Annotated in this window: 102 protein-coding genes and 6 pseudogenes (1 of these 108 cut by a window edge); 53 read left to right on the top strand and 55 right to left on the bottom strand. The window is 58.1% G+C overall.

Annotated features, from left to right (window positions below; all coding sequences use genetic code 11):
- The 6 genes from I9H09_RS05150 to I9H09_RS05175 form a co-directional block, all read left to right on the top strand.
- Positions 1-462 carry the 3' end of an amino acid ABC transporter permease gene (locus tag I9H09_RS05150; RefSeq protein WP_005891360.1) on the top strand. The gene continues 636 nt to the left of window position 1, outside the view, so 462 of the gene's 1,098 nt are visible here — the last part of the coding sequence; its start codon lies off the left edge, out of view; the stop codon is at positions 460-462.
- A gap of 10 nt (positions 463-472) precedes the next feature.
- On the top strand, positions 473-1,237 hold the full coding sequence (locus I9H09_RS05155) for an amino acid ABC transporter ATP-binding protein (protein WP_005891362.1): 765 nt from the start codon (positions 473-475) through the stop codon (positions 1,235-1,237).
- Between the two features lie 166 nt (positions 1,238-1,403).
- A complete protein-coding gene (locus I9H09_RS05160) occupies positions 1,404-2,633 on the top strand; it encodes a CynX/NimT family MFS transporter (RefSeq protein ID WP_236502211.1) in 1,230 nt (409 codons plus the stop codon).
- A gap of 73 nt (positions 2,634-2,706) precedes the next feature.
- A complete protein-coding gene (locus tag I9H09_RS05165) occupies positions 2,707-3,198 on the top strand; it encodes a nuclear transport factor 2 family protein (RefSeq protein WP_005891366.1) in 492 nt (163 codons plus the stop codon).
- The gene (locus I9H09_RS05170; RefSeq protein ID WP_024691778.1) at positions 3,191-3,532 is read left to right on the top strand and encodes a GIY-YIG nuclease family protein; all 342 of its coding nucleotides are present in this window, start codon (positions 3,191-3,193) and stop codon (positions 3,530-3,532) included. Before I9H09_RS05165 ends, I9H09_RS05170 begins: the two co-directional genes overlap by 8 nt.
- 63 nt (positions 3,533-3,595) lie before the next feature.
- A complete protein-coding gene (locus I9H09_RS05175; protein ID WP_122347562.1) occupies positions 3,596-4,528 on the top strand; it encodes a glutathione S-transferase family protein in 933 nt (310 codons plus the stop codon).
- Positions 4,529-4,585: 57 nt separating this feature from the next.
- Here I9H09_RS05175 and I9H09_RS05180 read toward each other — a convergent pair whose 3' ends face one another.
- Both I9H09_RS05180 and yejK read right to left on the bottom strand, forming a co-directional pair.
- Positions 4,586-4,936, bottom strand: coding sequence for a glutaredoxin family protein (locus I9H09_RS05180; protein WP_005891375.1), 351 nt, complete (start codon positions 4,934-4,936; stop codon positions 4,586-4,588).
- A 5-nt stretch (positions 4,937-4,941) separates the two neighbouring features.
- On the bottom strand, positions 4,942-5,943 hold the full coding sequence (yejK, locus tag I9H09_RS05185) for a nucleoid-associated protein YejK (protein ID WP_005891376.1): 1,002 nt from the start codon (positions 5,941-5,943) through the stop codon (positions 4,942-4,944).
- A gap of 392 nt (positions 5,944-6,335) precedes the next feature.
- On the opposite strand from yejK, the gene I9H09_RS05190 reads away from it, so the two are divergent.
- A complete protein-coding gene (locus I9H09_RS05190) occupies positions 6,336-6,617 on the top strand; it encodes an HU family DNA-binding protein (RefSeq protein ID WP_002552279.1) in 282 nt (93 codons plus the stop codon).
- A gap of 135 nt (positions 6,618-6,752) precedes the next feature.
- On the opposite strand, the gene rlmF is transcribed toward I9H09_RS05190, so the two are convergent.
- On the bottom strand, positions 6,753-7,739 hold the full coding sequence (gene rlmF, locus I9H09_RS05195) for a 23S rRNA (adenine(1618)-N(6))-methyltransferase RlmF (RefSeq protein WP_122311897.1): 987 nt from the start codon (positions 7,737-7,739) through the stop codon (positions 6,753-6,755).
- A 145-nt stretch (positions 7,740-7,884) separates the two neighbouring features.
- Positions 7,885-10,731, bottom strand: a complete 2,847-nt coding sequence (locus I9H09_RS05200; RefSeq protein ID WP_122347558.1) for a valine--tRNA ligase — start codon at positions 10,729-10,731, stop codon at positions 7,885-7,887.
- 169 nt (positions 10,732-10,900) lie between these two features.
- On the opposite strand from I9H09_RS05200, the gene I9H09_RS05205 reads away from it, so the two are divergent.
- Positions 10,901-11,968 carry an RHS repeat-associated core domain-containing protein gene (locus tag I9H09_RS05205; RefSeq protein WP_122324589.1) on the top strand — a complete coding sequence of 356 codons (1,068 nt, stop codon included), beginning with the start codon at positions 10,901-10,903 and terminating at the stop codon, positions 11,966-11,968.
- Between the two features lie 43 nt (positions 11,969-12,011).
- On the opposite strand, the gene I9H09_RS05210 is transcribed toward I9H09_RS05205, so the two are convergent.
- From I9H09_RS05210 to I9H09_RS05220, 3 genes are read right to left on the bottom strand one after another with little or no spacing between them, the layout of a single operon-like run.
- Complete coding sequence (locus tag I9H09_RS05210) at positions 12,012-12,464, bottom strand: hypothetical protein (protein ID WP_005891380.1); 453 nt, start codon at positions 12,462-12,464, stop codon at positions 12,012-12,014.
- A gap of 7 nt (positions 12,465-12,471) precedes the next feature.
- Positions 12,472-12,900, bottom strand: a complete 429-nt coding sequence (locus tag I9H09_RS05215; RefSeq protein WP_005891381.1) for a DNA polymerase III subunit chi — start codon at positions 12,898-12,900, stop codon at positions 12,472-12,474.
- A gap of 59 nt (positions 12,901-12,959) precedes the next feature.
- Entirely contained in the window at positions 12,960-14,450 is a 1,491-nt protein-coding gene (locus I9H09_RS05220; RefSeq protein ID WP_005891382.1) for a leucyl aminopeptidase, read from the bottom strand.
- Positions 14,451-14,767: 317 nt separating this feature from the next.
- On the opposite strand from I9H09_RS05220, the gene lptF reads away from it, so the two are divergent.
- Both lptF and lptG read left to right on the top strand, forming a co-directional pair.
- Positions 14,768-15,895 (top strand): LPS export ABC transporter permease LptF, encoded by a 1,128-nt coding sequence (gene lptF / locus I9H09_RS05225; protein WP_005891384.1) that lies wholly within the window; start codon positions 14,768-14,770, stop codon positions 15,893-15,895.
- Positions 15,882-16,943, top strand: a complete 1,062-nt coding sequence (gene lptG / locus I9H09_RS05230; protein WP_024671328.1) for an LPS export ABC transporter permease LptG — start codon at positions 15,882-15,884, stop codon at positions 16,941-16,943. The genes lptF and lptG overlap by 14 nt, the downstream gene beginning before the upstream one ends.
- A gap of 143 nt (positions 16,944-17,086) precedes the next feature.
- On the opposite strand, the gene I9H09_RS05235 is transcribed toward lptG, so the two are convergent.
- The 11 genes from I9H09_RS05235 to gap form a co-directional block, all read right to left on the bottom strand.
- Positions 17,087-17,299, bottom strand: a complete 213-nt coding sequence (locus I9H09_RS05235; protein ID WP_005891387.1) for a cold-shock protein — start codon at positions 17,297-17,299, stop codon at positions 17,087-17,089.
- A 401-nt stretch (positions 17,300-17,700) separates the two neighbouring features.
- Positions 17,701-18,825: a glycine cleavage system aminomethyltransferase GcvT gene (gcvT, locus tag I9H09_RS05240; protein WP_122347557.1), complete on the bottom strand. Its 1,125-nt coding sequence runs from the start codon at positions 18,823-18,825 to the stop codon at positions 17,701-17,703.
- A gap of 97 nt (positions 18,826-18,922) precedes the next feature.
- Complete coding sequence (gene gcvP, locus I9H09_RS05245) at positions 18,923-21,787, bottom strand: aminomethyl-transferring glycine dehydrogenase (protein WP_236502210.1); 2,865 nt, start codon at positions 21,785-21,787, stop codon at positions 18,923-18,925.
- Positions 21,788-21,797: 10 nt separating this feature from the next.
- Positions 21,798-22,181 (bottom strand): glycine cleavage system protein GcvH, encoded by a 384-nt coding sequence (gcvH, locus tag I9H09_RS05250; RefSeq protein ID WP_024671326.1) that lies wholly within the window; start codon positions 22,179-22,181, stop codon positions 21,798-21,800.
- Between the two features lie 308 nt (positions 22,182-22,489).
- Positions 22,490-24,607, bottom strand: coding sequence for a putative bifunctional diguanylate cyclase/phosphodiesterase (locus tag I9H09_RS05255; protein ID WP_024691771.1), 2,118 nt, complete (start codon positions 24,605-24,607; stop codon positions 22,490-22,492).
- Positions 24,608-24,616: 9 nt separating this feature from the next.
- A complete protein-coding gene (locus I9H09_RS05260) occupies positions 24,617-25,003 on the bottom strand; it encodes a response regulator (protein ID WP_005891398.1) in 387 nt (128 codons plus the stop codon).
- Entirely contained in the window at positions 24,988-26,718 is a 1,731-nt protein-coding gene (locus tag I9H09_RS05265) for a PAS domain-containing sensor histidine kinase (protein ID WP_005891401.1), read from the bottom strand. Before I9H09_RS05265 ends, I9H09_RS05260 begins: the two co-directional genes overlap by 16 nt.
- Before the next feature lie 174 nt (positions 26,719-26,892).
- Positions 26,893-28,401: a sigma-54-dependent transcriptional regulator gene (locus I9H09_RS05270; RefSeq protein WP_024671323.1), complete on the bottom strand. Its 1,509-nt coding sequence runs from the start codon at positions 28,399-28,401 to the stop codon at positions 26,893-26,895.
- Positions 28,402-28,655: 254 nt separating this feature from the next.
- Positions 28,656-29,012 carry a DUF5064 family protein gene (locus I9H09_RS05275; protein WP_005891403.1) on the bottom strand — a complete coding sequence of 119 codons (357 nt, stop codon included), beginning with the start codon at positions 29,010-29,012 and terminating at the stop codon, positions 28,656-28,658.
- 104 nt (positions 29,013-29,116) lie between these two features.
- On the bottom strand, positions 29,117-29,575 hold the full coding sequence (locus I9H09_RS05280; RefSeq protein ID WP_024691770.1) for a YbaN family protein: 459 nt from the start codon (positions 29,573-29,575) through the stop codon (positions 29,117-29,119).
- A 233-nt stretch (positions 29,576-29,808) separates the two neighbouring features.
- Positions 29,809-30,810 (bottom strand): type I glyceraldehyde-3-phosphate dehydrogenase, encoded by a 1,002-nt coding sequence (gene gap, locus I9H09_RS05285; RefSeq protein WP_005891405.1) that lies wholly within the window; start codon positions 30,808-30,810, stop codon positions 29,809-29,811.
- 219 nt (positions 30,811-31,029) lie between these two features.
- Between gap and edd the strand changes: the two genes are divergently transcribed.
- The 10 genes from edd to I9H09_RS05335 all read left to right on the top strand — a co-directional run bounded on the left by edd (position 31,030) and on the right by I9H09_RS05335 (position 43,019).
- Positions 31,030-32,856 (top strand): phosphogluconate dehydratase, encoded by a 1,827-nt coding sequence (edd, locus tag I9H09_RS05290; protein ID WP_122325237.1) that lies wholly within the window; start codon positions 31,030-31,032, stop codon positions 32,854-32,856.
- Entirely contained in the window at positions 32,853-33,818 is a 966-nt protein-coding gene (locus tag I9H09_RS05295; RefSeq protein WP_236502209.1) for a glucokinase, read from the top strand. The genes edd and I9H09_RS05295 overlap by 4 nt, the downstream gene beginning before the upstream one ends.
- Before the next feature lie 50 nt (positions 33,819-33,868).
- Complete coding sequence (locus I9H09_RS05300) at positions 33,869-34,606, top strand: response regulator (RefSeq protein WP_005891408.1); 738 nt, start codon at positions 33,869-33,871, stop codon at positions 34,604-34,606.
- Positions 34,607-34,667: 61 nt separating this feature from the next.
- Positions 34,668-36,074: an ATP-binding protein gene (locus I9H09_RS05305; RefSeq protein ID WP_024671321.1), complete on the top strand. Its 1,407-nt coding sequence runs from the start codon at positions 34,668-34,670 to the stop codon at positions 36,072-36,074.
- 170 nt (positions 36,075-36,244) lie between these two features.
- Positions 36,245-37,531, top strand: a complete 1,287-nt coding sequence (locus tag I9H09_RS05310; protein WP_024691769.1) for an ABC transporter substrate-binding protein — start codon at positions 36,245-36,247, stop codon at positions 37,529-37,531.
- Between the two features lie 99 nt (positions 37,532-37,630).
- Positions 37,631-38,539 (top strand): carbohydrate ABC transporter permease, encoded by a 909-nt coding sequence (locus I9H09_RS05315; protein ID WP_005891414.1) that lies wholly within the window; start codon positions 37,631-37,633, stop codon positions 38,537-38,539.
- Positions 38,532-39,377, top strand: a complete 846-nt coding sequence (locus I9H09_RS05320) for a carbohydrate ABC transporter permease (protein WP_005891416.1) — start codon at positions 38,532-38,534, stop codon at positions 39,375-39,377. Before I9H09_RS05315 ends, I9H09_RS05320 begins: the two co-directional genes overlap by 8 nt.
- Before the next feature lie 2 nt (positions 39,378-39,379).
- The gene (locus I9H09_RS05325) at positions 39,380-40,540 is read left to right on the top strand and encodes an ABC transporter ATP-binding protein (RefSeq protein WP_005891418.1); all 1,161 of its coding nucleotides are present in this window, start codon (positions 39,380-39,382) and stop codon (positions 40,538-40,540) included.
- A 132-nt stretch (positions 40,541-40,672) separates the two neighbouring features.
- A complete protein-coding gene (locus tag I9H09_RS05330) occupies positions 40,673-42,034 on the top strand; it encodes a carbohydrate porin (RefSeq protein WP_005891420.1) in 1,362 nt (453 codons plus the stop codon).
- A 109-nt stretch (positions 42,035-42,143) separates the two neighbouring features.
- Positions 42,144-43,019, top strand: a complete 876-nt coding sequence (locus I9H09_RS05335) for a D-hexose-6-phosphate mutarotase (RefSeq protein WP_053931920.1) — start codon at positions 42,144-42,146, stop codon at positions 43,017-43,019.
- Between the two features lie 157 nt (positions 43,020-43,176).
- On the opposite strand, the gene I9H09_RS05340 is transcribed toward I9H09_RS05335, so the two are convergent.
- A complete protein-coding gene (locus I9H09_RS05340) occupies positions 43,177-44,034 on the bottom strand; it encodes a MurR/RpiR family transcriptional regulator (RefSeq protein ID WP_174518517.1) in 858 nt (285 codons plus the stop codon).
- 227 nt (positions 44,035-44,261) lie between these two features.
- On the opposite strand from I9H09_RS05340, the gene zwf reads away from it, so the two are divergent.
- From zwf to I9H09_RS05355, 3 genes are read left to right on the top strand one after another with little or no spacing between them, the layout of a single operon-like run.
- The gene (gene zwf, locus I9H09_RS05345) at positions 44,262-45,731 is read left to right on the top strand and encodes a glucose-6-phosphate dehydrogenase (protein WP_053480708.1); all 1,470 of its coding nucleotides are present in this window, start codon (positions 44,262-44,264) and stop codon (positions 45,729-45,731) included.
- Positions 45,718-46,431 carry a 6-phosphogluconolactonase gene (gene pgl, locus I9H09_RS05350; protein ID WP_122324694.1) on the top strand — a complete coding sequence of 238 codons (714 nt, stop codon included), beginning with the start codon at positions 45,718-45,720 and terminating at the stop codon, positions 46,429-46,431. Before zwf ends, pgl begins: the two co-directional genes overlap by 14 nt.
- Before the next feature lie 17 nt (positions 46,432-46,448).
- Entirely contained in the window at positions 46,449-47,123 is a 675-nt protein-coding gene (locus tag I9H09_RS05355; protein WP_005891428.1) for a bifunctional 4-hydroxy-2-oxoglutarate aldolase/2-dehydro-3-deoxy-phosphogluconate aldolase, read from the top strand.
- Positions 47,124-47,256: 133 nt separating this feature from the next.
- Here I9H09_RS05355 and I9H09_RS05360 read toward each other — a convergent pair whose 3' ends face one another.
- Complete coding sequence (locus tag I9H09_RS05360) at positions 47,257-47,496, bottom strand: DUF3820 family protein (protein ID WP_122324696.1); 240 nt, start codon at positions 47,494-47,496, stop codon at positions 47,257-47,259.
- Between the two features lie 219 nt (positions 47,497-47,715).
- On the opposite strand from I9H09_RS05360, the gene I9H09_RS05365 reads away from it, so the two are divergent.
- Entirely contained in the window at positions 47,716-48,186 is a 471-nt protein-coding gene (locus I9H09_RS05365; RefSeq protein WP_122324695.1) for a PA2169 family four-helix-bundle protein, read from the top strand.
- A 68-nt stretch (positions 48,187-48,254) separates the two neighbouring features.
- Here I9H09_RS05365 and I9H09_RS05370 read toward each other — a convergent pair.
- From I9H09_RS05370 to I9H09_RS05390, 5 genes and pseudogenes are all read right to left on the bottom strand, one after another.
- Positions 48,255-49,787 (bottom strand): annotated as a pseudogene (locus tag I9H09_RS05370) (sensor domain-containing diguanylate cyclase).
- A gap of 149 nt (positions 49,788-49,936) precedes the next feature.
- Positions 49,937-51,301, bottom strand: a complete 1,365-nt coding sequence (locus I9H09_RS05375; RefSeq protein WP_122347554.1) for a heavy metal sensor histidine kinase — start codon at positions 51,299-51,301, stop codon at positions 49,937-49,939.
- Positions 51,291-51,955, bottom strand: a pseudogene (locus tag I9H09_RS05380) (heavy metal response regulator transcription factor). The gene I9H09_RS05375 and the pseudogene I9H09_RS05380 overlap by 11 nt, the downstream one beginning before the upstream one ends.
- A gap of 10 nt (positions 51,956-51,965) precedes the next feature.
- Entirely contained in the window at positions 51,966-55,073 is a 3,108-nt protein-coding gene (locus I9H09_RS05385) for a multidrug efflux RND transporter permease subunit (RefSeq protein ID WP_122324453.1), read from the bottom strand.
- Positions 55,070-56,236 (bottom strand): efflux RND transporter periplasmic adaptor subunit, encoded by a 1,167-nt coding sequence (locus I9H09_RS05390; protein ID WP_055004063.1) that lies wholly within the window; start codon positions 56,234-56,236, stop codon positions 55,070-55,072. Before I9H09_RS05390 ends, I9H09_RS05385 begins: the two co-directional genes overlap by 4 nt.
- A 329-nt stretch (positions 56,237-56,565) precedes the next feature.
- On the opposite strand from I9H09_RS05390, the gene I9H09_RS05395 reads away from it, so the two are divergent.
- From I9H09_RS05395 to I9H09_RS05425, 7 genes are all read left to right on the top strand, one after another.
- The gene (locus I9H09_RS05395) at positions 56,566-56,907 is read left to right on the top strand and encodes a hypothetical protein (RefSeq protein ID WP_413038425.1); all 342 of its coding nucleotides are present in this window, start codon (positions 56,566-56,568) and stop codon (positions 56,905-56,907) included.
- Between the two features lie 361 nt (positions 56,908-57,268).
- Positions 57,269-57,853: a fimbrial protein gene (locus I9H09_RS05400; protein ID WP_024671310.1), complete on the top strand. Its 585-nt coding sequence runs from the start codon at positions 57,269-57,271 to the stop codon at positions 57,851-57,853.
- 62 nt (positions 57,854-57,915) lie between these two features.
- Positions 57,916-58,668: a fimbrial biogenesis chaperone gene (locus tag I9H09_RS05405; RefSeq protein ID WP_122324456.1), complete on the top strand. Its 753-nt coding sequence runs from the start codon at positions 57,916-57,918 to the stop codon at positions 58,666-58,668.
- Positions 58,669-58,798: 130 nt separating this feature from the next.
- Complete coding sequence (locus I9H09_RS05410; protein ID WP_461492140.1) at positions 58,799-61,342, top strand: fimbria/pilus outer membrane usher protein; 2,544 nt, start codon at positions 58,799-58,801, stop codon at positions 61,340-61,342.
- The gene (locus I9H09_RS05415) at positions 61,339-62,121 is read left to right on the top strand and encodes a fimbrial biogenesis chaperone (RefSeq protein WP_122311914.1); all 783 of its coding nucleotides are present in this window, start codon (positions 61,339-61,341) and stop codon (positions 62,119-62,121) included. Before I9H09_RS05410 ends, I9H09_RS05415 begins: the two co-directional genes overlap by 4 nt.
- Position 62,122: 1 nt before the next feature.
- The gene (locus I9H09_RS05420; RefSeq protein WP_053931927.1) at positions 62,123-63,115 is read left to right on the top strand and encodes a fimbrial protein; all 993 of its coding nucleotides are present in this window, start codon (positions 62,123-62,125) and stop codon (positions 63,113-63,115) included.
- Positions 63,116-63,219: 104 nt separating this feature from the next.
- The gene (locus I9H09_RS05425; protein WP_005891455.1) at positions 63,220-63,444 is read left to right on the top strand and encodes a hypothetical protein; all 225 of its coding nucleotides are present in this window, start codon (positions 63,220-63,222) and stop codon (positions 63,442-63,444) included.
- A 17-nt stretch (positions 63,445-63,461) separates the two neighbouring features.
- Here I9H09_RS05425 and I9H09_RS05430 read toward each other — a convergent pair whose 3' ends face one another.
- From I9H09_RS05430 to I9H09_RS05440, 3 genes are all read right to left on the bottom strand, one after another.
- Positions 63,462-64,214: a YkgJ family cysteine cluster protein gene (locus tag I9H09_RS05430; RefSeq protein WP_122324481.1), complete on the bottom strand. Its 753-nt coding sequence runs from the start codon at positions 64,212-64,214 to the stop codon at positions 63,462-63,464.
- Between the two features lie 115 nt (positions 64,215-64,329).
- The gene (locus I9H09_RS05435) at positions 64,330-64,803 is read right to left on the bottom strand and encodes a GNAT family N-acetyltransferase (RefSeq protein WP_122347561.1); all 474 of its coding nucleotides are present in this window, start codon (positions 64,801-64,803) and stop codon (positions 64,330-64,332) included.
- 65 nt (positions 64,804-64,868) lie between these two features.
- Positions 64,869-65,765, bottom strand: coding sequence for a chemotaxis protein (locus tag I9H09_RS05440; RefSeq protein ID WP_024671304.1), 897 nt, complete (start codon positions 65,763-65,765; stop codon positions 64,869-64,871).
- 566 nt (positions 65,766-66,331) lie between these two features.
- Between I9H09_RS05440 and I9H09_RS05445 the strand changes: the two genes are divergently transcribed.
- From I9H09_RS05445 to I9H09_RS05485, 9 genes are all read left to right on the top strand, one after another.
- Complete coding sequence (locus I9H09_RS05445; protein ID WP_055002250.1) at positions 66,332-66,841, top strand: disulfide bond formation protein B; 510 nt, start codon at positions 66,332-66,334, stop codon at positions 66,839-66,841.
- A 462-nt stretch (positions 66,842-67,303) separates the two neighbouring features.
- On the top strand, positions 67,304-68,245 hold the full coding sequence (gene cyoA, locus I9H09_RS05450; RefSeq protein ID WP_122324459.1) for a ubiquinol oxidase subunit II: 942 nt from the start codon (positions 67,304-67,306) through the stop codon (positions 68,243-68,245).
- Positions 68,246-68,248: 3 nt separating this feature from the next.
- Complete coding sequence (gene cyoB / locus I9H09_RS05455; protein ID WP_122324460.1) at positions 68,249-70,261, top strand: cytochrome o ubiquinol oxidase subunit I; 2,013 nt, start codon at positions 68,249-68,251, stop codon at positions 70,259-70,261.
- A gap of 2 nt (positions 70,262-70,263) precedes the next feature.
- The gene (locus tag I9H09_RS05460) at positions 70,264-70,896 is read left to right on the top strand and encodes a cytochrome o ubiquinol oxidase subunit III (RefSeq protein ID WP_122347552.1); all 633 of its coding nucleotides are present in this window, start codon (positions 70,264-70,266) and stop codon (positions 70,894-70,896) included.
- Positions 70,896-71,228, top strand: coding sequence for a cytochrome o ubiquinol oxidase subunit IV (gene cyoD / locus I9H09_RS05465; protein WP_236502207.1), 333 nt, complete (start codon positions 70,896-70,898; stop codon positions 71,226-71,228). The genes I9H09_RS05460 and cyoD overlap by 1 nt, the downstream gene beginning before the upstream one ends.
- A gap of 10 nt (positions 71,229-71,238) precedes the next feature.
- Complete coding sequence (gene cyoE / locus I9H09_RS05470) at positions 71,239-72,126, top strand: heme o synthase (RefSeq protein WP_005891467.1); 888 nt, start codon at positions 71,239-71,241, stop codon at positions 72,124-72,126.
- A 148-nt stretch (positions 72,127-72,274) separates the two neighbouring features.
- The gene (locus tag I9H09_RS05475) at positions 72,275-73,264 is read left to right on the top strand and encodes a glycosyltransferase family 2 protein (RefSeq protein ID WP_487250744.1); all 990 of its coding nucleotides are present in this window, start codon (positions 72,275-72,277) and stop codon (positions 73,262-73,264) included.
- Between the two features lie 41 nt (positions 73,265-73,305).
- Complete coding sequence (locus tag I9H09_RS05480; protein WP_024671299.1) at positions 73,306-73,947, top strand: CatB-related O-acetyltransferase; 642 nt, start codon at positions 73,306-73,308, stop codon at positions 73,945-73,947.
- A gap of 151 nt (positions 73,948-74,098) precedes the next feature.
- Positions 74,099-75,118, top strand: a complete 1,020-nt coding sequence (locus I9H09_RS05485) for a branched-chain amino acid aminotransferase (protein ID WP_024691752.1) — start codon at positions 74,099-74,101, stop codon at positions 75,116-75,118.
- 88 nt (positions 75,119-75,206) lie between these two features.
- On the opposite strand, the gene I9H09_RS05490 is transcribed toward I9H09_RS05485, so the two are convergent.
- Together I9H09_RS05490 and I9H09_RS05495 are read right to left on the bottom strand one after the other, a co-directional pair.
- A complete protein-coding gene (locus I9H09_RS05490; RefSeq protein ID WP_053931928.1) occupies positions 75,207-76,196 on the bottom strand; it encodes a hypothetical protein in 990 nt (329 codons plus the stop codon).
- 116 nt (positions 76,197-76,312) lie between these two features.
- Complete coding sequence (locus tag I9H09_RS05495; protein ID WP_122347551.1) at positions 76,313-77,101, bottom strand: transporter substrate-binding domain-containing protein; 789 nt, start codon at positions 77,099-77,101, stop codon at positions 76,313-76,315.
- A 144-nt stretch (positions 77,102-77,245) separates the two neighbouring features.
- Here I9H09_RS05495 and I9H09_RS05500 point away from each other — a divergent pair, with 144 nt between their 5' ends.
- The 3 genes from I9H09_RS05500 (at position 77,246) to sodC (ending at position 79,395) form a co-directional block, all read left to right on the top strand.
- A complete protein-coding gene (locus I9H09_RS05500) occupies positions 77,246-77,554 on the top strand; it encodes an ArsR/SmtB family transcription factor (RefSeq protein ID WP_080268074.1) in 309 nt (102 codons plus the stop codon).
- 56 nt (positions 77,555-77,610) lie between these two features.
- A complete protein-coding gene (locus tag I9H09_RS05505; RefSeq protein ID WP_054990373.1) occupies positions 77,611-78,621 on the top strand; it encodes a zinc-dependent alcohol dehydrogenase family protein in 1,011 nt (336 codons plus the stop codon).
- Positions 78,622-78,876: 255 nt separating this feature from the next.
- The gene (gene sodC / locus I9H09_RS05510; protein ID WP_122347550.1) at positions 78,877-79,395 is read left to right on the top strand and encodes a superoxide dismutase family protein; all 519 of its coding nucleotides are present in this window, start codon (positions 78,877-78,879) and stop codon (positions 79,393-79,395) included.
- A gap of 122 nt (positions 79,396-79,517) precedes the next feature.
- On the opposite strand, the gene I9H09_RS05515 is transcribed toward sodC, so the two are convergent.
- Positions 79,518-79,727, bottom strand: a complete 210-nt coding sequence (locus tag I9H09_RS05515; protein ID WP_122347549.1) for a hypervirulence associated TUDOR domain-containing protein — start codon at positions 79,725-79,727, stop codon at positions 79,518-79,520.
- A gap of 153 nt (positions 79,728-79,880) precedes the next feature.
- On the opposite strand from I9H09_RS05515, the pseudogene I9H09_RS26945 reads away from it, so the two are divergent.
- Positions 79,881-80,306 (top strand): annotated as a pseudogene (locus tag I9H09_RS26945) (GNAT family N-acetyltransferase).
- 117 nt (positions 80,307-80,423) lie between these two features.
- Here the strand turns inward: I9H09_RS26945 and I9H09_RS05525 are convergent.
- Positions 80,424-81,092, bottom strand: a pseudogene (locus I9H09_RS05525) (DUF6508 domain-containing protein); the annotation flags it as partial.
- Between the two features lie 60 nt (positions 81,093-81,152).
- The gene (locus I9H09_RS05530; protein ID WP_183142488.1) at positions 81,153-82,133 is read right to left on the bottom strand and encodes a YiiG family protein; all 981 of its coding nucleotides are present in this window, start codon (positions 82,131-82,133) and stop codon (positions 81,153-81,155) included.
- Positions 82,134-82,418: 285 nt separating this feature from the next.
- Between I9H09_RS05530 and I9H09_RS05535 the strand changes: the two genes are divergently transcribed.
- Both I9H09_RS05535 and I9H09_RS05540 read left to right on the top strand, forming a co-directional pair.
- Complete coding sequence (locus I9H09_RS05535; protein ID WP_122311921.1) at positions 82,419-84,158, top strand: dipeptidase; 1,740 nt, start codon at positions 82,419-82,421, stop codon at positions 84,156-84,158.
- 153 nt (positions 84,159-84,311) lie between these two features.
- Positions 84,312-85,331 carry an SMP-30/gluconolactonase/LRE family protein gene (locus I9H09_RS05540; protein ID WP_122347548.1) on the top strand — a complete coding sequence of 340 codons (1,020 nt, stop codon included), beginning with the start codon at positions 84,312-84,314 and terminating at the stop codon, positions 85,329-85,331.
- A 33-nt stretch (positions 85,332-85,364) separates the two neighbouring features.
- Here I9H09_RS05540 and I9H09_RS05545 read toward each other — a convergent pair whose 3' ends face one another.
- Entirely contained in the window at positions 85,365-86,642 is a 1,278-nt protein-coding gene (locus I9H09_RS05545; protein WP_122347547.1) for a sensor domain-containing diguanylate cyclase, read from the bottom strand.
- 364 nt (positions 86,643-87,006) lie between these two features.
- Here I9H09_RS05545 and I9H09_RS05550 point away from each other — a divergent pair, with 364 nt between their 5' ends.
- Positions 87,007-88,377, top strand: a complete 1,371-nt coding sequence (locus I9H09_RS05550) for a GntT/GntP/DsdX family permease (RefSeq protein WP_005891494.1) — start codon at positions 87,007-87,009, stop codon at positions 88,375-88,377.
- Between the two features lie 106 nt (positions 88,378-88,483).
- On the opposite strand, the gene I9H09_RS05555 is transcribed toward I9H09_RS05550, so the two are convergent.
- The 13 genes from I9H09_RS05555 to I9H09_RS05615 form a co-directional block, all read right to left on the bottom strand.
- Positions 88,484-90,727: a putative bifunctional diguanylate cyclase/phosphodiesterase gene (locus tag I9H09_RS05555; RefSeq protein ID WP_122347546.1), complete on the bottom strand. Its 2,244-nt coding sequence runs from the start codon at positions 90,725-90,727 to the stop codon at positions 88,484-88,486.
- Positions 90,728-91,091: 364 nt separating this feature from the next.
- Positions 91,092-91,778: a GntR family transcriptional regulator gene (locus tag I9H09_RS05560; protein WP_024671288.1), complete on the bottom strand. Its 687-nt coding sequence runs from the start codon at positions 91,776-91,778 to the stop codon at positions 91,092-91,094.
- The gene (gene hpxZ, locus I9H09_RS05565; protein ID WP_054990365.1) at positions 91,775-92,170 is read right to left on the bottom strand and encodes an oxalurate catabolism protein HpxZ; all 396 of its coding nucleotides are present in this window, start codon (positions 92,168-92,170) and stop codon (positions 91,775-91,777) included. Before hpxZ ends, I9H09_RS05560 begins: the two co-directional genes overlap by 4 nt.
- Positions 92,170-92,847 carry a cysteine hydrolase family protein gene (locus I9H09_RS05570; RefSeq protein WP_122347545.1) on the bottom strand — a complete coding sequence of 226 codons (678 nt, stop codon included), beginning with the start codon at positions 92,845-92,847 and terminating at the stop codon, positions 92,170-92,172. The genes hpxZ and I9H09_RS05570 overlap by 1 nt, the downstream gene beginning before the upstream one ends.
- A complete protein-coding gene (locus I9H09_RS05575; protein ID WP_183142487.1) occupies positions 92,844-94,382 on the bottom strand; it encodes an ABC transporter ATP-binding protein in 1,539 nt (512 codons plus the stop codon). The genes I9H09_RS05570 and I9H09_RS05575 overlap by 4 nt, the downstream gene beginning before the upstream one ends.
- Positions 94,379-95,065: a biuret amidohydrolase gene (biuH, locus tag I9H09_RS05580; protein WP_054990362.1), complete on the bottom strand. Its 687-nt coding sequence runs from the start codon at positions 95,063-95,065 to the stop codon at positions 94,379-94,381. Before biuH ends, I9H09_RS05575 begins: the two co-directional genes overlap by 4 nt.
- A gap of 5 nt (positions 95,066-95,070) precedes the next feature.
- The gene (locus I9H09_RS05585) at positions 95,071-96,087 is read right to left on the bottom strand and encodes a formamidase (RefSeq protein WP_122347543.1); all 1,017 of its coding nucleotides are present in this window, start codon (positions 96,085-96,087) and stop codon (positions 95,071-95,073) included.
- Between the two features lie 25 nt (positions 96,088-96,112).
- On the bottom strand, positions 96,113-97,033 hold the full coding sequence (locus I9H09_RS05590; RefSeq protein ID WP_122311927.1) for an ABC transporter permease: 921 nt from the start codon (positions 97,031-97,033) through the stop codon (positions 96,113-96,115).
- Positions 97,026-98,138 (bottom strand): ABC transporter permease, encoded by a 1,113-nt coding sequence (locus I9H09_RS05595; protein ID WP_005891510.1) that lies wholly within the window; start codon positions 98,136-98,138, stop codon positions 97,026-97,028. The genes I9H09_RS05590 and I9H09_RS05595 overlap by 8 nt, the downstream gene beginning before the upstream one ends.
- Positions 98,139-98,147: 9 nt before the next feature.
- On the bottom strand, positions 98,148-99,257 hold the full coding sequence (locus tag I9H09_RS05600; RefSeq protein WP_122347542.1) for a BMP family ABC transporter substrate-binding protein: 1,110 nt from the start codon (positions 99,255-99,257) through the stop codon (positions 98,148-98,150).
- 15 nt (positions 99,258-99,272) lie between these two features.
- Positions 99,273-101,078, bottom strand: a complete 1,806-nt coding sequence (gene atzF / locus I9H09_RS05605) for an allophanate hydrolase (protein ID WP_122347541.1) — start codon at positions 101,076-101,078, stop codon at positions 99,273-99,275.
- 228 nt (positions 101,079-101,306) lie between these two features.
- Entirely contained in the window at positions 101,307-101,687 is a 381-nt protein-coding gene (locus tag I9H09_RS05610; RefSeq protein ID WP_122311930.1) for a glyoxalase superfamily protein, read from the bottom strand.
- Positions 101,688-101,724: 37 nt separating this feature from the next.
- Positions 101,725-103,149, bottom strand: a complete 1,425-nt coding sequence (locus I9H09_RS05615; RefSeq protein ID WP_005891516.1) for a sugar porter family MFS transporter — start codon at positions 103,147-103,149, stop codon at positions 101,725-101,727.
- Between the two features lie 139 nt (positions 103,150-103,288).
- Between I9H09_RS05615 and I9H09_RS05620 the strand changes: the two are divergent.
- The 3 genes and pseudogenes from I9H09_RS05620 to I9H09_RS05630 form a co-directional block, all read left to right on the top strand.
- Positions 103,289-103,492 (top strand): annotated as a pseudogene (locus tag I9H09_RS05620) (ester cyclase); the annotation flags it as partial.
- A 106-nt stretch (positions 103,493-103,598) separates the two neighbouring features.
- Positions 103,599-104,225 carry a glutathione S-transferase family protein gene (locus tag I9H09_RS05625; protein WP_024691735.1) on the top strand — a complete coding sequence of 209 codons (627 nt, stop codon included), beginning with the start codon at positions 103,599-103,601 and terminating at the stop codon, positions 104,223-104,225.
- 146 nt (positions 104,226-104,371) lie between these two features.
- Positions 104,372-104,818: a GNAT family N-acetyltransferase gene (locus I9H09_RS05630; protein WP_122311932.1), complete on the top strand. Its 447-nt coding sequence runs from the start codon at positions 104,372-104,374 to the stop codon at positions 104,816-104,818.
- A 66-nt stretch (positions 104,819-104,884) separates the two neighbouring features.
- Here the strand turns inward: I9H09_RS05630 and I9H09_RS05635 are convergent, their stop codons facing one another.
- Together I9H09_RS05635 and I9H09_RS05640 are read right to left on the bottom strand one after the other, a co-directional pair.
- On the bottom strand, positions 104,885-105,046 hold the full coding sequence (locus I9H09_RS05635; RefSeq protein ID WP_005891522.1) for a DUF2986 domain-containing protein: 162 nt from the start codon (positions 105,044-105,046) through the stop codon (positions 104,885-104,887).
- Positions 105,047-105,152: 106 nt separating this feature from the next.
- Positions 105,153-105,680 carry a P-loop nucleotide/nucleoside kinase family protein gene (locus I9H09_RS05640; protein ID WP_122311933.1) on the bottom strand — a complete coding sequence of 176 codons (528 nt, stop codon included), beginning with the start codon at positions 105,678-105,680 and terminating at the stop codon, positions 105,153-105,155.
- A gap of 168 nt (positions 105,681-105,848) precedes the next feature.
- On the opposite strand from I9H09_RS05640, the gene I9H09_RS05645 reads away from it, so the two are divergent.
- Positions 105,849-106,328, top strand: a complete 480-nt coding sequence (locus tag I9H09_RS05645) for a CesT family type III secretion system chaperone (protein WP_122311945.1) — start codon at positions 105,849-105,851, stop codon at positions 106,326-106,328.
- A gap of 10 nt (positions 106,329-106,338) precedes the next feature.
- A complete protein-coding gene (locus I9H09_RS05650; RefSeq protein ID WP_122347540.1) occupies positions 106,339-107,391 on the top strand; it encodes a YopT-type cysteine protease domain-containing protein in 1,053 nt (350 codons plus the stop codon).
- Between the two features lie 79 nt (positions 107,392-107,470).
- Here I9H09_RS05650 and I9H09_RS05655 read toward each other — a convergent pair whose 3' ends face one another.
- The 5 genes from I9H09_RS05655 to I9H09_RS05675 form a co-directional block, all read right to left on the bottom strand.
- Positions 107,471-108,430 (bottom strand): alpha/beta hydrolase, encoded by a 960-nt coding sequence (locus tag I9H09_RS05655; RefSeq protein ID WP_122311934.1) that lies wholly within the window; start codon positions 108,428-108,430, stop codon positions 107,471-107,473.
- A gap of 47 nt (positions 108,431-108,477) precedes the next feature.
- Positions 108,478-109,497, bottom strand: coding sequence for a transketolase family protein (locus I9H09_RS05660; RefSeq protein WP_005891529.1), 1,020 nt, complete (start codon positions 109,495-109,497; stop codon positions 108,478-108,480).
- On the bottom strand, positions 109,494-110,342 hold the full coding sequence (locus I9H09_RS05665) for a transketolase (RefSeq protein WP_055002260.1): 849 nt from the start codon (positions 110,340-110,342) through the stop codon (positions 109,494-109,496). The genes I9H09_RS05660 and I9H09_RS05665 overlap by 4 nt, the downstream gene beginning before the upstream one ends.
- An 18-nt stretch (positions 110,343-110,360) precedes the next feature.
- The gene (locus tag I9H09_RS05670; RefSeq protein ID WP_054990354.1) at positions 110,361-111,662 is read right to left on the bottom strand and encodes an MFS transporter; all 1,302 of its coding nucleotides are present in this window, start codon (positions 111,660-111,662) and stop codon (positions 110,361-110,363) included.
- A 100-nt stretch (positions 111,663-111,762) separates the two neighbouring features.
- Positions 111,763-112,512: an SDR family NAD(P)-dependent oxidoreductase gene (locus tag I9H09_RS05675; RefSeq protein ID WP_122347027.1), complete on the bottom strand. Its 750-nt coding sequence runs from the start codon at positions 112,510-112,512 to the stop codon at positions 111,763-111,765.
- Between the two features lie 186 nt (positions 112,513-112,698).
- On the opposite strand from I9H09_RS05675, the gene I9H09_RS05680 reads away from it, so the two are divergent.
- Positions 112,699-113,616, top strand: coding sequence for a LysR substrate-binding domain-containing protein (locus I9H09_RS05680; protein WP_024671272.1), 918 nt, complete (start codon positions 112,699-112,701; stop codon positions 113,614-113,616).
- Between the two features lie 122 nt (positions 113,617-113,738).
- Here the strand turns inward: I9H09_RS05680 and I9H09_RS05685 are convergent.
- Positions 113,739-114,694 (bottom strand): annotated as a pseudogene (locus tag I9H09_RS05685) (bestrophin family protein).
- Between the last annotated feature and the right edge of the window lie 394 nt (positions 114,695-115,088).

The following is a 115,088-nucleotide window of genomic DNA, read 5'->3' on the forward strand; positions in this document are numbered from 1 at the left end:
TCTTCGGTCATGCTGCCGCTGTTCATGCCTGAGGGGATGAACTTCGACAAACTGCTGCGGGCGCTGATCGGCGTCATCCTGTTCCAGTCGGCGTACATCGCCGAAGTGGTGCGCGGTGGCATGCAGGCCATCCCTAAAGGTCAGTACGAAGCCGCTTCTGCGATGGGCCTCGGTTACTGGCGCAGCATGGGCCTGGTGATTCTGCCGCAGGCGTTGAAGATGGTCATCCCCGGTATCGTCAACACCTTCATTGCCCTGTTCAAAGACACCAGTCTGGTGATCATTATCGGCCTGTTCGACCTGCTCAACAGCGTCAAGCAAGCCACCGCCGACCCCGCCTGGCTGGGTATGGCCACCGAAGGCTACGTCTTCGCGGCCCTGGTGTTCTGGATCTTCTGTTTCGGTATGTCCCGCTATTCCATGCATTTGGAACGTAAGCTGGACACAGGCCACAAGCGTTAGGAGTTTTGTGATGAGTGAAGCTATCAATAAGCCTCTGGGCGCTGAAGGCATGATCCGCATGGAGGGCGTCCATAAGTGGTACGGCCAGTTCCACGTGCTCAAGGACATCAACCTGAACGTCCGCCAGGGTGAGCGTATCGTGCTGTGCGGCCCGTCGGGCTCGGGCAAATCCACTACCATTCGCTGCCTCAACCGTCTGGAAGAGCACCAGCAGGGTCGTATCATCGTTGATGGTACCGAGCTGACTTCCGATCTGAAGCAGATCGAAACCATCCGCCGTGAAGTCGGCATGGTGTTTCAGCATTTCAACCTGTTCCCGCACCTGACCATCCTGCAGAACTGCACGCTGGCACCGATGTGGGTACGCAAGATGCCGAAGAAGAAAGCCGAAGAAATCGCCATGCACTATCTGGAGCGTGTGCGTATTCCGGAGCAGGCCCACAAGTTTCCGGGTCAGCTTTCCGGCGGTCAGCAGCAGCGTGTGGCGATTGCCCGTGCCTTGTGCATGAAGCCGAAAATCATGCTGTTCGACGAACCGACCTCGGCGCTGGACCCGGAAATGGTCAAGGAAGTACTCGACACCATGGTCGGCCTGGCGGAAGAAGGCATGACCATGCTCTGCGTGACTCACGAGATGGGCTTTGCCCGCACCGTGGCGAACCGGGTGATCTTTATGGACAAGGGCGAAATCGTCGAGCAGGCCGCGCCAAACGACTTCTTCGACAACCCGCAAAGCGACCGTACCAAGCTGTTCCTCAGTCAGATCATTCACTGAGTCGCAGAGGCTGCACAGCAAACCGGGCCAGGCGCCCGGTTTTTTTGGGCCGTCTTTTGCTGTCGGCCTTGTGTGCAATTTCAGCTGAACCTTGTATTCAAGACGATTCTCCAACAGGATACCGCCCCCCTGAAACGGGTCGACATACCTGATTACCGAGAAACCGATGACTGCCAAGGCTCAATCCAGCCCTCAACCGAATCCTGCTCAACCCCATCCTGTCCTGAAGCGTCCCTGGCTTTTGCTGCTGGGCCTGGTGCTGGTAGCGCTCAACCTGCGCCCAGCGTTGTCCAGTATTGCGCCTCTGCTCAATAACGTGTCCGAAAGCCTCGGCATGTCGGCAGCCGAAGCTGGCCTGCTGACCACATTGCCAGTGCTGTGTCTGGGTCTGTTTGCGCCACTGGCACCGATTCTGGCCCGTCGTTTCGGCAGCGAGCGTGTGGTGTTGATGGTGCTTTTGACGCTGGCAGGCGGCTTGGCGCTGCGTAGCCTGGCTGGCGAAGTCGGGCTGTTTGGTGGCAGCCTGCTGGCAGGCGCGAGCATTGGGGTGATCGGTGTGTTGCTGCCCGGTATCGTCAAGCGCGATTTCCCGCACAAGGCCGGTGCAATGACCGGGGTCTACACCATGGCGCTGTGCCTGGGCGCTGCGATTGCCGCAGGTTCGACCGTACCGTTAAGCCAGTACTTCGATGGAAGCTGGCAGATTGGCCTGGGTTTCTGGCTGATTCCTGCGCTCATCGCTGCGTTCTTCTGGTTACCGCAAACGCGCGAAGTACATGGCACGCATCGCGACGTCTATCGAGTGCGCGGTTTGCTGCGTGACCCGCTGGCATGGCAGGTCACGCTGTACATGGGGCTGCAATCGTCGCTGTCTTACATCGTTTTCGGCTGGTTGCCGTCTATCCTCATCGGCCGCGGTATGACACCGACCGAGGCCGGGTTGCTGTTGTCCGGCTCGATCATTGCGCAGGTCATCAGCTCTCTGGCCGTACCGTATCTGGCGACCCGCGGGAAAGACCAACGCCTGGCGATCATGCTGGTCATGTCGTTGACCCTGACCGGCCTGTTCGGCTGCCTGTACGCGCCGCTGGTCGGGCTCTGGGGCTGGGCGATCCTGCTCGGAATCGGGCAGGGCGGCACGTTCAGTCTGGCGCTGGCCTTGATCGTTCTTCGCTCACGGGATTCCCATGTGGCAGCCAACCTGTCGAGCATGGCGCAGGGCTTTGGCTACACCATTGCCTCGACCGGCCCGTTTGCGGTGGGCGTGGTACACGACATGACCGGCAGCTGGAACGCGATTGGCTGGATTTTCGCCGTACTGGGCCTGGGCGCGATGATTGCTGGCATGGGCGCCGGTCGAGCGCTGCATGTGCAGGTCAGCAGCGAGAAAGTATAAGGCCATCAACCCCTCGCCATTTTTCGCTGCGCCGCTTATCGTGCACGGATAAATCGCCAAGGGATTTGCACGCATGAGTTACGAAGAAGAAAGTCAGGCCAACAGCGCACTGATCGCCCGTTTTTATGAAGCGTTCGCGCAGCTGGATGCCGAGGCAATGAGTGCCTGCTACACCGAAGACGTGGTGTTCAGTGACCCTGCGTTTGGCGAATTGCGAGGGCCTCAGGTGAGCGACATGTGGCGCATGCTGACCTCGAAGGCGAAGGACTTTTCGGTGATCTTCGATCAGGTGCGGGCTGACGATCGTGCGGGCAGTGCCCATTGGGTGGCGACTTATCTGTTCAGTCAGACCGGGCGCACGGTGGTGAATGACATTCAGGCTCGCTTCGTGTTTCGCGATGGCAAGATCTGCGAGCATCGCGATCATTTCGATATGTGGCGCTGGTCGAGGCAAGCCCTGGGCGTCAAAGGCCTGCTGCTTGGCTGGACGCCGCTGGTACGCAATGCAGTCAGGGCCCAGGCGCTCAAGGGCCTGAAGGCCTTTACCGAGAGCCGCCGTGCCTGAGGTTTTGACTGATGCCACAGCTCAGGTTGCCGAGCAGATAACCGCCAAGCCCTGGTTTGTCTATCTGGTGCGAGCTGCCAACGGCTCGCTGTACTGCGGCATCAGCGACGATCCGCAGCGACGCTTCGCCGCGCACCAAAGCGGCAAGGGTGCGCGCTTTTTCTGTTCCAGTCCGGCGACTGCGCTTGTTTACGTTGAACAATGGCCCAGCAAGGGAGAAGCGCTGCGCCACGAGCGGTTGATCAAAAAGCTGAGAAAAAGCGCCAAGGAGTCACTGGTAGCCAGCTACGCAAAACTGCCGATTCATGCGCGTGATGGCGTCCCATCAGTTTGAGCCTGTGGGCGGGCAGGGCGCAGGGCGTTAAGCTGAATGTTTCCACCTGCGCAGAGGCTGAACATGTCCGAACTGATTCTTCACCATTACCCCACGTCGCTGTTCGCCGAAAAAGCCCGTCTGATGCTGGGTTTCAAAGGCCTTGCATGGCGCTCGGTGACCATCCCTTCGATTATGCCCAAGCCTGACCTGACCGCACTGACTGGCGGCTATCGCAGAACGCCAGTTTTGCAGGCCGGTGCGGATATCTACTGTGACACGGCATTGATGGCGCGGCGTCTGGAGCAGGAAAAGGCCTCGCCCGCGTTTTTCCCGCAAGGTCAGGAATTTGCGGTGGCCGGTCTGGCTGCCTGGGCCGATTCGGTGCTTTTCATGCACGCCGTGAGCTTCGTGTTTCAGCCTGAATCAATGGCGGTGCGGTTTGCCAAAGTGCCAGCAGATGCTGCCAAAGCCTTCATTGCCGATCGCTCGACGCTGTTCAACGGTGGTACGGCGTCTCGTCCGCCGGTCGAGCAGGTCAAACATCAATGGCCGACACTTATGTCGCGGCTCGAGCTACAGCTTTCACGTGGTGGTGCTTTTTTGTTCGGCGAACCTTCGATTGCTGATTTCTCGGTCGCCCACACGCTCTGGTTTCTCAAGCAGACAGCCGTGACGGCGCCATTCGTCGATGATTACCCAAGCGTCAGCGTCTGGCTGGATCGCGTTCTGGGCTTTGGTCACGGAACATTCACCGACCTGAGTTCGACCGAGGCCATCGACATCGCCAGAAACGCCACGCCTGCGCCGCTGCCCGACGAAGTGCTGGTTGACCCGAGCGGCTTCAAGGCGGGTGACAAGGTTGCCATTGCCGCGGTCGATTATGGCGTTGAAGCGGTTGAGGGCGAGCTGGTGTTTTCAGGGCGCGAAGAACTGATCCTGCGCCGCGAGGACGATCGTGCGGGTGCTGTACACGTACACTTTCCGAGATTGGGGTACCGGATCGAGAAGCGCTGACTTAGAGCGTCCTGAACGACATGCCGACGCAGAGTACTGGCCGATAGCCACGATGGCCTATTTCAAGGCCGCCAATATCTCGTCCGGGGCGAAACCGCGGATGAGTGTGCCGTTCACGTCGATCAGCGGGATGCCTCGTCCGCCCAAGGCCTCATAGGCCTTGCGGCCTTCCTCGGACTTCTCGATGTCGAACTCCTGATACGCAATCCCTTTGCTGTCCAGAAAACGCCGCGTCTGTTTGCAGTAGCCACACCAGTCGGTGGCGTACATCACCACCTTTGCCTGGCTGTAGCTCTGTGCGACGTCCGCCGGGGGCGGATTGACGAAGTTTTCGATTCTGCCCCAGTTTTGGTAAATGACCACCACCAGCATGATCAGGGCAAACTTCTTGAGGGTGCGCATCAGCATGCTGGTTACCGTCGCTTCAACTGGTCGGTCAGCTGGGTCGGCAACCCCTTGATGATCAGGGTGCCTGCAGTTTCGTCGTACTCGATCTTGTCGCCCAACAGGTGCGCTTCGAAGCTGATCGAAAGGCCCTCTGCACGACCGGTGAAACGGCGAAACTGGTTCAGGGTGCGCTTGTCCGCCGGGATTTCCGGCGACAGGCCGTAATCCTTGTTACGAATATGATCGTAAAACGCTCGAGGTCGATCTTCATCGATCAGCTCGGAGAGCTCTTGCAGGCCCATAGGCTCGCCCATCTTGCTCTGGCTGCTGGCGTAGTCGACCAGCGTCTTGGTCTTCTCGCGAGCCGACTCTTCGGGCAAGTCTTCGCTTTCGACGAAGTCACTGAAGGCCTTGAGCAGCGTGCGGGTTTCGCCGGGACCGTCCACACCTTCCTGGCAACCAATGAAGTCGCGGAAATACTCCGAGACCTTCTTGCCGTTCTTGCCCTTGATGAACGAGATGTATTGCTTGGACTGTTTGTTGTTCTGCCACTCGGAAATATTGATTCGCGCGGCGAGGTGCAACTGGCCAAGGTCGAGATGCCGGGACGGGGTCACGTCCAGCTCGGCATTCACAGCCACGCCTTCGCTGTGGTGCAGCAGGGCGATGGCCAGGTAATCAGTCATGCCTTGCTGGTAATGCGCGAACAGCACATGGCCGCCCACTGACAGGTTGGATTCTTCCATCAGCTTCTGCAGGTGTTCGACGGCCACCCGGGAGAACGCTGTGAAGTCGCTGCCGCCGTCGATGTATTCCTTCAGCCAGCCGCTGAAGGGATGCGCGCCGGACTCGGGATGAAACAAGCCCCACGCTTTGCCTTGTTTGGCGTTATAGCTTTCGTTGAGGTCTGCCAGCATGTTCTCGATGGCCTGGGACTCAGCGAGTTCGGAGTCGCGGGCATGGAGAACAGCGGGCGTACCGTCGGGTTTTTTTTCGATCAGATGAACGATGCAGTGACGGATCGGCATGGGCGTCTCGGTTGAAAAGGGTGAAGAGCATGCAGCTCGTTGCAGGCGCCAAGTGTAACGCACGCATACGTCAGTGACCTCCGGGCTGACGGGATTTCGCCTACAGTGTGTGTGTGTTGAGCGTTTTTTGTGCGATTACCACTAAAACCTGACCAAAAGGATAGGTAGAGGCGGATATTTGCCCGGCTCTGTGCTAGTTTTGCGCGGTCTTGCGCACTTAGCGCGTCAAGCATGCAGTTAGCGCACACGTAGGTCGAACCATTGCCAGGTTTCAGTATCTACACTTTCGCGATTAATCGTGGCTGCTAGCGGGTGGCCAGGTTCTTTGCCTGGCCACGGGCCGACGTTGCGCTCTGCAATCCAAATGAATTTGATAGGGAAGGAACACCACCATGGCTCTTACTAAAGACCAATTGATCGCCGATATCGCTGAAGCCATCGACGCGCCAAAAACCACCGCGCGTAATGCTCTTGAGCAATTGGGCCAAATTGTTGCCGACCAATTGGAAAACGGCGTGGAAATCACTTTGCCAGGTATCGGCAAGCTGAAAGTTGCAGAGCGTCCAGCTCGCACTGGCCGCAACCCTTCGACTGGCGCTGCCATCGAAATCGCTGCCAAGAAAGTTATCAAGTTCGTACCAGCCAAAGTGCTGACTGACTCGATCAACAAGTAAGCATCCGCTTGCTGTAAAAAGCCGTGCGCCGGTCAACCGGGCACGGCTTTTTTGTGGGCGCGCGCTACTCATTCCTCACGCGCCAGCCCTGGCACCATTGTTCCTCACGCCAAGCAGCGGTGCGGCGGCGCGAGATCAGTGGGGTGTACGCTGTGCCTTGTCGAGAAAGGTCCAGGCCACGAAGCGACTTTGTTTCTGGCCTTGGCCCATCTCCACGACCTTCACCTCAAGCACGCCGGCTTTTTTCAGAGCGCTCTGGATAGGCGGCAGGTTGGATGCTTTGGACACCAGTGTGCTGAACCAGACCACCTGGGCAGGCAATTTCGCGCTTTCCTGGATCAGTTGCGTCACGAAACCTATTTCGCCGCCTTCGCACCACAGCTCTTGGGACTGACCGCCGAAATTGAGTACCGGCAGTTTGCGCTTGGGGTCGGCTTTGCCCAGTGCGCGCCATTTGCGCTGGCTACCGCGTTGTGCTTCGTCCAGTGAGGCATGGAACGGAGGGTTGCAGAGGCTCACGTGGAAGCGTTCGCTGTTGTCGAGCAACCCTAGCAGGATCTGTTTGCGATTGGCCTGCTGGCGCACGCTGATGGCCTTGTGCAGGCCGTTGGCTTTGACGATTGTGGTGGCTGCAGCGATGGCTACGCTGTCAATGTCCGAACCGACAAACTCCCAGCCATAGTCGCTGTGCCCCAACAGCGGGTAAATACAGTTGGCCCCGGTGCCGATATCCAGTGCCTTGACCGACGGCCCGCGTGGGATTACCCCCTGATTGTCCTCGGCCAGCAGGTCGGCGAGGAAATGCAGGTAGTCCGCACGGCCCGGAATGGGCGGGCACAGGTAATCTGCCGGGATGTCCCAATGCGCGATGCCATAGAACGCCTTGAGCAATGCGCGGTTGAACACCCGCACTGCCTGCGGATTGGCAAAGTCGATGCTTTCGTTGCCGTAGGGGTTGAGGATCACGAATGCTGCCAGCTCGGGGCTGGATTTGATCAGCTTCGGAAAATCGTAATGCCCCTGATGACGATTGCGCGGGTGCAAAGTGGCCTTTTCGCGTGGCGCTGCTGGTTTTGCCGGGCGCTGAGGCTTTTTGCGCGGTGGTTTCCGGGTATCGGTCATGGGTTCGATTTTTCAGCCGTGATGTTGAGTTGTCCGGCTTATTCTCGAGCAAGCCGGTAATACGCCTTGCTCGAGAATAAGTCAGTAGAGAAACTTCAGATAACAAAAAGCCAGCCCATATTATGGGCTGGCTTGTCTGGCCACCTTACAGGCTGGCGATGCGTGCGTGCTGCTCGGCCAGTTTGCCCAGAGCCTGTTCGGCTTCGGCCAGCTTGGCGCGTTCCTTGGCGATCACTTCAGGCGGCGCCTTGTCGACGAAGGCTGCGTTGGACAGCTTGCCGCCCACACGCTGCACTTCACCCTGCAGGCGCTGGATTTCCTTGTCGAGGCGTGCGAGTTCGGCGCCCTTGTCGATCAACCCGGCCATTGGCACCAGCACTTCCATGTCACCGACCAGAGCGGTGGCGGACAACGGCGCTTCGGCACCATCGGTCAGCACAGTCATGGACTCGAGCTTGGCCAGCTTCCTGAGCAGGTAGTCATTCTCGCTCAGGCGACGCTGGTCTTCGGCGCTGACGTTCTTGAGGAACAGTTGCAGCGGTTTGCCCGGACCAATGTTCATTTCACCACGGATGTTACGCACGGCGAGCATCAGGCCCTTGAGCCATTCGATGTCATCCTCGGCAGCCTGATCAATGCGTGCTTCGTTGGCCACCGGCCAGGCTTGCAGCATGATGGTCTTGCCTTGCACGCCGGCCAGCGGCGCAAGGCGCTGCCAGATTTCTTCAGTGATGAACGGCATGAACGGGTGCGCCAGACGCAGCGCGACTTCCAGCACGCGAACCAGCGTGCGACGCGTGCCGCGCTGGCGTTCGACCGGCGCGGTTTCGTCCCACAGCACAGGCTTGGAAAGCTCCAGATACCAGTCGCAATACTGGTTCCAGATGAACTCGTACAGCGCCTGCGCCGCGAGGTCGAAACGGAACTGATCCAGCTGACGGGTCACCTCGGCTTCGGTGCGCTGCAGTTGCGAGATGATCCAGCGATCAGCCAGCGACAGTTCGACAGCTTCGCCGTTCTGGCCGCAGTCTTCGCCCTTGTCCAGCACGTAGCGCGCGGCGTTCCAGATCTTGTTGCAGAAGTTGCGATAGCCTTCGACGCGGCCCATGTCGAACTTGATGTCGCGACCGGTGGAAGCCAGCGAACAGAAGGTGAAGCGCAGCGCGTCGGTGCCGTAGCTGGCTATGCCGTCGGCGAACTCCTGACGGGTCTGCTTCTCGATCTTCTTCGCCAGTTGCGGCTGCATGAGGCCGCTGGTGCGCTTTTCTACCAGGGTTTCGAGGTCGATACCGTCAACGATGTCCAGCGGGTCGAGGACGTTGCCCTTGGACTTGGACATTTTCTGGCCCTGGCCATCACGTACCAGGCCGTGCACATAAACAGTCTTGAACGGAACTTGCGCCGTGCCGTCTTTGTTCTTCACCAGGTGCATGGTGAGCATGATCATCCGGGCGACCCAGAAGAAAATGATATCGAAGCCGGTAACCAGCACGTCGGTTGAGTGGAAGGTTTCCAGTGCCTTGGTCTTTTCCGGCCAGCCGAGCGTGGAGAACGTCCACAGGCCCGAGCTGAACCAGGTATCGAGTACGTCGTTGTCCTGCTGCAGCGCGATCTCCGGGCCAAGGTTGTTTTTGGCGCGAACTTCGGCTTCGTCACGACCGACATAGACTTTGCCGGACTCGTCATACCAGGCCGGAATGCGGTGGCCCCACCAGAGCTGACGGCTGATGCACCAGTCCTGAATGTCACGCATCCACGAGAAGTACATGTTTTCGTACTGCTTGGGCACGAACGCGATGCGGCCGTCCTCGACAGCAGCAATCGCAGGCTCGGCCAATGGCTTGGTGGACACGTACCATTGGTCGGTCAGCCACGGTTCGATGATGGTGCCGGAGCGGTCGCCTTTCGGCACCTTCAGGGCGTGGTCATCAACGCTGACCAACAGTCCGGCAGCATCGAACGCAGCGACAATCTGCTTGCGCGCTTCAAAACGATCCAGACCGGCATAGGCCGCAGGCAGGCTGCCGTCGACGCTTTCGTTCAGTGTGCCATCAAGGTTGAACACCTGGGCTACCGCGAGAACGGCGGCGTTCTTGTCGAAAATGTTCAGCAGCGGCAGGTTGTGGCGCTTGCCGACTTCGTAGTCGTTGAAATCGTGGGCCGGGGTGATTTTCACGCAGCCGGTGCCGAATTCAGGGTCGCAGTAATCATCCGCGATGATCGGGATGCGACGGCCTACCAGTGGCAGTTCGACGAACTTGCCGATCAAGGCCTGGTAACGCTCGTCCTGCGGGCTCACGGCAACGGCCGCGTCACCCAGCATGGTTTCCGGACGGGTGGTGGCGACGATCAGGTAATCCAGGCCTTCGGCGGTTTTTGCGCCATCAGCCAGCGGGTAGCGCAGGTTCCACAGGTGACCTTTTTCATCGTGGTTTTCCACTTCGAGGTCAGAGATCGCCGTGTGCAGCTTGGTGTCCCAGTTGACCAGACGCTTGCCACGGTAAATAAGACCGTCTTCATGCAGGCGCACGAACGCCTCTTTCACGGCCTCGGACAAGCCGTCGTCCATCGTGAAACGTTCACGGCTCCAGTCGACGGACGAACCCAGGCGGCGGATCTGACGGCTGATATTACCACCGGACTCGGCTTTCCATTCCCATATCTTGTCGAGAAACTTCTCGCGGCCCAGCTCATGGCGGCTCACGCCCTGAGCTTCGAGACGACGCTCCACCAGCATCTGCGTGGCGATACCGGCGTGGTCGGTGCCCGGTTGCCACAGCGTGTTGCGACCCTGCATGCGACGGAAACGGATCAGCGCGTCCATGATCGCGTTATTGAAACCGTGGCCCATGTGCAGGCTGCCGGTGACGTTCGGCGGCGGGATCATGATGGTGTACGAGTCACCCACGCCTTGCGGAGCGAAGTAATTCTCGGACTCCCAGGTCTGATACCAGGAAGTTTCGATGGCGTGCGGCTGGTAAGTCTTGTCCATGCGCGGCGGGAACCTGTGGCATTGATTCGGAAACCGGTAAGTATAGACCTGACGGCAAGCGACAAGCCATAAGCGCCGGGCCACAACTGGCAGATCTGTCAGTAGGCGGCGAGTGGGCGAGGGAGCATTATCCGCTATTCAAACCTTTGATTGCCGGGCGCACACCGCCATGAACGAGACACCTGAAAGCAGCCGCATACTGTGTCGATATCGCTACGACGCGCTGGACCGGATAGCCGTAGTTGATCCCGGGGTGAAGGGCGCAGTGTCACGCTTTTATCAAAAGAACCGTCTGACCGTCGAGATACAGGGCGCGGTGCATCGTCGTGTATTTCACAGCCAAGGACACTTGCTGGCAGAGTATAAGACTGGCGGCACAAGCGCCCGTCTGGAACTGCTGGGCACCGACCTGCAAAGCACTGTGCTGCAAGCGGTGAGTTCGCAGGGGCAGCATTCGCTGGCCTATAGCCCTTATGGACATCGCTTGCAGAGCAGCCCCATGTCGGGCTTCAACGGAGAGCGCCCGGACCCTGTGACCGGGCATTACTTGCTGGGTAACGGCTATCGGGCTTTCAATCCGGTGCTGATGCGGTTCAATAGCCCGGACAGCCTGAGCCCATTCGGGCGGGGAGGCATGAATGCATATGGGTATTGTCAGGGCGATCCGGTGAACAGGAGTGATCCTGATGGGCACGCCGGGCTATTGGGCTTACCGGATTTGCCGCTCAGAAGCATACTCAAAAAACTGACGTCCAAAGATTTGGTCAACCTGTCTTTAACATCCAAGGCGATGGGGAGGCGAGTATCTGGGGCTGTGGACCGCTGGCCAATCGATGTGACTGATCCAAACGCACTGTTTGCAATTCATAATGTTTTGAAAAGCAAGATGGGCATTTCGACCGGCGTGTTCAAAAATGACGCATTCAAAGCAAAGTTCAAACGCGCAGCGGCCAACATCAAGCAAGGAATAAGCGAAGAAATCCAGAGTGTTGATCGTCGAACACAATCCATTCTTGATGACATGGCGAGAGTGACAGGTGCCAGCGAGCTGCAGGCTACGCGCGCTTTAGAGCGTGCCCAGCGCTTTCAGGCAGCTGCTCCTGAAAAACTGGCACAAATCACTCGGCAAATGGCCGAATATAAACAGTTGCGCAATGAATGGGGTGCACTCATCAATCATGAAGCAGGTGCGGGCCAGCGGATAGCCGAGATCCGCACCGCATTGAACTCTCCCTGATAGAATCTCTGCGCGCGTGTGTTCCGGATTCCTGACCACCCCTTTACTTCTGCTGCTGCGCCAACAGCCGCTCCAGCCTTGCCTCCAGCCGCCGCTTGATTTCGTTTTCGATGTGCGGGGCGAAGTCGTCGATCACATCCTGCATGATCAACTGCGCAGCGGCACGCAGCTCGTTATCCAGATGCAGCAACGCATCGGGATTGGGCAGCGCTTGAGGCTGGGGGGCAGGGGATGCCTGTTGAGCCTGCTGCACTTGCTCGACTTGCGCATCAGGCGCATCAAGCGTCAGGGTCGGAATATCGTCTTCGTCGAAGTCCTGTTGATGCGCGGTGTCGGAGCGGGCGCCGACCACGTCGAACAGCAGCGGGATCTGGCCTTCAGAGCGAGCGGGGTCGTTCGGCAGGGTGGAATGAGTGGAGTCTTCGCCGAGCAATTGACGGATCGATTCAAGGTCGTCCAGCAAATGCGCGGATTCAGCTTTTTTTGAAGTGTCCATCGTGTCCTCAAAGACGCTGCAGTCGGTGATCTTGCGGAGGATAGCCTCGTTCCCGGTAGGAACGGAAACTCTCGCGTGCGGCAAGGCGTATGGCCGGGTCTTCGACAACCACTTCGGCCACGCGGGCAAAGCGGTTGAAGAACGCCGGAATGTTCAGGTCCAGATTGATCAGCAGGTCCTGATGCGTGCCCGAGTCATCGCCCAGGCCCAGCACCACTGCGGCATCGTGATCGCTCTCGGCGTCGCCGTGGGGCAGGAACACTTCGCCCTTGAAACGCCAGAGCCGGGCATCAAGGTCGGTACGCTGCGCTGCATTGCTGCAATGCAGATAAACCTTGTGGCCCAGGCGCCAGGCCTTTTCCGTGAGCTTGCAGGCAAAGTCCAGGCGCGCTGCTGGATCGGCGCTGGGCAGAATGTAAAAGTCGACTTGGGTCATGTGCGGTCCGGAACCTGTGGCGTATCAGGGGGCAGCCCGATACGCCAGGGTTGCTTTACTTAAACGCCTGCGCGGTCGATCAGGTATTGAGTGAGCAGAGGAACCGGACGCCCGGTGGCGCCTTTTTCCTTGCCGCCGCTCAGCCACGCAGTGCCGGCGATGTCCAGGTGAGCCCAGTCATAAGCCTTGGTGAAGCGTGACAGGAAGCAGGCTGCGGTGATGGTGCCGCCTTTCGGGCCACCGATGTTGGCGATGTCGGCGAACGGGCTGTCCAGCTGTTCCTGATACTCGTCGAACAGCGGCAGTTGCCATGCACGGTCATCCGCGAGCTTGCCCGCGTCGAGCAACTGATTGATCAGCGCATCGTTATTGCCCAGCAGGCCGGAGGTATGGCCGCCCAATGCAACCACGCAGGCGCCGGTAAGGGTTGCGATATCGATCACCGCCTGTGGCTTGAAACGTTCGGCGTAGGTCAGTGCATCGCACAGCACCAGACGGCCTTCGGCGTCGGTGTTGAGGATTTCGACTGTCTGGCCGCTCATGGTGGTGACAATGTCGCCCGGTCGCGTGGCGGTGCCGCTTGGCATGTTCTCGGCGCAGGCCAGAATGCACACCAGGTTGATCGGCAGTTTCAGTTCGAGTACGGCGCGCAGGGTGCCGAACACACTGGCAGCGCCGCACATGTCGAACTTCATCTCGTCCATGCCGGCAGCGGGTTTGATGCTGATACCGCCCGTGTCGAAGGTGATGCCTTTGCCGACCAGCACGAAAGGCTGGTCGCCTTTCTTGCCGCCCTGATAGTTCATGACGATCAGGCGAGGTGGCTGGGCGCTGCCCTGGGCCACTGCGAGAAACGAGCCCATGCCCAGATCGGCAAGTTTCTTCTCGTCGTGGACTTCCACTTTCAGATTCTTGTGCGCCTTGCCCAGCGCCTTGGCTTCTTCGCCCAGATAGACCGGGTGGCAGATGTTCGGCGGCAGGTTGCCCAGGTCGCGGGTCAGCGCCATGCCGGTGGCAATCGCCTGAGCATGAGTGGCCGCGCGCTCGACATCAGCCACGCTGACCTTGTCAGTCAGCAAGGTGATTTTCTTGAACGGACGGGCTTCGGCTTTCTGGGTCTTGAAACGGTCGAAGACGTATTCGCCATCTGCCAGTGCTTCGACCAGCAAGCGAGCCTTGCCGTAGGTGTCGCGGTTTTTCACGGACAGGTCATCGAGAGCAATCGCAGCATCACTGCCGCCCAGGCCTTTAAGGCACGTCAGGACGCTGCCGACGACTTTCTTCAGTTGGCGGTCCGACAGGTCGCCGTCCTTGCCGGTGCCGATCAGCAGTACGCGTTCTGCCTTGATGTTAGGCAGCCCGGACAGCAACAGGCTCTGGCCGGATTTGCCCGCCAGATCGCCACGCTTCAGGACTGCGGAAATGGCGCCGCCGCTGAGGATGTCGACAGTCTTCGCTGTACCGGCCAGCACCCGGCTTTCACTGACGGTGACCACCAGCGTTGCGGTTTTCAAGGTTTCTGGGCTTACGCTTTTAACAACCAATTCCATGTGGGGTCCCCGAGTAGGCGATGAGAATCGCTGTATGAATGACGTACGCTGCACGGCCGATGTGTTTCAGAGGCGATGCCTGCGATAAGCCTTGCAGTTTGACCCCGCTGCATGACTGCTGACAACCCCGCAAAGCTGGCTGCTTTACGTGTATCTGCGAACTATCCCCGGTGCGCAGTGACAGAAACGTACATTCACAGGATAATGCCGCATATTTTTTGATGCCCACGCCTTTTGCCGGCGTGAATTTCTGGTTGCCGTGGCTCACAATTTTCCCTGTTTGGCTGCCTGAGCCTGACAACTCTGGAGTGTCTGGTTTGATTGTCTTCCGTTATCTGTCCCGAGAAGTGCTGCTTACCCTGAGCGCGATCAGCGCCGTATTGCTGGTGTTCATCATGAGCGGGCGCTTCATCAAGTACCTGGCGCAAGCCGCTTCCGGTGCGCTTGATCCGGGCGTGCTGTTCATGATCATGGGCTTTCGCCTGCCGGGCTTTCTGCAGGTGATCCTGCCGTTGGGCCTGTTCCTCGGAATCCTGATGGCCTACGGCCGCATGTACCTGGAAAGCGAAATGACCGTGCTGGCCGCAACCGGCATGAGCCAGCAGCGTCTGCTCGCCATGACCATGGGGCCGGCTGCGCTGGTCGGGCTGGTGGTCGCCTGGCTGAGTTTCAGCCTGGCACCGCAGGGCGCTACGCAGTTTTCGCTGCTGATCAATCAGCAGGACGCCATGACCGAGTTCGATACGCTGGTACCGGGCCGCTTCCAGGCGCTGCGTGACGGCACGCGTATCACCTACACCAAAGAATTGTCGGAAGACCGTTCGCAACTGGGCGGTGTGTTCATTTCCGAAAAGCGCATGTCCAGCGACAAGAGCAAGGACAACGGCATCACCGTGCTGGTCGCCGAGAAGGGCCACCAAGAGGTCCAGCCCAATGGCAGTCGTTTCCTGATCCTCGAAAACGGCTATCGCTACGACGGCAATCCGGGCGCTGCCGATTATCGCGTGGTCAAGTACGACACCTACGGCGCGGCGTTGCCCAAGCCTGAAATCAGTGAAGAAATCACCGACCGCGAAGCCATCCCGACCAGCGAACTGTTCGGCAGCAGCACGCCGCGTAACGTGGCCGAGTTGCAATGGCGCATTTCGTTGCCGCTGTCAGTGTTCATTGTGACGCTGATGGCGATTCCCCTGTCACGGGTCAATCCGCGTCAGGGCCGTTACCTCAAGCTGCTGCCGGCCATCCTTCTGTACATGTCTTATCTGGCCATTCTGATCTCGGTACGCAGCTCGCTCGAGAAGGGCAAGCTGCCGCTCAGCCTCGGCATGTGGTGGGTGCATGCCATTTACCTGTGCATTGGTCTGGTGCTGTTCTATTGGGAGCCTCTGCGTCTGAAGATGGCGAGTCGTCGTAGTGTCACGGAGGTGACTCGTGGTCAAGCTTGATCGGTACATCGGTAAAAGCGTATTTCTGGCGATTCTTGCGGTATTGGGGATCATTCTGGGACTGGTTTCGCTGTTCGCCTTCATCGACGAGATGGGCGATATCAATGACACCTACACGCTTGCGGATGCTCTCAGCTACGTCCTGATGACCGCACCACGGCGCGTCTATGACACGCTGCCGATGGCAGCCCTTATCGGCTGCCTGATCGGTCTGGGTTCTTTGGCCAGCAGCAGCGAACTGACCATCATGCGTGCCGCCGGTGTGTCCATCGGGCGTATTGTCTGGGCGGTCATGAAGCCGATGCTGTTCCTGATGGTTGCCGGCGTGCTGGTAGGCGAGTACGTAGCGCCCTACGCTGAAAACCAGGCTCAGGCAGCGCGTTCGCTGGCTCAGGGCTCGGGTGATGCGCAGAGCGCAAGGCATGGTCTGTGGCATCGTCAGGGTGACGAGTTCATTCACATCAATACCGTGCAGCCCAACGGGCTGATGCTGGGTGTGACGCGCTACCGCTTCGACGACCAGCGCCACATGCTGACCTCGAGCTTCGCCAAAGAGGCCCATTTCAAGACCGACTACTGGGAATTGAAGGACGTCAGCACTACGCATTTCAATGAAGGCAGCACACAAGTCATCAATACACCGGAAGAGCGCTGGGATGTGTCGCTCAGCCCGCAACTGCTGAGCACCGTGATCATGCCACCCGAGTCGCTGTCGATCAGCGGGCTCTGGAGCTACGCCCACTATCTGGCCGATCAGGGGCTGAGCAATGGCCGTTACTGGCTGGCGTTCTGGACCAAGGTCTTGCAGCCTGCCGTGACCGTGGCGCTGGTTCTGATGGCGATCTCTTTCATCTTCGGCCCGCTGCGTTCGGTCACCTTGGGGCAGCGGGTGTTCACCGGTGTTGTGGTCGGTTTCACTTTCCGCATCATTCAGGACCTGCTCGGCCCATCGAGTCTGTTGTTCGGCTTCCCGCCGTTGCTGGCGGTACTGCTGCCTGCCGCGGCGTGTGCGCTGGCCGGCTTGCTGTTGCTGCGTCGCGCCGGGTAACGTTCGGCAGGATTGAAAAAGCCGACATCAAGTCGGCTTTTTCATAGGCGCCTGTTACGTGCGTAGAGAACAGATTGCACCCATAAAAAAGCCCTTGGCAGCAATGCCAAGGGCTTTTGTGTGTAGCCGAAGCTGAGTAGGAGTCAGCCTTCAGCCTGTACTTCGTCAGCCTGCAGGCCTTTCTGACCCTGTACGGCAACGAAGGTCACTTTCTGGCCTTCTTTCAGGCTCTTGAAGCCGTTGCCCTGAATAGCGCGGAAGTGTACGAACAGATCCGGGCCGCTCTCAGGCGTGATGAAACCGAAACCTTTCTCGTCGTTGAACCACTTGACGGTACCGCTCTGACGTTCAGCCATTGTCTTATTTCCTTTGACGCTTTAATTAGTGACAGCCTTTCTCACGCGAGAAAGCACTGGGGCTGGTTGCAGGAAGTAAGAAACGTAGAGCGGGTTGTAGCAACCTAGAGCTACTGCCCAGGCCCAGATTCAGCGACCCATGCAAACACAGTCCGGAAACTCTACGCCAACTTCAGTTACAAAAACAAGTCCCTGATGTTTACCGCTCCGGGACCCTGTTTCCGGGGCTTTGGCGCGGTGAGCAGGCGCTCACTCATACAGTGCATTCAGAAAATCGATATAACTTTCTGCACTTTATAGGTGCGTTCTTCATCTATTTAATGTGCTGTTTCCGAGTGGCGGGAGTGCTGGAAACAGCGAAGTTGCTGACATTCACAGAGCTGTTTTTTTGACGCCTTTATTTAGCCGCGGAAGTAACGCTGCGCAACGAAAGGCATTTTGCTAACCCGCATGGGCACTTTCTTGCCGCGCACCATCGCCCAGACAGGTGTATCCAGCGCTGTGTAATCGCTGTGCAGGTAACCCATCGCCAACGGGCCGCCGAGACTTGGCCCGAAGCCACCGCTGCACACCGTACCGATAACCGAATCCTGCTCATCGACGATTTGCGTGCCTTCCCGGACTGGCGTGCGTTCCTGAGGCAGCAGGCCGACACGTTTTTTATCCACGCCGTTGGCTTGCTGGGCAAAAATCAGTTCGGCGCCCGGAAAACCGCCAGCGCGCGCGCCGTCGGCGCGTCGCACCTTCGATATTGCCCACAGCAGGCTGGCCTGAATCGGCGAGGTTTGCGCATCCATGTCATGACCATACAGGCACAGACCTGCTTCCAGGCGCAGGGAATCGCGCGCGCCCAGACCGATCGGTGCTACTTCCGGCTCTTTCAGCAGACACCGGGCGAGGGTTTCAGCGTGTTCCGCAGGGACCGAAATCTCGTAGCCGTCTTCGCCTGTGTAGCCCGAACGGCTGACGTAGCATTGCATGCCCAGCAGCTTGACACTGGCAAACTGCATGAACGTCATGCCCGCGACCTCGGGGGCCAGGCGTGCCAGAACGGTCACAGCGGCCGGACCCTGCAGCGCGAGCAGGGCACGCTCCTCGAACAGCGGCTCAATCTTGCAATGACCTGCCAGGTGCTTGCACAGGTGAGCAAGGTCCTGATCCTTGCAGGCGGCGTTGACCACCAGCATCAGTTGATCGTTGCCGAGATTGGCAACCATCAGATCATCGAGAATACCGCCGGTCTCGTTGGTAAACATAGCGTAGCGTTGCATGCCGACCGGCAAGTCGATGATGTCCACGGGCACCAGGGTTTCCAGCGATTTGGCGGCATCGGCGCCGCTCAGGCGGATCTGACCCATGTGCGATACATCGAACAGCCCGGCCTGAGCGCGAGTGTGCAGGTGTTCTTTCATCACGCCAGCGGGGTACTGAACCGGCATATCGTAGCCAGCGAAAGGCACCATTTTGGCGCCGAGTTCGAGGTGCAGGGCATGCAGAGGCGTGGTCAACAGGGTTTCAGTAGACATGTTCAATTCCTTGGTAGACGGGCCATGCCGCATTGCCCGCTTGCGCTTCTCAGGCCCATGAATCAGGCAGGAAGGGTTCGAGCGGGCAGCGGGGCGATCAAGCTTCCTGATAACTCTCGATGGACGGGCAGGCGCAGACCAGATTGCGGTCGCCAAACACGTTGTCGACACGCCCGACCGGAGGCCAGTACTTGTTCTCGATCAGCGAGTCGACCGGGTACACCGCCTGTTCACGGCTATAAGGATGGCTCCACTGACCGACGATTTCTGCGGCAGTATGTGGCGCGTTTTTCAACGGATTGTCGTCCTTGTCCAGCGAGCCGTTCTCGACCGCGCGGATTTCTTCACGGATCTTGATCATGGCGTCGCAGAAACGGTCCAGTTCTTCTCGGGACTCGCTCTCGGTCGGCTCGATCATCAATGTTCCGGCAACCGGGAACGACATGGTCGGAGCATGGAAACCGAAGTCGATCAGGCGTTTGGCCACGTCATCGACACTGATGCCGCTGCTGTCCTTGATCGGCCGCAGATCAAGGATGCATTCGTGCGCAACCAGGCCGTTGGTGCCGGTGTACAGCACCGGGTAGTGTTCTTCCAGGCGACGCGAGATGTAGTTGGCGTTGAGGATCGCCAGCTGCGAGGCACGCTTGAGGCCTTCGCCGCCCATCATGCGGATGTACATCCAGGTGATCGGCAGAATGCTGGCACTGCCGAACGGTGCCGCGCATACCGCGCCTTCCTTGCGCTCCATGCGTGCATGGCCGGGCATGAACGGTGCCAGGTGCGATTTCACGCCGATCGGGCCAACGCCCGGTCCGCCGCCGCCGTGGGGGATGCAAAAGGTTTTGTGCAGGTTGAGGTGCGACACATCGCCACCGAACTTGCCCGGTGCACACAGGCCGACCATCGCGTTCATGTTGGCGCCGTCGATGTAGACCTGGCCGCCGTTGTCGTGAACGATGCCGCAGATTTCGCGAATGCCCTCTTCGAATACGCCGTGGGTGGACGGGTAAGTGATCATCATGGCCGCAAGCTGTTCGCTGTGCTGAATTGCCTTGGCGCGCAGGTCTTCGATATCGACGTTGCCGCGTGCGTCGCAGGCGGTTACCACCACGCGCATGCCGGCCATGTTGGCGGTCGCCGGGTTGGTGCCGTGGGCCGACGACGGGATCAGGCAGATGTCGCGATGTTCATCGCCACGGCTCTGGTGGTAAGCGCGAATGGCCAGCAGGCCGGCATATTCACCCTGCGAACCGGCATTGGGTTGCAGCGAAATGGCGTCATAGCCGGTGGCTGCGCAGAGCATGGCTTCCAGCTCATCGGTCAGTTGTTGATAACCGGCGCTTTGCTCGGCAGGTGCGAACGGGTGCAGGTTGCCGAACTCGGCCCAGGTCACCGGAATCATTTCGCTTGCGGCGTTCAGCTTCATGGTGCATGAGCCCAGCGGGATCATGGTGCGGTCCAGCGCCAGGTCCTTGTCCGCCAGCTTGCGCAAGTAGCGCATCAGCTCGGTTTCGGAGTGATAGCGGTTGAACACCGGGTGGCTGAGGATTGCCGACTTGCGCAGCAGGGCTGCGGGCAGGCGCGACAGGCCGCTTTCAGCCAATACAGAGAAGTCAGGCAGTGTCTGGCCATCGCTGGCGAAGATCTCCCACAGCGCTTCGACAGCCGATTGCGAGGTAGTTTCGTCAAGCGACAGGCCCAGGTGCTGGTCGTCGATCTCGCGCAGGTTGATGTGTCGGGCGCGGGCGGCAGCGTGCAGGGTAGCGGTTTTGTTGCCGGTGTGCAGGGTCAGGCTGTCGAAGAAGAACGCCTGCTCGGCTTTGAAGCCCAGCTGGCTCAAGCCCTTAGCCAGGATCACAGTCAACTGATGAACCCGGTTGGCAATTTGTGTCAGGCCACGCGGGCCATGATAGACGGCGTACATGCTGGCGATGTTGGCAAGCAGCACTTGCGCGGTGCAGATGTTACTGGTGGCTTTCTCACGACGAATATGTTGCTCGCGAGTCTGCATGGCCAGGCGCAAAGCCTGTTTGCCATGACGGTCTACCGACACGCCGACCAGGCGGCCCGGCATGTCGCGTTTGAACGCATCGCGGGTCGAGAAATAGGCCGCATGCGGTCCTCCAAAGCCCAGTGGCACGCCAAAGCGCTGGGCGCTGCCGATGGCGACATCGGCACCGAATTCGCCCGGCGGGGTCAGCAAGGTCAGGGCCAGCAGGTCAGCGGCGACAGCCACCAGCGCGTGGGCAGCGTGGAAGCGCTCGGCCAGTTCGCGATAATCGAAAATGTCGCCATTGCTGGCCGGGTACTGCAGCAGCGCGCCGAAGTAATCGCTGACATCGCCCAGCTCGGTTTCATCCGCGACCACGACGGTAATCCCCAGCGGCTCGGCACGGGTGCGCAATACATCGAGGGTTTGCGGGTGGCAGTGGCTGGAAGCGAAGAACTGCTGGCTGCCCTTGTTCTTGCTCAGGCGTTTGCAGAAGGTCATTGCTTCGGCGGCGGCGGTGGCTTCGTCGAGCAGCGATGCGTTGGCAATCGGCAGGCCGGTGAGGTCGCTGATCAGCGTCTGGAAATTGAGCAGGGACTCCAGGCGACCCTGGGAAATTTCTGGCTGGTATGGCGTGTAAGCGGTGTACCAGGCCGGGTTTTCCAGCAGGTTGCGCAGAATAGGCGCAGGGGTGTGAGTGTTGTAGTAACCCTGGCCGATGTAGGTCTTGAACAGCTGATTCTTGCCGGCAATGGCTTTGATCGAGGCCAGCGCGTCAGCTTCGCTTTGCCCGGCTGGCAGGTTCAGAACGCTGGTGCCCTTAATGCTTTCCGGGATCACGCTGTCGCTCAAGGCTTCGATGGAGTCAAAACCCAGCGTCTGCAGCATGGCTTGCTCGTCTTCGGCGCGTGGGCCGATGTGACGGGCGATGAATTCGTTGGCAGTGCTCAGTTGAATACGGTCAGTCATGGCTCGCTCCTCAGGCTTCGGCGTTGGCTTTGATCAGGCGGTCGTAAGCGTCTTGATCCAGCAGGCCATGAATGGCGTTGGCATCTTGCGCAATGAAGCGAAAGAACCAGCCTGCACCGAGAGCATCTTCATTGACCAGCTCGGGCGTAGCATCAAGCGCGGAATTGACCTCGACGACTTCACCGTCCAGTGGCATGTTGATGCTGCTGGCGGCTTTCACCGATTCCACCACCGATACTTCGGCGTGTTGAGTGTAGGTCTGCAAATCCGGGAGCTGCACAAAAACCACGTCGCCCAGTGATTCCTGCGCATAGGGCGTGATCCCTACCGTGATACTGCCGTCTGCTTCGGCACGCAGCCATTCATGGTCAACGGTGAATCGCAACTCGCTCATACAAACTCCTCGAAGAACAGGGCCCGCGCAGAACGCGAGCAATATGAGTTAACGCTAGCAATTTCGCGGCCATATTTATTTTTTCTTTTTGAATCATGAGCTTGCGTATAAAGCCGGAAGCCTGAGCAGTCTGAGCTGTAGCGAAATCGCTACAGCTGGTTCGCTCTGGAAATGCTTGCACGATCAATGCCTTGAAACGAGGGGAGCTCAGGGTGTTGGAATGAAATCATTACGACGTAACGGTTTCGTTCCGGCGGCGAATGTGGCCGGCCAGCACGTCACCTGACGATTGACGATTGACGATGCCGTTAGCCGAACTGTGTTTCCGACCTGCTCAAAAATGCTTCGAGCTCTGCAAGTGGCAGTGGCTTGCTGATCAGGTAGCCCTGAATCTGGTCGCAGCGGTTTTCGCGCAGGAACGTCAGCTGCTCCGGCGTTTCAACCCCTTCGGCAATGACTTTCAATGCCAGGCTGTGCGCCAGTTCGATGATCGCTTTTGCAATCGCTGCGTCTTGTGGGTTGCTGGTGACTTCGCGAATGAAGGCGATATCGATTTTAAGCTTGTCGATGGGGAAGCGGCGCAGATAAGCCAGACTTGAATAGCCGGTACCGAAGTCATCAATGGAAATACTTACGCCGCTGGCCCTGAGCGTTTCCAGTGTGGCGATGGTATGTGAGGTGTTTTCCATCAGCGAGCTTTCCGTCAGCTCTACCTCCAGCCATTGCGGCTCGACCTGGTGCCTTGTCAGCGCCAGGCGTATGTCGGCGACCAGGCTGCTGTTGGATATCTGCTGACCAGACACGTTGACCGCCACTTGAAACAGCCCCAGCCCAGAGCGATGCCACTGGGCAATCTGTGCGCAGACGCGGTCGAGCACCCAGTTACCGACTTCAGCGATCAGGCCGAGGTTTTCCAGCACAGGAATGAATACGGCAGGTGAAACGCCGGGTAGCCCGTGACGCGGCCAGCGCAGCAATGCTTCCAGTCCGCAGATACGACCATCAGCCAGGTTGAGCTTGGGCTGATAGACAATCTCGAATGCCTCTTTTTCCACGGCATCCCGCAGCGCGGCTTCGAGGTCCAGGCGTGCCGACACTTCGGCGTTCATTTGGGCGGTGTAGAACCGATAGCTGTCGACGCCGAATTTTTTCGCGCTGTTCATTGCCGTGTAGGCGTGGCGGATCAGTTCACGGGCGTCTTCGCCATCCTCCGGATAAAGGGCGATACCGATGCTAGCGGTCATGACTATGCTCTGGTCTTCGACCTTGATGGGCACGCGCAAGGCCTTGCGGATGCGTTCAAGTGTCTGTCGGGTATCGGTCTGGCCATCACGGATCATCAGAATGAGGGCAAATTCGTCGCCGTCGACGCGTCCCAGGGTATCGCTGGCATTCAAACAATCCGACAGACGATGGCTGACTTCCAGCAACACCTGATCGCCCAGAACGTGGCCCCAGGTTTCGTTGATGGTCTTGAAACCGTCCAGATTGACTGTCAGTGCCGCAAGCTTCCAGCGGCTGATGGCGGCCTGAGTAAGACCCATCTGCAGGCTGGTGAAAAACAGATCCCGATTCGGCAGCCCGGTTAGCGTGTCGTAATGGGCCATGGTCAGCAGGCGTTGATCGCTTTCCTTGCGCCGGGTGATGTCGCGCACGATGCCGACAATGACCCAGTCTTCACCGGTGCGATAGGCCTGGCGGTGGATCTCCACCTCGACATCCCGCCCGCTTTTGTCACGGATCTGCGTTTCGAGCGGTTCGCTGGGGCCTTTGCCGGCAATGATCTGGTCGTACACCTCTTCCAGGTTTTCCATGGACGTTTCGCCCAGCTCGGCAGGGGTCTTGTGCGACAGTTCTTCAGCGGAGTAGCCCAACAGCTGGCATGCCCTGCGGTTGAATTCGATCAGGCTCATGGTGTTGCGATTGATCAGGAAAATAGCATCGTCAGACGCGTCCATTACTGTGCGGAAGCGCTCCAGGTCGATGGTGCGCTGCTGCAATTGATCTTCAAGGATCAGGCTGTGGCTTTTCAGGTAGTCGCCAAACGCCTTGAGGCGCAGCAGGTTACGCACGCGCAGCCACAGTTCGGCGCTTTCCACCGGTTTGTTCAGGTACTCCTCGGCACCTGCTTCCAGGCCTGACAGACGAGCACTTTGCTCATCGAGCGCCGAGAGCATGATGATCGGGATGTTGGCCGTGCCTTTCCTGGCCTTGAGCTGGCTGGCGACCTCGTAGCCATCCATGCCTGGCATCATGATGTCGAGCAGGATCAGGTCGGGCGCTCGCTCGTCGATCATGGCCAGCGCCTGCTCACCTGACTCCGCCGTCAGCGTCTCGTAGTGCTGATTGCGCAGCAGAACCTCAAGCAGGTCACGGACGTGAACGTCATCATCGACTATCAGGATGGTTGCTGCGGGTAGGGTCATGACGAGTGCTCAGGTGATTGGCCGTGAGGGTGGATTTTCAAGCAAGGCGTCGATGACCCGGTAAAGCTCCTGATAACGCAGGGGCTTGATGATGTAGGCATTACAGCCAGCCCGCCGGATTTTTTCTTCGTCTTCCTTCATGGCCATTGCGGTCAGGGCAATAACCGGGATTGCCGCAGTTGCAACATCTTGCTTGAGCAGAAAAGTCGCGCTCAGGCCATCCATTTCAGGCAACTGGATGTCCATCAGAATAAGGTCCGGCTGACGCTCGCGGGCCAGCTTGAGGCCTGTTTCTGCGTCCGTCGCGCACATCACGCCATGACCAGCGCTGTTGAGCAGCAATTCGGCCAGGCGCATGTTGGCAGCGTTGTCCTCGATAATCAGGATCTGGGCCATTGAGCTTCCTCGCTGGCAGGAGGGCGAATCGGCAGCCAGACCACAAAACGCGTACCGAGATCCTTGACGCTGGCGACCGCGACGCAGCCGCCGTGTAGTTCGGTCAGTTGTTTGACCATCGCCAGGCCAAGCCCGGTCCCCTCGAATTTGCGCGCCAGGCCGCTGTCAATCTGGCTGAAAGCCTTGAACAGCTTGTTCATATCGCTTTGGGCGATGCCGATTCCAGTGTCGCTGACACTCAATTCCAGAAAATGCTCGTTGTCACTGCTCGGCAGCTCGAAGCCGTATGTTGGCCAGTCACCTTCCAGAACACCTGCCTGCGAGCGTGGCACCTGACGCACCGCAAGGATCACCCAGCCGCCGGGCTGGCTGAACTTCACGGCGTTGGCCAGCAGGTTGTAAACGATCTGCTTGGTCTTGCGCCGGTCCAGCTCGAGCAGTCCGAAGTCTGCGTCGGTCTCGAGCTTCAATTGAATGCGTTGCAGCGCGGCCTGTTCGCGAACGATCAGCAGGCTGTTGCTCAGCAATTCGTCCAGATCGACGGGCTCCAGCTCCAGCGTCATCATGCCGGCTTCGACCTTGGACAAGTCGAGAATGTCGTTGATCAGTGACAGCAGGTGCTGGCCACTGTTGAAGATGTCACCAATGTAACGTCGCTGATCGTCGGTCATGTCGCCGACCATGCCGTCCTTGAGTGCCTCTGAAAAGCCGATGACAGCGTTCAGCGGCGTGCGCAACTCATGGGACATGGTGGCCAGGAACTCGGACTTCATATGGCTGGCGTGTTCCAGCTCGATATTCTTTTCTTCCAGCGTGCGCTCGAAACGCTTGCGCTCGGTCACATCGCGGGCGGCGGCGAACACGCCCTTGAGCTTGCGGTCACGGTCGTGAAAGGTCGCCGCGTTGTAAGACACGACAGTTTCGGTGCCATCGTAGGCGCGTACGGTGAGTTCGTAATCACTGACCTTGTGTTCGCTGAGCACGCGCTTGATCGCAGCGTCGGCGCTTGCCGGGTCAGTGAAAAAGTTCTTGCAGGGCGCGCCGATCAGTTCATCCCGGGTTCGCCCGGTCAGCGCCATCATCTGCTTGTTGACGTCGGAAATGATGCCCTGCGGGTCGGTCATCATCAGTGCATCGATGTTCGATTCGATCAGCGAGCGGGTGTAGAACTGCTGGTCGCGTAACCGCTGATCCAGCAACGCCTGGGTTTCTTCTTCCTGTTTGCGTGCAGTGTTGTCGGTGCCGATCAGCAGGTAGCCAATGATGGTTTCTGCACTGTCGCGCAACGATGTCACCGACACCATGGCCGACAGACGGCTGCCGTCCTTGCGGATGTAAGTCAGCTCATAGATGTCTTCAATGCCGCGCGAAGCCTTGAACACCAGCGCTTCAAAGCCCGGTGTGATAGGGGTGTTCAGTTCATGACTAAGCGCAGCTGCGCGAATGATCAGCTCGGCAGGGTCGGAGATGTCGGCCGGGGTGATCTTGTCGACCACATCTTCCGAGTGATAACCGAGCATGCGTTCGGCGCCGACATTGAATATCTGAATGACCCCGTGTTCATCGGTCGCGATACTGGAAAAATAGGCGCTGTTGAAAATGGCGTCCTGGAGGGCACTCGTCTTGATGAGTGTTTTCTGCCGGCGAGACTCCACGATTTTTTCGGCACGAGACTGAGGCTCGGCGGTTGAGTAGTCGAGCGGCGGGTTTTCCATTAGTTCTTTCCCGTAACTACATGACCCCCGTTTTCCAAAACGGCCGCAAGAACATCTACGGACATCCATTCAAATGGATGATAAGAGGTTTATGGACCATACCAGAACGCTATCGGCAGATTTGATAATTAAATGAATCTATTCGGAAGTATTTTTCCGTCGAGCATCAATCGACTATGACTTGCCGGATATTCCATACTTTCGAAGCCGGTGAGCGATGGCCGTGTGTGAGGTGTGCAGGCGGGCTGCCAGTTGGCGGGTCGAAGGGTAGTCGGCGTAGAGTTTTTCCAGCAGATCCTTTTCAAATGTTTCGACAGCGTTTTCCAGGCTGTCGATCGGGCTGTCGTTCTGGCGAGCCACGGCGGTGCCTGCGATGTCCAGGTCGCCTATATCCACTTGAGTGTGTTCACAGATCGCGGCAGCACGAAAGATGACGTTCTGCAGTTGACGCACATTGCCTGGCCAGCGGTTGCCCAGCAGGGCAGGGTAGGTGCTGTGCGCCAGGCGGCACATCGGACGCTGAATCTGGGCGCAGGCCTGCTCCATGAAGTAGCGGGCCAGCAACAAAATGTCCTGGCCGCGTTCGCGTAGCGGCGGGACCTCGAGATTGAGGACATTGAGACGGTAGAACAGGTCTTCACGAAAGGTGCCTTCGCTAACCATTTTCTCCAGATCGCGGTGGGTGGCGCTGAGGATGCGCACATTGACCCTCACCTCTCGATCCCCGCCGACGCGCCGAAAGCTGCCATCGTTGAGAAAGCGCAGCAGTTTGGCCTGCAGATAAGGCGACATTTCGCCGATCTCATCGAGAAACACTGTGCCTTGGTTAGCCAGTTCCATCAGCCCCGGCTTGCCGCCGCGCTGCGCCCCGGTAAAGGCGCCGGGGGCATAGCCGAACAATTCGCTTTCTGCGAGGTTTTCCGGCAACGCCGCACAGTTCAGCGCCAGAAACGGTTCGCCGTGGCGGGCGCTGCTGGCGTGGCAGGCGCGGGCGACCAGCTCTTTGCCAGTGCCGGTCTCGCCCTGAATCAGCAACGGTGCGTCCAGCGCTGCCACCCGTTGTGCCCTGGCTTTAAGGGTCCGTATAGCGGTCGAGTCGCCCAGCAACGCGTCGAAACCTTCGGCGTGATCATGGTGCAACGCCGACAGGCGTTCGCCGATGCGACTGGGCAGGTACAGGGTAATCAGCGCGCCTGCTTCGGTGATTGGTGTGGCGTCCAGCAGCAGCGCTTCGCCGTTGAGCGTGATCTCGCGCAATGGCAGACGAAAGCCGTTTTCCAGCAAGGCCGTTTGCAGGCCAGGGTCGGCAAACAGCTCGGCGATGGGTTCGCCCGCAGGTTCTCGACCAATAAGGGCAATAAGCGCGGGATTGGCCAGCAGTACATGCCCGGCGCTGTCGAGCGCCAGCACCGGGTCGGTCATCGCCGCGAGCAGCGCGTCCAGTTGCAGGTGTCGGCGCTGCCCGGGGAGGATGTCCACTACCGTGATCGCTTCCACGCCGCGCACCCTAAACAGCGCGTCCTTGAGCTCTTCGAGCATCTGGTGGCTGAGGGTCGGCGCATCGATGTAGACATTCGGCGGTACCATTTCCACTGCATCCAGGTTCAGATTGCGCCCACCCAGAATGGCCAGTACTTCCTGGGTGATGCCGACGCGGTCGATGAAACTGACGTGGATGCGCATGGGACAATGACGATTTGCAGAGGGGAGGGCGGCAAGTATGCCTTGTGGCGGCAGGTTTGGTGAAATCCGCTGGTGTTCTAGCGGACGTCTATCGTTCCTGGCGCTCCAGCGCGAAATTGCCTTTCGTGACGTTATGCGTCATGGATTTACGCGATGCTACTCATTCAGGATCGGACGCATAGCGTCCAGAAGGGTATGCCCACGCGGAGCATGGGCAAGAGGGTGTTTTCCGGGCCGCATTCTCCAGCGTCGGCTTATTCCAGATGCTCCGGCTTTACCGGATCGCCTGACTTGACGTTAAGCTTGTCGCGGATGTCCGCGAACATCCGGTCGTAGTCCTTGTGCTGGGCGATGGGCAGAGAGGCAGAGTTGGGCAGGCCGTGCCTGATGGCGATGCGGCTCGCGTCATGGGCGAAATTGAACGCCAGGTCGCGGGTCAGCTGGAATTGCTCTTCGAAAGGCTTGCCATTGATCTGGCCCTGCATGCTGAAATGCATGCTGGTGCCTTGTTTCGGGTCTTCATTTACTTCATAGCGCAAGTGGATGTCATAGCTGATATCCGAAGGCTGAAGCGCGACGTGGCTGAGGTGTAGATGACCTGGCTCGTACATGGACGTGCTCCATCAAACGATGAGTGTGCTCACTCAGACACTAGCTGTGTCTGCGCGGTTCAGCCTGATGCGCGGCGGTCTTGCGACTGCCCGCGCCTTGCTCGTCAATCTGCTTTTTTGGCGGGTTCCGGTCTGGACCATATCCATAGGTTACCCAACGCCATGCCGGTCAGAGCCAGGTAGAGCCACCAGGCGTGACCGATCAGGCTCAACATCACCACGGCGCACACCAGCATACTGATGGTGGCGCTGATCTTGGCCTTGCGGGCGACCAGTCGGCCATTACGCCAGTTGTACAGGATCGGCCCGAACACACGATGGTTTTCCAGCCAGGCGTTCAGTCGCGGCGAGCTGCGTGTGGCTGCCCAGGCCGCCAGCAGAATGAACTCTGTGGTCGGCAGGCCAGGAACGAAGATCGCAACGATACCTATGCCAAGAGCGGTATAGGCGAGGATGCCATATAAAAGGCGTGAAAGTCGGGAGCCGGGTGGTTTGTACGTCATGGTCTCTACAGGCAGGTTCGGAAAGCCCGGCCAGCTTAACAGCACCGGGCGCTTTTTCATGCCTGTGGCCGTTTCGGAGTCGATGCGTTTGCATGAGCGTTCTGTAGAAGCACGTTGGTCAAGTGGCGGTTGGCGTTGCGTCACACTTTTCGGGAGCGGACGCAGAGCGTCCAGAGCTGCGTGCCCAAGCTGGAGCGTGGGCACGATGGTCATCGTGCCCAGACACTTATCGTTCATCACACTCCAGCGCGGGAATACCTTTCGTGACGCCCCGCGTCAGCTTTGCGCGCTTGTTACTGCGCGTTATGCAGAGCCAGGCAGTTATCCAGCATGCGGTTGGAGAAAGCCCATTCGTTGTCATACCACGACAGCACTTTGAGCAACTTGCCGCTCACTTTGGTGTGATTGGCATCGAAGATCGACGACAGAGGGTTGTGGTTGAAGTCATGCGAAACCAGCGGCAGGGTGTTGTAGCCCAACACTTTGGAATGCTGGCTGGCTTCTTTCATCAATGCGTTGACTTCATCGGCAGTGGTTTCGCGTTTCAGGGTCACGGTCAGGTCGACCAGCGAAACGTTGATCACCGGAACGCGCACCGCCATGCCGGTCAACTTGCCAGCCAGTTCAGGCAGCACCAGGCCTACCGCTTCGGCAGCGCCGGTCTTGCTCGGGATCATGGACTGCGTAGCCGAGCGGGCGCGGTACGGATCGGTGTGATAGACGTCGATCAGGTTCTGGTCGTTGGTGTAGGCATGAATGGTGGTCATCAGGCCGTTTTCGATCCCCAGTTCGCGGTGCAGCACCTGCGCGACCGGCGCCAGGCAGTTGGTGGTGCAGGATGCGCTGGAGATGATCTGGTGCGACTGGCGCAGCGTGTCGTGGTTGACACCATAGACGATGGTGGCATCGGCACCGCTGGCCGGGGCGGAGATAATCACCTTGCGGGCGCCGGCGGTCAGGTGTGCAGCAGCCTTGTCACGGCTGGTGAACAGCCCGGTACATTCGAATACCACATCGATGTCCTGAGCTTTCCAGGGCAGCTCGGCCGGATTGCGAATGGCACTGACCGAAATACGGTCGCCATTGACGGTCAAGCTGTCCTTGTCGCACTCGACCGTGCCGCTGAACGGGCCGTGTACGGTGTCGAAACGCAACAGGTGTGCGTTCATTTCGCTGTCGCCAAGATCGTTGATGGCGACGACCTGCAGGTCCTGGCGGTAGCCTTGGGTATACAGTGCGCGTAGGACGTTGCGGCCGATGCGGCCAAAACCGTTGATTGCGATACGAAGAGTCATACAGCCGTCCTTCTGAATTTGTTGTTGGAATTACAAGATTATTCTCATAGAAATAGAAAACAAGCCTTTTTAGTGGCAATATTTTGTTTTATCTACAACTACAAGCCTGAAAGGCACTCCCAGTTGATCGAGATCAGGGTTCTGCTTCCTGACAATCGCTGCTCGAAAACCGGAGCTGTCTTTACGGGTGACCTTAGACGTTAGCCTGGAGTTCATCACATGCACCCCCGCATCCTTGAAGTAACCGAGCGGCTCATCGCTCGCAGTCGCGATACCCGTCAGCGCTACCTTCAATTGATTCGCGGCGCAGCGAGCGATGGCCCGATGCGCGGTAAGCTCCAATGTGCCAACTTTGCACACGGGGTCGCCGCCTGCGGCCCGGAAGACAAGCAAAATCTGCGTCTGATGAACGCCGCCAACGTGGCCATCGTCTCCTCCTACAACGAGATGCTCTCGGCGCATCAGCCCTACGAACACTTTCCTGCCCAGATCAAACAGGCTTTACGTGACATTGGTTCGGTCGGCCAGTTTGCCGGTGGCGTGCCTGCCATGTGTGATGGCGTGACCCAGGGTGAGCCCGGCATGGAACTGGCCATTGCCAGCCGCGAAGTGATCGCGATGTCTACGGCCATTGCGTTGTCGCACAACATGTTCGACGCCGCGCTGATGCTGGGCATCTGCGACAAGATCGTCCCGGGCCTGATGATGGGCGCGTTGCGTTTTGGTCATTTGCCAACGGTATTCGTCCCTGGCGGGCCCATGGTCTCGGGCATTTCCAACAAACAGAAAGCCGACGTGCGGCAGCGTTATGCTGAAGGCAAGGCCAGCCGCGAAGAGCTGCTGGACTCCGAAATGAAGTCCTATCACGGCCCCGGCACCTGCACGTTCTACGGCACGGCCAACACCAATCAGTTGCTGATGGAAGTTATGGGGCTGCACCTTCCCGGTGCTTCGTTCGTCAACCCGTACACGCCGTTGCGCGATGCACTGACCGCCGAAGCCGCGCGCCAGGTGACACGTATGACCATGCAGAGCGGCGACTTCATGCCGATCGGCGAAATCGTCGACGAGCGCTCGCTGGTCAACTCCATCGTGGCACTGCACGCCACTGGCGGCTCGACCAACCACACGCTGCACATGCCGGCCATCGCGCAGGCCGCCGGTATTCAACTGACCTGGCAGGACATGGCCGATCTGTCTGAAGTGGTGCCGACCCTGAGCCACGTCTATCCCAACGGCAAAGCCGACATCAATCACTTCCAGGCGGCCGGCGGCATGTCGTTCCTGATCCGTGAGCTGCTCGCCGCCGGCCTGTTGCATGAAAACGTCAACACCGTGGCCGGTTATGGCCTTAGCCGTTATACCCGCGAGCCTTTCCTGGAAGACGGCAAGCTGGTCTGGCGCGAAGGGCCGCTCGAAAGTCTGGACGAGAGCATTCTGCGCCCGGTGTCCCGTCCGTTTTCTCCGGAAGGCGGGCTGCGGGTGATGGAAGGCAATCTCGGTCGCGGGGTTATGAAAGTTTCCGCCGTCGCTCCGGAGCATCAGATCGTAGAAGCGCCTGCCAGAGTGTTTCAGGACCAGAAAGAGCTGGCCGATGCGTTCAAGGCTGGCGAGCTGGAGTGCGATTTCGTCGCCGTAATGCGTTTTCAGGGGCCGCGCTGCAATGGCATGCCCGAGCTGCACAAGATGACCCCGTTTCTGGGTGTCCTGCAGGATCGCGGGTTCAAGGTCGCGCTGGTGACCGATGGGCGGATGTCGGGCGCCTCGGGCAAGATTCCGGCAGCGATTCATGTCTGCCCTGAAGCATTCGATGGCGGACCGTTGGCACTCGTGCGCGATGGCGACGTCATCCGCGTCGATGGCGTAAAAGGCACGTTACAAGTGCTGGTCGAAGCGTCAGAATTGGTCGCCCGAGAACCGGCCGTGAATCAGATCGACAACAGTGTCGGCTGCGGTCGCGAGCTTTTCGGGTTCATGCGCATGGCCTTCAGCTCGGCAGAGCAGGGCGCCAGCGCCTTTACCTCTAGTCTGGAGACGCTTAAGTGAAGTTGGCCCTGGTCGGTGATATAGGCGGTACCAATGCACGTTTTGCCATTTGGGAAGACGACACGCTGCATTCTGTCCGGGTGTTCCCGACCATTGACTATGCTGGCCCGGAAAAAGCCATCGAGGTCTATCTTCAGGTTCTTGAGCTGCAGCGTGGCGATATCGGCCATGTGTGTCTGGCTGTTGCCGGACCGGTCGATGGCGATGATTTCGAGTTCACCAACAGCCACTGGCGACTGAACCGCAAGACCTTCTGCGCCGATCTGCAAGTCGATCATCTGCTATTGATCAACGACTTCACTGCGATGGCGCTGGGCATGACCCGGCTCAAGGACGACGAGTATCTGACTGTCTGCCACGGCCAGGGTAAGCCGGATCGTCCGTGCGTGGTGGTCGGGCCTGGCACAGGGCTGGGCATTGGCACATTGATCAAGCTGGAAGGCAGCCGCTGGATGGCCTTGCCGGGCGAGGGTGGGCATGCCGATCTGCCTATTGGTACTGCGCGTGAGGCCCTGTTGTGGGCGCGCTTGATGGCCGAGCATGAACACGTCAGTGCTGAAGTTGTTTTGAGTGGCGCAGGGCTGCTGTTGTTGTACCAGGTCAGTTGCGCGCTGGACGATATCGAGCCGGCGCTCAAGTCGCCTGCTGCGATCACGTCGGCAGCGCTGGCGGGCGATCCGGTTGCCGCAACGGTGCTGGAGCAGTTTTGCGTATTTCTCGGCAGGGTGGTGGGCAACAACGTCCTGACGCTGGGCAGCCTGGGCGGGGTGTACATCGTCGGCGGTGTGGTGCCGCGTTTCTCTGACTTCTTCATCAACAGCGGTTTCAGACGCGCCATGGCCGAAAAGGGTGTGATGAGCGACTACTTCAAAGGCCTGCCGGTGTGGCTGGTCACTGCCGAGTTTCCTGGCCTGACCGGCGCTGGTGTTGCCTTGCAACAAGCTTTTGGGGCACAGATCTGAGTAAGATCGCATAACAACAAGGTTCTACAGCCCAAAAAGGACGCTCCAACGTGAGTTCAGTCAGTAAATCGATCCTGCTGGTGGACGATGACCAGGAGATCCGTGAGTTGCTGGACACCTACCTGAGTCGCGCCGGTTTTCAGGTGCGCACGGTGGGTGACGGCGCTGATTTTCGCCGCGCGTTTAACGAGGCGTCGAGCGATCTGCTGATCCTCGACGTCATGTTGCCGGATGAAGACGGCTTCAGCCTGTGCAAATGGGTTCGTCAGCATCCGCGACAGCCGCACGTCCCTATCATCATGCTGACCGCCAGCTCTGACGAGGCTGATCGTGTCATCGGCCTGGAGCTGGGGGCCGACGACTATCTTGGCAAGCCGTTCAGCCCGCGCGAGTTGCAGGCACGGATCAAGGCGCTGCTGAGGCGTGCACAGTTCGGACAGGATCGTCCAGGCGGCGACGTGATTCTGTTCGATGAGTGGCGGCTGGACATGGTCAGCCATCGACTGTTTCACAACGATGGCGAAGAAGTGATTCTGTCCGGTGCCGACTTTGCGCTGCTCAAGCTGTTTCTCGATAACCCCCAGCAGATTCTCGACCGAGACACCATCGGCAACGCCACCCGCGGACGGGAATTGATGCCGCTGGAACGCATCGTCGACATGGCCGTCAGCCGCCTGCGCCAGCGCCTGCGTGACACCGGCAAGTCGCCGCGCCTGATTCGTACCATTCGCGGCAGTGGTTATTTGCTGGCGGCGAACGTCAACTCGCAAGCGGGTAACGGTTATTAACTCGCCCGCTGCAGGCCCGAAAAAAACCGGCTTGCCGCTACCGCGCTCGTTGCTGGGGCGCATGTTGCTGTTGACGTTGCTGGCGGTGTTCATGGCGCAGGCCCTGTCCAGCGTGATCTGGCTGTCCCAGCTGCGCGCTACGCAAATGGAAGGGCTGGTCACCAGTGCCCGTAGCCTGGCGTATTCGATGGCTGCCAGCGTCAGTTATTTTCGTTCGCTGCCGCTGGCTTACCGGCCAATGGTGCTGGATCAACTGCGCAGCATGGGCGGCACACGCTTCGTGGTCTCGCTCAACGATCACCCGCTGGACATGCAAATCATGCAGCCCACACCCCGCAAGCAGGCGGTGCTGGATGTAGTGGGTGACGTACTGCGCCAGCGCCTTGGCAACGGCCCGGACATTACCGTGTGGTTTGCCCGTCCGGACGAACTGCGAATTTTCAACAGCGGCCTGAAGCTCGATGAGCTACCGCGCTCTTGGGCACATTACGCACTGACGCTTGAGCCGGTAAACCCGCCGGTGCTGGTCACGCAGATCGAAATGGCCCCCGGAGAGTGGTTCTACATCGCCTCTCTGCTGCCCGAACCCTATACCTCGCTGGAAGAGCAGGAACTGCCGCTGCAGCAAGTGTCTTTCATTGTCCTGACCAGCGCATTTCTGTTGTTGTTCATCGGTTTGCTGGTGCATTGGCAAAGCCGGCCGCTCAAGCGCCTTGCGAGCGCTGCACGAGACATGTCGCTGGGTGCGGATGTCGAGCCGGTGGTCGAGGGCGGAGGGAGTGAAGTGGTCGAGGTGAGTCGTGCCTTCAACGCCATGCGCACCCGTATCAGCCGCTACCTGACCGAGCGGGGGCAGCTGTTCAGTGCTATCTCCCATGACTTGCGCACACCCATTACCCGCTTGCGGCTGCGCGTCGAACTGCTGGAAGACGAACCTTTGCAGCGCAAGTTCAGCCGCGACCTGGATGAGCTGGAATTGCTCGTCAAGGGCGCGCTGCAGTGCGTCAAGGACACCGACATCCACGAGAACATCGAGCCCGTGGACCTGAATGCACTGATCGAATGCCTGGTCGAGCCCTGGCTGTATCCTGAAGGTGACGGGCGTGTCACACAGCATGGCGAGGCGCTGGCGGCCTATTCCGGCAAACCGCTGGCCCTCAAGCGCTGCATCGGCAATCTGATCGATAACGCCCTCAAATACGGGCACCGGGCGCATCTCAAGGTCGAGGACAGCGCACAGGCATTCATTCTGCACGTGGATGATGAAGGTCCGGGGGTGCCGGAGCAGCGTCTGGAACATGTCTTCGAGCCGCATTTTCGTCTTGCAGGCAGTCAGCAGCAGGGCTACGGCCTGGGTCTGGGGATCGCCCGCAACATCGCTCACAGTCACGGCGGCGAAGTCAGTCTGCAGAACCTGCGTGACGGCGGGCTGCGAGTGACGTTGTACCTGCCGAGGACCGCAGATTGACCCGTAGCTCAGTGGCTTTTGGCCCATTGCGGGCGAGGTGTCGTCGAATGTAACAATGCTGTGACATTTGCGCATCCCTTCGTTACTGTCGCAGCGTCTGTCTTGGTTAGACTCCCACGAAGCGCAAGCACCAGACTTGCTCATGCATAACAACAAGAAAGGTCAATTCGATGAATTCCATGTCACGTCTCGCTGTTGTCATCTCTCTCGCTTCGTTGTTCCCTCTGAGCGCCACTGCCGCTGAATCCAAAGGCACTGTTGAAGTCGTGCACTGGTGGACGTCGGGTGGGGAAAAAGCTGCGGTTGATGTCTTGAAGGCACAAGTTGAAAAAGATGGCTTCGTCTGGAAAGACGGTGCTATTGCCGGTGGTGGTGGTGCCACGGCCATGACCGTACTCAAAAGCCGCGCCGTTTCTGGCAACCCGCCAGGCGTCGCGCAGATCAAAGGTCCTGATATTCAGGAATGGGCCTCTACCGGTCTGCTGGATACTGACGCGCTGAAAGACGTCGCCAAGACCGAAAAGTGGGACTCCCTGCTGGACAAGAAAGTCTCCGATACCGTGAAGTACGAAGGTGATTACGTCGCTGTCCCGGTGAACATTCACCGCGTCAACTGGCTGTGGATCAACCCTGAAGTCTTCAAGAAAGCAGGTATCGACAAGGCGCCCACCACTCTGGAAGAGTTCTACGCTGCGGGCGACAAGCTGAAAAAAGCCGGTTTCATTCCACTGGCACATGGTGGTCAGCCTTGGCAGGACAGCACCGTGTTCGAAGCTGTGGTGCTCTCGGTCATGGGGGCTGATGGCTACAAGAAAGCTCTGGTCGATCTGGACAAGGATGCGCTGACCGGCGAAGGCATGGTCAAGTCGCTGACCGAACTCAAGAAAGTCGCGACCTATATGGATGCCGACGGCAAGGGTCAGGACTGGAACCTCGAAGCTGCCAAGGTCATCAACGGCAAGGCCGGCATGCAGATCATGGGCGATTGGGCCAAGAGCGAATGGACAGCTGCCAAGAAGGTCGCTGGCAAGGATTACCAGTGCATAGCCTTCCCTGGCACCGACAAGGCGTTCACTTACAACATTGACTCGCTGGCCGTCTTCAAACAGAAAGACAAGGGCACGACTGCTGCTCAGCAGGATCTGGCCAAGGTTGCGATGGGTGAGGACTTCCAGAAAGTCTTCAGCATAAACAAGGGGTCGATCCCGGTTCGTGAAGACATGCTTGCAGACATGAACAAGTATGGTTTTGACTCATGTGCGCAAACTGCTGCCAAGGACTTCCTGGCTGACTCGAAGACCGGCGGTCTGCAACCAAGCATGGCGCACAACATGGCGACTACGCTGGCAGTGCAGGGCGCGTTCTTTGACGTGATCACCAACTACATCAACGACCCGTCAGCTGATCCGGCGGCAACAGCCAAGAAACTGGCGACAGCGGTCAAGTCGGCGCAGTAATACTTACCGTTCAGCCTGTATCCGCAGTTCATGGTGCTGAAATCCTTTGTGGATTTCACCCATGGCTGCGGCCTGAATTCGACATAAGGGATACTCCCGATGAGCTCTGTCGCTGCGCACAGCAAAGCCTCGCCAATGGATGCGCTGCAACGCTGGCTACCCAAACTGGTGCTGGCACCCAGCATGTTCATCGTGTTGGTCGGCTTTTATGGCTACATCCTCTGGACATTTGCGCTTTCGTTCACTAACTCGACGTTTCTGCCGTCCTATAAATGGGTCGGTCTGGCGCAATATGCGCGCCTCATGGACAACGACCGCTGGTGGGTCGCGAGCAAGAACCTTGCAGTGTTCGGCGGAATGTTCATCGCAATCAGCCTGGTGATCGGGGTGCTGCTGGCTGTCCTGCTGGACCAGCGCATCCGACGCGAAGGCGTGATTCGCACTATTTATCTGTACCCGATGGCGCTCTCGATGATCGTCACCGGTACGGCGTGGAAGTGGTTGCTCAACCCCGGCCTGGGCCTGGACAAGATGCTCCGCGACTGGGGCTGGGAAGGTTTTCGTCTCGACTGGCTGGTCGACCCGGACCGCGTTGTGTACTGCCTGGTCATTGCCGCCGTGTGGCAATCTTCCGGCTTCGTCATGGCATTGTTTCTGGCGGGCCTGCGCGGCGTCGATCAGTCCATCATTCGTGCGGCGCAAATGGATGGCGCCAGCCTGCCGATGATCTACTGGCGGGTGGTTTTGCCCAGTCTGCGTCCTGTGTTCTTCAGCGCGGTCATGATTCTGGCGCACATCGCCATCAAGAGCTTCGACCTGGTGGCCGCGATGACTGCAGGCGGCCCTGGTTACTCCTCGGACCTGCCGGCAATGTTCATGTATTCGTTCACCTTCAGTCGCGGTCAGATGGGCATGGGCTCTGCCAGTGCGATTCTGATGCTCGGCGCCATCCTGGCGATTCTGGTGCCGTACCTGTATTCCGAGCTGAGGACCAAACGCCATGACTAGTCATGTTGGCAAACCGGGCATCAGCTTCAGTCGCGTTCTTATCTACGCTGTGCTGACGCTGGCCTGCCTGATTTATCTGGTACCACTGGTGGTGATGTTGTTCACCAGCTTCAAGACGCCCGAAGACATCGGCACCGGCAACCTGCTGAGCCTGCCGAGCGTGGTCACCGCCATTGGCTGGATCAAGGCCTGGGACCTCGTCGACGGCTACTTCTGGAACTCGATCAAGATCACGGTTCCGGCGGTACTGATCTCCACGGCAGTCGGTGCGCTCAACGGCTATGTCCTGTCGATGTGGCGCTTCAAGGGCTCGCAGCTGTTTTTCGGGCTTCTGCTGTTCGGTTGCTTCCTGCCCTTCCAGACAGTGCTGCTGCCGGCGTCCTTCACGCTGGGCAAGATGGGCCTGGCCAACACCACGGCAGGGCTGGTGTTCGTCCACGTCGTGTACGGGCTGGCGTTTACCACGCTGTTTTTCCGCAACTACTACGTCAGTATTCCGGAAGCGCTCGTACGCGCCGCACGCCTTGATGGCGCGGGTTTCTTCACCATCTTCGGGCGCATCATTCTGCCGATGTCGACACCCATCGTGATGGTCTGCCTGATCTGGCAGTTCACGCAGATATGGAACGATTTCCTGTTCGGCGTTGTGTTTTCCAGCGGCGATTCCCAGCCGATCACTGTGGCGCTGAACAACCTGGTCAACACCAGTACAGGCGCCAAGGAATACAACGTTGACATGGCGGCGGCGATGATCGCCGGTCTGCCGACACTGCTGGTCTACGTACTGGCTGGCAAGTATTTCCTGCGTGGGCTCACGGCCGGCGCGGTCAAGGGGTAATCATGGCGACTCTCGAATTACGCAACGTCAACAAGACCTACGGCAGCAACTTGCCGGACACGCTGAAGAACATCGAACTGTCGATCAAGGATGGTGAGTTTCTGATTCTGGTCGGACCGTCCGGCTGTGGTAAGTCCACGCTGATGAACTGCATCGCCGGGCTTGAAAGCATCAGCGGTGGTGCGATTCTCATCGATGGCGAGGATGTCAGCGGCACCAGCCCGAAAGACCGTGACATCGCGATGGTGTTCCAGTCCTACGCGCTGTACCCGACCATGACGGTCCGCGAAAACATTGCCTTTGGGCTGAAGATTCGCAAGATGCCGCAGGCCTCCATCGACGAGGAGGTCGCCCGCGTCTCCAAGTTGTTGCAGATCGAGCACCTGCTCAATCGCAAACCGGGGCAGATGTCCGGTGGTCAGCAGCAGCGCGTCGCGATGGGGCGTGCGCTGGCGCGTCGGCCGAAGATCTACCTGTTCGATGAGCCGCTGTCCAACCTCGACGCCAAGCTGCGGGTCGAGATGCGTACTGAAATGAAATTGATGCACCAGCGCCTGAAAACCACCACGGTCTATGTCACCCACGACCAGATCGAAGCCATGACGCTGGGCGACAAAGTGGCGGTCATGAAGGACGGTATCGTTCAGCAGTTCGGTACGCCCAAGCAGATCTACAACGACCCGGCCAACCTGTTTGTGGCCAGCTTTATAGGTTCGCCGCCGATGAACTTCATCCCGCTGCGCCTGCAGCGCAAGGATGGCCAATTGCTCGCAATGCTCGACAGTGGTCAGGCGCGTTGCGAATTGCCGGTCGGTGTTTCCGATGCCGGGCTGGAAGACCGTGAAATCATTCTTGGCATTCGGCCAGAACAGATTATGCTGGCGTCCGACGAGTCAAGTGGGCTGCCAACCATTCGTGCTGAAGTGCAGGTCACCGAGCCTACTGGCCCGGATACACTGGTTTTCGTGATGCTCAACCAGAGCAAGGTCTGCTGCCGTCTTGCTCCGGATGTCGCACCACAGGTGGGCGAGAGCCTGACGCTGCAATTCGATCCTTCCAAGGTCCTGATTTTCGACGCCCAGAGCGGTGAGCGTCTTGGGGTTCTTGGAAAGCAACCGTCTGCCGAGCGGGTGAGCAACGTCTCGCAGTTGAACCGCAAGTGATAGATTGATTCAATACCGGGTACCGCTGGCCGGCCATTTACCGCACAGGTAAACGGCCTGTAATTGGACACAAGCAGTGAATGAAGCAAGACGTTTACCGAAGCTAATAACAATAAAACGAGGATTGATGGGATGAAGAAGATCACCAAAGGTAAATCGCTTTCCCGGCTCCAGCTGGCATGCAAGCTGTCGGCGTTGGGTGCGATGGGGCTGGCCAGCAGTGTTCACGCTGCAGAGCCGTTTGCCGCTGACTCACCGTGGATGTCCGGCGACTGGGGCGGCAAGCGCACCGAGTTGCTGGACAAGGGTTATGACTTCTCGCTGGAATACGTTTCCGAGATGGCCAGCAACCTCAAAGGTGGTTCCAACGACGACACCACCGGCCGTTACAGCGATCAGTTCGCGCTGGGCATGAAAGTCGATCTGCAGAAGGTTCTCGGCTGGCATGATGCGGAGTTCAAGCTGGCGATCACCGAACGTAGCGGGCGCAACATCTCCAATGACCGGATCGGCGATCCTCGTGCCGGTACGCTCAGTTCCTCTCAGGAGGTATGGGGCCGCGGCCAGACCTGGCGTCTGACCCAGATGTGGGTCAAACAGAAGTATTTCGACGGCGCGCTGGACGTCAAGGTCGGTCGTTTCGGGCCGGGCGAAGACTTCAACAGCTTCCCGTGCGACTTCCAGAACCTGTCGTTCTGTGGTTCGCAGGTCGGTAACTACGTAAACACCTGGTACAACTGGCCAGTCAGCCAGAACGCTCTGCGTATCAAATACAACATCACCCCGGAAGTGTATGCACAAGTAGGTGTGTACGAGCAGAACCCTTCCAATCTGGAAACCGGTAACGGCTTCAAACTCAGCGGTAGCGGCACCAAAGGCATGATCCTGCCGGTCGAACTGGTATGGACGCCCACTATCAACTCGTTGCCAGGTGAGTACCGTGTTGGTTACTACAAGAGCACGCCTAATGCCGATGACGTCTACAAAGACGTAAACGGTCAGCCGCAAGCGGCTACTGGCGCTGCGTTCAAATCGCATGACAGCAAGCATGGCTGGTGGGTCGTGGCTCAGCAACAACTGACCACTCACGAAGGCGACGCATCGCGCGGCCTGAGTATCTTTGCCAACGCCACCGTGCATGACAAGGCCACCAACTTCGTCGACAACTATCAGCAGATCGGCTTTACCTACAAAGGTCCGTTCAACTCACGTCCGAAAGATGACATCGGTATCGGTATCGCCCGTATCCACGTCAACGACGATGTGCAGGATCGCGTACGTCTGGCCAACCAGATCAGCGGTATCAATGATTTCGACAACCCAGGCTTCCTGCCGGTCCAGAGCACCGAGTACAACTCGGAAATCTACTACGGCTTCCACGTTACCAATTGGTTGACCGTGCGTCCTAACCTGCAGTACGTCAAGCATCCAGGCGGTGTGGATCAGGTTGATGACGCTCTCGTGGCGGGCATCAAGATTCAATCGAAGTTCTGAATATTGATTGACGCGTAACGCGATCAAAGGTCGTGTGTGCTTTACGGGCAGCCTGGCTGCCCGTTTTTTTATGGGTTGATCCTTTTATTTTTCAGGGACGCGATTGGCGATGACCACTCACGACGCGCAACTGCCTGAACATCCATTGCAACGCTTCTTCCGATCCCGACGTGCCAGACCTACTTTCGAGTGGGAGCGTTGTCAGCTGCGCGACGTTCTGGTGATTGACCATCCGCAGTGTCAGGCAGTCTTTAGTCGGCAAGGTGCGCAATTGCTGCATTTCCAGCCGCGTGACCAGAAGCCCTGGTTGTGGTGCGCTGCGCAGTGGCCACAGGTGGGTGCCATACGCGGCGGCGTACCAGTCTGTTGGCCGTGGTATGGCCGGCATCCCGGCGAGAGCGGCTGGCCTGCGCATGGCTGGGGGCGCCTGCTCGACTGGAAGCTGATCGACAGTCGCGAAAGCGAGGAGGGCGTGAGCCTGCACTGGCGTTTGCAGCTGTGGGATTGGCAGGCAGATCTGCATGCCGAGCTGGGGCAGGGCATGGAACTGCGCCTTAGCACCTGTCACGAGGACAGTGAGCCTTGCCATTTCAGCCATGCATTGCATGCCTACTGGCGGATCAGCGATGTTGCCGAGGTGGCGCTGGCCGGGCTCGATGGCGCTCAGGGCTATGACGAGCTCAGCCGTCAGACGTGTCAGCAGCAAGGCGAACTGCGCGTGTCAGGTGGCTGCCAGCGGGTCTTCGAGCATGCCGGGGCCTTGCAGCTCCAGGACCCGACCTGGCAACGCCGACTGAACATCGACACCGGCGACAGCGCCAATACCGTGGTCTGGCACCCCGGCAGCAGACCGCTGCTGGGTGTGTGCGGAAGTGAAACCACAGGCTTCGTACGCGTCGAAGCCGCTTCGGGTTCCGGCGACGCCTTCAGCCTGCAACCGGGCGAGCAAGTGCAGCTCAAGTTGCAGGCCAGCCTGGCGGGTTAGGGCCACGAGGGGCGCAAAGGCAACCTGAGTCGAACCCCGATCCACCTGATGCCTCAGAGCCTCCGTGTGACGCAGAGCGTCCCGAACTGCATCCCCGCGCGAAGCGTTGGAACGATAGTTTTGTGGCTGATGCTCTGCGTCCGGCCTTGAGCCGGTCTCAGCCCTGTTCCTCTAGCGGATAGCGGCTGTCGTTCAGGCTTTCCTTGATCTTGCGCAGGTGCGGCTGGAAGTCGACGCCGCGGCGCAGGGTCATGCCGGTTGCCAGTACGTCGAGGACGGTCAGCTGAATGATCCGCGAGGTCATCGGCATGTAGATGTCGGTGTCTTCGGGCAGCGGGATGTTCAGGCTCACGGTGCTGGCCTGGGCCAGCGGCGAACCTGCAGCAGTCAGGCCCAGTACCGACGCGCCGTTGGCTCGTGCGATACGCGCCACTTCCACCAGTTCGCGGGTGCGGCCAGTGTAGGAAATGATCACGAACAACTCACCGGTGTGTGCCACCGACGCAATCATCCGTTGCATCAGCACATCGGCGTGCGCCGTGACCGCCAGATTGAAACGGAAGAATTTATGCTGCGCATCGAGCGCCACCGGAGCCGAAGCGCCCAGCCCGAAGAAGTGGATTTGCCGCGCCTGGATCAGCATGTCCACCGACTTGCTGATCAGCGCCGGGTCCAGCTGCTGGCAAGCGCTGTCCAGCGACGCAATGGCGCTGCCGAAAATCTTCTGGGTGTAGGCCTCGGGATTGTCGTCGGCTTCTACTGCACGGCTCACGTACGCTGCGCCACTGGCCAGGCTCTGCGCCAATTGCAGCTTCAGTTCCGGGTAGCCACTGACACTGAACGAACGGCAGAAACGATTGACCGTGGGTTCGCTGACTTTCGCCGCCTGAGCAAGCGCTGCAATACTCAGCCGCGTGGCCATCTGCGGGTTGAGCAGAATCACCTCGGCCACTTTGCGTTCGGCCTTGTTCAGCTCGTCGAGTCGGCTCTGGATCTGCTCCAGAAGGTTTCTAATGCGGTCCATTCAAAGTCCTTGTCGGGGCTGATTCACCAACGGTTTTGGCCTGAGCTTTTATTAGCCCTTTAGCCTGTAGCAAAGGTGGCCTATCGTACTGAGGGCCTGTGTTGATCACCACTGGAATATGCTTTTAGGCAGAATGTTGTGGTTATTACTACATATGGCCTTGAGTAACGCCTTTAAAAAAGGTATTTGTAGCCTAACTTGATAAAAGAACCAACATTATGCCCTTGATTACGGTTGAACCGTGTACATTTGCCCTGTTTGGTGCCCTGGGGGACCTCGCGGTACGCAAGCTGTTCCCGGCTCTTTATCAGCTTGATCGCGCTGGACTGCTGCATGAAGACACACGAATTCTTGCCCTGGCGCGTGAGCCGGGCGACGAGCAGTCGCATCTGGCCTACATCGAAAAATCCATGCGCCGCTTCATTCCCGAGGCGGAGCTCGAAGCCGAAAACGCTCGGCGCTTTCTGGCGCGCCTCAGCTACCTGCACGTCGACTTCCTCAAGGCCGAGGACTATGTCGCTCTGGCCGAGCGCGTTGGTGATGCCGAGACCCTGATCGCCTATTTCGCCACGCCGGCCTCGGTGTACGGCGCGATTTGCGAGAACCTCGCGTCGGTCAACCTGGCCGAACGTACGCGCGCGGTGCTGGAAAAGCCCATCGGTCATGACCTGGCTTCTTCACGCCGGGTCAACGATGCGGTTGCGCAGTTCTTCCCGGAAAACCGGGTCTATCGCATCGACCACTATCTGGGCAAGGACACGGTACAGAACCTCATTGCCCTGCGTTTTGCCAACAGCCTGTTCGAGACCCAGTGGAACCAGAACCATATTTCCCACGTGGAAATAACCGTCGCCGAGAAAGTCGGTATCGAAGGCCGCTGGGGGTACTTCGATCAGGCCGGTCAACTGCGCGACATGATTCAGAACCACCTGCTGCAACTGCTTTGCCTGATAGCCATGGACCCGCCCAGCGACCTGTCGGCTGACAGTATCCGCGACGAGAAGGTCAAGGTGCTCAAGGCCTTGGCACCGTTTACCCCTGAGCGCCTGGCGACCCAGGTGGTGCGAGGCCAGTACACCTCCGGTTACAGCGAAGGCAAGGCCGTGCCAGGTTATCTGGAGGAAGAAAACTCCAACACCCAGAGCGATACCGAAACCTTCGTGGCATTGCGTGCCGACATCCGCAACTGGCGCTGGTCGGGCACACCGTTCTATCTGCGTACCGGCAAGCGCATGCCGCAAAAGCTGTCGCAGATCGTGATCCATTTCAAAGAGCCGCCGCACTACATCTTTGCCCCTGAGCAGCGTTTGCAGATCAGCAATCGCTTGATCATCCGCCTGCAACCTGATGAAGGCATTTCTCTGCAGGTGATGACCAAGGATCAGGGGCTGGACAAAGGCATGCAGTTGCGCAGCGGCCCTTTGCAACTGAATTTTTCCGACACCTACCGCAGCGCTCGTGTCCCCGACGCTTATGAGCGGTTGTTGCTGGAAGTCATGCGTGGCAATCAGAACCTGTTTGTCCGCAAAGATGAAATCGAGTACGCCTGGCAATGGTGCGATCAGTTGATCGCCGGCTGGAAGAAGGCGGGCGATGCGCCCAAGCCTTACCCGGCTGGAACCTGGGGGCCGATGAGCTCCATTGCCTTGATTACTCGCGACGGGAGATCCTGGTATGGCGATATGTGACCTTGAGCTGCCAGCAGGGCTGGTGGCACGTGACTTCGACACCCCGCAGCAACTGGCCGATGCGCTGGCAAGCGATGTGGCCGGGCGCCTTGAGCAGGCGATCAGCGAAAACGGTCAGGCCACTCTGGTGGTGTCGGGTGGACGCAGCCCGGTGGCGTTCTTCCAAAGCCTGGCTGTGAAGCCACTTGAGTGGTCGAAGGTGGTCGTCAGCCTTGCCGACGAGCGTTTCGTGCCGACCGAACATGCCGACAGCAATGCCGGCCTGCTGCATCGCCACTTGCTTCAAGGCCCTGCGTCGAAAGCGAAGTTTCTTGGCCTTTACAGCGTGGCAGCCAGCGTCGAAGACGCGGCACAAGTTGCTGATCAGGCATTGGCCGAGCTGCCGCCTATCGATGTCTTGATTCTGGGCATGGGCGACGACGGGCACACCGCGTCGCTGTTCCCCGCCAGCCCGAACCTGGCAGAAGCGCTGGACCTCAATGGCGAGCGCCGCTGCCTGCCGATGCTCGCACCAAGCGTGCCGCATCAGCGTCTGACCCTGACGCGTCGTCTGTTGGCGTCTGCGCGTTCGCCGATCTTGTCGGTGTCCGGTCAGGCCAAACTAGACACCCTGCGTGCGGCGCTGGCCGGTGATGACCTCGCCGAAATGCCGGTGCGCGCCTTCCTTAACCCGTCTCTCGAGATTTACTGGTGCCCATAAGCAAAGGAACCGTCGCCATGACACAGAACGAAAATAATCAGCCGCTCACCAGCATGGCGAACAAGATTGCCGTGATCGACGAACTTTGCGCCAAGGCGAAGATTCTGCCGGTCATCACTATTGCACGTGATCAGGATGTATTGCCTTTGGCCGACGCCCTGGCCGCTGGCGGCATGACTGCTCTGGAAATTACCCTGCGCTCGGCGTTCGGTCTGAGCGCCATTCGCATTTTGCGTGAACAGCGTCCTGAACTGTGCGTGGGGGCAGGGACCATTCTGGACTGCAAAATGCTGGCTGACGCCGAGGCGGCGGGTTCGCAGTTCATCGTGACCCCCGGCAGCACCCAGGAGCTTCTGCAGGCGGCGCTCGACAGCCCGCTGCCCTTGCTGCCAGGCATCAGCAGTGCGTCGGAGATCATGATTGGCTACGCTATGGGCTATCGTCGCTTCAAGCTGTTTCCGGCCGAGATCAGCGGCGGTGTGGCGGCTATCAAGGCGCTCGGCGCGCCATTCAATGAGGTGCGCTTCTGCCCGACCGGCGGCGTCAACGAGCAGAACCTCAAGAGCTACATGGCCTTGCCTAACGTCATGTGCGTGGGCGGGACATGGATGATCGACAACGCCTGGGTCAAGAACGGCGACTGGGGTCGCATTCAGGAAGCCACCGCTCAGGCACTGGCGTTGTTTGACTGATTTTTCTGATCGAAAGCTTTTCGGGGGGCAGCCACGCTGCTGGCCCTGACAAAGAAGTTGTTGTTGGTTGTATGGCTTTGCGGTGCTCCCTGGTCCGGAGCACCGATTTTTTCCGGCTAGACCGTTCTCTTCTTTATACCCTGTCCTTGAACGACTGCCGCGGACGCGTGCGTAACGGGTCCAACAGCGCGCTCAGGCCGTTGTGATCGATTTCCTGCATCAGCGCCAGCAGACCGCCCAATTCTCCTTTGGGAAAGCCTTCCCGCGCGAACCAGTTCAAATAATGCCCAGGCAGGTCGGCGATGAGTCGTCCCTTGTATTTGCCGAACGGCATTTCCTGAGTGACCAGCAATTTGAGTTTTTCGGGATTCATGTGGGGTTGGCTCTGTTCATTCATCTTGACGTGAACGATACGTGCATTCTGCATGCAGGCCAAATGACAGTTCATGCAGATATCACGATAAAGGAGATGTGAAAATTTCGTAAGTTACTGAATTTCAAATGAAAATAATTTTTAAAAAACTGGCATGACGACTGCAATCTTCTAGGCAGAAGCAATTTTCGTATCAACCTGCCATTAGGAAATTATCAAATGACTGATATCAACAAAGAAACGATCTCTATCCTGAATGACCTGATCGAAACCAGCATCGACGGCAAAGAAGGCTTCGAAACCGCAGCCCAGAACGCCAAGAACCCAAAGGTGAAGGAGTTTCTGGCTCGTCGTGCCGGTGAGGTTGCCACTGCTGTTGGCGAACTGCAGCGGCATGTAAACCAGTTGGGTGGCAAGCCGGAAGACTCCACCAGCGTATCGGCTGACGTGCATCAGGCATGGGTAAAGCTGAAAACTGCTTTCACCAGCAACGATGACAAAGCCGTACTGGAAGAAGTAGAGCGCGGCGAAGACGTCGCCAAGAAAGCCTATAGCAAGGCTATCGAGAAGGCGACTGAGAAAGGCGTTTCCCCAGACGTTATCGCTGTGATCAAGAAGCAGCATGAAGGCGTTCTGAAGAACCACGACGAAGTCAAAGCTCTGCGTGACGCAGCCCGCGCCGCATCGTAATTCGATGCCCTTGCGGTGACGAAAAACGCCAGCCAGTCTGGCGTTTTTTTATGCCTGCACAAAACTTGTCAGGCTTTGTTTGGGGTCTCCGAATCGGAAGCGGCTGCCCACTGTTCTACCCGGTTACGACCATTGTTCTTGGCCCGGTAAAGCGCCTTGTCGGCAATGCCGAAAAACGTCTCCAGCTTGTCGCCTTGGCGAACGATCCCCGAAGCAACGCCGATGCTCACCGTTAACGAGTGCTCCGCATTCTTGAACAGCGGCAGTGATTCAACCGAGCGGCGGATGTTTTGCGCGATGATCATGGCCCCGGTGACATCGGTTTCCGGCAGCACCACCACAAATTCCTCGCCGCCATACCGCGCCAGACGGTCACCTGGCCTACGGATATTAAGAGCAATAGTCTGCGCAATCAGCCTCAAGGCCTCGTCGCCACCTTGATGACCATGGCGCTCGTTGAATGCCTTGAAATGATCGACGTCGATCATCAACAGCGAAAGGCGCTTGCCCGAACGTTGCGCACGCGCCCATTCGGTTTCCATGGCTTCGTCAAGCTGGCGGCGATTGTCCAGCCCGGTCAGACCGTCAGTTGCGGCCAGATCTGCCAGCGCATCTTCGGCACGACGGCGGCGTCGCAGTTCGCGAGACAGCAGCCAGGTCAGCCATAGAATCCCTATGCACAACACGCCGGTTGCCGTTGCGACCAGCCATGCGTTGCGTGTCCAGACGGCATAGACCGCTTCTTCGGACTGGCCAATCACTACGACCAGTGGAAGAGTGCCCACTCGCGAGAACGTGTACAGGCGAGGCGCATTCAGTTGAGACGATATGCCAGTGAAACTGCCATCGCCTTCCTTGAGAATGCGCTGGAAGTTGGCCGTATGGCTGTAGTCCTTGCCGATCAGGTCCTGACCCTCAAGGTCGGGGTAGCGCACGATCAGAATGCCGTTGGCATTGATCAGATTGATGCTGCTGCCTGCGCCCAGGTTCTGGCTCATGAACAAGTGTTTGAAATATATCAGGCGCATGGCCGCGCTGGCGATTCCCTAGAACTCGCCGTGCGGGCCTGAAATGCGTCGGCTGAAGCTGATGCACCAGTCCTTGTAGCCCCAGCGGGTTTTATAAGGCGTGCTGACGTGAAGGTCCGGCGACGGGTCCGCAGCATGATCTTTGAAATACGCACGGTCAGAGAAGTTATCGTCACGCGGCGTGACTGATAGCGAGTCGGCCAACAGGTTGCCCTTGTTGTCGAGCAGGACCAGGTCGCCCTTGTAGGAGGCGGCCGTGGAGCGATCAAACAGTACAAGCTGGCGAAGCTCTGGCGACAGATTCTTTATGTCCGGGCGCTGCCAGCTGCTGATCATGCCTTGCAGGGAAGAGTCGTAAAGTTCTGCGTTGTGCATGACGTCTGCGTCAATCAGTTGCACGATGTTGGCCGCCGCACGCGCCGCAGTCTGCGCGGCGTCTTCACGCTCCCGGAGCAACAGCGACGCAACAATGGCGAGGATGGCAAGCATCGCCAGCAAGCTGCCGAGGATCAACATGAGCTCAGGGCGAGGCCAGTTGGGCCGGTCCGGCCGAGAGGACGCAGACAACATCATCGGTTGCTTTACCTGCAGGAAAAGGTGCTGGGAAGTGACAGAGTCGGAGAAAATTGTTTCGGCTGAGTATAGAGCAGGCTATATAACATGTCGCCTGCATTCTTATAAGACGGCAACACGAATATATTCAGGCGGCGTACAGCGGGGCGTCAGCGAGGAAGTTGAAGGCCGAATGTATTGGTGCCCTGATGGCTGCTCACGAAGACTGTGCCGCCGTGCATCAATGCAATCGCCTTGACGATGGCCAGTCCCAGACCATGATTGGCGCCACTGTTGCTGCGCGAGGCGTCTACCCGGTAGAAGCGTTCGAACAGCCTGGGCAGATGTTCTTCGGCAATCTGCAGGCCCGGGTTGCTGACGGCGATGCTGACGTACCCGGCATGCGATTCGATAGTGACGTCAATGACTTGCCCGGCGGCGGTGTGCTGCACAGCGTTGTGGAGCAGATTGATCAAGGCGCGGCGCAGATGAGCTTTCTCGATCGGTGCGCTGGCATCGCCCTGAACATCCACCCGAACCTGCGCGTCTTCCAGAATGAAATCCAGATAATCAAGGGTTGTGGCCACCTCTTCAGCCAGCGACGCGCAGGTCAGCGCCTTGACCCTGGTGCCCTGATCGGCGCTGGCCAGGAACAGCATGTCATTAATGATCGAGCGCAGCCGCTCTAGCTCTTCGAGATTGGATTGAAGCACCTCGAAATAATGCTCCGCAGAACGGCCACGGGTCAGCGCCACCTGGGTCTGGCCGATCAGATTGGTCAAAGGCGAGCGAAGCTCGTGCGCCACGTCGGCGTTGAATGACTCCAGCCGCGAGTAGGCTTGCTCGACGCGCTCCAGCGTCGAGTTGAAAGAGGCGACGAACTGTTCAAGCTCGGGAGGCAATGGCGAAAGCTGCAGACGCCCGGAAAGACGCGGCGGCGCCAGCTTCTGGACTTCCTCCGAAAGCGTGGTCAACGGGCGCAGGCCGATGCGTGCGACCCAGTAACCGAGTACCGAAGCCAGCAGAACGCCAAGGGTGGCCAGGCTGATCAGCGCAACCAGCAGTGAGTGCTGGGTGTGCCAGAACGTCTCGGTATCGATAGCCGTCAGAAAGCGCAGTGCCGGGCGTTGCTCCTTGGGCGGGAACTCGCTGACCAGCACTTTGAAGGCAAAAGGGTGGTCTGCCAGTTTCAGGTCGTGCATGCCCGGCGGCCCCTGCGCGAATCGACGAATATCAGCACCAGGATTGCCGAACTCATAAACCGGATCGTCGCTGACCACCCAGAAACGCAGGCGCTTGTCTTCCTCACTGAGCAACTTCAGTTTTGCCTTGATCTTGCCCCAATGCTCGGGATTGCCGTAACGCCCTACCGCTGATTCCAGCACGCTGTAGCGTGCATCGACCTCGGCGCGAGGCAGCAGATCCAGGCTCTTGTCGACCTGCAGGTACAAGGCCCAGCCAATTAGCATGAATACCGACAGAGCGACCAGCGCGAACAATCCGCTGAGGCGCAGGGCGATCGAGTCAGCCCGCACTGCGGTTCTCCAACACGTAGCCCATGCCGCGAATGGTGTGCAGCAGCTTGTGTTCGTGCGGGCCGTCGAGCTTGGCACGCAGGCGCTTGATGGCGACTTCGACCACATTGGTGTCGCTGTCGAAATTGATGTCCCAAACCATCTCGGCGATAGACGTCTTGGAGAGGATGTCGCCCTGACGTCTGGCCAGAACACTCAGCAGCGAGAACTCCTTGGCGGTCAGGTCCAGGCGCATCCCCGCGCGTGTCGCCTTGCGGCTGATCAGGTCTATCCACAAGTCGGCGATGGTGATCTGCACCGGCTCGTGGCCACCGCTGCGGCGGGTCAGTGCTTGCAGGCGGGCGACCAGCTCCAGAAACGAAAACGGCTTGCCGAGATAGTCATCAGCTCCTTCGCGCAGGCATCGACCTGCTCGCGAGCGGTCAGCATGATGACAGGCGTCTGCTTGCGCGCGCGTAATGCACGCAGTACGCCGAAACCATCGAGGCCTGGCAGCATCACGTCGAGAATGATGATGGCGTGGTCATTCTCCAGCGCCAGGTGCAGGCCTTCGATACCGTCGCGCGCCACATCAACGGTGTAGCCCTGTTCGGTCAGGCCGCGGCGCAGGTAGTCTGCGGTTTTCTCTTCGTCTTCGATAATCAGCACGCGCATCGGGCGACTCTCACTTGTGCAGGGCCGGTGCCGGTACGGCGGCGGGCGCAGGTTGGCGTCGATGGAACAGCCGCTCCAGCTGCAGGTAGATGACCGGCGTGGTGAACAGCGTCAGCATCTGGCTTACCAGCAGACCGCCCACTACGGCAATCCCTAAGGGCTGGCGCAACTCGGCCCCGACCCCGAAACCCAGCATCAGCGGCAACGCGCCGAGCAGGGCCGCGAGGGTGGTCATGATAATCGGTCGGAAGCGCGTGATGCAGGCTTCGTAAATGGCGTCCTGCGGCGAGAGGCCTTGCTCGCGTTGCGCCTGCAACGCGAAATCCACCAGCAGAATGCCGTTCTTCTTGACGATGCCGATCAACAGCACCACGCCGATCAGTGCCATGATCGAAAAGTCCTGACCCATCAGCCACAACAGTAACAGTGCGCCGATACCCGCCGAGGGCAGGGTGGAAATGATCGTCAGCGGGTGGACGAAACTCTCGTAAAGCACGCCAAGAATGATATACACCGCCACCAGTGCGGCGAGGATCAGCCACGGCTGATTGGCCAGAGAGCTCTGAAAAGCCTGCGCCGCGCCCTGGAAGCTGCCGATGATCGAGGCGGGCATGCCGATCTCGTTCTTGGCTTGATCGAGCATGCGCACTGCGTCGCCCAGCGCGACGCCCGATGCCAGGTTGAACGACAGGTTTGCGGCGGGGAACATCCCGTCGTGACTGATCGACAATGGCCCCATGCGCGGAGCACTGACCTTGGCCAGCGCCGACAGGGGCACCATTTCGTTGGTCAGCGGCGAGCGCAGGTAAAAGTAGGCCAGGCTTTCGGCCTTGCCACGCTGCTGGGCGTCGAGTTCCAGGATGACCTTGTACTGGTTGACCTCAGTCTGGTATTCGCTGATCTGCCGCTGTCCGAATGCATCGTAAAGAGCCTGATCGACGTCGGCAATGGTCAGGCCGAAACGTGCGGCAGCGCTGCGGTCGATATCGATGTGGGTCACGCTGCCGCCCAGTTGCAAGTCGTTGGACATGTCGCGAAATGCCGGGTTGCTGCGCAGTTTCTCGGTCAGGCGTTCGGTCCAGGTGGTCAGCAGGGCGCCGTCATTGCTTTTGAGCACGTACTGATATTGGCTGCGGCTAGGGCCGGAGCTGAGGTTGATGTCCTGCCCAGCGCGCAGGTACAGAACGATGCCGGGGACTTTCGCCAGCTTGGGACGCAGGCGGTCAATGAATTCACTGACCGAGACATCGCGCTCGGACCGCGGTTTGAGCGAAATCCAGAAGCGGCCATTGGCGATGGTCTGGTTGCTGCCAGATACACCCACCGAATGAGAGAACGCCAACACCGCAGGGTCTGCACCGACGATCTTTGCCAGTTGCAGATGCTTTTCCACCATGTCCGGGTAGGAAATATCCGCAGCGGCCTCACTGGTACCCAGCGCAAAAGCGGTGTCCTGGACCGGGAAGAACCCTTTGGGAATAAGAACGTAGCCCACCACTGCCAGTGCGAGGGTCAGGCCGAATACGCCAAGCATCAACCGCTGGTGCGCCAACGCCTTGCGCAGGCCCCGTTCGTAGGCCGCGAGCAAGCGTTCGCCGAACCCCGGCTTCTGGTGCGGGTGGTGCGTGGGTGCGCGCATGAACAACGCTGCGAGCGTCGGGGCTAGGGTCAGAGAGACCACGACCGAGATCAGAATGGTCGCCGTGGCGGTCAGCGCGAATTCCTTGAACAGCCGTCCGACCACGCCCCCCATGAACAGCAACGGAATGAACGCGGCCACCAGCGAGAAACTGATCGACACCACGGTAAAGCCGATTTCCCCGGAGCCTTTGATGGCCGCCTCGCGCATGCCTTGTCCGGCTTCGAGATGACGATGAATGTTTTCCACCACAACGATGGCGTCATCCACCACGAAACCGACTGCGACCACGATGGCCACCAGCGTCAGGTTGTTAAGGCTGAAGCCGAACAGGTACATCATCGCGAAGCTGGCGATCAGCGAGACGCCGAGTACCGCACTGACGATCAGCGTGGCCGACAGCTGGCGCAGAAACAACGCCATGACGGCGACCACCAGCAACACTGCAATCAGCAGGGTCAGTTCCACTTCGTGCAGCGACGCCCGGATAGTCCGGGTACGGTCGTTGAGCACCGAAACGTCCACCGCTGCAGGCAGCATTTCCTGCAAGCGCGGCAGTTCGCGCTGGATGCGGTCGACGGTTTCGACGATATTGGCGCCGGGTTGACGAAATATGGCGATATTGACGCCTTGCTGATCGCCAGACCACGCCTTGACGTAAGCATTTTCAGAGCCTGCCACAACCCGCGCAACGTCCTTCAACTGCACCGGAGCACCGTTCTTGTACGAGACGATCAGTTGCGCGTAGTCCTGCGGTTTGAACAGTTGGTCGTTGGAAGACAGGGTCGAAATACTGTCCTTGCCATACAGGGCGCCTTTGGCCAGGTTCAAGCTGGTCTGCTGCACGGCAAGGCGGATGTCTGCCAGGGTCAGGCCCAGCGCAGCGAGTTTTTCCGGTGCAGCCTGCACCCGGATTGCGGGACGTTGCTGACCGGTGATGTAGACCTGACCGACGCCCTCGATCTGACTGAGCTGACGCGCCAGGATGGTTTCGGTGACATCGCTCAGGTCGGTCCCCGGCATCAGGCTGGAGCTCACACTCAGAATCAGTACCGGACTGTCAGCCGGGTTGACCTTGCGCCAGGTTGGCAGGCTGGGCATGTCGGCTGGCAGGCGGCCCGCAGCGGTATTGATCGCGGCCTGGACTTCCTGAGCAGCTGTATCGATGCTCTTGTTCAGCGTGAATTGCAGGGTCAGGTTGGTGGAGCCCAGTGCGCTGCTAGAAGTCATTTGGGTCATACCGGGTATCGCGCTGAACTGCACTTCAAGCGGTGTAGCTACCGAGGAGGCCATGGTCTCCGGGCTGGCACCGGGGAGCTGCGCGGTAATCTGAATGGTCGGGAATTCCGCTTCCGGCAATGGCGCAATCGGCAAGCGCGGAAAGGCAATGACGCCCAGCAGCACGATTGCAAAGGTCAATAACAGCGTGGCGACCGGGTGGTCGATACACCAGGCCGAGACCGAGCCGCGGCCCGTCATGGTGCTCGGTCCGCTTGCGCGCTTGCCACTTCCGCTGTCGGGGCGCCGACCACTTCGACAGTCGCGCCAGGCCTCAGCCGCGACTGCCCGTCGCTGACCAGAACGTCGCCCGCCTGAGGTCCGCTGATCAATGTCTGCTCACTGTCCTGATAAAGCACTTTGACCGGCACGACCTCCACCTTGTTGTCGGCAATGACCCGGTAGACGAAATGCTGGTCAATGCCACGCTGCACCACCTGTGGTGGCACCTTGAGCGAGTTGAGTTCGATGCCGGTCTGGATCTTCACGGTGACCAGTTGCCCGGGCCAGAGCTGCTCGCCGGGATTTTTGAATTGCGCCTTGGCGCGGATCGTGCCGGTGGTTGCCGACACTTGGTTGTCGATCAGCGAAAGTGTGCCTTCGCCCAACAGCAGGCCGTTGGCTGCACCGTCGCCCTGATAGGCTTTGACCGCTGCCGCCGTGTGCTCGGCAACCAGCCCCTGCAGCGTGGGCAACATCTGCTGGGGCAGGGAGAACTCCACCGCAATCGGATCGATCTGCGTCACCGAAAACAGCCCGTTGGCGTCGCTGACACGCAGGAAATTGCCCTCATCGACATTGCGAATACCGACACGTCCCGCGACCGGTGAGCGAATCTGGGTGTAGGAAAGCTGTACTTGCGCGGCGTTGATGCTGGCCTCATTGCCCAGCGCCGTGGCAGCCAGTTGCTTGACCAGAGCCTGTTGCTGATCAAAGGTCTGTCGCGAGATGCCGTTGTCTTCGGTGAGCTGACGGTAGCGCTTGAGGTCCAGTTGCGCGACGTCCAGTTGTGCCTTGCTTTGCGCAAGTTGTGCGCGTGATTGCTCCAGCGCGGCGCGAATGGAGCGATCATCCAGTGTCGCCAGCAGCTCGCCAGCCTTCACCTGTTGACCCTCTTTGACCAGCACGCGAGTCAGCACGCCATCGACCTGGGGGCGGATCACGACACTCTGCAGTGACAGCACCGATCCGATACCCGTCACGAAGCGCGGTACGTCTTCGACACTTACGGTGATCACCTTGACCGGCACCGCCGCAGCAATATGCCTGGGGATTGTGGTCGAGCGTGTCAGCTTCCAGCCGGCCACGGCGGCGCACACTACCAGCAGTACAACAAGGGAGACGGTCAGGGTCTGTCTGCGCATGTGAAGAAAACGCCAAAGGTCGCTGTGGGAATGATGTCTTTATCGCTTACTTATAGCCTGCAAACACGGTCAGCAGAATGACTTTCAGCTGTCAGGTTTGTCAGAAAGCGCTCCACGGGTGTGGTACTCGGTCAAGAAATGCAGACAGCAGACGATATATTTGTTGAAGGGCGATTTGTCCAGATGTTTATAAAGTCCTAGGGCAATTCCTACCTGCATCGGGAAAACTTCTGACAGCTGATTCTCCCGCCAACTTAACTCGATAGATGATCCTGTGAGTGGGGTACGCCATGAGACGTGAAAAATCAGGCTGGAAAGTAATGTTGAACATGTTGACTCGCCCTAAAGGCCTGCTGGCAGCAGTGCTAACGCTGCCGTTAATGGTTGCGCCGTCGGTCTCTTCGGCAAAAGACGGCATGCTTAGCCTGCACGGCAGTATCGTCAACAGCAGTTGTCAGGTTTCACGTCCTGACGGGCATGCCGCTGCCGCCCGCACTCGTATGCTCGAAGTTGCACCGGGCATTGATGTATACGTCAGCACGGACGGTAATGCATGCACCGCCTACGCTGTTCCATTCGTTGCGTATTATCAAGTCTTGCCTGACACACTCAAGCCTGACGGAACGTCGTCACAGGGCCGCGCTGCCGTGATTACCCTGAACTACCAATAAGCAGTCGGTGTTCGCTGTATGTTTTTCTCTTGCTAACTGTCTCGCGTCAGCGCGGGACAGTTCAAAGCTTGATTCGAGCGTCCCTTATATACGCTTGCCGATAACACTCCTGCCATGACCGTCAATGAAGTGCAGCCGCAAACAGCAGGCTGACCTTTTCCGTCTGCTGTTGCTTGATGCCCTTGTTTATCGCGGCCTGCGAACGACTTGTCGTTATTCCTACAGACCCATCCTGCGCAATATGTTGCATTGTCTGCGGGGCAAAAGTTATTACCCTGACAGCGATCAAAGAGCGCGATCTTTATAGTGATTGGCGTCCGATAGTGGGCACACACGACATAACACAAGGAAGGTCGTTAGCATGAAAAAGCTTTCTCTTACATTGGCAGTTCTGGGCGTCATGGGTCTTGGGATGGCGGGCACCGCCAACGCTGCCAACAACGGTAAACTGGTGTTCAGCGGGACACTGACCAATATCTCTTGCGATGTGGGACCGGGCACGGGCGTCACGGCCGGCTCTGGAGCGGGTGAAATAAATGTCGACCTGGGCAACGTCTCTTTCTCGGACATTGGTCTCTCCAGCGAAAGTCGCTTTGAAACAGCATCGCCTATTCAGTTGCTGGTCAACTGCAGCGCGGGCGCCGACCAGTACAACATGGTGAAAATGCGCCTCACTGCCCGTAATGGCAGCGGTCTGGATAATAACGACGCCAAACTTCTGCGTACCACCGGGGCGGCGGACGGTGTGGGTATCGGCCTGCTCAATGCTTCCAACGTACTGATGGACCTGAGCGGCGGCGAAACCATCGACACCACGCTGGTCAAGGAAAGTGCCAGCGGGGCGACCGCAGAAATCAATTTTGGCGCGGTGTACGTGCTTAACGGCACCCCGACCAATCCGGGTAACGCTGACGGTTTCATGCCGTTCGTGCTGGATTACGAGTAACAGTGTCGGGCAGGGCGGGCGCTGCCCGCCTTGTTCTTTATCGAATCAAGGCGAACGTTAGTATGTCGGGTTACTTATCGCGCTGCGTGATACTCACGGTGCTGCTGTTGTCGGTTGTCTCCGCGCAGGCAGGCATCGTGTTGAATACCACGCGCGTCATTTATCAGGGCAATGAAAAGGAAGTCAGCCTGGGGGTTCATAACAGCGGCAGCGGCGAAATTCTCTTGCAGTCCTGGCTTGAGTCGCCGACGCCGGAAAGTGCTCATCAAGAAAGCGCATCGCATGTGCCGTTTATTGTGACACCGCCGTTGACACGTATGGCGGGAGGCGGGCGGCAACTCGTGCGCATCATTTACTCGGGGGCGGATATGCCGACGGACCGTGAGTCGGTGCTGTGGCTCAATGTTCAGGAAATACCTCAAGCCGCAGCGTTGAACACGTTGCAGATTGCGATACGCCAGCGAATAAAAGTATTTTTCCGGCCCGACGGGTTAGTGGGCGACCCACAGCAGGCGCCCGAAAAGTTGCAGTGGCAACTCAGTGATTCTGACAACCTGTCGGTCGTAAACCCGGGGCCTTATCATGTGTCCATGCTCGGTATCTCTCTGCACCGGCAAGGTACTGAACTGGCGGTTATCGACAGTCAGATGCTGGCGCCGCTTCAACGCCTGACTATTCCGTTGCTGCGCAATTCCGGTACCGCCCCTTGGGTACTGAAGTTCGTCAGTATCAATGACTACGGTGGACAAGTGCCTTATCAGGCAACGTTGTTTAATCAACAACCCGGCTACGCGAACAAGGTGTTATCCCGATAACCTGACGCGCAGTCAGCAGCTTTCACTATTCAAACCGTTGGGCTTACGCGATATGTCGGCCCGGCAGACCTGCGCCTGCGCAAAAGGATTGCGCGGCGCGCGAAACAGCCGAAGTAGAGTGAAGACCGCTATGGAATGGCGCAAGAAAGATCATAAAGGGGCTATCGCAGCGTTAGCGTTCCCTCTCCCCGGACGCTGTCATTTGCATATCTGCATGGGGTTGACGTTAATGGCTTCGATCAATGTGTTCGCGGCCCAGCCCGAGGTTTCCCGTGGCGATGAGCCTGTCAGGTTCAATACGGCGTTCATTCAGGGCAGCGATCAGCCTCCAGACCTGCAGGCGTTCTTGCGTACCAGCAGCGTATTGCCCGGTACTTATCGGGTTGATATCTACGTCAACCGAACATTGAGTGGCAGACGCGATATCACTTTTTCGAAAAACAGTGTGTCCGGTCTTGTTGAACCTTGCCTGTCGCTTGAGCTGTTGAACAGTCTGGGTCTGGACCTGAGTCGTCTGCCCGACACTACCGAGGCTGATCAGGCCTGTTTCGACCTTCCTGCACGGGTCGGGTTTGCGCGTGTCGATTATCAGCCCGGTGCGCTGCGACTTGCTATCAGTGTGCCGCAAGCCGTCATGGCGCGGGGCGCCCGTGGTTATGTGTCTCCTGAACTATGGCAGCAAGGCGCGACGGCGGCATTCGTCAATTACAACTTCAATGGCAACAGGCGCCGTAACAAAGGTCTGGCGACACATCAGTATTATATGGGGCTGCGCAATGGCCTGAACCTGGGGGCCTGGCGACTGCGCAACGAGTCTTCACTGGCGCAGGGCAGCCATCAGACCTGGCGATACCGCAGCAACCGCACCTTTGCGCAGCGCGATGTCACGTCGTTGAAAAGCCAGTTCACGGTAGGGGAAACATTTACCGACGCGCAAGTGTTCGACAGTGTTCGCTTTCAAGGCGCTGCGCTGACCTCCGATGAGGGCATGCTGTCTGACAGTGAACGGTCCTATGCCCCGGTCATTCGCGGGATTGCCGAAACCAACGCCACGGTGGAAGTTCGTCAGAACGGCTTTCTGCTGTATAGCGGCAGCGTGTCGCCCGGGCCTTTTGAAATCACCGATATCTACCCCAGTGGCTCCAATGGCGACCTGTCGGTTTCGGTCATTGAAGCTGACGGGCGCGTAAGGTCGTTCACCCAGGCCTACGCGTCCTTGCCGATCATGGTGCCCTCCGGATCGTTGCGTTACAGCCTGGCTGTCGGGCAGGTCGACAACAACGATGATGGCCAGGCATCGCCGGGGTTTACCAGCGGGGCTTTGATCTACGGGCTTTCCGAGCGAACGACCGGTTTCGGTGGGTTACAGCTGGCGGAGGATTATCAGGCCGCCAACCTGGGCGTCGGTATCAATACCGGCGTGGGCGCGGTGTCGCTGGATGTAACTCGCTCGGTCAGTCAACCGGAGCAACGCTCCCGCAGCGGCCAGAGCGTGCGGGCGCGTTACGCCAACACCCTGGACGCGACCGATACGACATTGGCGATAGCGGGTTATCGCTATTCGACCGAGAACTACCGGACCCTCAGTCAGCACGTCAGCGAAACCGATCCGCAAGGTCGGGCGCTGGTCACTGGTCTGGCCCGGGATCGACTCGAGCTCAGCGTCACCCAGATTCTGTCTGATCAGGACGCCTCGCTGAGCCTGACCGCATCCGAGCAACGTTACTGGAACCTGCCGGGCAAGACGCTACAGCTTTATCTGTCCTACAACGCGGCCTGGCATACCGTGAATTACAGTGTATCCATCGAGCGCAACGAGGATTTTGGTCGAAGTGGCCAGGCGCGCACTGACAATCGCGTCGCCTTGAGCGTGACCTTGCCGCTTGGGTCTAATTCTGCTTCGTCGCGTTTGTCTTTCAATGCCGTGCGCGACAGTTCCGGGGCGTACAACCTTCAGGCCGGGCTGAATGGTCAGGTACTGGCGGATCGGGATACGTTCTATTCGGTACAGACCGGTCAGGACAGCAATTCAGGCAGCTTCGGTGCTGGCAAGATCACCACTTCCACCGGGACCGGCCGCTTTGAAGCCGGGTACAGTCAGGGACGGGACTACGATGCCTTAAGCCTGTCGGCGTCGGGGTCGGTGGTGGCCCATGCCGGGGGTATCAACCTGGGGCAGGCGCTGGGCGAAACCTTTGCGCTGGTTCAGGTGCCAGGTGTCAGCGGCGCTCGACTGAGGTCGTTCGGTAACGTCGAAACCTCAGGCAACGGTTACGCGGTTCTACCTTATGCCCAAGCTTATCGGACCAACTGGGTCAGCCTCGATACCCGGCAACTGGGGGCCGATGTGGACCTGGAAAATGCCATCACGCAGATCGTACCGCGCCGCGGTGCCATTCCTGTGGTGCGGTTCAAGGCTGCAACAGGTCGCCGTGTCCAGTTTGAGCTGGTACGTGCAGATGGCAGCAAGGTGCCGCTGGGTGCCAGTGTCGAGGACGAGCAGGGCAGGGCGCTGGCGGTGGTCGATGCTGGCAGTCAGGCGCTGGTACTCAGCGAGCGCGACAGTGGCAGCCTGCTAGTACGTTGGTCCGATCAACGCTGTCAGGCAATCTTTTCGTTGCCTCCCAGAGATCCGGCCCGCGCTTATGAGCGCATCAGCGTGGCCTGCCAATGAACGTCAGCAACGGGCTGTGCGCGATGATTCTGATTGCGCTGCTGGCGAGCGGTGTCGATGCGCGAGGCGCGATTTCATTGAGCGGTACGCGGCTGATCTTTGACGGGCATGACCCCGAGGTCTTCATTGAAGTGCGCAATCGCGGCAAGGGCGAGGCGCTGCTTCAGACCTGGCTGAGCGATCCGCGAGATAGCGACGATACGCCACACAATCTGCGCAAATCGCTGCCGTTCGCGATCACTCCGCCACTGGTAAGACTGACGGCAGGTGGGCGTCAGACGCTGCGTGTCCTGTATCAGGGCCAAGGCATGCCGCAGCAACGCGAGTCCTTGCTGCATCTTTATGTGCTGGAAGTCCCTCGCCGTCAGCAAGGTATTCGCCAACTGAACATCGCCGTGCGTCAGCGCATCAACGTGTTCTATCGACCTCCAGACCTGGACGGCGATCCGGCCGATACCGCTGGCAAGCTGTTGTGGACCTTGAACTCTGGCAATGCGGGCAGCCACTTATTCACTGTCAGTAACCCGACGCCTTATCACGCATCGCTGCAAGGCCTGCGCATGGACGGTGTTCTGTTCAGTGATCACCTGCTGCTTGCGCCTGGCGAACATTTCCAACTGGTTTTACCGAAGAGCTTTTTGCCTTCTGCAAATACTCTTTTTTCGTACGGAGCCCTGACTGATTACGGCGGTCAGCGAGGCTATTGCGTACGCGTGAACGGGCAGGCGACCTACAGGGCTCGTCTGCTGGAGAAAAACGTCTTTCAGGAAGAATGCTGATATGAAATTGCTGCCCGCCAGCCTCTGGCTGCGCCCCTTGCTATTGCTGGTGATGCTCACTCCTGCTTCCGTTTTCGCGCTGGTCTGTACTACTCAGGGGGCGGGAGAAACCGAGGTTCATGAGGATCTGGACAGTGCGGTGGCAATCCCCGAGTCGACGCCTAATGGGGAAGTGGTATGGCGCTCCGAGCCGAGGGCTGTTCAGGTCGAATGCACCCGGGACGGTTCGCAATCGACCGACGAAGAGGTTTTTATCCACCTGAACCCTGACAATCGTGAAATCGGTCAGGGCATAAGGGCCGGGCTGACACTCAATGGCGCCGACTATCTGCAAGGCAGTGGCCGAATCAGCACCGGTAATCGCCTGCCTGTTTGCACTGGAGGCACCCTCGACAATTGCCCTGCGGTACGTTTCAGCCTGCCGTTTTCCGTATTTATCCAGAAGTTCGGCGCAACGCCGCCTTCCGGGGTGGTGAGCAATCTGCTCGATTACCGGTTTTTTCAACTGGGCGGCGAGACAAATCCGAATACGGCGCCAGGACGAAGCTTGAGTTATGTCATCAATAACATGAGAGGACTGCGCTTTGTGGCGTGTGATGCCGATCTGAAAGTGCTCCCGGAAAACGTGGATTTCGGCGACGTCGCCATGCTTCAGGGGAGTATCGACGAGCCTGTGGCTATGCAGCCCTTTTCCCTGTCGACCAGCCGGACCTGTGAATCTCCCTTCAGTATCGACGCACGTTTTCGGCCCGTATCGGGCACTCTGGAGGGCAATTTACTGGTTCCGGTCGACAACAATTCGGTGGGTTTCACGATCAACAGCGCGGTCAGCGGGCAGCCTGTGCCGTACAACGAGGCCTTTCATCTGGCTGATCTGCTGGGCGAAACCCAGGATGCCACGGCAAATTTCGAAGCCCGATTGTTCTGGACCGGCAAGCCCCGCCAGCCTGGGCCGTTCAGTGCGGAGATGATGGTGGATCTGTTCTACAAGTAAGTGCGTCAACGACTGGACAGGAGGCTCGCGCGGTAGCCGGACGTTTGATGTATGCTGCGCGACCGCGGGCGTGTGCCCGGCTAATTCGACTTTCTGGTGACACCATGACCACGCCTGAACAAACTCCTGTTCAAGACGCCGCAACCGACTCCGTTGCAGACACTGAAAAGAAGGCGGTCATTGCGCCTTTCAGCTTTCCGTTCAAGCCTTCGGAGTTCGCTCAGGCGAAAAAGGAGCAGGCCTGGCATCAGAAAGCCAACAAACACGGCCACCACAAGACCCCAGGCGTGGCCCCGGCCGGTACCCGCAGGTCAATGGGTAAACGCTGATATCCGGGTTGTCGGTTTCAGGCCGCCTGTAACGGAATGAACAAGTAGGATGCCGGTTCCCGGTCTGTCACGTCAGCACCCTCCTGCTGCAAGGCCGCCAAGGCATCCTGTCCGGCCACATGAAACGCCCAGTCTGCGCGTTCTGTCACGGCATCGTTGCTGTCAGCGGGCTGCTCGATGGCGGCAGCGAATGCCTTCATGTCAGGCAGGTACGCGACAAATCCGTTGCCCTTGAGCGCAGTGGTACGGATGCCCAGTCGTTGGCATATGAGCTGTTTGGCCGCTATCTCGTCCCTGTCAGCCTGACGGGATTGTTCAATCAGGCTGGCCAGTTGGGTATCGACCAGCGTGCCGCCGACGATCAGGTCTGGGCCCTGTTCCCACGATTCAGGCGGGCAGCCCTTTAGCTCAGGTCGTAGCGGAATGTGAGGATTGATCTCCATCGGATAAATCCGGCATACCAGCGGTCGGCGCTCGTAAATCCGGCACAGGTTTTCTTCGTCAAGATTCCGGCAACGTCCGACGTTATAGGCTGCGAAGGTGATTGCCACGAAGGCTGTCGTATTGCCGCTGTCTACTTCGGTCGAGCGCCGGGAAGCATGGTTGCGTTGCGTCTCTGAAACACCGTAACCATTACTCAAAAACGCTTCGGTCAGCACGATCACGTTGCCGCCGTCTGCCGCCCATTGCGCGGCTTCGACGAGCGTGAGGGGCACGTGATGGTCAGTGCAGCATCCGCCGCAACCTACGCAGGAAAACTTAATGTCCATTGCTTCAATGATCCGTTCGAGAATAGGCGGCAAATGACGGTTATCAGTCATTTGTCCGGCTTATACGGCTCAGGAAGCAAGTTGTGCGCCAGCGAAGTATGGTTCGCTGAAAGCGTCAGGGAGTCGGGAGAGGGAAACGCCTGACGTAGGACATGCCTGATTTTTCGTAAAGACGCCGGGCTACATGATTGTTTTCCGTCACGTGAAGGTCCACTGCCGCTTCGCCGCGGGTATTCGTGGGGTCGGCCAGATGGGCGAACAGGTGACTGAGCAAGACAGAACCGATGCCCTTGTTTCGCAGCTCGGGGTGCACCACCAGATCTCTGACGAAGGCGCTGGTCCAGCAGATGATCACCCCTGCGACTGTGTCTTCGGAAATGGCCAGAAAACACCGCGACACATCGAACTCAGGATCGAGCTCGAATGCGCTCCGCCAGGTGTGATAATCCGGCACGCTGCCTTGCCCTGTGCGATAACCCGATGCCAGCAAACTGTGAGTTTCTGGCGCGCGCTCAAGTGTCAGTGCGCTGGGCAAGACACCCGAAGGCCAGGGCGTGGAGGGGATTGGTAGGCAGAGATCCCGACGCATCAACCAGTAGTGGTCAGCAGATGCATCGGTCATGTCAGTGCGTGTTTCGGCTGCGGCTTCAGGGATCAGAGCCCTTGAGCGACTACCGTTCGCGCGGCCTCGATCAGGCATTTGGTCAACTCGGGTGACGAGAACTTGGTCAGGACAGCGTTGGCCCCGGCAATCTGCGACTTCTCACTGTTCATCGCGCTATCGAGCGACGTATGCAGCAGAATGTAAAGGTCGCTGAAATCAGGTGTGTCTCTGAGTGTACGGGTCAGGGCGTAGCCATCCATCTCCGACATTTCGATGTCGGACACCACCACGTTGATCTGTCGCGCAGTTCCCTGCAGATCCAGCAGCACGTCGATCGCTTCTTTGGCGCTACGAGCCGTGTGGCATTCGATACCGAGATTGCGCAGCGTGATGATCGACTGCTGCAGCGCAACCTGGCTGTCGTCGACGACCAGAATCCGCGCCTTGCCGAGCACCTCTGCATCTTCCTTCGCCAGTTCCGTAGACTGCACGGCGATCTGCGCCGGGGCAATACCGTGAATGACTTTTTCGATGTCCAGCACCTGAACCAGAACGCCGTCGACCTGGGTTACCCCGGTAATGAACGACTTGCTGCTGGACCCGTAGGGTGGCGGACGAATGTCTGTAGTCAGGCAATGCACAATCTTGCTCACCGCCTGAACGTGCAGGCCCTGTTTCGAGCGGCTGACGTCGGTGACAATCAGGCAGCCGCCGTCCGGGTCGGCCAGCGGACGCTCGCCGATTGCACGGCTGAGGTCAATGACCGACAACGATGAACCGCGCAATGTCGCGATGCCTTTGACGTGCGGGTGCGATTCAGGAAGATGGGTCAGGGGAGGGCAGGGGATGATCTCGCTGACCTTGAGCAGGTTGATTGCCATCAGCTTGCCGCTGCGCAACGTGAAGAGGAGCAGCGAAAGTGAATCTGCTCGGACGTTCTTGGACATATTAACCTTCTGGCTGTAGGTGTTTCGTCGCCTGGAAGCGGCAAACAACTTTCTATCTCAGGTTATCGACCTGTGGCGTGCTTGCTTGAGGATTTTTAACCGTCAGCCGTAAGCCGCGTCCACAGAGCAGCGCTCGACCGAGTGGTCGATTGCTCCAGATCAAGCCCCAATAGTGGCACTTTGGTTTCCAGAACGTCAAACCATACAGGGGTGCGACACGTTGTCGCTTCAGCGTCCGGCATAGGCCGTCCGCCTCTCCCACGGCCGGCTTGTTGACCAGAACTCAGCCTGCGGCAAAATACCGCAGCTATATATAGAAGAGGTGGTGCGACAAACTGACGCATCCTTCTATATATAGAAGGGCTCGATTTCGGTTTTTGGTAAAAAGCCCGCTAAAGACCATCCGGCTGGCAAATCAGCCCGTATGGATGGCGAATGCTTGAGTTGCCAGTCCAGACAGATGATCATCGCGCACGCATCAGAGCGTCTGGGCGGTGCCCTCCTGTTCAAACCTTTGCCCGCGACTGGCGCGGCAATGGCAAACCACTCATCAGTAAGGTATGTGAATGAGCGACAACACGTTGTACCTGAGACGCGAGAAGCGCTTTCTGGTTTTGCTGGGGATCATCTGCCTGGCCCTTATCGGAGGTGCCCTGTACATGCAGATCGTGCTGGGTGAGGCGCCTTGCCCTCTGTGTATCCTGCAGCGCTATGCACTGCTGTTCATCGCGATCTTCGCGTTCATCGGCGCCGCCATGTCCGGGCGTCGCGGTGTCACGGTGTTCGAAACGCTGGTGACCCTCAGCGCATTGGGCGGTATCGCCGCCGCCGGCCGTCATGTCTGGATTCTCGCCCATCCGTCCGAGAGCTGCGGAATCGATGTGCTTCAGCCGATTGTGGATGGCCTGCCATTGGCTACACTGTTTCCTACAGGGTTTCAGGTGAGTGGCTTTTGTACGACGCCATATCCGCCAGTACTCGGATTATCTCTCGCGCAGTGGGCGCTGGTAGCGTTCGTACTGACTGCGGTTCTGGTGCCGGCGTGCATTATGCGTAACCGCCGCAAACCATACTAAATACAGGGTTTTCGTGAAAACAGCCTCGTGATCACGAGGCTTTTTTCGGGCTTGAGAGAAGGTTTTCAGGGTTATTGTTACTGGCTAAGAGATTAACTGTTACAAAATTAGGCATAGTCATTAAAAATTTACATATCTACAATCCCCAACACTTGTCGTCCAGCCTGGCTGAACGATCAGCATTTTGAGGCTTGGAGCGTCCCCTGTGCACTCTGAACAGGCAGCGCAACGCTTGCCTCGGAGGGCGTATAATGGCCGCGTCGAAAGCGTCTGCCCTGAATGACGGGCAGTTCCAGCAACTCAAAAACAAGAATCCATTGCTCAACCCGGACTTGTCGATATGCCGCTGTGCGTACTGGCAGGCTCTTGTTCAATTCAAAAAAATTAGCCGGCACTGGCAGGGCGAAGTGTTGGCGGTCGAAACCCAACTGCACCGCGCAAGCTGCTTTTAGAGGTCGTGAAATGAGTAAAAAAAGGTACCCCAGGTTTTTTGGCTTCTTGGCCCTTTTCGGTATGCTTCTGCTCACTGGATGCGACGGCGTACCTCTGCTCGATCCAAAAGGGCAGGTGGGTATTGAGCAACGCAACCTGATTATAATCGCTACGTTGCTGATGCTGATCGTCGTGATCCCGGTCATCCTGATGACCCTGATCTTCGCCTGGAAGTATCGCGCTTCGAACAAGGCTGCCAAGTACACGCCGGACTGGTCGCACTCCACCAAGATCGAAATCGCAGTCTGGGGCGTACCCATGCTGCTGCTGGTCTTCCTGGGGTACATCACTTACGTCTCTACGCACGAGCTGGACCCTTACCGTCCACTTGAGTCTGACGTCAAGCCGGTCACCATTCAGGCTATCTCGGTCGACTGGAAGTGGGTATTCATCTACCCGGACTACGGCATCGCCACAGTCAACAAGATCGTGTTCCCTGCCAAGACGCCGATCAATTTCCAGGTCACGTCGGACAGTGTGATGAACTCGCTATTCATCCCCGGCCTGGGTGGTCAGATCTACGCGATGGCGGGCATGCACACCAAGTTGCACCTGATTGCCAACGAGAATCACGAGTTCAACGGTATGTCGGCCAACTACAGCGGCGCGGGCTTTACTGGTATGAAGTTCAAGGCTACTGCCACCAGTCAGGCTGATTTCGACGCCTGGGTCAGTGAAGTCAAGAACTCACCCAAAAAGCTTGGCACTGCTGAGTACGCCGAGCTGATCAAACCGAGCGAACGTAACCCAGTCGAACTCTTTTCCTCGGTCACCCCGAACCTGTTCCAGATCGTCATCGACAAGTATGAAGGTATGAATCCAGGCAAGAAGGTCGTCGCTGGCGAGAAAGAAGCGGCCGGTGACGCTGGTGCGGAAAAAGGCAAAAATTCAGCTGCTGGGGCAGAGGAGTAAACGATGTTTGGCAAATTAAGTCTGGAAGCGGTACCGTTCCACGAGCCGATAGTCATGGTGACACTTGCCATGATCGCGCTTGGCGGTATTGCGGTTGTCGGGTTGATCACCTATTTCCGCAAGTGGACATACTTGTGGTCTGAGTGGCTCACTTCCGTTGACCACAAGAAAATCGGCGTGATGTACATCGTCGTTGCCATGGTCATGCTGCTGCGCGGCTTTGCCGACGCCATCATGATGCGTACTCAACTGGCAATGGCCCAGAACGGTGCCGAAGGGTTCCTTCCGCCTGAGCACTATGACCAGATCTTCACCGCTCACGGTGTGATCATGATCATCTTCATGGCGATGCCGTTCTTCACGGGTCTGATGAACATCGTTCTGCCTCTGCAGATCGGCGCTCGCGACGTGGCGTTCCCGTTCCTGAACTCCTTGAGCTTCTGGTTGTTGGTAGCAGGCATGCTGCTGATCAACCTGTCTCTGGGTGTCGGTGAATTCGCCAAGACCGGCTGGGTTGCGTATCCGCCTCTTTCCGGGCTGCAATACAGTCCTGGTGTGGGGGTTGACTACTACATCTGGGCGCTACAGTTATCCGGGTTAGGTACGACGCTGACGGGGGTCAACTTCCTCGTGACCGTGCTGAAAATGCGTACCCCTGGCATGAAACTGATGGACATGCCGATCTTCACCTGGACCTGCACCTGGGCAAACATCCTGATCGTGGCTTCTTTCCCGATCCTGACCGCTACCCTGGCGCTGCTGACTCTTGACCGCTACATGGACTTCCACATTTTTACGAACGAAATGGGTGGTAACCCCATGATGTACGTGAACCTGTTCTGGGCGTGGGGTCACCCTGAGGTATACATTCTGATCCTGCCGGCCTTCGGTGTGTTCTCGGAAGTTATCTCGACGTTCTCCGGCAAGCGACTGTTCGGCCACAAGTCGATGATCTTCGCTTCCGGTGCGATCTGTATCCTTGGGTTCATGGTCTGGCTGCACCACTTCTTCACAATGGGTGCGGGTGCCAACGTCAACGCCTTCTTCGGTCTGGCGACGATGCTCATCGCGATCCCGACGGGTGTGAAACTGTTCAACTGGCTGTTCACGATGTATCAGGGCCGTCTGCGCTTCACCGCGCCAGTACTCTGGACCCTGGGCTTCATGGTCACCTTCTCGATCGGCGGCATGACCGGCGTTCTGTTGGCGATCCCTGGTGCTGACTTCGTGCTGCACAACAGCCTGTTTGTAATTGCTCACTTCCACAACGTGATCATTGGTGGTGCGGTATTCGGTTACATCGCCGGCTTCGCGTTCTGGTTCCCTAAAGCGTTCGGTTTCAAACTGAACGAGAAGTGGGGCAAGGCAGCGTTCTGGTTCTGGATCGTCGGCTTCTTCGTCGCGTTCATGCCGCTGTACGCGCTGGGCTTCCTGGGCATGACCCGTCGCCTCAACGCTACCGACATGCCAGAGTGGAACATCTACCTGGACGTCGCGCTGTTCGGTGCCGTGCTGATTGCCATGGGTATCGCTTCGCAGCTCATCCAGCTGTTCGTGAGCATCCGTGACCGCGACAGCAACCGCGACCTGACTGGTGACCCATGGAATGGCCATACCCTGGAATGGTCCACTTCGTCGCCACCGCCGTTCTACAACTTTGCCGAGCTGCCCAAGGCTGACGACATCGATCCGTTCACCGATGCCAAACGTGCCGGTACCGCTTACCAGGTTCCTGCCCGCTACTCGGCGATCCACATGCCTAACAACACGGCTACCGGCCTGTACATGGGTATGTTGCTGACGGTCTTCGGCTTCGGGTTCATCTGGCACATCTGGTGGCTGGTAGGCGTAAGCCTGGTAGCAACCATCGCAGTCTTCGTCGCTCATGCCATACGTGACGATCAGGGCTACATGGTGCCTGCTGAAGATGTAGCGCGTATTGAAGGTGAGCATCACAAGGTCCTGGCGGCCAATGGTGCATACACTCCTGTCAAGTCCTCGCTGGAACAGGTTTAAACATGTCAAATATTGCTATCAACTCCGGAGCCCAAGATCACGGTCACGACCATGATCACGGGCATGACGATCACCACGACAGCGGTGCCATGACGGTCTACGGCTTCTGGCTGTACCTCATGACCGACTGCGTGTTGTTCGCCTCGTTCTTCGCGGTCTACGCCGTGATGGTCAACAGTGTCGCGGGTGGTCCGTCGGGCCACGACATCTTCCTGCTGCCATTCGTGGCAGTGGAAACCGCGTTCCTGCTGGTAAGTAGTATCACCTACGGCTTTGCCATGCTGGCGCTGTACAAGGGTAACAAGAGTCAAGTGCTGGGCTGGCTGGCACTGACCTTCCTGTGTGGCGCTTCCTTCATCGGGATGGAAGTCTATGAATTCCATCACCTGATCCACGAAGGCTTTGGTCCGAGCCGCAGCGGCTTCCTGTCAGCGTTCTTCGCGCTGGTCGGCCTGCACGGCGTCCACGTGACCAGCGGTCTGATCTGGATGGCAATCATGATGTTCCAGGTCCAGAAAAAGGGCCTGACCAACACCAACAAGACGCGCCTGAGCTGCCTTAGCCTGTTCTGGCACTTCCTGGACGTTGTCTGGATCGGCGTGTTCACCGTTGTCTATCTGATGGGAGCTTTGTAATGTCAAATTCGCATCAATCCGCTGAAGACAATAGTCACGGCTCCGTGAAGTCGTACATCATCGGTTTCGTACTGTCGATCATCCTGACCGCCATTCCGTTTGCCCTGGTGATGTCGCCTTCGCTGCCGAAGGACATGACGATTGCGATCGTCCTGGTCTTCGCGATCATCCAGATCCTCGTGCATTTGCATTATTTCCTGCACCTGGACTTCACCAGCGTGCAGCGCAACAACGTGATGGCCTTCGCCTTTACCACGATGGTTATCGTCCTGCTGGTTGGCTTGTCGCTGTGGATCATCTTCAGCGTCCACCGCGAAATGATGGCGCATTGAGGAATACCAGATGTCACTGAAGCACTTTATCCAAATCACCAAACCGGGGATCATTTTCGGTAACGTGCTTTCGGTGGCAGGTGGCTTTTTTCTGGCTTCCAAGGGAAATATCGACTTCAGCGTGTTCCTCGCTGCGGTAATCGGTACTTCCCTGGTGGTTGCGTCAGGTTGTGTATTCAATAACTGCATCGATCGCGATATCGACCAGCGGATGGAAAGGACCCGCAACCGGGTCCTGGTTCAGGGCCTGGTTTCTTTGAAACTGGCCTTGCTCTACGCCACCGTGCTTGGTGTTGCGGGCGTTGCTTTGCTGTACACCAAGGCCAACCCACTGGCTGCACTGTTCGCGGTGATTGGCTTCGTCATCTACGTTGGCTTCTACAGCCTGTATCTGAAGCGCAGATCCGTTCACGGCACACTTGTCGGTAGCCTCTCGGGGGCAATGCCTCCGGTCATCGGTTATTGTGCAGTGAGCAACAGCTTCGATTTCGCGGCATTGACGCTACTGGTGATGTTCAGCCTTTGGCAGATGCCGCACTCTTATGCCATCGCGATCTTCCGATTCAATGACTATAGCGCGGCGAAGATTCCGGTTCTGCCGGTCAAACGCGGCATTTTGGTCACCAAGCGCCACATCCTGCTCTACATTCTGGCGTTCCTCGTGGCGACCCTGATGTTGACGGTAGGCGGTTATGCGGGGCTGAACTATCTCGCTGTCGCGGCGGGCATGGGTATGTACTGGTTGTACATGGCCTGGAAGGGCTACAAGGCCGTTGACGATACTGTCTGGGCTCGCAAGTTGTTCGTGTTCTCTATCTTCACCATTACTGCCCTGAGCGTGATGATGTCGGTGGACTTTCAGGTGACAAAGGAATTGTTGGTGACCTACGCTTTCTGATCGCACCTGACGAGAAACACCCAAACCCATTTCGAAAGGAATGGGTTTTTTTTTGCCGAATATCCTGCCTTGGCTAACCTGAGCAGGTCGGCGAAAGACCTTCAAAAGGATGCATAAACGACCGGTTACAGGGTGTAAGTGCCCAAAAATGGAAAAAAGTATCAGCTTGCAGCATGATGTGCCGGTTTTCATACAATCTATTATAGATTTGGTTCCCGTTTTCGAGGGCCGATCAGTGGATTGGCAGTTACCCATGAGTTTTTCGGAAAGTCAGATCCGTATGCCCAAGCCCTTAGTCTCTATCATCGCGCCCTGTTATAACGCCGAGCGATTTCTGGAGGACGCGATTCGGAGCATCTTTGCCCAGGATTACGAAAATTTCGAAGTCATCGTTGTAGACGATGGCTCCACTGACAACAGCATCGCAATGCTTGAGTCCTTGCAGCAGCGCTATTCTTTTCAGCTCTACCGTCAGGCTAATCAGGGCGTCAGTGCTGCGCTCAATCACGGCCTTCAGTACGCGCAGGGTGTGTACCTTTCGACGCCCGACCTTGACGACATCATGCTTCCATCGTCGGTGCGCCTTCGTGCGGAGTATCTGGACAAGCACCCCGAGGTGGGCTGCGTCGGCGCGCTTGTCAGCTACATGGACTGCGACGGCAACATGATCAAGTGTCAGTCCCGGGATCACATCGAATACCTGAGTTTCGACGACGTATTACGTGGCGCGGTGGTGGTGGGAGCGCCGGTGGCGCTGTACCGGATGAAAGCCATGCGCGATGCGAACGGTTACGACCCGGAGATAAAGGTCCAGGATTTTCAGGCAACCCTGAGAATTGCTCACTTGGGATATGAAATGCACGTCATTCCCCAGATCGTGACACGCTACCGCCGTCATCCGAACAATCTTTCGCGCAAGTACAAGGTGTTGCTGGACGCCGATCTGAGGGCTATCGAGCCTTACCGCGACCATCCCGAATATCAGAGGGGCAGGACATTGCTGGTCAACAAGGCCCTCAAATACGCAGCGGTTGCAGACAAGCGATATGCCTGGAAACTGCTGCGCTCTATCCCGTTTAAATATGCCGATCGTACAACCTGGCGGCGCTGCATGCGTTTACTCTTCAGCTACCGGTAATGCGGTAAGGCTGTTCGAAATGGAAATGATTCAAGGTAACCATGAAATTCATCGAGCTTCTGAAAACAAGGAAAGTGCGCAGGCAACTGCGCCAAATGGACAAGCTGGAGCGACATGCCGAAAAAATCAGATTGAAGTACCCGCGTGCGGTGGTAGGCGTGGGGACTTACGGCATACCGGAGATTGTCGATTTTGGTGACGACGCAATACTGAGGGTCGGTGCCTACACCTCGATTGCCGAAGGGGTGAAGATTCTGCTGGGCGGCGAACATCGTACCGACTGGATCACGACCTATCCGTTTCCGGCGATGGTCGAGCAAGTAGCGGATATCAAAGATTACGCGCCGAGCAAAGGCGATGTGGTGATTGGCAGTGACTGCTGGATCTGCGCCAACGCCATCATTGTGTCGGGGGTCACGATCGGTCATGGAGCCATCGTGGGCGCGGGCGCAATGGTCGTGCGGGATGTGGCGCCTTATTCGGTCGTTGGCGGCAACCCCTGCAAGTTCATCCGGTGGCGTTTTGAAGAGGACGTCCGCGAACTGTTATTGCAAGCCGCCTGGTGGGACTGGCCAATGGAAGAGGTCAAATCCGTGGCGCGAACCTTGTGCAGTGCGGACATGAATACGTTTGTCGACTACATTCGCCAGCGCCAGGCATCTCGTTCTCCTGCGGATAAATAACCGTCGTACACCGACAGCGCATGCTTTTGGCGACGCGTCATAAATGCCATGTCGGTTTGCATTTATTTCAAACCTCAGACGCTGAATGATCTGGCAGAATAAGGCATTGGCCTGACTCGTCCAGGCAGTCGCTAAAATGATAGAGGGCGTTATGAGTCAAGAAAGCATCAACTGGGACACGCTGGGTTTCGATTACATCAAGACTGACAAACGCTATCTTTCTCATTGGCGCGACGGTGCCTGGGATCAGGGTGCGCTGACTGAAGACAACACACTGCATATCAGTGAAGGCTCGACGGCGCTGCACTATGGTCAGCAATGCTTCGAGGGGCTCAAGGCCTATCGCTGCAAAGATGGTTCGATCAACCTGTTTCGTCCCGACCAGAACTCGTTGCGCATGCAGCGCAGTTGTTCTCGTCTGCTGATGCCCCATGTTCCGACCGATGTCTTTATCGAGGCCTGCAAGCAGGTTGTCAAAGCCAACGAACGCTTTATTCCGCCTTATGGCTCCGGCGGCGCGCTTTACCTGCGCCCGTTCGTGATTGGTGTGGGCGACAACATTGGCGTGCGAACCGCGCCTGAGTTCATCTTTTCGATTTTCTGCATTCCGGTTGGCGCCTATTTCAAGGGTGGCCTCAAGCCGAACAACTTCGTGATCTCCGGCTACGATCGCGCCGCGCCGAACGGCACCGGTGCTGCCAAGGTCGGTGGCAACTATGCCGCCAGCCTGATGCCCGGTTCCGAGGCCAAGAAGCACAGCTTCGCGGATTGCATCTACCTCGACCCACAGACCCATTCCAAGATCGAAGAAGTGGGTTCGGCGAACTTCTTCGCCATTACCAATGACGATGTGTTCCTGACGCCTAAGTCGCCATCAGTGCTGCCGGGCATCACCCGCCTGTCGCTGATCGAGCTGGCGCAGTCCCGACTCGGTCTCACGGTCGAAGAGGGCGATGTCTTCATCGATCAACTCGACACGTTCAAGGAAGCGGGTGCTTGCGGAACGGCTGCGGTGATCACCCCGATCGGCGGGATCTCCTACAACGACAAACTGCACGTGTTCTATAGCCAGACCGAAGTTGGCCCGGTGACCCAGCGTCTGTACAAGGAACTGACCGGCGTTCAATCGGGCGACATCGAGCCGCCTGCCGGCTGGATCGTCAAGGTCTGATGAGCTGAGAACTTGCTACAGTTGACCGTTCCCACGCAGCGCGTGGGGGCGGCACTGGCGGCATCTGCATTGCTCAAAAGTTAGTTCATTATCCTGGCGGTTTCTCTTCCTCAACCAGCTCCTTCGCTGGCCCCAGCACGATCGACAAGTGCCGCAGGTCATTGACCTCGACGCTGTAACTCTTGCCCGAGGGGCTCTGGGTAAGTGTTCCCAGTGCATAGATCGTGAAAAACTTTACGTCATCGGCATGGCTCAGCAACTCGCTGATATAGCGGCTGGAACGATAGGCCTGCATCTGCGCAGGTGACACGTACAGCGTGACCAGTTTGCCTTCGAGGCGGTCGAAAAACTTGAACTTGAAACCCAGCCCGTAGCGCTGCTCTATCAGCCCGCCGCCAAACAACACGCGGCCGTTGTCGCCGGGTTTGGCGAATTTGATGTGGCGAAAGTATGAGCGCAACGATACTTCGCCCTGACCGGGAATCTTCAGTTTCAGCAACTTGAAGTCTTCCAGCGGCAGTTCGGCCTTGGCTTGCCGATAGCTGTCCACGAGCCGTTCCAGGTTATTGGTGCGGGTCTCGCTGTAACGGGGCTTCTTGGGCGTGACAGTTTCTGCCGATGGGGTGGCTGCGGGGAGTCGGGGTTCGCGGGTGCCCGCTTTTTCCAGTCCAGACTCCTCCTTGGTCGGCTCCTTGATGGTCGGATCGAATACATCAATGTAATCATCCAGCTTGCGTTTGGCCTTGCGCAAGCGCGTCTGGACGTCAGTTTCTTCAACCGGATCCTCCGGCTTCTCGTCAGCGGTCTCGTCTACCCATTCGCAATCCGGGTGGTGATCGTAATGTGGGTTGGCGCGAAAATGCGCGGCAACGAACGTCGGGTTGTCCTGGGGCTTCACATCATAGCGAACCCCGGTCACCTTGGCCCCGAGTGCCCGGCAAGCTTCGTTGGAGCAGAGAAATTCGAAGCGCGTACGTGGCGGCTCCTGAGAAAAGTACTCCCGCCGGGCGGCTGCAATCGACAGCTCTTGTTGCAGCTCAACGCAAAACGCGCGGGTAATGGGCTTGCTGGGCTTCATGCTCGTGGACTGCCTTCCGGGTATTGGTCTGCAACAAGCTATTTCACCGGGACACGCCTTGCAACCATTGTGCATCACGCACGCAGCAAGCCAATTCCACGGACCGCTCGGTCTGCCTATTCGACAGGCACCGCCAGCCACTCACCCAGCGCCTGCTGGTACTCACCGGTGGCCTTGCTCAGGTGCAGCCATTGATCCACATAGCTTTTCCAAGCCATGTCGTCGCGGGGCAGGAGGTAAGCCTTTTCACCGTATTGCATGTAACGGGTCGGGTTGACTGCGCACAGGCCCGGCATGCGTTTCTGTTGGTAAAGCGCTTCTGAGGCGTCGGTGATCATCACGTCGGCTTTTTTATCCAGCAACTTCTGGAAGATGGTCTTGTTGTCGTGAAAAGCCAGCGAGGCCTTCGGCAGGTGAGCACGAGCGAACGCTTCATTGGTGCCGCCGGCGGGTTCGATCAAGCGCACTGAAGGCTGGTTGATCTGCTCGACGGTCTGATACGACGCCTGATCTTCGCAGCGCACCAGCGGAATCTTGCCATCGACATCCAGGGTATTGCTGAAGAAGGCTTTCTTCTGCCGCTCCAGGCTGACTGAAATACCGCCCATGCCAATGTCGCACTTCCCGGCAATCATGTCCGGCATCAGGGTCTTCCAGGTCGTGGGCACCCACTGCACTTTTACTCCAAGGCTCTTGGCCAGCGAGCGCGCCATGGTGATATCGATGCCCTCGTATTCACCATCTTCACGCAGCAATGTGTAGGGTTTGTAGTCGCCTGTGGTGCAGACCGACAGTTGGCCCTCCTGCAGAACCTTGTCCAGGTGCGAGGCTGAGTCCTCAGCCTGAGCCAGACCTGTGATGCCCAAAAGCAGGGCGGTCAGTGCGCTGTATTTCAGATTGATCATGGGGCGGGATGCTCGCGGCAGTACATTTGATTTTATAAGGTCGACAGAGTGCTTCATTTGTCACACCGGTGTGAAGCAGTAATCAATTTCTGTGCCACGGGTATTTCTTCTACACGGGGGTTGAACATTTCGTAAAAAAGCGTAATGTTGTCCCCCATGATTCTTGAGCAAATCAAAGCGGTCGGCAATGACACTCGCATGTTGATCATGGAGTGGCTGAAAGACCCGCAAGCCCACTTTCCTCCACAGGACCACGGTGATCCGGCGATAGGGGTGTGCGTGTCGCATATTCAGGCCAAGGCCAGTCTGTCGGCCTCCACCGCATCCGCGCACCTGGCCATTCTGCAGCGTGCCGGGCTGGTTCAGGCAACGAGGATTGGCAAGTGGACTTACTTCCGTCGTGACGAACAGGCCATCGACCGGTTTGCCGATAGGCTCAAGAAAGAACTATAAGTTTTATTTATACATTTCGTCATTTTGCGTAATGTTGAATTGATAGGAGATTGACCATGAGCAACACAACCATCTACGTGCAGGCTGGCGGCGGCTACGATCAGGTCAGCGTTGGCGAAAGCGAAGTGCTGGCACCGAAGGCCGGCGAAATTACCGTGCGTCTGCATGCCAATTCGCTCAATTATCATGACTACGCTGTCGTTACCGGCATGTGGGCACCGAGCGAGAAGCGCATTCCCATGGCCGACGGTGCAGGCGTCGTGACTGCCATAGGCGAGGGCGTCAGCGAGTTCAAGGTTGGCGATTCCGTGGTCAGCACGTTCTTCCCTGAATGGATCAGCGGTGAGCCTTTGGTTGAGGGGTTCGTCACCGTTCCTGGTGATGGCGTCGACGGTTATGCCCGTGAGCAGGTGACTGCCCGTGCGACCTCTTTTACCCATGCACCAGTGGGCTACAGCCATGCCGAAGCATCTACCCTGACCACTGCGGGCCTGACTGCATGGCGCGCGTTGATGGTCGATGATGCGTTGAAAGCCGGTGACACTGTGTTGGTGCAAGGCACTGGAGGCGTGTCGATCTTCGCCTTGCAGTTCGCCAAAATGGTAGGCGCAACCGTGATCGCAACCTCTTCCAGTGATGAAAAACTTGAGCGTCTGCAGGCAATGGGTGCCGATCACCTAATCAACTATCGCAAGGACAGCAATTGGGGTGAGACGGCCCGCAAGCTGACTGGCGGCCGTGGTGTCGATCACATCATTGACGTAGGCGGTCCTTCGACGTTGCAGCATTCCATGAACGCAGCACGCGTTGCTGGCCACATCTCGGTCATCGGTATTCTGAGTGGTGTGGCCGGTCAACTGGAGTTCGTCCCGGCGCTGGTCAAGCAGCTTCGCATGCAGGGAGTTCTGGTGGGCAGCCGCACTCAGCAGCAGGATATGATTCGCGCAATCGATGCCAACGGCATGCGCCCGGTCATGGATCGTTCGTTCCCGATGACCGACATTGTCGAAGCGTTCAAGTACCAGGAGACCAACCAGCATTTCGGCAAGATCTGCCTGGATATCTGAGTACCTTTCAGCACTGGCCCTTTGTGTGAATAGCCGCGCAAAGGGCTCTATCACCGACCTGTCGACAAATGTCGGCAGGTCGGTTGTGACGTTTTGCATTACTTTCCCGAGCGGTCCTCGCTCATCTTTTTGCATAGAATTGCGCTGATTCTGGTCACACCCTCTGTGACCTCAAGGACGTTGCGTGGCTTACAGATTCAATTTGCCTGAAGCAATGTCCCTTTCGATTACCTGATCAGGGACGCATTGAAACCTATGAAACCTCATCTTTGGCTAGGCCTGCTTGGCGTATTTTCCTTCAGCGTTCAGGCTGCATCGCTGGACGTTCCGATCAATCTCGTCAGTGCAGATGGCGCACCCAAACCCATCGGCAGTGTTTCTGTGAGCGAAACGGAATATAGCTTGCTGTTCACGCCTAAACTGACTGACCTGCCCGCAGGCGTCCATGGCTTTCATGTGCATGAAAACGGCAGTTGCGATGCAGGCACCAAAGACGGCGTGAAGGTTGCTGCCTTGGCAGCGGGCGGCCACTTTGATCCTGCCAAGGCCGGCAAGCATCTTGGTCCTTACGCAAATGGCCACTTGGGCGATCTGCCTGCGCTGTATGTCATGGCCGACGGCACCGCGAACTACCCGGTATTGGCTCCGCGCCTGAAAAAGCTGTCAGAAATCAAAGGCCACGCATTAATGATCCATGCTGGCGGCGATAACCACTCCGACATGCCCAAGCCATTGGGTGGCGGCGGGGACCGTGCAGCGTGCGGTGTGATCTGATAAGGGCCTTCTGAAAAACAGTTCCGCCGTCTGGCGCTTTGAAAACACCCAAAGCGCCAGCACGTCAGGTGCTTACAACTGTTTTCAGATTGTGGCGCATGTGCCTCGTACTTTATTAACGATCAAGCGCGCTTGAGCGCTTCCGCATGGTGCATCGCCAAATGCCCGGTCTTGTCGCTCTTCACTTCGAACTGCGGCTCATCCTTGGATGCCGGCCGGTGTTTGCCCATGAATTCGACATCCTTTACATGCACTTTCGTGACCTTGCCGTGTATCTCGCCCGCTTCGGAATTCCAGCGTACAGCGTCGCCAACCTTGAATGCAGTAGTCATCGGGATGCCCTCGTAATAGATGAGCGGACGATCTGTTGCTGTCGCCCATTAATACTCGGACTTGTCAGTGGCTGAAGAATTCAGCATGTTGACCGTCTGGTTGGCCTTTATCTTGCTCATGTATTTTCTGCCGAAAATAAAGGAATAGATGACATAAGGGAGTGGCTTACAGGCGTACAGATTACCAATGATCAAATTCAGGTCGTGGGTGCCGAGGTCTTGAAACACGGTCGCGCAATGTCAGAGGCGAAAGGGGGGCTGGCTGACCTGATCGCCTGCATGGTCATGGAAAACGATCTACTGATTGGCGGTGCGACAGGTCGCACCGAGTTCCGGCGACTCTTCGTGAGCTACCTGTGGATTGACGCTCAGTCTCGCGGAAAGGGCCTGGGGGCAGAGACGTTGCGCAGGATTGAAGGTTTGGCCATCGAGCGAGGCTGTGTGGACGCTTTAATCGAAACGCTGGATGACGATGTCGCCAAGTAGTATGCGCGCTGCGGTTACAAGCTGATCGCGTGTCTCCCCGACTACTGCGGGCCCTGGAGCCGTAATACACTACTGAAGTCATTCGAAAGATAGAGTTTTATGTGATGAGCGCGAGGTGTGAGCGCGATAAGCGTGCGCCCCAGACACCTCTCATCTCTCGTCGCAGTAGACGTGCGGTTCGCGATTAAGGCCTGAGCGTCAGTCGTGCATGCCGCGCAGTATGGTCAGTCTGTGCAGGATCTTGAGAATGTAGCCTTTCTCGATCATTCCACCATGGTGTCCATCGCAAAAGCGTTCGCCCCTGGTGCAATAGGTGAGCATGGTTTGTATGTCTGCAAGGTTTGCCTGAGTGATATAAGCATCGTTTTCGAGGATGTCTCCTGCGCCATGACTTATATAATCAACGTCTGTCCAGCAGTCTTTACCTGCGGCACGATAGAAGTCGTTTACGACCTGGAAGTACTCCGGCCAATACGTGTTCTCCTTGACGACATACGTCTTGATGGCTATCCCGCAGGGGTACAACCGTGGCAGATACGACAACAGTTCATCGATATCCTCAGGCGTTGGTACAGGTTCGCCGGGTGAGCGCGTCTCGCTTGACGGGTGTGGCAGGAACGTCCTGACGTGCTTTGGCGTATGCCATTCCACATAGATATCAAACGCCATTACTTGCCCGGCGGTCTTTCGTGCGTTCTTGTACTGCTGCAGTTGTTCTCTGTAATACTGAAACGCTTGCGATTGGACGCCGTCAGCAAACAGTGAGGCGATGGCTGCGGATTGTATCAGCCAGTACATAGAGGGCGAACTATCGGCTTTCATACTGGCCAAGGTGATTGCCGTATTGAGTAACTCTTGAGCTAACTTGCGCCCTGTTTCACGGGATGTATCGTCCTGCGTGGAGAAGCCCTCGCGCATCCTGCGAGTGGCCGTGTGACGTTAAATGCACTCATCGTTGTTCATGCTGTTGATCAGGCGACCGAAAGCGCTTTGTACATCGTCGTAGCCACGCTTGATCGGGTTGGCCACTCTCCAGTGCATCTCGCTGCTGTTTTCACGTTTGTAATTACCGCTTCGCGCATCGCTGATGGCCTCACGTCCTTTGCCGACGAAGCCGTTCAGGTCGTTCATGATAGAAACGCAGCCAATCGGACGTTTTTGCGCACGGGACTTCTTGTCCCAGTTCTCGATCATCTGCGCTGTTTTGTTCAGACTTGCTTCGAAAGGCTTTGCTGTTTCTTCGCTTCCGGCGTTCTTGAAGAATTCACCGGCCAGTCGTGCAGACTCTTTTGCATACACCACGATGCCGGCTCGGTAGTAGGCCTGCGAGTCTTTTTCTGCGCTTTCAAATGCAGTGCGGATGTTGATGTCGTCGCGCTTGCTTATTCCGTCAAAAAAAGCGGCTTGAGAGGTTGCGACATCCTTCATCCCGGCTTCGAGTGCTGGTTCCATTTCACGGGCCTTCTTCCCATCATCGGCAAGAAAGCCTTTGGACTGTGCGTAGTTTTCAAGTTCGGCGTGGATTGGCTCCAGCCTGGCCAATGCATCCAGCATGCCTTTGGCTGGCTCATCCAGTTCCGGCATGGGGGACTCGATGGCGAGCGCTTCTTTCAGGTTCTGTTGCCAGCCATTGATGGAGTAGGCGGTGAACAGATCGTAACTGGTCAGTTTTTTACCCGGCGCAAGCTTCTTCGGGTATTCGTTCAGACGACTCTCCAGCAATTCACCAAAGTCAGCGCCGTAATTGGCCGCTTTCACGTACTTATTGTACTTCTCGACCTCTGCCTGTTCGGCGCTCATTTGCTGTTGCGGCGGGCTGCCGGGCTGTACGACGTTTTGAGGTGCGTCGCTTTTGTCACACCCGATGAGGGAGAGGCTTATCGACATCAGTAACGCTGCCAGCCGGTTTCTTGAATGCACTTTGTTTTCCTTCCGTGTGTGGGGATATCGTCGTTCCATGGCCTGTGCAAATTCACAGACAGGCGTGGATGATGTCACAGTCGGGGCGGGGTCCAACAGTGTCTGCTGCGCTGTGCAACAGGACGTGAAGTCTTCAATGTGCGAGGAAAACAGTGCGTCGCTTCTCGCAGGTTCTGTATGCCATATCGGGGTTCCCGCAATGTTGTCTTGTGGTGTAAGTTTGAAAGCTTTCTGATCGATCGATCAGATATTCCTCTTCATGCCTGCCAAGGAATGCTTTCAATAATGAACTTTGCCCTCAAAAAACTGGCCGCAGCCACGCTGGTGCTGGCCAGTCTCTCGGTGGTTTCCACTTCGGCCTTTGCCAATCTCAGTGCGCAACAAAGTGCCGTCATCGTCAAGACGTTCAGTAATACCCCGGTCACTGACTTCAGGCAGTTTCTGGGAAATCTGGCCAAGGATGACGTCGCCAAAAGTGCCAATATCGGTCCTGCGATTAGCGCCTTCCTCGACAACAAAAAGCTGTCTGAAGATCAGCAGAACGAAATTCATCGCCTGCTCGGCCTTTATGCGCGGATGAAATACGGCAGTGCCGCCACGAAGACCCTGCGCGAGCTGGTCGCCATTCCGACAGTTCGTGTAGACGGTGTGGCTCAGCATGAAAACCCTGAGTTCATCAAGATCGCCGACAAGATCAAGGGCCTCGCCGAAAGCTTCGGCCTGAAGTTTCGCAACATCGATAATCGCGTCTATGAAATCTCACTGGACGGCAGTGGTGATGAAATCGTGGGTATTCACGTTCATGCCGACGTAGTGCCGGTGACGCCGGAGAACTGGGTATTGCCTGACGGCACCCGTCTGGACCCGTTCCACGTCACCTTGATCGGCGATCGCATGTACGGACGCGGCACTGAAGATGATAAAAACGGCATCGTTGTTTCGCTCTATGCCATGAAAGTTATCAAGGAAGAAAAGCTGCCGCTGGCGAGAAACTTCAAGTTGCTGATAGACACCACCGAAGAAACCGCTGGTGATGCTATTCCCTATTATTTCGAGCGTAATCCGACACCTGTTTACAACCTGGCACTGGATGGCGGTTATCCGGTTGTGATCGCGGAAAAGGGCTATGGCACTGTCATGGCGAGTTTTGCGAAGCGCGCCGCACAGGGCGAGGGCGCCGAGATCGTATCGATGACCGGAGGCATGGCCACCAATCAGATCCCGTCAAAATCGGTCGCTACGCTGGTGAGCGACAAACCTGCTGAACTGGCGGCCAGCCTGCAACAGGCCGGTGCCGATTATGTACAGCGCAATGGCGGCAACTTCGAAATCGCCACAAGGGTTGAAGGCAAGGACGTCAAACTGACGGTTACCGGTGTTTCCGCTCACTCATCAGAGCCCGAGTCCGGCGTCAATCCGGTAGCGAGAATGCTGGACTTCATCAACAGCCTCGAAGGCAAGGTCGCGCTCAAGCACACTCATATTACGGACGCCGCTCGCTATGCTGCCGAAAACTGGGGCCTGGACTATTTGGGCGAAAAGCTCGGCATCGGTTTTTCCGACGAATTCATGGGGCCGCTGACCGCTTCCCTGACGTACGTTGGACTGGATGACAAGGCATTCAAACTGGCGGTCAACTTGCGTGTGCCCAAGGGTAAATCCCCTGAAGTGCTCAAGTCTGAAATTGCCGGCAAGCTGGCGGCCTGGAGCCAGAAAACCGCTATCAAGCCAGCGTTCGACTATTCCATTGCCGAGCCCATGTATCGCAACCCTGAAGGTGAGTGGGTCAAGGCGTTGCTCGCCGTGGCCAGCGAAAACCTCGACATGAAACATGCGTTTGGTACTTCGGCAGGCGCCACTTCGGTACATGAACTGCCAAATGGCGTGCAGTTCGGTCTCGCCAGACCTGAAGTCAAGTACACCGGTCACACGGACAACGAGTTCAAGACTACCGAGCAGTTCTTGCTGGACCTGCAGATCGTTACCGAAATGATGGGGCGCATCGGGCAGTTGCCAACACTTTGATGTGACCCTTTCGGGCCTGCCGTCATGGGCAGGTCCTGTCTTTCCGGCTTATTGTTCAATACGGTTATGAAACTGCCCGTTGAAACTCAAGCCTGAAGCTGCTGCCAAACGTGGCTCTGGCCTTTGCGCCTATTGAATGACAGGACGAAGCACATGAATCGATTTTCAAGTCATCCGGGCAAGAAAACCTCAGTGCTGGTCTTGGGTGTTGCGCTTTTGGCTGCCGGCGCAGCGATGGCTGCCGATGTGACGTCGACCGTAAAAGTCGAGGCGCTCGACACGCGGTTTGCGGCACTTATTCAGCCCGATGCGCAAGCACATCTGCTGACTGCCGATGCGCAGTGGGCGGAAGGCCCTTTATGCCTGCCCGGTGGTGGCGTGATCTGGAGTGACGTGAAGGCTAACAAAGTCATGAGCTGGAAAGAGCAGGGTGGCGTCAGCACCTTGCTGGATCCTGCTCATTATCAGAATGGGCGGGCGCGGGATTCCAAGGGCCATATCGTTGCAGCCTCCCACGGTGAGCGTGCGATTGTGCGCCAGGGGCCGGATGATCAATGGCGCACGCTGGTCGATCGGTATCAGGGCAAACGGTTGAACAGTCCCAACGATGTCGTAGTCGATGATCGTGGCGGCATCTGGTTCAGTGATCCGACCTTTGGTGTCTTGAACGAGGCAGAGAGCTATGGCGGCAAGCCGGAGCAGGGCGGGGAGTATCTCTACCATTACGATCCGGAGCACGACACCCTGACCAGGCTTGATACACCTGGACTTCATTCGCCCAATGGTCTGGCCTTTTCACCTGATAAACATCTGTTGTACGTGGCCGATTCCCAACTGGCTCATGACTTCAAAAACTCGAAGCTGGCACACAGAATCATGGTCTATGAAGTGCGTGATGGCGCGCTGAGCGCCGGTAGAGTATTCGCTGACATTGCGCCCGGTATCCCGGATGGGGTCAAGGTCGATGCGCAGGGTAATGTCTGGAGCAGCAGTAAAGAGGGCGTTCAGGTGTTTTCTGCCAAAGGAGATTTGCTTGGCAGGCTAAAGGTTGATGCCGAGGACACAGGCAACCTCGCTTTTTGTTCGACAGGGTCACAGCACTGGGTTTACATCACCGCCGCCAATAAGGTGCTGAGAGTGCCCGTGCTGGTTGCCGGTAGCCAGCGGCCATAAGACCAGGGCGTCAGATCACGGCACGCGGTCGTATCAATAAGCCGTGTGGTCGGTCTTCGCACTCTCTACACGGTTCCGGCCAAGGCGCTTGGCTTGATAAAGCGCCTTGTCCGCTCGCTGAATGAGGCTCGCTGCCGTTTCTCCGGGGTCCAGTGCTGCCACGCCTAGAGAAATGGTCACCGAGCCGGTTTCCGGTATCTCCAGACCTTCAACGCCCTTGCGAACGCGCTCCGCCAGTTCGACTGCCTGTTTCAGTGAGCTGTCGGGCACAAGGATCAGAAACTCTTCGCCGCCCCAACGGGCCGCCACATCGTGCGTACGAATCTGGTGTTTAAACATGGACGCAACGCTTTTCAGGGCGGCGTCGCCAGCAGGGTGGCCGTGCTGGTCATTGACCCGCTTGAAATGGTCGATATCACAGATGATGAGGCTGAACGGATTACCCGTTAGCCACGCGTTACTGATCATGCGCTCCAGGGTATGTTCGGCGGACCTTCGATTGTCCAGGCCAGTGAGTGTATCGCTGTGAGCAATCTCCAGTAACTTCTGTTCGCGACCCAGCCGTGTCGTCACGTCCTGGCTGATGCTGACGTAATGAGTGAGGGTGCCTTCGACGTTGCGCAGCGGAGAGATGCTGTGTTCCGCATAAAACAGCGAGCCGTCCTTGCGCTTGTTGATGAAGGTGGTGCGAAACGGCTCGCCGCTTGCCAGCGCTTCATGAAATTGTCCATAAAACAGTTCATCGTGTTTGCCTGAACGAAGCATTCGCGGGTTTTGACCAATGATCTCTGTCGAGCTGTAGCCCGTGACCTGCTGAAAAGCTTCGTTGGCAAATACAATAAGCGCGTTGCGATCTGTGATGATAATCGGGTCTAACGCCGCATTCAGTGCTTGTGCCAACAGGTGTTGCTCGCGCTCAGCCTGGACGCGAGGGCTGATGTTTTGCTGGACCGACACGAAGTTGCACAGGTTGCCTGCATCGTCATGCACCGGAGAGATTTTCCACTCGACAATATACGGGCTGCCATCGGCGCGGTAGTTAACTGTCGATCCTTCAAAAAAGAGTTTATCGCTCAAACACTGGCGCATCCGCGCTATTACCTGAGGGTCGGTGTCCGCACCTTGCAGGAATTTTGGCGACAGGCCGATCAATTGCTCTGCTGTATAACCCGTCATCGCACAGAATGCCGGATTGACATAAACAATGAACGGACCCCCTTCGGTCAGCGTGGCGTCGGTTATCAGTACCGCATTGAACGACTGCTCGACCACGGCTTCAAGCAGGGCAAGACGCTGGCTGGATGAGGTCATCTGATTTCCTGTCGAGTGATCCGCTAACTGATCGTGGCGCTGACCAGACAAATGTGAGGCAATGCCGGGTTGATCGCAGGCCCTGTCGCTTTGACCGCACACTCTGAACGCTCGTTGCATTTCCACTATACCCACATCAGTTGTAGGGCGCATCTTGCCTGGAACGGATGGACTTCATGGCCCGGACGACTGCCGAAACTGCCAGGTACTCAAGTGCAGACGAAGTCGGCAAACTGAATATTTAGCTGCGACGCTTGTGGGTATTCCGGTATCTTTTGATGAATTGAAACCAATTGTTTCGAATCTTTCTGTCTCTCGGCGTCGAAAGCGCCTGAGCTGGATACCAAACGTTAGGGGTACTGTGTTGGATCTGTCTTCTGCGGCCTGGGTGTTCCATGACACCCGACTGATTATTTGTTGCCTGATTGCGATCACCACGATCATCGTGCTGATCAGCGCTACCAGGCTTCCTCCGTTTCTATCTATTCTCGTGGGCACGTTCATCGCCGGAATAGGCGCTGGTTTGCCCGCCGAGTCGGTTGCCAAGGCATTCAGCAAGGGTGCAGGCAGCATTCTCGGTGAAGCGGGGATCATTATCGCGCTGGGTGCGATGCTGGGGGCCTTGATGGCCGAGTCCGGTGCTGCGGACCGGATTGCTTCCACCTTGCTCAAGTTGGGCAAGGGCAGGACGCTGCCCTGGATCATGGCGCTGGTGGCAATGGTTATTGGCCTGCCGTTGTTCTTTGAAGTGGGACTGGTCCTGATGGTGCCGATCATCTTCGTGATGGCGCGTCAGTCCGGGCAGCCTCTGCTGAAAATCGCTATCCCGGCACTTGCCGGCATGACCACGCTGCACGCATTGATGCCACCCCACCCAGGACCGCTGATCGCGGTCAGTGCCTTGCACGCAGACCTGGGCCTGACCATGCTGTTGGGGTTCTGCATTGCGGTGCCAGCGGTGATTTTCGCAGGCCCGCTGTATGGCAACTGGTTGTCGAAGCGCATGCACATTGAAGAACCCGCCGAGCTGGGCGAGTTGTTCAGTGCCAGACCCGATAACCGTCGCCAGCCGGGGTTCGGCATCTCGCTGTTGATTATTCTGCTGCCAGTGATTCTCATGCTCGGCAGCACCCTGGCCAAGGTGACGATGGAGCCTGAAAGCAACATCGCACTGACCTTGAAGTTTCTCGGTGAGCCGCTGGTCGCTCTGGGTATCGCGGTGCTGGCAGCAACGGTTTGCCTGGGCTGGGCGAATGGGCTATCCCGCGAGCATGTCGGCGGGACGCTGCGTAAAAGCCTTGCGCCTATCGCCGTACTGTTGCTGACCATCGGTGCCGGTGGTGGCTTGAAACAGACATTGCTGGATGCCGGGGTCAGTCAGACCATCAGCAAGGTCGCAGAAGGCGCGCATATGCCTTACCTGCTGCTGGCCTGGCTGATCGCCGTGGCGTTGCGCCAGGCCACTGGTTCAGCCACTGTGGCGACCACCACCACAGCGGGCATTCTTGCACCGATGATGGCCGGGCTTGCGCCGATCCAGGCATCGCTGATTGCCCTGGTAATTGGTGCAGGTTCGGTGTTCTTCTGCCATGTAAACGATGCCGGCTTCTGGATGGTCCGTGAATACTTTGGCCTGCAACTGAAGCAGACCCTCTGGGTCTGGTCCGTGCTGCAAACGATTGTCTCGGTGACAGGGCTGATAGGAACGTTGCTGTTGTGGCACTGGCTGGTGTGAGGGGGTTGGCCGCCTCGGTGAAATGGCCGTTTATGTAACGGGGGGAGGCATACCTCTACCCCGCTTGATTGCCACAAACCCTGCAGCAAATCATTTGATTGCGGGGTCAGGCACCGCATACCGCGACAGACCGGATAACGTGCTCAAGTGCTTCTGACCGCATGGGTCTGTTCAGAAAGTAGCCCTGAAAATACGGGCAGCCCATTTTATGCAGGCGGTTGTACTGTTCCTCTGTTTCCACGCCTTCAGCGGTTATATCCAGATCAAGCGCCCGTCCCAGAGACAGGATACTGCTGACGATCGCCTCGCTCCGGTCGTAGGTCATCATGCGCGAGACGAAAGACCGGTCTATCTTCACCGCATCGATAGGGTAACGGTCTATGTAGCCCAGTGAGCTGTAACCGGTGCCGAAGTCGTCCAGTGCCACCCGCACGCCAAGCTGTCGAATCTGGCGGAGAATCTCTGCTATCTCGTCCGGTTGATAAAGAAAGACCGATTCGGTGACTTCTATTTGAAGTTGCGTTGCAGGCAACCCGGTTACCGCAATGATCCGGGTAACCTGATCGACGAATCCGGGATGGCTTAGTTCTTTTCCGGACACATTGACGTTGAGTCTCAAGTCCAGATGAGAGAACGCCTTGCGCCATGCCTGCACCTCGCTACAGGCTTTGTTCATGACCCATTCGCCCAACTCGTGAATGATGCCGAGGTCTTCGGCAATAGGGATGAACGCATCCGGTGAAATAATGCCCATTGAGGGGTGATCCCATCTGACCAACGCCTCGACGCCCACCAGATCTTCACTGTCGCTGCTGTAGATGGGTTGGTAGAAGACCAGGAAGTCCTTGTCTTCGAGGGCCTGGCGCAAGGCGTTCTGGATCACCAGCGTATCAATCGCCGCTTCGCGCATCGAGGCGTTGAAGATGCTCCAGCGTCCTCTGCCTTGTTTCTTCGCAGAATACATTGCCACGTCTGCGTCACGCAGCAAGTCCTCCGGCTTTGAGTGGCTGTCGCAGGCGGTGACTATGCCGATGCTGCAGGATATGAAGATGTCCTGACCTTCGATCTGAATGGCTGCATGCAACTGACTGACAATGCGCTCTGCCATTCTGACTGCCGTCTCCGGCTGATCCTTGCCTATCAGCAATATTGCAAACTCGTCACCACCAATTCGTGCCAGCACATCATTGGAACGTACACAGTTTTGCAACCGGTTGGCCACGCGCTTCAGCAACTGGTCGCCGGCCAGATGGCCCATGCTGTCATTGACGACTTTGAACCCGTCCAGGTCCAGAAACAGCACCGTCGCACGTTCGTATTGCGGGTCAAGGTTTTCAAATGCCTGGGTCAACTCATTCATGAGGTAGGCGCGGTTGTAGAGTGAAGTCAGTTCATCATGGAACGCGATATAGGCGAGCTCCTCCGAGATGCGCTCGCGCTCTTCCAGGCGGCTCTGCAGGGCCAGTTTTTCTTCCCATTCCAGACGCGCTCGTTGAGCCAGGTGCTGAGACTCCTTGCGCTCGGTGATATCCCGCTGCACGGAGACCCAGTGAGTAAACCAGCCTTTCTCGTTGGCCACCGGCACGATGCTCAGTTCGACCCAGAACTGACTGCCGTCCTTGCGCGTGTTGACCAGTTCGACTTCGACCGGCCGCCAGTGAGTGAGTGCTTCGCGGATGACGTCCAGGGTTTCACGACTGGTGTCTTCGCATTGAAGTATCCGGGGTGTCTGCCCGATGACTTCTGCTTCGGTAAAACCCGTTATAGCCAGGAACGCCGGGTTGCAATAGACGATGCGAGGCCCCGGCAGATCGATCGGCTCGGCTTCGGTAATCAGAATCGCGTCGTTGGCATTGATGACCACTGATTCAAGCAGCCGCAGCCTTTCGATGGAGCCCAACAACGGGTTGGCGGTTTCGGCCTCACGATCAGGTTGCAGGTAGGTGCTCAGGTGAGCCGCGTGGGTCTGAAGCGCGTACCGTTGCGCAGCACTGAAGCTTGCTTTGGGGTCGCTACTGCTCAGTAGAACAGCACCCAGCAACTCGCGCATCGACCCGCGTATGGCAACGTAGATCAGGGTGCATCGGTCGCTGTCTTGCAGAGGGGCCTTGGGGCTGTCGTGGCCTACCCATACCACATCGCCATAAGACGACAGCGTTCTTAGCGACACCTCGTCGACAGAACAGTCTCCGCTGCCAAAGCGGGCAGCCTGTTCCCAACCCGATGCCCCTGGCACCATCAGCGAACCCAGAGAACAGCACGCAGAGTGGGCGGCAGCCTTCAACACCTCTGCGATGCGGTCATGATTCGAAGGTGCGCTCTGGTCGCGCTCGTCGCCCTGATGGCTCATCTGACTATTCCTGTAATTCACTCAACGGTGCCCGGTATTTCATCGCCTCAATGCCGGGTGATAACTAAATGCCATCAATTGCTGAATAGTCCGACCGACACGCCAATGAAAGGTTGCAAAAGACAGCAACTGGCCTGATGGAGATGCGGAGTTGATGATGGCTTGCACGAAGAAGAGCATCGCTGACGGGAAATCAGGCTGCCTGAGTGGTCATTGCGACGAACGCGCAATCAGGCTGTTATTAATTGGCCCATGTGGCGGAGCACAGCGGGCCGCGCGCCATAACGTTCATGGCGCGGCGATGATCAACGGATGGTGAATGAGGCGTGTGAATGAAGTGTTCTAGAAGGCGGCAGCGTTCTTCTCACGCCTCATAGCGCCGTCGCGCGTCGCTGAGCATGGATATCGTCAGTTTGCGCACTTCCAGTTTGCTGATCTCCACGTGCGAGCGCAGTAGCAGGAGCGCTTCGTCGCGCTTGCGCGCCTGGAGTGCATTGAGAATGGCGGCGTGCTCAAGGTAGGTGTGTTCGATGCGGGCGCTTTTGAAGAAGTCGAGCCGCCTGACGATGCGGATGCGTTCGGTGACTTCCTGATGAATACGGGCCATTTCCAGATTGCCCGAGGCTGCGACCAGTTGGGTGTGGAACTGTTCGTCGAGGTCGGCGACGACTTGCATGTCGGTCTGCCAACTGTCGCGATCAATCAACCAGTGCTCTCGCAGAGTGGTGAGCTCGGGATGCACGTCGGCGGATGCGCAGATACGTTCGATCGCCGCGCACTCAAGCACGATACGCAAGTCATAGAGCTGGTCGATCTGGTTGAAATCCAGCGGCCTGACCGACCAGCCGCGACGGAACTCCACGTCCAGGTAACCCTCGCGTTGCAGGCGGTACAGCGCGTCACGCACCGGGGTTCGGGAGACCTGGTAACGGTCCGCCAGTTGCGTTTCGGTGAACCTGTCATAGGGCAGCAGATAAAAGTCGAAAATTTCCTGTTTCAGCCGGCGATAGACGTCTTCTGCCAGTGCATTGGTGGTGTTCGGGGGATTCAAGGGCGTGGCTCCAGGCTGCTCAGGTCAATGCTGACATGTGCAGCAACGACTTTCCAGCCGCCGTCCAGACGTGCCCAGGTCTGCATTTGCCGCCCCAGACGCTGAGTAACGCCATCGTGAAATTCGGTGCTGACGGTGGCGAAGTCTTCTCCAAAAGTGCTGACCACCGTACGCAGCAGCGTGCGCCCCGGCCCGACTGGCTGACACTGGCGTCGATATCGCGCAATGCTGTCGGCACCGTGCAGGTTCTCTGCGACGCCGTAGCGCACAGTCTGTTCGGAGTTCCAGAAGTACGCATCCAGCGTGGTCAGTTCATTCGCCAGCAACGCGCGTTCGTAATCTGCGAAAGCATGGGTGACTTCGGCGACTACGTGAGGAAGGTTGATGTCCATTACTGCGTACTCCTTGCAGGTAGAGCCTGCTGCACGTCGGCGAGCGATGCCACTCGGCCGACGATTGCGTTCTGCGCTGTGATCATGTCCAGCGTGGCCTGTTTGAAGGCCGGAAAGTAGCTGTCGGTCGCGTCCTCGATCAGCAGGCAGCGATAACCCCGATCACAGGCCTCGCGCATGCTTGTCTGCACGCATACTTCAGTGGTGACGCCAGCGAAAATCAGATGAGTGATGCCCGCCTCAGTGAGGCGCAGGTGCAGGTCAGTGGCGAAAAACATGCCTTTGCCCGGCTTGTCGATGACCCACTCGCCGGCAACGGGCGTCAGCGCCTCGATAATCTGATTACCGGGTTCCCCTTGAATCAGTATGCGTCCCATCGGGCCAGGGTCGCCGATGCGCAAGCCTGGCAAACCGTGATCAATTTTGGCCTGTGGGCAGTCGGACAGGTCCGCAGGGTGGGACTCCCGGGTATGAATCACGATCAGATCCTGTTCGCGAGCCAGCGCAAGCAGCCGCTGCACCGAAGGTATGATGGCTTGCAGCAGTGTGACGTCATTGCCCAGTGCAGCGCCAAACCCGCCGGGCTCGAGAAAATCTCGCTGCATGTCGATGATCACCACGGCGGTCTGCGACAGCTCGCAACCGAAACTGTCCGGGCGCGCATTGATGCGGATCATGCCGGTTGCTCCGAAAGCTGATCGGCGCCGGCCATGTGGCGGCCCAGTTCGGTGCGATCGGCGACTGTTGCGCGGGTTTCAAAGACCAGTTCGCCGTCGTGGATGACCACGATCCGGTCTGCCAGGCTGAGCAGCTCGTCAAGGTCCTCACTGAGCAACAGGACCGCTGTGCCGTTGTTGCGCGCATCTATCAGACGCTGATGAATAAGCGCCACGCTGGCGAAATCCAGGCCGAAAACAGGGTTGGCGACGATCAGCACAGCCACGTCATGGGTCAGCTCGCGGGCCAGTACCGCACGTTGCACGTTCCCTCCGGACAAGGTGCCGATTGGCCTGTTCGGGTCGTTGGGCGAGACCTGAAACTGCTTGATCAAGGTTTTTGCCTGAGCACCGATGGCTCGTCGATCAAGGCGCCAGCCCTTACACAATGGCGCCTGATCGAAGTTGCGCAGTGCCAGATTGTCGGCGACGCTGAAGGTGCCGATGCAGGCGTTGCGCAAAGGTTCTTCGGGCAGGCTGAACACCCGCAGGCGCTGCATCTGCTCGCGCCGTGCGTGGTAGGGCTGGCCATCAACCGCTATTTTCCCTGCGCTGAATGGCCGCTGGCCGAGCAGGGCTTCGGTAAGTTCGCGTTGGCCATTGCCAGAGATGCCCGCAATACCGACGATCTCGCCCGGATGAACGGCCAGAGAAAGGTTTTTCACGGCCAGGGTGCCCTTGTCACCAGGTACATCAAGGCGCTCTACCTGCAACTGAGGTGTACGTGAGGGCATCTCCGGACGCTCGTTGCTTACGCCGCGAACCTCGGCTTCGCCCATCATCCATGCGGCCATTTGCCGAGTAGTGGTCTCGGCCACTGCCGCTGTGCCCACCCAGCGACCCTTGCGCAGTACCGTCACGTCGTCTGCATAGGTGCTGACCTCACGAAATTTGTGGGTGATCATCAGCACAGTAAGTTCGCCACGGTGCGCCATCGCCTGCATAAGCCCCAGTACTTCGTCGGCCTCTTGGGGGGTGAGTACCGAGGTAGGCTCGTCGAGAATGATCAGCCGGCGTTCCAGATACAACTGTTTAAGGATCTCCAGCTTCTGTTTCTCACCGGCGGCCAGGCTGCTGACCGGCCGATGAATATCTAGCCGAAATGGCATTTTCGCCATGAACGCTTCGAGGCGTTCGTACTCGCTGGCCCATTGGATACGCCACGGCAGATCATCCCGCGACAACACCAGATTTTCAGCAACGCTCAGCCCCGGCGCGACGGTGAAGTGCTGATACACCATACCGATCTGCAACTGGTGAGAGTCTCGAGGGCTGTTGATCGCGTATTCCCGGTTATTGACCAGAATGCTGCCTGATTGCAGCGCGCTGTAGCCGATGATGCCTTTGACGAGTGTGCTCTTGCCGGCCCCGTTCTCGCCGAGCAGGGCGTGAACGGTGCCGGCGCGGACCTTGAACGACACTTCGTTCAGTGCGCAAAAACTGCCGAAATACTTGCTGGCGCCGATCGTTTCCAGGCTCGGGGCACGCATGCTCATGCTTCCCACAGGTCGCGAAGCATCGACGAATGGCCGACTGCGCCGAACACGCCGCCCTGCATCTTGACCATGCTCAATGCGGCGGCATGGTTGGCAGGGTCGGTCGCGCCGCAGCAGTCTTCAAGCAGCAGGCATTCGAAACCGCGGTCATTGGCTTCGCGCATCGTGGTGTGCACGCATACATCGGTGGTGATACCGGTCAGGATCAGGTTATCGATGCCCCGCGTGCGCAGGATCAGCTCCAGATCGGTGGCACAGAACGAGCCTTTGCCTGGCTTGTCGATCACGATTTCGCCGGGCAGCGGTGCCAGCTCGTCGATGATTTCCCAGCCCGGTTCGCCGCGTACCAGTATCTTGCCGCAGGGGCCTGCATCGCCGATTCCTGCACCGATGCGCTGCGAGCGCCAGCGTTTGTTGGCTGGCAGGTCACTGAGGTCCGGGCGATGGCCTTCGCGGGTATGGATGATGCTGAAGCCGAGCGGCCGCATCACGGCCAGTAGCGCCTTGATCGGCTCGATGGGCGCACGGGTCAGCGCCAGGTCATAGCCCATGCTGTCCACGTAGCCACCCACGCCGCAGAAATCCGTCTGCATATCGATCACGATCAGCGCCGTGTTGTGTGCATGCAGTTGACCGTTCCAGGGCCAGGGGTAGGGCGCCGATGCAATATGACGTTCGCTCATGGCGTTTACTCCTTCCAGCTGCTGGGCGTGGGTTTGAACTCGCGCTCGGGTGCGGCAAAACCGCACGCGCTGCCGTCGGTATGCACCACGTCGTTCTCCCATGGCAGACGGTACTGGCCTGCCGTCAGGTCGTGCATGTAGGTGTAAGGGCAATCCTGAGCGCCGCCCTTGACCGCCACATAACCGCGATGGCCGAACTGATAGATGTTGTTCTCGAAACCCCAATGCACACGCGCCTCGCGGACCAGATCAGGTCGCAGTTCGCAGCAGACGATTTCGTCGGCCCTACCACCACCTTCGGCCATGATCGTGCCGTCGAAATCGACGAACATGGCTTCGCCCATCGAATCGAACGTGCCATCGGAGCCGCACATGCACACGCTCGCGGTCTGCATGAGGTTGGTGAACGCGTTGCTCTGGTTGGTGATTTTCCACGAGTGACGGATCGGAGCCGTGTAGCCAGCGGTGCGCAGCATGATGTCGGCACCTTTGTAGGCGCACTCGCGGGCCATTTCCGGGAACATGCCGTCGTGGCAGATGATCAGCGCCAGCTTGCTGCCGCGCGGACCGTCGCATACCGGAATGCCCAGATCGCCCGGCTCCCAGGGCTCTACCGGTACCCACGGGTGCAGCTTGCGGTAGTACAGGCGAATGTCGCCAAGGTCATCGACGATCAGGCCGCTGTTGAACGGGTTGCCGTGGGGGTTGGCCTCCATGATCGAGAAGCAGCCCCATATGCTGTATTCCTTGCACGCCTCGCGCAGCGCCATGACTTCCGGGCCATCGAGGCTGCACATGATGTCTGGCGCGGTGCTCATCGACAGGCCGTGCAGGGAATACTCGGGAAACACGATCAGGTCCATGCCTGGGTTACTGCGCCGCGCCTTTGCCACCATGGCGACCACTTTCTGGGTTTGCGCCCACAATGCCTCGCGGGTATGGGGATCGGGCAGCGCCAGTTGCGCCAGGCCGATCACCACGCCGTTGGGCGATTTGTTCAAACCACCAAGACCACTGGCCATGTCATGCCTCCTCGAAAAGATCGGTTCAACGCGTCAGGCTGAGTTCGCCGGGCGCGCCATTGAGCGTACGCCCGCGGCGGCAAGTGGCGTACATCACCACCAGCGTCAGCGCGTAAGGTGCTGCTGCAAACAGGTAGTAGCCGGTGCTGATGCCCACAGCCTGCAAGGCCGGTCCGATGGCCCCGGCGGCACCGAACAGCAGCGACGCCCACAGGCATGCCAATGGCCGCCAGCGGGCAAAAATCACCAGTGCAACCGCCATCAGCCCCTGACCGCTGGACAAGCCTTCGTTCCAGCTGCCGGGGTAGTAGAGCGACAGATAGGCCCCGCCAATCCCGGCCAGCCCGCCGCCGATTGCGGTGGCCACAACTCGTACCTTTAGCGGACGATAGCCCAGCGCCTGGGCGGTTTCGGCATGGTCGCCGACCAGCCGCAGCATCAGCCCCCACCGCGTAGTACGCAGCCCCCAGTGCAGGACGAACGCCAGTGCAGCGCCGACGAAGAACAGCACGTTGATGTTCAGCGCCGAGCGCACGCGCTCTTCGGTACTCCAGGCCCCCAGCGCCAGTGAAGGCAGCATCGGCGCTTGTGGCTGGATGAAGGCTTTGCCAAGGAAAAATGCCAGCCCGGTGCCGAGCAGAATCAGCGCGATGCCGAACGCGATGTCGTTGACCCTTGGCAGCGAACAGGCCAGGCCGTGCAGGAGGCCCAACAGAATGCCGACCCCGGCCGCTGCGCAGACCCCCAGCCATGCCGAGCCGCTCAGGCACGCTACGGCATAGCCCGACATCGCACCGGCAACCAGAATGCCTTCCAGCCCGAGATTGATCCGACCGCTTTTCTCGGTCAGGCATTCGCCCAGGCTGACGAATAGAAACGGCGTACCGACGCGGATCGCCCCGGCCAGCAAAGCAAGCAGAAAGGTGCTCAGGTCGATGTCAGACATTTTGTAACGCTCCTTTGTCATCGACCGGTGGCTGCGGCGTCGTCAGCCTGATTTTCCAGGCGGCAATGCGCCCGCCAAGGGCTTCCCACAGCAGCAGGTTGGTGAACAGCAGCCCTTCGAGAATCAGCGTGGTGGCGTCCGGCAGCCCGAGCCGTCGCTGCAGCAGTCCGCCGCTGGCTTCCAGCCCGCCCAGCAGCACGGCGCAGACGATAATTGCCAGCGGATGATGGCGCGCGGCGAATGCCACAAGAATGCCGCTGGTGCCATAGCCTGCAATCAACGCGGCGTTCGCGCTGCCTTGCACCGCCGTCACCTCGAGCATGCCGGCCAGTCCTGCTGCCGCGCCACCCATAAGGCAACTGAGCAGAATCAGACGGTCCACCGGCAAGCCGATCATCAGGGCTGTACGCACGTTGCCGCCGACCACTGCCAGGGCAAAGCCCTTGACGCTGTGGCGCACCAGCACATACGCCAGCAGGCAGGCAACCACACCCGCCACCAGGCCCCAATGCACCTCAAAACCGTCGCTGATCGTACCGACCAGGTAGGCATCGTCCAGCGGTGGGGTCGAGGGCTTGTTCAGGCTTGCCGGATCACGCAGCGGGCCCTCCACAAGTTGTCGGAACAGCGCCAGAGCGATGTAGGAAAGCAACAGACTGCTGATCGTCTCATTGACCCCACGGCGCTGGCGCATCCAGCCACTCAGGCCGATCCACAGAGCACCCACGGTCATCGCCGCCAAGGCCATGCCGCCGAGCATCAGTGCTGGAGGCAGATGGCCCAGCCATAGCGGTGTAACTGCCGCCGCCAGTCCACCGAGTACCAGCGCGCCTTCGCCCCCGATTATGATCAACCCGGCCCTGGCAGGCAGGGCGACGCAGAGCGCTGTGAGCATCAACGGCGCTGCACGCTGCAAGGTATTTTCCAGCGCGAACCAGGAGCCGAACGCGCCTTCGCCGACCAACTGCAGAGCCTGCCACGCGGGCTTGCCCTGAACAGCCAGAAACAGCCCGAACAGTACGCACGAGGAGCACACTGCCAATAGCGTAGGCAGCCCCGGCAACAGCGCGCTGGCCAGACCGCGCAGACTTTTGGATGAACTCATGAACGTTCCTCAGAGCTGGCCAAGCACACCTTCGACCAGGTAATTCATGCTTTCCAGCGCAATGTCGGTCTGGGTTTGTGTCACGCCATCGGCAATCACTACCGCGCCCTTGTTGTCCTTGAGCGGCCCTTTGAAGATCACGAACTGGCCTGCCAGCATCTGCGCTTTGATGGCGTCTGCCTGTTGCTTTGCTTCAGCGTTGACGGCCGGGCCGTAGGCGGAAGTCTTTACGAAGCCTTCCTTGAGCCCGCCACGCAGAAAGTTGATCATCGGCGCGCCGCTCTGGGCTGCTGCGACGTGGGCGCGATAAGGTGTTTCCCAATTCCATTCGGCGCCTGTCAGGTAGCCTTTGGGTGCCAGCGCCGCCTGGCTGGCGTGATAGCCACAGGTCATGACGCCGCGCTTTTCGGCAGTCTCGACGATGACTTTGGGACCATCCACATGGCAGGTCAGCACGTCGCAGCCTTGATCGATCAAGCCGTTGGCGGCCTCGGCTTCTTTGACCGGCAACGACCAGTCTCCGGTGAAAATCACCGTGGTGACAATACTCGGGTCTACCGAGCGTGCGCCCATGGCGAATGCGTTGAGATTGCGCAGCACTTGAGGCACGGGTTTGGCGGCCACAAAGCCGAGCTTTTTGCTCTTGCTCATGTGCCCGGCAACCACGCCGTTCAGGTACTGCGCTTCGTCGATATAGCCAAAAAAGCTGCCAGCGTTCATCGGATCCCGGCCTTTCTGCCAAAGGCCACCGCAGTGGGCGAAACGCACGTCCGGGTAATTTTTCGCGACCTTGACCACATGCGGCTCGAAGTAGCCGAATGAGGTTGGGAAAATCAGTGTCGCGCCGTCCTGATGTATCATGGCTTCCATGGTTTTCTGCACCGCCACGGTTTCCGGGACGTTTTCCTCTTCGATGACTTTAACGTTGGGCAGCGTCTTGATAATGGCGGCTGCCTGCGCGTGGGCCTGGTTGTAACCAAAGTCGTCGCGAGCGCCGACGTAGATAAAACCCACCACCAATGGTGCGTCGGCTGAATAGGCACGACCAAAAGGCAGCGCTGCGCTCAGGCCGATAATGCCCGCCAACTTGATGAAACTGCGACGATCGACGTTCGACATGCGTGCTACCCCTGATCAATGAGCGATGAAAGATGTTTGCGCGGCGCGGTAGGCGCGCCAGCCTTTGAAATCAGTGATATCCAGCGCGCCTTCAAGGCCGGCGGGTTCACAGATGAAGCCCTTGACCCACTGGCCATCGGCCAATTGCAGCGAGCCGATGCCCAGCGGTGCTGGAATGGCCGCGACGAAAGCCCCGAACAGGCTCAGCGGGATCTCCCAGACTTCGACTTCGATGCAGGCGCCTTCGGCAGCCACGCGCACCAGGCCCGGTTTTGGCGGAGAAGTGCCTGCCAGTGCGTACAGGCGGTAGTCTGCGCTGGTGGTGGTCGCGCGCAGCAGGCGGGCACTGCTTTCCAGCAGTTGCCAATTGAGCGGTTGACCGACCAGGTGCGCGCCAACCACAGCGACCTGCACGGTCGGGCTGTTGCAGGGCAGGGGAGCCATCGCAATGGCCTCGCTCTGGTCTGCATTGCCGAACAGTGGCTGCCAGGCTGCTGCCATCTCTGCCAGACGCTGATCGGCACCCGCCGGCCCGATCAGGGTGATGCCCGCCGGTAAACCATCTGCACGATCTGTCGCCGGAATGGCAATGGCGCACATGTTCATCAGGTTGACGAAGTTGGTGTAATAACCGAGTCGGGAATTGAGTTCGACCGGGTTTTGCAACACCGCCTCGATGGTCGGCATGCACGGTGCGGTCGGCACCACCAGCACATCTACCTCTGCCAGCAATTGCTCTGCGGTGCGGGTCAGTTCTTCTAGGCGGTAACGGGCGTTGAAGGTATCCACTGCGTCGAAGGATGCAGCGCTCTGCATGATGCCGCGCACCACCGGATGGATATCGTCAGCGTTGGTGTCAAAGAATTTTCCCACTGCCGCACGCCGTTCAGCCACCCACGGTCCTTGATAGAGCAGGGCTGCTGCTTCGGCAAAAACGTCAAAATCGATCTGTGTAATGGTTACCAGTGGATCGTCGTGCAAGGTCTCCAGCGCTTTTGCATACGCCGCTTGCGCCTGTGTATCGCCGAAGAACTCGCAGTCCCGTGCGACCGCGACACGTCGGGCCCGGCGCAGCACCGGCAAAGCCTGAACAGCAACACTGCCTGGGTCCAGCGAATCGTAAGCCGCAATAACCTGCGCCACTTGCCAGGCCTGCATCACATCCCTGGCAAATATGGACGGGCAGTCCAGCGTACGGCAAGCAGGCACAACACCTCGACTGCTGAACAGTCCAAGACTGGGCTTGAGCCCGACGATGCCATTGAAGCCTGCAGGCACTCGGCCCGAGCCAGCCGTGTCTGTGCCCAGTGCAAAACTCACATAACCACGTGCTACCGCCACCGCCGATCCCGAACTGGAACCGCCGCTGACATAGGCCGGGTCAAGAGCGTTGCGCACCGGCCCGTAGGGCGACCTGACGCCTACCAGCCCGGTGGCGAACTGATCGAGGTTGGTCTTGCCGATCAGAATCGCGCCGCTGTCGAGCAGCAGCTGTACGACGTGAGCATTCTCCTTGGGCACATAGGCGAACGCCGGGCAGGCGGCCGTGGTAGGCATTCCAGCTACATCAAAATTGTCCTTGACCGCAAACGGCACACCGAACAACGGCAGTTGTTCATACACCGACTCGCCCAGCGCTCTGGCCAACTTATCCAGCGCTGCCGCCCGGTCGATGAGGTCTGGCAAGGACACACGATGAATCCAGACTTCTGTTCGATCGTCCTTATCAATGTGCGTCGTCAGGGTGTTTACGAACGCTTTCAGGTTCACATCGCCTGAGCGTAAAGCCGACTGTAATTCGAAAATGTCGAGTGCGGTCATAGTGGTGTTCATTCATGTATACAAGATGAATAAACACATTTGCAGGTTATGGGCCAATGTTGGCCGAGCCTTGATTTGCAGGGAAACGGAACGCGGGAAGAGACTTTTTCGACGCAATCATGCGTCATGCTTGCGCTTGAAAAACCCGACATGCCCAACGATGGGGCATGCCGGATTGGTTATTCGTAAGCTCAAACTCAGGACCTGAGCAACGTCAACAGCGTTTGCTCAGCTCTCGCAGAACCTGATCCGGTTGCCGAAAGGGTCACAGACTTCCAGTACCTTGCCCCAGCCTTGCTGAACAATAGCCGGGCGCGCATAACCATACCGTTTGCCGATCAGTTCATCGCGCAATTGCTCGATGTTCTGAGTCGGTATGAACACTGCCGCCCCTGGGCAGGCATCGCCATGATGTTCGGAAAGGTGCAGGTGCAGCCCGTTTCGGACGATCCCCAGATACAGCGGCAGATCAGCCTCGAAACGGTGCTCGAACTCCACGCTGAAACCGAGGAAGTCGAGGTAAAACTCACGCGCCTTGCGTTCGCTGAACATCCGCAGTATCGGGATGGCACTGCTGAAAGTGGCAGTGGTTTGCTCGGTCGTGGACATGGCTAATCCTTTAGGTGAGGGCGACTGTTCAAGAGGGTTAGAGCTCTTTCTTCAAGTGCTTCTCGATCTGCTCAAGCGACTTGCCTTTTGTTTCCGGCAGGCACAGGAAGACAAATATCAGTGAGCCGACGTTGATGGCCGCGAAGATAAAGAACGTCGGGTTGCCGATCGTATCGACTGCGATAGGGAAGGTAAACGCTACCGATGCGTTGAACAACCATTGCATCGACACCGCCGTACCGGTCAGCAATCCTCGTACCTGCATGGGAAACAGCTCGGACATCAGCAGCCAGTACACCGGCGAAATACACATCTGCATGAACAGCAGAAACACCAGAATGCAGGCGAGAGCGGTGTAGCTCTGCGTCAGGTTCTGCGGCATGAATTGCAATACACAGCCCAGTGCAGCCTGCATCAGAATCACGATAACCAGACCGGTCATCAACAGATGCCGACGCCCGTAACGGCCAATGGCCCATATCCCCAGCAGGGTCGCGATGACCGATACCACGCCGTTGCCGATGGTCGCGGTCAGCGCCGCATTGGTGCCCATCCCGGTGTTTTTAAGGATGATCGGCGTGTAGTACATGAACGCGTTCACACCTGTTAGCTGCGCGGTGAACCCCAGGCCAATACCGATCAGCAACAATTTGATGACCCAGCGCTGGCGCAATAACTCCTTGGCTTTTGGACGATGGCGAGCCTGCTCGTCCTGCGCTTTCATCTCGTCTATTTCACGCTGCGCGTCTTCCTTGTTGGTGCGCAGTTGCCCCAGTACGTCATGCGCTTCGTCGAAACGACCCTTGGACGCCAGCCAGCGTGGCGAGGGCGGCACGAAGAATGTTCCGACCAGTAGCAACACGCCGGGCACCATCGCGATGGCCAGCATGTAACGCCAGATACCCGGTGTATGCAGCAATGCCGCCATGACCGCGCTCAGCACATAGGCGAGCAACTGGCCACTGACGATCATCAGTTCGTTACGACTGACCAGCCGGGCACGACGTGAAGGGCCCGCGATTTCAGCGATGAACACTGGCACTGTTGCCGAGCCGCCGCCCACTGCGATACCCAGAAGAAGGCGCGCAGCCACCATGAACGGTATGGAAGGCGCAATGGCGGTGCCCAGCGCGCCGGCGATGAACAGCACCGACAGCAGGCGCAGCGTCAGACGCCGTCCGAAACGGTCAGAGATGTAGCCGCTGGCAAGCGAGCCAAATGCGGCACCGACGATCAGCGAGGCAGTGACCATGCCTTCGCTGTAAGCATCCAGACCGAGCCCGCCCTGATCGACAGGCAGCGTCATGAAGGGCAGGGCACCTGCAATGATGCCGGTGTCATAACCGAACGCGAGTGCGCCCATGGTTGCCACGAGCACGGAGATGAAGATGAGTCTGTTGGGTGAGATGTTTTGCCGACCTTGCTGATCAGCCGCTGATACTGAAGTGCTACCTGAAGACATGAATCTGAAGTCCTTCGTTTGAAACCAGCGTCGTGCCAGTACATAGATGTCAGGCTTAGGGCGGTGTCGGTCTTGCTAGTTCCCTACAAAAACGGTCGGGTATGCAATTACTGCGGGTTTCATTGCCCGAAAACCCCATGCCCGGCTGGTATTCAACTGCCCACCCAAAGGCCGGTTCATGGGGCTTGATGCCGAGGGCCGGCACATCAGCTTTTCAGAGAATGTTTTTTACACGTTTTGCGACGGCAAAATTATCGATGTCTGGTCGGTCATCGACAAGGCTGCCGTGGAACGCGAGCTACGTTGCGAGCCATTGGCTGCGCCGAGCGACCGAGGTATCTGAAGCCTCGGGTTCGGCAGCATTCATCGAATGTCATTCATTTCAGGGCACTCCCTGGCTGTGAGGCAGTCTTTTCTAGACACATCACTCTCACCCGGCGGAGCCCTGCATGATTATTGTCCATCACCTTAACAACTCACGCTCGCAACGTATTCTCTGGCTTCTTGAAGAGCTGGGCCTGCCTTACGAGATCAAACGCTATCAGCGCGACCCGAAAACCAACCTCGCGCCACCGGAACTCAAGGCTATCCATCCGCTGGGCAAATCTCCTGTGATCGAAGACGGCCCGCACGTGGTAATCGAGTCGGGCGCGATTGTCGATTACCTGATTCGTCGTCATGGCGATGGCCGCCTGCAACCGGACCCGGCCAGCGCTACTTATGATGAATACGTGCAATGGCTGCACTTTGCCGAAGGTTCGGCCATCCTGCCGTTGATGCTCAACCTCTACGTTGGACGCCTGGGTGATGCTGGCGCGCCGCTGCACCCACGAATCGAGTCCGAGCTGGCCAACTACTTGGGCTACCTGAACAATTCGTTGGGGCTGACCCCTTACTTGTTGGGCGACGAGCTGAGCGGCGCGGATATTCAGATGAGCTTCATCGGCGAATTTGCCAACGCCCAAGGCATGCTGCAGCCGTACCCGAATGTCTCCGCCTGGGTGCAAAGACTTCAGGCCAGACCTGCGTATCGCAAGGCGCTGGAGCAGGGCGGTGAATACGCGTTTGCCAAGTAATTAGCCAGCCGCCACTAAAATGCTGGTGCTGCAGGCTTACAGAAGGTCAGGTACGGAAAGTTTGTTTTTGCTCCCGCTGCCTGGCCTTGAGGTCTTTGACGTCGTGGCTCGCGAGTTGTGTAATTCACTTCCATAAAGGTTATCGGGTGAACAAGGTTGAGATCCGGAAAATCAGCTGTTTGCCTCAACAGGTTCTGATATTGAAAGAAGAGGCTGATGCGGAAGGGTTCAGGTTTCTTGCCCGGCTGGTGGAGGAATGGGAGTCCGGGACAAATCGGTTTGATGGGAAAGGAGAATGCCTCATGGCCGCATTTCTGGACGGCTGTCTGGTGGGCATTGGAGGTCTTTCACGCGATCCTTTTATCGAGGGGGAAGTTGGCAGGTTGCGCAGGCTTTATGTATCAAGCGCCTCAAGAGGCCAGAACATTGGAACAACGCTGGTGAACCATCTTGTCGAGCATGCGGCCGAGTGCTTCTCTGTCGTACGCCTGTTCACTGATACTTCAAGTGCGGCCGGATTCTACCTACGCTGCGGTTTTCAACCCGTGAACGACAGGCATGCGAGCCACGTCAGGGCTCTTGAAGATGCTTGAAGTCTGCCTTGCCTGATCTTCGCTCGCCTGTCGTTCCCACAGATCCTTACACCACGGCGTCATTAATCAGTGCTCGTTTGCTATAACGGGATCTTGATCCGACTCCGCTGCCATCTTCAACCGGTCAGCCTTGCTTACGTACTTTGTCTTGCTCGCTGGCGCCAGTTTGGCACTGGCCTTCTTGGCGTGAGCTTTCAACAGCTGTTGTATCTTTTTACGGCGATTCATATTGATCTACTCGGCGTGCAGGTCGCGCAATGGTATCAGCTTGAATATCGCTGCCGCGCCAATGCGTTGAACGGGTTTGCATGACATTAGGCTCCGCGTCGTTCATTCATTGAACGTGCACCCTGACATCCAGCCCTTCTGCTGCATCCGGAGCACGAAAGTAGCTGGTGATAAGCCTGAACTCCGCGTCAGTGGCTGAAAAGTCATGCTCGGCTTTCTCATTGCGGGCGTGCAGCCGGGCGAGGCAGACATCATCGTCGACTTCCAGATAATGCAGACAGTGCGGCACCTGCGCATCGTCCGCCAGACTGCGAAGCCACTTGCGATCTGCGACAGTGTTGGCAGGGAAGTCCAGAACCACCGCAACACCTGATCTCAGAATGCTGACGACCAGCGGACCGAGAACATCGCGAATCCTGCATGCAAGCCTTATATAGTCCGCCACTGACTTGATGTCGTCAGGGTAAAGCCCTGAAAGCCAGCTGTCCTCGCTCAGCAGAATGGCTGAATGCTCTACGGAAAGTGCCTTTGCGAGTGTCGATTTACCTGATGCAATCTTCCCGCACAGAAGATGGAGTTTCGGTCTGTTCGAGTAAAGCGATTGCTTCTGTCCATTCGAAAGCTTTCTTGTCATGCCGACCCCGTCATGTTGGTTTCACTTAGTATCTGCTTGCGATCAATATTGATAGTTGACCTGTTGAGTCTAGTCGACGACTCGGCCATCACAGTTTAGAAAAGCTCGTGGAACCCTTTTACGCTGTTGACCACAGATGAGATGTCGTTGATCGAGCGAGGAATTGTCATGCGACCAGTCGAAGCGAGAAATCGGCTTCACCAGTGGTTACGCAGTCGGGGGCTCGACGTGCAGGAAGGCGAGCGCCATAACGTCAGAACTGCCGACGGTAGCGAGTGCCTGCTCTGGCTGCCGGAACATGACATCACGCTTTATATCTATGTACAGATTGACGGCCTGGAGATGCCGCAGGATAACGTTATCCTGATATTGGCTATGGCCCTCAACCTGGAGCCTGCCCGAACAGGCGGCGCCGCGCTTGGCTACAACCCAGAGTCCAGGCAGCTTTTACTGCGCAGCGTGCATTCGATGGCGGTGTTGGACGAAGCAGGGCTGGATCACCTGATGGCCCGTATGAGCACTTTGGCTGCCTCCCTGCAGGACTACCTGAAAAACTATCGACATCTGGAGCAAGCCGCAAGACCGGGCGCGAAAGAGCCTCGTGTCATGCCCACTGTCCTTACTTCACGTGCGTTCATAGCCAGATAAAGGGCTGATCATGCAGATCCATCAATCAACTGCCTCATCAGGCGTCACCGCCGCGGCGCAACAGGATAAACCTTCGTCCTCAGCCAAGCTTGAACCCGGGACGGAGAAGGCGTTTGCCTGCTTCCATCCCGAAACAGCAGGTGCTTTGGTTTCATTGGAGAGCCATGAGGATGTGTTCTTCGACGCACGCTCTTCATTATCCTCCATTGATGCTGCTGACCTGCCCGACCCGAATAGTGCGCAGTACCAGCTTCACTCGTTGCGTACTCTGTTGCCGGATCTGATGAACTCTATCGCAGCGCTTCGCGACAGCTCTGCGCGATACATCAAGACCATGGCCAAGCAGATGGTCGATAACGGCGCAGGCGCTACTGCGAATATCGAAGCCAAAAAGACGCTTGCCCAAGAGCACGATTGCCGTCTTGCCTACCCTTTTCACCAACGCATATTTCTGTTCGATAAAACCATCGATGACAGAGAGTTTCACGCAGATTACGCTCGTGCAGGCGGTCATGGAGATGCCTGCCTGGGGCTCTCTATGAACTGGTGTCAGAGTCGCGCAAAGGGCCAGTCAGATGAGATCTTTTTTCACAAGCTTGCAGACTACCGGGGTGATGCGCTACTGCCTCGTGTGCTGGGGTTCCAGCATATCGAGCAGCGGGCTTTCAAAGACAAGACAGATAATGCGGAGCGCATGCTTCGGGAAACACTTCCGAAGTTGGGAATGACGCTGGAGAGAAGCCCAGGCAGTGCTCCGCCGGCGCACCGTGCCGTCATGCTGAACGATCTTGCCCCCTACTTGAACGCTGTATTGCAGCCTGGCAAAAACCAGACGTTACTGTTATTGAGTGAACACCACGCGATGGCGCTGCACCAAGACACTCAAGGCAGTTTGCACTTTTTTGATCCGCTTTTTGGCGTGGTTCAAGCTGACAGCATAGAACGCCTCAGCCGTTTCCTTTCTGACGTGTTCAACCGCGATGCAGGCTCGTACTGGAGCAAAGCAGATCGGCGCTTGCAAATCAGCCAGGTCGGGGCTGGGCCGGACTTTCAATTGCGATAAGCCAAGTGCGCTTTCCAGGAGAAGATCATCGCTGCCAAAGCCATTACGCCCCCAAGCTGAGGGCTGGCTGATAAACCACTCAAGCCGGGTTTGCGGCAATCATCCTGCCGAGCGCGCGGGTAATGTCTTGCGTTGCCTGCCTGGTCTGCTCCCCTGGCAGTTGATCGAACATGTGCGGCACGCCCTGATAGACGTGCAGCTCTACGGGCACTCCCGAGCGCGACAAGGTCAGCCCGAAAGCCAGGTCCTCTTCCAGAAACAGATCGAGTGCGCCGACGCAGATAAATGTGGCAGGCAAGCCGCTTAAATCGTCGGCCAGCGCTGGCGAAAACAGTGTCGCGCGATCGTCATTCAGTGCGTAACTGCCCCGCAGGCATTCCCAGCAAAAATGGTTGGCCTGGCGCGACCAACTTAACGTGCCGGTAGTCGGGTTGGGCGATGACGAGTCGGGCGAGCCTGTTCTGTGATCCAGCATCGGGTAGATCAGGACCAGTCCGCCTATTTCATGGGTAGCTGTGTTTCTTGCAAGAATCGCCAGTGCGGCGGCAAGCCCGCCGCCTGCGCTGTGGCCCATGATCACCACGTTACGGGTGTCGATATTCAATTTCGGGCCGTTACAGAATGTCCATTCTAGCGCTGCGTGGCAGTCTTCGAGCGGGATCGGGAATGGATGCTCGGGTGCAAGCCGGTAATCGACTGCAACGACTATGGCCTGGAGCTCTATTGCCAGCTCTGCCAGGTAATCGTCGGCCATCTCCGGGCTGCCCAGGACAAAGCCGCCACCGTGGATATACAGGATGGCCGGGAGTTTGCTGTTATTGCTGTTGCCGGGCGGCAGGCCGGGCCTGTAGATACACAGCCTGATACCTTCGCCTGGCTCGCCGGCGGTCCAGTATTGTTCACTGCGAGACGCCGTTATCGTCGTCCATGCGGAGCCCACCCTGGTCCTGATGCCAGGCAGGGTTTCGGATGTCCAGTTGCTCGAAGGCTCATCCATGAACGAGTGATAGGCCGGGTCCAGCAATTCATGTGCGTCCAACGGTTACCTCCGATGCGCAGGGAAAGTATCCCTGCGCATGTCAGTGCTTAAAGCCAGGCTTTGATTTGCGTGCAGACTGCTGGTGTCGAAATGCCGTAACGATCATGCAGTGTAGGCAGCGCGCCAGCATCCAGAAAGGCGTCCGGCAGGGCGATTTGTCTGAAGGTCGGCGTCACGCCATTGCGCAGCAGTACCGTCGCCACAGCCTCGCCCAGCCCTCCGATAATCGAATGGTTTTCCGCGGTCACCACCAGTCGTCCCGGTTTTCCGGCTTCGGCCAGAATGGTCTGCTCGTCCAGCGGCTTGATGGTCGGCACGTGCAGCACTGCAACATCGACACCGTCAGCCTGAAGCGCCTTGGCTGCTTCCAGCGCACGCATGGTCATCAGACCGGTGGAAATGATCAGCACGTCGTTACCGGTACGCAAGGTCTTGGCTTTGCCGATCTCGAACGTGTAACCGTACTCGTCCAGCACCAGCGGTACGTTACCGCGCAGCAAGCGCATGTACACCGGGCCCTGATGGGCAGCGATGGCCGGCACGGCCTGCTCGATTTCCAGTGCATCGCACGGGTCGACAATCATCAGGTTGGGCATGGCCCGGAAGATCGCCAGGTCGTCGGTTGCCTGATGGCTGGGGCCGTAACCGGTGGTCAGGCCTGGCAGCCCGCAGACGATCTTGACGTTCAGGTTGTCTTCGGCAATTGCCATGCAGATGAAGTCGTAGGCGCGCCTGGACGCGAACACCGCGTAGGTGGTGGCGAATGGCACAAAGCCTTCCCGCGCCATGCCCGCAGCCGCGCTCATCAACAGTTGCTCGGCCATGCCCATCTGATAGAAACGTTCCGGGTGAGCTTTGGCGAAGATGTGCAGGTCGGTGTATTTGGACAGGTCAGCTGACAGCCCGACGATATCCTTGCGTTGGTCTGCCAGTGCCGCCAGCGCATGCCCGAACGGCGCCGGGCGAGTGGCCTGGCCTTCTGAGGCGATAGACGCAATCATCGCCGAGGTGGTCAGTTTTTTCTTCGCGACGACGACCGGTGTCGCCTTTTGATCAGTGGAACTCATACGGTTTTCCCCTCGTCGAGGTTGCTCAGCGCAATGTCCCATTCATGCTCGTCCACACGAATGAAGTGGGTCTTTTCGCGGGTTTCCAGAAACGCCACGCCTTTGCCCATTTTCGTGTCGCAGATGATTACCCTTGGCTGCGCGCCCTGATGCTGTCGAGCCGCGTCGAAGGCTGCTACCAACGCGTTAAGATCGTTGCCGTCGACCCGCTGGGTGAACCAGCCGAACGCCTGCCAGCGGTCGACGATGGGTTCGAACGCAAGCACCTCACTGGCGTGGCCATCTGCCTGCTGGTTGTTCACATCAATGATCGCGATCAGGTTGTCCAGCTTCCAGTGCGAGGCCGACATGGCCGCCTCCCAAGTGGAGCCTTCGTTCAGTTCGCCGTCCGACAGCAGGTTGTAGACGAAGGAACGGGAGTTCTTGCGCTTCAGGCCCAGACAGGCACCTACGGCAATACCCAGCCCATGGCCCAGCGAGCCGCCGGTGATTTCCATTCCCGGTGTGTAAGTCGCCATGCCTGACATGGGCAGACGGCTGTCATCCGAGCCATAGGTTTCCAGCTCGTCAAGCGGGATGATCCCGGCTTCGATCAGTGCTGCATACAGTGCAATCGCGTAGTGGCCGATCGACAGGTAAAAACGGTCTCGCAGCTCCCATTCAGGGTCATCAGGCTTGTAGCTCATGGCGTGAAAGTAGGACACGGCAAGCAGGTCGGCGGCGCCGAGTGCCTGTCCGACATAACCCTGGCCCTGGACCTGGCCCATGCGCAATGCATGTCGGCGGATATTGTGAGCCCGCTGCGCCAGCGAGCTGGAGGGGGTAGATAAAACGTGGGTTGTCATGTTGGTTACTCCGTTGACTCAACGATTGACCGAGGCGGCAGGAATACGCAGCACCAGGTACGCGCCGATGAACAGCACGCCGGTGATCAGGTACATGCCGATGGCGCTTGAGCCGGTCGTGGTGGTGATCCAGCCGATCAGGTAGGGCGAGCAGAAGCCCGCCAGATTGGCGAAGCTGTTGATCCCGGCGATGCCGGCGGCGGCAGACACGCCGCCAAGCAGGGTGGTGGGCAGCATCCAGAACATCGAGGACGCAGACAGGATGCCTGCTGCCGCGAGGCACAGGCTAAGCACCGAAAGCAGCAGATTGCCGCCGAACAGCGCCGCCAGGCTCAGCCCCAACGCACCCGCAATCATCGGGCCGACCAGGTGCCAGCGCCGCTCGCGGTGCTTGTCGCCGCTGCGGCCCATCAACAGCATCACGATGATCGCGCACAGATAGGGAAGACTGGTCATCAGGCCGATATGCAATGGGTCGGAAACGCCTGCATTACGGATCAGCGTCGGTAGCCAGAAGGTGATCGCGTACTGGCCCATCACCACGCAGAAGTAGATGCACGCCAACAGCCACAAACGGCGGTCGCGAATGAATGCTCCGACTGAAGCGTGTACCACCTTCTGGCTGTTGTCCTCTTCCAGCTCCTTGTTTAGCAGCTGCTTTTCTTCATCCGAGAGCCAGGTTGCCTGGTGCACGCCATCCTTGAGGTAACTCAGCACCAGCAAGCCGACAACGACCGTAGGAATCGCTTCCAGAACAAACATCCACTGCCAGCCCGCCCAGCCATGGAAACCTGCAAAGCTGGTCATGATGTAGCCCGAAAGGGGGCCGCCGATCATGCCGGACAGCGGAATGGCGATGAACCACAGCACGGTCATGCGCGCGCGACGATAGGAGGGGAACCAGTACGTCAGGTAGAGCAGCAGTCCGGGTGCCAGGCCAGCTTCCGCAACCCCGAGCAGAAAGCGCAGGGCGTAGAATTGCCAGGCAGTTTCGACAAAGGCGAAGAGTGCGGAAATGATGCCCCAGGAGATCATGATGCGGGCGATCCAGCGTCTGGCACCGACGCGGTGAAGGATCAGGTTGCTGGGCACCTCGCAAAGGAAATAACCGATGAAGAACATTCCGGCGCCAAGCCCGTAGACGGTTTCGCTGAAGGCCAGGTCGTTCATCATCTGCAGTTTGGCGAAGCCGACATTGACGCGATCCAGGTACGCGCACAGATAGCACAGCATCAGGAACGGCATCAGTCGCCAGGCGGTCTTGCGGTAGGCATTTGCGCGCGTGGTCGAAGCCGCGTCGAGCGTCATGGTGGTTATCATGATGGTCTGATCTCTTGTTTTTATAGATCGCCAGGCAACCGCCCGGCGTATCGGGGATCCAGAACAAACACGGGCTGTCTGCCAGCCCGTCTACTCGCGGTCAGTGAATCAGCATGCCGCCATTCACATCCAGCGTGATACCGGTGAGGTAGGACGACAGGTCGCTGGCCAGAAACAGCGCGGCGTTGGCCACGTCCTGCGCTGCACCCAGACGGCCCAGCGGAATGCCGTCGATGATTGCGTGGCGTCGCTCATCCTGCATCAACCCGCCTGTGATGTCGGTATGGATAAGGCCGGGGGCGATGGAATTGACGCGCACCTGATCCGGCCCGAACTCCCGGGCCATTGCCTTGCTCAGGCCCAGTACGCCGGCCTTCGCTGCGCTGTAATGCGGACCACCGAAAATACCTCCGCCGCGCTGTGCGGAAACCGACGACATACACACGATGCTGCCCGAGGACTGAGCGCGCATGGCCGGTATCACGGCCTGCGACATTAGCAAGGTGCCGCGCAGGCTGACATCGAGCACTTTGTCGTAATCGGCAGGGCGGATGTCCAGGGTCTTGACGGGCTGGGTGATGCCCGCGTTATTGACCAGCACATCGATGCGGCCGTAGTGCTCGATGACCTTGGCGACGGCTGCCTGAACCTGTTGCTCGTCAGCGACGTTGGCCGCCAGTCCAAGATGCCCCTCACCCAGCGCGGCGGCAGCATCACGTGCGGCAGATTCATCGAGATCGATAATCACCACTCGGGCGCCGTGCTGAGCGAATGTGACTGCGGTGGCACGGCCAATACCGCGCTCGGATGCTGCGCCAGTGATGACTGCGATTTTGCCTTGAAGAAGCATGAGGGTTACCTCTGATTATTTTTATGGGGTCGATTCTGGTGATCGATGATTCAGAGTGTTCCCGGTGTGGGCTGTGAGCAATGCCGCAAAAATCACTGGATGCTGAAAAAAATTCACCTCTCGTCAAGCGGTCAGGCGAGTGGTTGAATGCATGAAATTCAAATAAACCGTTACAGCGGAGCGCCAATGCGGCCTGATGACGATGCACCTCTGAGCCTGCCACCGCTGAAAGCGCTTCAGGCCTTCGAGCAGACAGCCCGCTTCGGCAACCTGGCCAGAGCCGCCGAAGTGCTGGACCTGACCCCTTCAGCGATCAGTCATCAACTGGCCAGACTCGAAGCATTGATTGGCCGGCAACTGTTCGTCCGGGCTGCGCGTGGGGTCACGCTGACACCGGTTGGTGAGCAGTATCTGAAAGATGTCTCCGGAGTGCTGCACAGCCTGGCTGTCGCCACCGAGCGTGCAGCCAGCGACGTCAGTCTCGATTGCCTGCGTTTGCATTCTGCGCCCAGTTTCGGACTGCTCTGGCTGATGCCCAGGCTGGAGGCATTTCGGGTGAGCCACCCGGATATCCAGATCAACCTGTCGTGCTCGTATGAGTCGCTGCATTTCAGCCGGGATAAGATCGACGTCGATATTCGCCATGGCAGGCCAAACTGGCCCAGTTATGAAGTTCGCACTCTGCGCGACGAGCAGTTCGCCGTACTGGCGTCACCGACCCTGCTGGCGCGCCGCACGGTGGACAGCGCAGCTGATTTGCTCGACCGCGAGTTGATTCTTTCCGAAGCCACTTTATTGAAGTGGCCCGAATGGTTTGCCCGACATGGGCTGGCTCGCCCGGAGAAGCCCTACGCGCTGAGTTTTGACCGATCGTACATGACACTTGAAGCGGCCAGTCACGGGTTGGGGTTTGCGCTGGAAAGTACTTTGCTGGCGCAAAAGTACCTGGCCACTGGCGAACTGGTCGAAGTGGCCCCGCAGGAACTGACTGCTCCGGTAGCCGCACATCATCTGGTGTTTCCCAAAGCCCATTCCAGCTTTCCCAGAGTCAGGCGATTTCTTGAGTGGATGGAAAGTGAACTGGGTCAGGGGTTTGTTTTTTAAGCTGCCGTTCTGATTGATCCGTAAGGTTCAGGGGGGCACCCCCGAACCGTCTACATCCGTCAGCACCGTAGATCAGAAACAACCGGAGTCTTTCGGCTTTCTGCGCATGTCAGCGAGCATCATCAAACGGCAAATCGATGAGTTGGCCACGCGCTACCGTCCCGACCTTGCGGGTCAATCACCATTCTCTGTTTTTCGGGTGTCTCGAACATCGAGTGCAGGTTTTTTTCGATCGTGTTGCACAGGTCTTCCATGCGTATCCGGTGCTGACTGTTGCCGAACGGAGCCTGCAAGTCGGTACCGATACGGTCCATCGCCAGCAGCATGCAGCCGACTACCGTGGAGATCGCCGGCGTGAACCAGCCCAGAGTCGTTACCATGCTCAGCGGCATGATGATGCAGAACAAGGTGCTGAACAGCTTCGGGAAATAGACGTAAGGATAGGGCAGCGGCGTATTGGCGATGCGTTCCATCCCGCCCTGGCAGTTGGACAGCTCGACCATGGTCGACTCCAGCCTGGCCAGGCGGATGCTGTCTATGCGTCCGGCAGCGAACTCTTGCGAGATGATCGCTGCGGAGCCATTGAGAATGTCATTGGGAAAGTTATTGCTCTGCGCGGCCTTGTGAATTTCCTCCCGAGACAACAGACCATCGAGTTTCGCCGTGCCGACATTGCCTTTCAGGTGCGCGCGCAGTGCGCGCGCAGTGCGCGCAAGTAAGCTACGTGACGCTTGAACAGGGTGGCCTTGATCGGGTTGTCGCGGTCTTCACGTTCAGCGTCGATCAATGTCAGCACCTGACGGCCAAAGCTGCGCGAACTGTTGACCATCGAGCCCCACAAGGTGCGCGCTTCCCACCAGCGATTGTAGGCACTGGAATTGCGAAAGCTGATCAGCACGATGAGCGCCGAGCAGAGCAGGGTGAGTGGCATCAGCGGAAAATCGATACCGGCGCCTTCTACCAGCATGACGTCTACGGTCACGGCCACGTCCCAGAGCAAAAGCCAGAACAGCGACCAGCCAACGTAAGTTACCGTTCTTGTGATGCACAGCCATTTTTTTTCGTAAGGACCAGGCATTGCGGCACTCCTTTGCTGGTTGGAAGAGGTTGTGTGCGATCAATGAACACGCCACGCCGCAAACTTACGCACTCAGCCTTAAAATTCGCTTAATTCTTCATTGTTTTTAAAATGAATTCGAACAGGCCACGCGAGACCGCTTTTGGGGGCATACCACGCTGGTGTGGAACTGCAACGAATGTGAAACCACGCAGTCTCGTCGGTCCTTTTCACTGACGGGCACCGGACGTTCGCAATCTCTTTCTCCGTTGGACCGACGCTTAATTGCCTTGCCTGTACGCATGCAAGTCGTCCGGCTAAGCCCATCCCAGCGCGACGTCATAAAGCCTGCGCATACAGAGAGGGAATTTCCATGCCTATCAATCGATCCGACAGCCCCCGCCCCAGCATTGAA

The organism is Pseudomonas tremae, assembly GCF_023278125.1.
GTDB classification, from domain to species: Bacteria; Pseudomonadota; Gammaproteobacteria; order Pseudomonadales; family Pseudomonadaceae; genus Aquipseudomonas; species Aquipseudomonas tremae.

Excerpts from the sequence above, each read along its gene's own strand:
- I9H09_RS05600 (WP_122347542.1), bottom strand. The coding sequence starts at position 99,257 with ATGTCGAACGTCGATCGTCGCAGTTTCATCAAGTTGGCGGGCATTATC.
- gcvH (WP_024671326.1), bottom strand. The coding sequence starts at position 22,181 with ATGAGCGAGTTGCGATTCACCGTTGACCATGAATGGCTGCGTGCCGAA.
- I9H09_RS05390 (WP_055004063.1), bottom strand. The coding sequence starts at position 56,236 with ATGCGCAGACAGACCCTGACCGTCTCCCTTGTTGTACTGCTGGTAGTG.
- I9H09_RS05555 (WP_122347546.1), bottom strand. The coding sequence starts at position 90,727 with ATGAGCCATCAGGGCGACGAGCGCGACCAGAGCGCACCTTCGAATCAT.
- I9H09_RS05680 (WP_024671272.1), top strand. The coding sequence starts at position 112,699 with ATGCGGCCTGATGACGATGCACCTCTGAGCCTGCCACCGCTGAAAGCG.
- I9H09_RS05235 (WP_005891387.1), bottom strand. The coding sequence starts at position 17,299 with ATGGCTGAACGTCAGAGCGGTACCGTCAAGTGGTTCAACGACGAGAAA.
- I9H09_RS05640 (WP_122311933.1), bottom strand. The coding sequence starts at position 105,680 with ATGACAAGAAAGCTTTCGAATGGACAGAAGCAATCGCTTTACTCGAAC.
- I9H09_RS05515 (WP_122347549.1), bottom strand. The coding sequence starts at position 79,727 with ATGACTACTGCATTCAAGGTTGGCGACGCTGTACGCTGGAATTCCGAA.
- I9H09_RS05575 (WP_183142487.1), bottom strand. The coding sequence starts at position 94,382 with ATGAGCATGCGTGCCCCGAGCCTGGAAACGATCGGCGCCAGCAAGTAT.
- I9H09_RS05440 (WP_024671304.1), bottom strand. The coding sequence starts at position 65,765 with ATGTCCAAGAACGTCCGAGCAGATTCACTTTCGCTGCTCCTCTTCACG.
- I9H09_RS05570 (WP_122347545.1), bottom strand. The coding sequence starts at position 92,847 with ATGATCCGCATCAATGCGCGCCCGGACAGTTTCGGTTGCGAGCTGTCG.
- hpxZ (WP_054990365.1), bottom strand. The coding sequence starts at position 92,170 with ATGGACATCAACCTTCCTCACGTAGTCGCCGAAGTCACCCATGCTTTC.
- cyoE (WP_005891467.1), top strand. The coding sequence starts at position 71,239 with ATGTCACTGAAGCACTTTATCCAAATCACCAAACCGGGGATCATTTTC.
- edd (WP_122325237.1), top strand. The coding sequence starts at position 31,030 with ATGCACCCCCGCATCCTTGAAGTAACCGAGCGGCTCATCGCTCGCAGT.
- I9H09_RS05540 (WP_122347548.1), top strand. The coding sequence starts at position 84,312 with ATGAATCGATTTTCAAGTCATCCGGGCAAGAAAACCTCAGTGCTGGTC.
- I9H09_RS05535 (WP_122311921.1), top strand. The coding sequence starts at position 82,419 with ATGAACTTTGCCCTCAAAAAACTGGCCGCAGCCACGCTGGTGCTGGCC.
- I9H09_RS05635 (WP_005891522.1), bottom strand. The coding sequence starts at position 105,046 with ATGAATCGCCGTAAAAAGATACAACAGCTGTTGAAAGCTCACGCCAAG.
- I9H09_RS05205 (WP_122324589.1), top strand. The coding sequence starts at position 10,901 with ATGAACGAGACACCTGAAAGCAGCCGCATACTGTGTCGATATCGCTAC.
- cyoB (WP_122324460.1), top strand. The coding sequence starts at position 68,249 with ATGTTTGGCAAATTAAGTCTGGAAGCGGTACCGTTCCACGAGCCGATA.
- rlmF (WP_122311897.1), bottom strand. The coding sequence starts at position 7,739 with ATGACCGATACCCGGAAACCACCGCGCAAAAAGCCTCAGCGCCCGGCA.
- I9H09_RS05260 (WP_005891398.1), bottom strand. The coding sequence starts at position 25,003 with ATGGCCCAGATCCTGATTATCGAGGACAACGCTGCCAACATGCGCCTG.
- I9H09_RS05615 (WP_005891516.1), bottom strand. The coding sequence starts at position 103,149 with ATGTCTTCAGGTAGCACTTCAGTATCAGCGGCTGATCAGCAAGGTCGG.
- I9H09_RS05505 (WP_054990373.1), top strand. The coding sequence starts at position 77,611 with ATGAGCAACACAACCATCTACGTGCAGGCTGGCGGCGGCTACGATCAG.
- I9H09_RS05625 (WP_024691735.1), top strand. The coding sequence starts at position 103,599 with ATGATTATTGTCCATCACCTTAACAACTCACGCTCGCAACGTATTCTC.
- zwf (WP_053480708.1), top strand. The coding sequence starts at position 44,262 with ATGCCCTTGATTACGGTTGAACCGTGTACATTTGCCCTGTTTGGTGCC.
- biuH (WP_054990362.1), bottom strand. The coding sequence starts at position 95,065 with ATGAGCGAACGTCATATTGCATCGGCGCCCTACCCCTGGCCCTGGAAC.
- I9H09_RS05480 (WP_024671299.1), top strand. The coding sequence starts at position 73,306 with ATGAAATTCATCGAGCTTCTGAAAACAAGGAAAGTGCGCAGGCAACTG.
- I9H09_RS05215 (WP_005891381.1), bottom strand. The coding sequence starts at position 12,900 with ATGACCCAAGTCGACTTTTACATTCTGCCCAGCGCCGATCCAGCAGCG.
- I9H09_RS05445 (WP_055002250.1), top strand. The coding sequence starts at position 66,332 with ATGAGCGACAACACGTTGTACCTGAGACGCGAGAAGCGCTTTCTGGTT.
- I9H09_RS05220 (WP_005891382.1), bottom strand. The coding sequence starts at position 14,450 with ATGGAATTGGTTGTTAAAAGCGTAAGCCCAGAAACCTTGAAAACCGCA.
- I9H09_RS05275 (WP_005891403.1), bottom strand. The coding sequence starts at position 29,012 with ATGTACGAGCCAGGTCATCTACACCTCAGCCACGTCGCGCTTCAGCCT.
- I9H09_RS05155 (WP_005891362.1), top strand. The coding sequence starts at position 473 with ATGAGTGAAGCTATCAATAAGCCTCTGGGCGCTGAAGGCATGATCCGC.
- I9H09_RS05420 (WP_053931927.1), top strand. The coding sequence starts at position 62,123 with ATGAAATTGCTGCCCGCCAGCCTCTGGCTGCGCCCCTTGCTATTGCTG.
- yejK (WP_005891376.1), bottom strand. The coding sequence starts at position 5,943 with ATGCCGATCCGTCACTGCATCGTTCATCTGATCGAAAAAAAACCCGAC.
- I9H09_RS05405 (WP_122324456.1), top strand. The coding sequence starts at position 57,916 with ATGTCGGGTTACTTATCGCGCTGCGTGATACTCACGGTGCTGCTGTTG.
- I9H09_RS05190 (WP_002552279.1), top strand. The coding sequence starts at position 6,336 with ATGGCTCTTACTAAAGACCAATTGATCGCCGATATCGCTGAAGCCATC.
- I9H09_RS05305 (WP_024671321.1), top strand. The coding sequence starts at position 34,668 with ATGTTGCTGTTGACGTTGCTGGCGGTGTTCATGGCGCAGGCCCTGTCC.
- I9H09_RS05495 (WP_122347551.1), bottom strand. The coding sequence starts at position 77,101 with ATGATCAATCTGAAATACAGCGCACTGACCGCCCTGCTTTTGGGCATC.
- pgl (WP_122324694.1), top strand. The coding sequence starts at position 45,718 with ATGGCGATATGTGACCTTGAGCTGCCAGCAGGGCTGGTGGCACGTGAC.
- I9H09_RS05330 (WP_005891420.1), top strand. The coding sequence starts at position 40,673 with ATGAAGAAGATCACCAAAGGTAAATCGCTTTCCCGGCTCCAGCTGGCA.
- I9H09_RS05660 (WP_005891529.1), bottom strand. The coding sequence starts at position 109,497 with ATGAGTTCCACTGATCAAAAGGCGACACCGGTCGTCGTCGCGAAGAAA.
- I9H09_RS05670 (WP_054990354.1), bottom strand. The coding sequence starts at position 111,662 with ATGATAACCACCATGACGCTCGACGCGGCTTCGACCACGCGCGCAAAT.
- I9H09_RS05490 (WP_053931928.1), bottom strand. The coding sequence starts at position 76,196 with ATGAAGCCCAGCAAGCCCATTACCCGCGCGTTTTGCGTTGAGCTGCAA.
- I9H09_RS05280 (WP_024691770.1), bottom strand. The coding sequence starts at position 29,575 with ATGAAAAAGCGCCCGGTGCTGTTAAGCTGGCCGGGCTTTCCGAACCTG.
- I9H09_RS05335 (WP_053931920.1), top strand. The coding sequence starts at position 42,144 with ATGACCACTCACGACGCGCAACTGCCTGAACATCCATTGCAACGCTTC.
- I9H09_RS05200 (WP_122347558.1), bottom strand. The coding sequence starts at position 10,731 with ATGGACAAGACTTACCAGCCGCACGCCATCGAAACTTCCTGGTATCAG.
- cyoD (WP_236502207.1), top strand. The coding sequence starts at position 70,896 with ATGTCAAATTCGCATCAATCCGCTGAAGACAATAGTCACGGCTCCGTG.
- I9H09_RS05650 (WP_122347540.1), top strand. The coding sequence starts at position 106,339 with ATGCAGATCCATCAATCAACTGCCTCATCAGGCGTCACCGCCGCGGCG.
- I9H09_RS05500 (WP_080268074.1), top strand. The coding sequence starts at position 77,246 with ATGTTGTCCCCCATGATTCTTGAGCAAATCAAAGCGGTCGGCAATGAC.
- I9H09_RS05595 (WP_005891510.1), bottom strand. The coding sequence starts at position 98,138 with ATGAGTTCATCCAAAAGTCTGCGCGGTCTGGCCAGCGCGCTGTTGCCG.
- I9H09_RS05315 (WP_005891414.1), top strand. The coding sequence starts at position 37,631 with ATGAGCTCTGTCGCTGCGCACAGCAAAGCCTCGCCAATGGATGCGCTG.
- I9H09_RS05360 (WP_122324696.1), bottom strand. The coding sequence starts at position 47,496 with ATGAATCCCGAAAAACTCAAATTGCTGGTCACTCAGGAAATGCCGTTC.
- I9H09_RS05160 (WP_236502211.1), top strand. The coding sequence starts at position 1,404 with ATGACTGCCAAGGCTCAATCCAGCCCTCAACCGAATCCTGCTCAACCC.
- I9H09_RS05545 (WP_122347547.1), bottom strand. The coding sequence starts at position 86,642 with ATGACCTCATCCAGCCAGCGTCTTGCCCTGCTTGAAGCCGTGGTCGAG.
- I9H09_RS05395 (WP_413038425.1), top strand. The coding sequence starts at position 56,566 with ATGTTGACTCGCCCTAAAGGCCTGCTGGCAGCAGTGCTAACGCTGCCG.
- I9H09_RS05610 (WP_122311930.1), bottom strand. The coding sequence starts at position 101,687 with ATGTCCACGACCGAGCAAACCACTGCCACTTTCAGCAGTGCCATCCCG.
- I9H09_RS05435 (WP_122347561.1), bottom strand. The coding sequence starts at position 64,803 with ATGCGTCGGGATCTCTGCCTACCAATCCCCTCCACGCCCTGGCCTTCG.
- I9H09_RS05180 (WP_005891375.1), bottom strand. The coding sequence starts at position 4,936 with ATGCTGATGCGCACCCTCAAGAAGTTTGCCCTGATCATGCTGGTGGTG.
- cyoA (WP_122324459.1), top strand. The coding sequence starts at position 67,304 with ATGAGTAAAAAAAGGTACCCCAGGTTTTTTGGCTTCTTGGCCCTTTTC.
- gcvP (WP_236502210.1), bottom strand. The coding sequence starts at position 21,787 with ATGACTGACCGTATTCAACTGAGCACTGCCAACGAATTCATCGCCCGT.
- I9H09_RS05645 (WP_122311945.1), top strand. The coding sequence starts at position 105,849 with ATGCGACCAGTCGAAGCGAGAAATCGGCTTCACCAGTGGTTACGCAGT.
- I9H09_RS05665 (WP_055002260.1), bottom strand. The coding sequence starts at position 110,342 with ATGACAACCCACGTTTTATCTACCCCCTCCAGCTCGCTGGCGCAGCGG.
- I9H09_RS05585 (WP_122347543.1), bottom strand. The coding sequence starts at position 96,087 with ATGGCCAGTGGTCTTGGTGGTTTGAACAAATCGCCCAACGGCGTGGTG.
- I9H09_RS05485 (WP_024691752.1), top strand. The coding sequence starts at position 74,099 with ATGAGTCAAGAAAGCATCAACTGGGACACGCTGGGTTTCGATTACATC.
- I9H09_RS05175 (WP_122347562.1), top strand. The coding sequence starts at position 3,596 with ATGTCCGAACTGATTCTTCACCATTACCCCACGTCGCTGTTCGCCGAA.
- I9H09_RS05400 (WP_024671310.1), top strand. The coding sequence starts at position 57,269 with ATGAAAAAGCTTTCTCTTACATTGGCAGTTCTGGGCGTCATGGGTCTT.
- I9H09_RS05385 (WP_122324453.1), bottom strand. The coding sequence starts at position 55,073 with ATGACGGGCCGCGGCTCGGTCTCGGCCTGGTGTATCGACCACCCGGTC.
- I9H09_RS05265 (WP_005891401.1), bottom strand. The coding sequence starts at position 26,718 with ATGGAAAACCCGCCGCTCGACTACTCAACCGCCGAGCCTCAGTCTCGT.
- I9H09_RS05165 (WP_005891366.1), top strand. The coding sequence starts at position 2,707 with ATGAGTTACGAAGAAGAAAGTCAGGCCAACAGCGCACTGATCGCCCGT.
- I9H09_RS05320 (WP_005891416.1), top strand. The coding sequence starts at position 38,532 with ATGACTAGTCATGTTGGCAAACCGGGCATCAGCTTCAGTCGCGTTCTT.
- I9H09_RS05430 (WP_122324481.1), bottom strand. The coding sequence starts at position 64,214 with ATGGACATTAAGTTTTCCTGCGTAGGTTGCGGCGGATGCTGCACTGAC.
- I9H09_RS05675 (WP_122347027.1), bottom strand. The coding sequence starts at position 112,512 with ATGCTTCTTCAAGGCAAAATCGCAGTCATCACTGGCGCAGCATCCGAG.
- I9H09_RS05410 (WP_461492140.1), top strand. The coding sequence starts at position 58,799 with ATGGAATGGCGCAAGAAAGATCATAAAGGGGCTATCGCAGCGTTAGCG.
- I9H09_RS05355 (WP_005891428.1), top strand. The coding sequence starts at position 46,449 with ATGACACAGAACGAAAATAATCAGCCGCTCACCAGCATGGCGAACAAG.
- I9H09_RS05425 (WP_005891455.1), top strand. The coding sequence starts at position 63,220 with ATGACCACGCCTGAACAAACTCCTGTTCAAGACGCCGCAACCGACTCC.
- I9H09_RS05460 (WP_122347552.1), top strand. The coding sequence starts at position 70,264 with ATGTCAAATATTGCTATCAACTCCGGAGCCCAAGATCACGGTCACGAC.
- I9H09_RS05475 (WP_487250744.1), top strand. The coding sequence starts at position 72,275 with ATGGAAAAAAGTATCAGCTTGCAGCATGATGTGCCGGTTTTCATACAA.
- gcvT (WP_122347557.1), bottom strand. The coding sequence starts at position 18,825 with ATGTCTACTGAAACCCTGTTGACCACGCCTCTGCATGCCCTGCACCTC.
- I9H09_RS05255 (WP_024691771.1), bottom strand. The coding sequence starts at position 24,607 with ATGACCCTACCCGCAGCAACCATCCTGATAGTCGATGATGACGTTCAC.
- I9H09_RS05210 (WP_005891380.1), bottom strand. The coding sequence starts at position 12,464 with ATGGACACTTCAAAAAAAGCTGAATCCGCGCATTTGCTGGACGACCTT.
- sodC (WP_122347550.1), top strand. The coding sequence starts at position 78,877 with ATGAAACCTCATCTTTGGCTAGGCCTGCTTGGCGTATTTTCCTTCAGC.
- I9H09_RS05415 (WP_122311914.1), top strand. The coding sequence starts at position 61,339 with ATGAACGTCAGCAACGGGCTGTGCGCGATGATTCTGATTGCGCTGCTG.
- atzF (WP_122347541.1), bottom strand. The coding sequence starts at position 101,078 with ATGACCGCACTCGACATTTTCGAATTACAGTCGGCTTTACGCTCAGGC.
- I9H09_RS05325 (WP_005891418.1), top strand. The coding sequence starts at position 39,380 with ATGGCGACTCTCGAATTACGCAACGTCAACAAGACCTACGGCAGCAAC.
- I9H09_RS05365 (WP_122324695.1), top strand. The coding sequence starts at position 47,716 with ATGACTGATATCAACAAAGAAACGATCTCTATCCTGAATGACCTGATC.
- gap (WP_005891405.1), bottom strand. The coding sequence starts at position 30,810 with ATGACTCTTCGTATCGCAATCAACGGTTTTGGCCGCATCGGCCGCAAC.
- I9H09_RS05590 (WP_122311927.1), bottom strand. The coding sequence starts at position 97,033 with ATGTCTGACATCGACCTGAGCACCTTTCTGCTTGCTTTGCTGGCCGGG.
- I9H09_RS05310 (WP_024691769.1), top strand. The coding sequence starts at position 36,245 with ATGAATTCCATGTCACGTCTCGCTGTTGTCATCTCTCTCGCTTCGTTG.
- I9H09_RS05270 (WP_024671323.1), bottom strand. The coding sequence starts at position 28,401 with ATGCGCATCCACGTCAGTTTCATCGACCGCGTCGGCATCACCCAGGAA.